The 81,421-nt window shown below is 74.1% G+C and carries 71 protein-coding genes and 1 pseudogene; 38 read left to right on the forward strand and 34 right to left on the reverse strand.

Features of this window, described 5'->3' with window-relative positions; all coding sequences use genetic code 11:
* From ACWCXH_RS28635 to ptsP, 3 genes are all read left to right on the forward strand, one after another.
* The coding region (locus ACWCXH_RS28635) for a hypothetical protein (protein WP_449804365.1) at positions 1–205 on the forward strand (205 nt) is incomplete at its 5' end.
* A 341-nt stretch (positions 206–546) separates the two neighbouring features.
* Positions 547–996 carry a PTS sugar transporter subunit IIA gene (locus ACWCXH_RS28640; protein WP_449804366.1) on the forward strand — a complete coding sequence of 150 codons (450 nt, stop codon included), beginning with the start codon at positions 547–549 and terminating at the stop codon, positions 994–996.
* 98 nt (positions 997–1,094) lie between these two features.
* Positions 1,095–2,765, forward strand: a complete 1,671-nt coding sequence (gene ptsP, locus ACWCXH_RS28645) for a phosphoenolpyruvate--protein phosphotransferase (protein WP_449804367.1) — start codon at positions 1,095–1,097, stop codon at positions 2,763–2,765.
* A gap of 58 nt (positions 2,766–2,823) precedes the next feature.
* Here the strand turns inward: ptsP and ACWCXH_RS28650 are convergent, their stop codons facing one another.
* The 3 genes from ACWCXH_RS28650 to ACWCXH_RS28660 are packed head-to-tail and all read right to left on the reverse strand — an operon-like array spanning position 2,824 to position 6,443.
* Entirely contained in the window at positions 2,824–4,926 is a 2,103-nt protein-coding gene (locus ACWCXH_RS28650; protein WP_449804368.1) for an acetoacetate--CoA ligase, read from the reverse strand.
* A gap of 46 nt (positions 4,927–4,972) precedes the next feature.
* On the reverse strand, positions 4,973–5,521 hold the full coding sequence (locus ACWCXH_RS28655; RefSeq protein WP_449804369.1) for an NUDIX domain-containing protein: 549 nt from the start codon (positions 5,519–5,521) through the stop codon (positions 4,973–4,975).
* 34 nt (positions 5,522–5,555) lie between these two features.
* Positions 5,556–6,443 (reverse strand): NUDIX hydrolase, encoded by an 888-nt coding sequence (locus ACWCXH_RS28660; protein WP_449804370.1) that lies wholly within the window; start codon positions 6,441–6,443, stop codon positions 5,556–5,558.
* A gap of 241 nt (positions 6,444–6,684) precedes the next feature.
* On the opposite strand from ACWCXH_RS28660, the gene mmuM reads away from it, so the two are divergent.
* The 5 genes from mmuM to ACWCXH_RS28685 all read left to right on the forward strand — a co-directional run bounded on the left by mmuM (position 6,685) and on the right by ACWCXH_RS28685 (position 13,005).
* Positions 6,685–7,608 (forward strand): homocysteine S-methyltransferase, encoded by a 924-nt coding sequence (gene mmuM / locus ACWCXH_RS28665; RefSeq protein WP_449804371.1) that lies wholly within the window; start codon positions 6,685–6,687, stop codon positions 7,606–7,608.
* 221 nt (positions 7,609–7,829) lie between these two features.
* The gene (locus tag ACWCXH_RS28670; RefSeq protein ID WP_449804372.1) at positions 7,830–8,594 is read left to right on the forward strand and encodes an IclR family transcriptional regulator; all 765 of its coding nucleotides are present in this window, start codon (positions 7,830–7,832) and stop codon (positions 8,592–8,594) included.
* A 287-nt stretch (positions 8,595–8,881) separates the two neighbouring features.
* Positions 8,882–9,619, forward strand: a complete 738-nt coding sequence (locus tag ACWCXH_RS28675; RefSeq protein ID WP_449804373.1) for an MIP/aquaporin family protein — start codon at positions 8,882–8,884, stop codon at positions 9,617–9,619.
* Between the two features lie 96 nt (positions 9,620–9,715).
* Positions 9,716–11,236: a glycerol kinase GlpK gene (glpK, locus tag ACWCXH_RS28680; protein ID WP_449804374.1), complete on the forward strand. Its 1,521-nt coding sequence runs from the start codon at positions 9,716–9,718 to the stop codon at positions 11,234–11,236.
* A 173-nt stretch (positions 11,237–11,409) separates the two neighbouring features.
* Positions 11,410–13,005 (forward strand): FAD-dependent oxidoreductase, encoded by a 1,596-nt coding sequence (locus tag ACWCXH_RS28685; RefSeq protein WP_449804375.1) that lies wholly within the window; start codon positions 11,410–11,412, stop codon positions 13,003–13,005.
* Positions 13,006–13,070: 65 nt separating this feature from the next.
* Here ACWCXH_RS28685 and ACWCXH_RS28690 read toward each other — a convergent pair whose 3' ends face one another.
* Entirely contained in the window at positions 13,071–14,291 is a 1,221-nt protein-coding gene (locus tag ACWCXH_RS28690; protein WP_449804376.1) for an amidohydrolase family protein, read from the reverse strand.
* Between the two features lie 74 nt (positions 14,292–14,365).
* Here ACWCXH_RS28690 and ACWCXH_RS28695 point away from each other — a divergent pair, with 74 nt between their 5' ends.
* Positions 14,366–15,004, forward strand: coding sequence for a TetR/AcrR family transcriptional regulator (locus ACWCXH_RS28695; RefSeq protein ID WP_449804377.1), 639 nt, complete (start codon positions 14,366–14,368; stop codon positions 15,002–15,004).
* A gap of 142 nt (positions 15,005–15,146) precedes the next feature.
* Here the strand turns inward: ACWCXH_RS28695 and ACWCXH_RS28700 are convergent, their stop codons facing one another.
* Positions 15,147–16,538, reverse strand: coding sequence for a GntT/GntP/DsdX family permease (locus ACWCXH_RS28700; RefSeq protein ID WP_449804432.1), 1,392 nt, complete (start codon positions 16,536–16,538; stop codon positions 15,147–15,149).
* 79 nt (positions 16,539–16,617) lie between these two features.
* Positions 16,618–17,175 carry a gluconokinase gene (locus ACWCXH_RS28705; RefSeq protein WP_449804378.1) on the reverse strand — a complete coding sequence of 186 codons (558 nt, stop codon included), beginning with the start codon at positions 17,173–17,175 and terminating at the stop codon, positions 16,618–16,620.
* A 242-nt stretch (positions 17,176–17,417) separates the two neighbouring features.
* Between ACWCXH_RS28705 and ACWCXH_RS28710 the strand changes: the two genes are divergently transcribed.
* A complete protein-coding gene (locus ACWCXH_RS28710) occupies positions 17,418–18,113 on the forward strand; it encodes a FadR/GntR family transcriptional regulator (protein ID WP_449804379.1) in 696 nt (231 codons plus the stop codon).
* A 184-nt stretch (positions 18,114–18,297) separates the two neighbouring features.
* Entirely contained in the window at positions 18,298–18,654 is a 357-nt protein-coding gene (locus ACWCXH_RS28715; RefSeq protein WP_449804380.1) for a hypothetical protein, read from the forward strand.
* On the opposite strand, the gene ACWCXH_RS28720 is transcribed toward ACWCXH_RS28715, so the two are convergent.
* From ACWCXH_RS28720 to ACWCXH_RS28735, 4 genes are all read right to left on the reverse strand, one after another.
* Entirely contained in the window at positions 18,630–19,406 is a 777-nt protein-coding gene (locus ACWCXH_RS28720) for a metallophosphoesterase (RefSeq protein WP_449804381.1), read from the reverse strand. The two genes, ACWCXH_RS28715 and ACWCXH_RS28720, sit on opposite strands and share 25 nt — an antisense overlap.
* Positions 19,407–19,425: 19 nt before the next feature.
* Positions 19,426–24,009, reverse strand: a complete 4,584-nt coding sequence (locus ACWCXH_RS28725) for a hypothetical protein (protein ID WP_449804382.1) — start codon at positions 24,007–24,009, stop codon at positions 19,426–19,428.
* A 109-nt stretch (positions 24,010–24,118) separates the two neighbouring features.
* The gene (locus ACWCXH_RS28730; RefSeq protein ID WP_449804383.1) at positions 24,119–24,994 is read right to left on the reverse strand and encodes a hypothetical protein; all 876 of its coding nucleotides are present in this window, start codon (positions 24,992–24,994) and stop codon (positions 24,119–24,121) included.
* A 79-nt stretch (positions 24,995–25,073) separates the two neighbouring features.
* Complete coding sequence (locus ACWCXH_RS28735; protein ID WP_449804433.1) at positions 25,074–26,558, reverse strand: hypothetical protein; 1,485 nt, start codon at positions 26,556–26,558, stop codon at positions 25,074–25,076.
* A gap of 458 nt (positions 26,559–27,016) precedes the next feature.
* Between ACWCXH_RS28735 and ACWCXH_RS28740 the strand changes: the two genes are divergently transcribed.
* From ACWCXH_RS28740 to ACWCXH_RS28755, 4 genes are all read left to right on the forward strand, one after another.
* Positions 27,017–27,925: an IPT/TIG domain-containing protein gene (locus ACWCXH_RS28740; RefSeq protein WP_449804384.1), complete on the forward strand. Its 909-nt coding sequence runs from the start codon at positions 27,017–27,019 to the stop codon at positions 27,923–27,925.
* Between the two features lie 578 nt (positions 27,926–28,503).
* The gene (locus tag ACWCXH_RS28745) at positions 28,504–28,755 is read left to right on the forward strand and encodes a hypothetical protein (protein ID WP_449804385.1); all 252 of its coding nucleotides are present in this window, start codon (positions 28,504–28,506) and stop codon (positions 28,753–28,755) included.
* A gap of 144 nt (positions 28,756–28,899) precedes the next feature.
* Entirely contained in the window at positions 28,900–29,676 is a 777-nt protein-coding gene (locus ACWCXH_RS28750) for a LamB/YcsF family protein (protein WP_449804386.1), read from the forward strand.
* The gene (locus ACWCXH_RS28755) at positions 29,673–30,302 is read left to right on the forward strand and encodes a 5-oxoprolinase subunit B family protein (protein ID WP_449804387.1); all 630 of its coding nucleotides are present in this window, start codon (positions 29,673–29,675) and stop codon (positions 30,300–30,302) included. Before ACWCXH_RS28750 ends, ACWCXH_RS28755 begins: the two co-directional genes overlap by 4 nt.
* 15 nt (positions 30,303–30,317) lie before the next feature.
* Here the strand turns inward: ACWCXH_RS28755 and ACWCXH_RS28760 are convergent.
* Together ACWCXH_RS28760 and ACWCXH_RS28765 are read right to left on the reverse strand one after the other, a co-directional pair.
* A pseudogene (locus ACWCXH_RS28760) lies at positions 30,318–30,683 on the reverse strand (aminoglycoside phosphotransferase family protein); the annotation flags it as partial.
* Positions 30,684–30,815: 132 nt separating this feature from the next.
* Complete coding sequence (locus tag ACWCXH_RS28765) at positions 30,816–31,583, reverse strand: alpha/beta fold hydrolase (protein WP_449804388.1); 768 nt, start codon at positions 31,581–31,583, stop codon at positions 30,816–30,818.
* Positions 31,584–31,798: 215 nt separating this feature from the next.
* On the opposite strand from ACWCXH_RS28765, the gene ACWCXH_RS28770 reads away from it, so the two are divergent.
* The 3 genes from ACWCXH_RS28770 to ACWCXH_RS28780 all read left to right on the forward strand — a co-directional run bounded on the left by ACWCXH_RS28770 (position 31,799) and on the right by ACWCXH_RS28780 (position 33,486).
* Positions 31,799–32,350 carry a PadR family transcriptional regulator gene (locus ACWCXH_RS28770; protein WP_449804389.1) on the forward strand — a complete coding sequence of 184 codons (552 nt, stop codon included), beginning with the start codon at positions 31,799–31,801 and terminating at the stop codon, positions 32,348–32,350.
* A gap of 66 nt (positions 32,351–32,416) precedes the next feature.
* Positions 32,417–33,145 carry a class I SAM-dependent methyltransferase gene (locus tag ACWCXH_RS28775; RefSeq protein ID WP_449804390.1) on the forward strand — a complete coding sequence of 243 codons (729 nt, stop codon included), beginning with the start codon at positions 32,417–32,419 and terminating at the stop codon, positions 33,143–33,145.
* Between the two features lie 113 nt (positions 33,146–33,258).
* Complete coding sequence (locus tag ACWCXH_RS28780) at positions 33,259–33,486, forward strand: undecaprenyl-diphosphate phosphatase (RefSeq protein WP_449804391.1); 228 nt, start codon at positions 33,259–33,261, stop codon at positions 33,484–33,486.
* Positions 33,487–33,631: 145 nt separating this feature from the next.
* Here ACWCXH_RS28780 and ACWCXH_RS28785 read toward each other — a convergent pair whose 3' ends face one another.
* A complete protein-coding gene (locus ACWCXH_RS28785) occupies positions 33,632–35,143 on the reverse strand; it encodes a HEAT repeat domain-containing protein (RefSeq protein ID WP_449804392.1) in 1,512 nt (503 codons plus the stop codon).
* Between the two features lie 294 nt (positions 35,144–35,437).
* On the opposite strand from ACWCXH_RS28785, the gene ACWCXH_RS28790 reads away from it, so the two are divergent.
* The gene (locus ACWCXH_RS28790) at positions 35,438–35,989 is read left to right on the forward strand and encodes a hypothetical protein (protein WP_449804393.1); all 552 of its coding nucleotides are present in this window, start codon (positions 35,438–35,440) and stop codon (positions 35,987–35,989) included.
* A 151-nt stretch (positions 35,990–36,140) separates the two neighbouring features.
* Here ACWCXH_RS28790 and ACWCXH_RS28795 read toward each other — a convergent pair whose 3' ends face one another.
* Positions 36,141–37,622 carry a DNA-binding protein NsdB gene (locus ACWCXH_RS28795; protein ID WP_449804394.1) on the reverse strand — a complete coding sequence of 494 codons (1,482 nt, stop codon included), beginning with the start codon at positions 37,620–37,622 and terminating at the stop codon, positions 36,141–36,143.
* A gap of 483 nt (positions 37,623–38,105) precedes the next feature.
* Here ACWCXH_RS28795 and ACWCXH_RS28800 point away from each other — a divergent pair, with 483 nt between their 5' ends.
* Positions 38,106–39,320 (forward strand): aminoglycoside phosphotransferase family protein, encoded by a 1,215-nt coding sequence (locus ACWCXH_RS28800; protein WP_449804395.1) that lies wholly within the window; start codon positions 38,106–38,108, stop codon positions 39,318–39,320.
* Positions 39,321–39,408: 88 nt separating this feature from the next.
* Here ACWCXH_RS28800 and ACWCXH_RS28805 read toward each other — a convergent pair whose 3' ends face one another.
* From ACWCXH_RS28805 to ACWCXH_RS28815, 3 genes are all read right to left on the reverse strand, one after another.
* The gene (locus tag ACWCXH_RS28805; RefSeq protein WP_449804396.1) at positions 39,409–40,623 is read right to left on the reverse strand and encodes an acyl-CoA dehydrogenase family protein; all 1,215 of its coding nucleotides are present in this window, start codon (positions 40,621–40,623) and stop codon (positions 39,409–39,411) included.
* Between the two features lie 367 nt (positions 40,624–40,990).
* Positions 40,991–41,485, reverse strand: coding sequence for a hypothetical protein (locus ACWCXH_RS28810; RefSeq protein ID WP_449804397.1), 495 nt, complete (start codon positions 41,483–41,485; stop codon positions 40,991–40,993).
* An 822-nt stretch (positions 41,486–42,307) separates the two neighbouring features.
* Positions 42,308–42,520: a DUF397 domain-containing protein gene (locus ACWCXH_RS28815; RefSeq protein ID WP_359970811.1), complete on the reverse strand. Its 213-nt coding sequence runs from the start codon at positions 42,518–42,520 to the stop codon at positions 42,308–42,310.
* A gap of 307 nt (positions 42,521–42,827) precedes the next feature.
* Between ACWCXH_RS28815 and ACWCXH_RS28820 the strand changes: the two genes are divergently transcribed.
* On the forward strand, positions 42,828–43,367 hold the full coding sequence (locus ACWCXH_RS28820; RefSeq protein WP_449804398.1) for a PTS-dependent dihydroxyacetone kinase phosphotransferase subunit DhaM: 540 nt from the start codon (positions 42,828–42,830) through the stop codon (positions 43,365–43,367).
* 59 nt (positions 43,368–43,426) lie between these two features.
* On the opposite strand, the gene ACWCXH_RS28825 is transcribed toward ACWCXH_RS28820, so the two are convergent.
* From ACWCXH_RS28825 to ACWCXH_RS28835, 3 genes are all read right to left on the reverse strand, one after another.
* A complete protein-coding gene (locus ACWCXH_RS28825; protein ID WP_449804399.1) occupies positions 43,427–43,915 on the reverse strand; it encodes an NUDIX hydrolase in 489 nt (162 codons plus the stop codon).
* 28 nt (positions 43,916–43,943) lie between these two features.
* Positions 43,944–44,471, reverse strand: a complete 528-nt coding sequence (locus tag ACWCXH_RS28830) for a sugar transferase (protein ID WP_449804400.1) — start codon at positions 44,469–44,471, stop codon at positions 43,944–43,946.
* Positions 44,472–44,731: 260 nt separating this feature from the next.
* Positions 44,732–45,004 (reverse strand): hypothetical protein, encoded by a 273-nt coding sequence (locus tag ACWCXH_RS28835; RefSeq protein WP_449804401.1) that lies wholly within the window; start codon positions 45,002–45,004, stop codon positions 44,732–44,734.
* 328 nt (positions 45,005–45,332) lie between these two features.
* Here ACWCXH_RS28835 and ACWCXH_RS28840 point away from each other — a divergent pair, with 328 nt between their 5' ends.
* A complete protein-coding gene (locus tag ACWCXH_RS28840) occupies positions 45,333–46,448 on the forward strand; it encodes a polysaccharide deacetylase family protein (protein ID WP_449804402.1) in 1,116 nt (371 codons plus the stop codon).
* 251 nt (positions 46,449–46,699) lie between these two features.
* On the opposite strand, the gene ACWCXH_RS28845 is transcribed toward ACWCXH_RS28840, so the two are convergent.
* Positions 46,700–47,476: a glutamate racemase gene (locus ACWCXH_RS28845; protein WP_449804403.1), complete on the reverse strand. Its 777-nt coding sequence runs from the start codon at positions 47,474–47,476 to the stop codon at positions 46,700–46,702.
* A 57-nt stretch (positions 47,477–47,533) separates the two neighbouring features.
* Here ACWCXH_RS28845 and ACWCXH_RS28850 point away from each other — a divergent pair, with 57 nt between their 5' ends.
* Both ACWCXH_RS28850 and ACWCXH_RS28855 read left to right on the forward strand, forming a co-directional pair.
* Positions 47,534–48,685, forward strand: coding sequence for a glycosyltransferase (locus ACWCXH_RS28850; RefSeq protein WP_449804404.1), 1,152 nt, complete (start codon positions 47,534–47,536; stop codon positions 48,683–48,685).
* Positions 48,686–48,858: 173 nt separating this feature from the next.
* Positions 48,859–49,605, forward strand: coding sequence for an SAM-dependent methyltransferase (locus ACWCXH_RS28855; RefSeq protein WP_449804405.1), 747 nt, complete (start codon positions 48,859–48,861; stop codon positions 49,603–49,605).
* 18 nt (positions 49,606–49,623) lie between these two features.
* Here ACWCXH_RS28855 and ACWCXH_RS28860 read toward each other — a convergent pair whose 3' ends face one another.
* The 3 genes from ACWCXH_RS28860 to ACWCXH_RS28870 all read right to left on the reverse strand — a co-directional run bounded on the left by ACWCXH_RS28860 (position 49,624) and on the right by ACWCXH_RS28870 (position 52,870).
* Complete coding sequence (locus ACWCXH_RS28860) at positions 49,624–50,499, reverse strand: alpha/beta fold hydrolase (protein WP_449804406.1); 876 nt, start codon at positions 50,497–50,499, stop codon at positions 49,624–49,626.
* A 95-nt stretch (positions 50,500–50,594) separates the two neighbouring features.
* Positions 50,595–51,287, reverse strand: a complete 693-nt coding sequence (locus ACWCXH_RS28865; protein ID WP_449804407.1) for a thiol:disulfide interchange protein DsbA/DsbL — start codon at positions 51,285–51,287, stop codon at positions 50,595–50,597.
* 215 nt (positions 51,288–51,502) lie between these two features.
* Positions 51,503–52,870: a glycosyltransferase gene (locus tag ACWCXH_RS28870; protein ID WP_449804408.1), complete on the reverse strand. Its 1,368-nt coding sequence runs from the start codon at positions 52,868–52,870 to the stop codon at positions 51,503–51,505.
* 309 nt (positions 52,871–53,179) lie between these two features.
* Here ACWCXH_RS28870 and ACWCXH_RS28875 point away from each other — a divergent pair, with 309 nt between their 5' ends.
* The 6 genes from ACWCXH_RS28875 (at position 53,180) to ACWCXH_RS28900 (ending at position 60,641) form a co-directional block, all read left to right on the forward strand.
* Positions 53,180–54,301 carry a glycosyltransferase family 4 protein gene (locus ACWCXH_RS28875; protein ID WP_449804409.1) on the forward strand — a complete coding sequence of 374 codons (1,122 nt, stop codon included), beginning with the start codon at positions 53,180–53,182 and terminating at the stop codon, positions 54,299–54,301.
* A 299-nt stretch (positions 54,302–54,600) separates the two neighbouring features.
* On the forward strand, positions 54,601–55,050 hold the full coding sequence (mscL, locus tag ACWCXH_RS28880) for a large conductance mechanosensitive channel protein MscL (protein ID WP_449804410.1): 450 nt from the start codon (positions 54,601–54,603) through the stop codon (positions 55,048–55,050).
* Positions 55,051–55,426: 376 nt separating this feature from the next.
* The gene (locus tag ACWCXH_RS28885) at positions 55,427–56,209 is read left to right on the forward strand and encodes a DUF6643 family protein (RefSeq protein ID WP_449804411.1); all 783 of its coding nucleotides are present in this window, start codon (positions 55,427–55,429) and stop codon (positions 56,207–56,209) included.
* Positions 56,210–56,563: 354 nt separating this feature from the next.
* Positions 56,564–57,442: an MOSC domain-containing protein gene (locus ACWCXH_RS28890; RefSeq protein WP_449804412.1), complete on the forward strand. Its 879-nt coding sequence runs from the start codon at positions 56,564–56,566 to the stop codon at positions 57,440–57,442.
* Between the two features lie 267 nt (positions 57,443–57,709).
* Positions 57,710–60,196, forward strand: a complete 2,487-nt coding sequence (locus tag ACWCXH_RS28895) for a right-handed parallel beta-helix repeat-containing protein (protein ID WP_449804413.1) — start codon at positions 57,710–57,712, stop codon at positions 60,194–60,196.
* A 94-nt stretch (positions 60,197–60,290) separates the two neighbouring features.
* A complete protein-coding gene (locus ACWCXH_RS28900; protein WP_449804414.1) occupies positions 60,291–60,641 on the forward strand; it encodes a DUF6191 domain-containing protein in 351 nt (116 codons plus the stop codon).
* Between the two features lie 51 nt (positions 60,642–60,692).
* Here ACWCXH_RS28900 and ACWCXH_RS28905 read toward each other — a convergent pair whose 3' ends face one another.
* Both ACWCXH_RS28905 and ACWCXH_RS28910 read right to left on the reverse strand, forming a co-directional pair.
* Entirely contained in the window at positions 60,693–61,835 is a 1,143-nt protein-coding gene (locus ACWCXH_RS28905; RefSeq protein ID WP_449804415.1) for a PLP-dependent cysteine synthase family protein, read from the reverse strand.
* 138 nt (positions 61,836–61,973) lie between these two features.
* Complete coding sequence (locus tag ACWCXH_RS28910; protein ID WP_449804434.1) at positions 61,974–63,152, reverse strand: ROK family protein; 1,179 nt, start codon at positions 63,150–63,152, stop codon at positions 61,974–61,976.
* Between the two features lie 116 nt (positions 63,153–63,268).
* Here ACWCXH_RS28910 and ACWCXH_RS28915 point away from each other — a divergent pair, with 116 nt between their 5' ends.
* Positions 63,269–64,495, forward strand: coding sequence for an MFS transporter (locus tag ACWCXH_RS28915; protein ID WP_449804416.1), 1,227 nt, complete (start codon positions 63,269–63,271; stop codon positions 64,493–64,495).
* A gap of 124 nt (positions 64,496–64,619) precedes the next feature.
* On the forward strand, positions 64,620–65,246 hold the full coding sequence (locus tag ACWCXH_RS28920; protein ID WP_449804417.1) for a HutD/Ves family protein: 627 nt from the start codon (positions 64,620–64,622) through the stop codon (positions 65,244–65,246).
* A gap of 15 nt (positions 65,247–65,261) precedes the next feature.
* On the opposite strand, the gene ACWCXH_RS28925 is transcribed toward ACWCXH_RS28920, so the two are convergent.
* Entirely contained in the window at positions 65,262–66,017 is a 756-nt protein-coding gene (locus tag ACWCXH_RS28925; protein WP_449804418.1) for an acyltransferase, read from the reverse strand.
* Between the two features lie 192 nt (positions 66,018–66,209).
* On the opposite strand from ACWCXH_RS28925, the gene ACWCXH_RS28930 reads away from it, so the two are divergent.
* Positions 66,210–66,971: a maleylpyruvate isomerase family mycothiol-dependent enzyme gene (locus ACWCXH_RS28930; RefSeq protein ID WP_449804419.1), complete on the forward strand. Its 762-nt coding sequence runs from the start codon at positions 66,210–66,212 to the stop codon at positions 66,969–66,971.
* 34 nt (positions 66,972–67,005) lie between these two features.
* On the opposite strand, the gene ACWCXH_RS28935 is transcribed toward ACWCXH_RS28930, so the two are convergent.
* On the reverse strand, positions 67,006–67,779 hold the full coding sequence (locus ACWCXH_RS28935) for an enoyl-CoA hydratase family protein (protein WP_449804420.1): 774 nt from the start codon (positions 67,777–67,779) through the stop codon (positions 67,006–67,008).
* A 175-nt stretch (positions 67,780–67,954) separates the two neighbouring features.
* On the opposite strand from ACWCXH_RS28935, the gene ACWCXH_RS28940 reads away from it, so the two are divergent.
* Both ACWCXH_RS28940 and ACWCXH_RS28945 read left to right on the forward strand, forming a co-directional pair.
* Entirely contained in the window at positions 67,955–68,875 is a 921-nt protein-coding gene (locus tag ACWCXH_RS28940) for an ATP-grasp domain-containing protein (RefSeq protein ID WP_449804421.1), read from the forward strand.
* 102 nt (positions 68,876–68,977) lie between these two features.
* A complete protein-coding gene (locus ACWCXH_RS28945) occupies positions 68,978–69,385 on the forward strand; it encodes a RidA family protein (protein WP_449804422.1) in 408 nt (135 codons plus the stop codon).
* Positions 69,386–69,450: 65 nt separating this feature from the next.
* On the opposite strand, the gene ACWCXH_RS28950 is transcribed toward ACWCXH_RS28945, so the two are convergent.
* Positions 69,451–70,770, reverse strand: coding sequence for an MFS transporter (locus ACWCXH_RS28950; RefSeq protein ID WP_449804423.1), 1,320 nt, complete (start codon positions 70,768–70,770; stop codon positions 69,451–69,453).
* Between the two features lie 94 nt (positions 70,771–70,864).
* On the opposite strand from ACWCXH_RS28950, the gene ACWCXH_RS28955 reads away from it, so the two are divergent.
* A complete protein-coding gene (locus ACWCXH_RS28955) occupies positions 70,865–71,851 on the forward strand; it encodes an ArsR/SmtB family transcription factor (protein ID WP_449804424.1) in 987 nt (328 codons plus the stop codon).
* 280 nt (positions 71,852–72,131) lie between these two features.
* On the opposite strand, the gene ACWCXH_RS28960 is transcribed toward ACWCXH_RS28955, so the two are convergent.
* On the reverse strand, positions 72,132–73,499 hold the full coding sequence (locus tag ACWCXH_RS28960; RefSeq protein ID WP_449804425.1) for a geranylgeranyl reductase family protein: 1,368 nt from the start codon (positions 73,497–73,499) through the stop codon (positions 72,132–72,134).
* A 238-nt stretch (positions 73,500–73,737) separates the two neighbouring features.
* On the opposite strand from ACWCXH_RS28960, the gene ACWCXH_RS28965 reads away from it, so the two are divergent.
* Entirely contained in the window at positions 73,738–75,102 is a 1,365-nt protein-coding gene (locus ACWCXH_RS28965; protein WP_449804426.1) for a M20/M25/M40 family metallo-hydrolase, read from the forward strand.
* Here the strand turns inward: ACWCXH_RS28965 and ACWCXH_RS28970 are convergent.
* Positions 75,053–76,009 carry a DUF4184 family protein gene (locus ACWCXH_RS28970; RefSeq protein WP_449804427.1) on the reverse strand — a complete coding sequence of 319 codons (957 nt, stop codon included), beginning with the start codon at positions 76,007–76,009 and terminating at the stop codon, positions 75,053–75,055. The genes ACWCXH_RS28965 and ACWCXH_RS28970 overlap by 50 nt on opposite strands.
* Before the next feature lie 124 nt (positions 76,010–76,133).
* Complete coding sequence (locus ACWCXH_RS28975; protein WP_449804428.1) at positions 76,134–77,201, reverse strand: NUDIX hydrolase; 1,068 nt, start codon at positions 77,199–77,201, stop codon at positions 76,134–76,136.
* Positions 77,202–77,651: 450 nt separating this feature from the next.
* On the opposite strand from ACWCXH_RS28975, the gene ACWCXH_RS28980 reads away from it, so the two are divergent.
* A complete protein-coding gene (locus tag ACWCXH_RS28980) occupies positions 77,652–78,560 on the forward strand; it encodes a ribokinase (RefSeq protein ID WP_449804429.1) in 909 nt (302 codons plus the stop codon).
* Between the two features lie 103 nt (positions 78,561–78,663).
* Here the strand turns inward: ACWCXH_RS28980 and ACWCXH_RS28985 are convergent, their stop codons facing one another.
* Positions 78,664–79,545, reverse strand: a complete 882-nt coding sequence (locus ACWCXH_RS28985) for a C40 family peptidase (RefSeq protein WP_449804430.1) — start codon at positions 79,543–79,545, stop codon at positions 78,664–78,666.
* Between the two features lie 225 nt (positions 79,546–79,770).
* Positions 79,771–81,186, reverse strand: a complete 1,416-nt coding sequence (locus ACWCXH_RS28990; protein WP_449804431.1) for an AMP-binding protein — start codon at positions 81,184–81,186, stop codon at positions 79,771–79,773.
* Between the last annotated feature and the right edge of the window lie 235 nt (positions 81,187–81,421).

An 81,421-nucleotide genomic window follows, 5' to 3' on the forward strand; every position in this document is an offset into this window, starting at 1 on the left:
CAACCCCGATCAGACGATCGAGGCCGGGGATGTCAACATATCTGGCGTTGACTTTTGGCACGCTGTTGAGTTCTCAAGGAACGGACACTTCCTTCAGACCGCCTTCCAGCGGGCCCTCCGGGCGCTTCGTTCTTTCGTGTTTCCAGCTTACCAGATGTTTGCCGTGCCGTTTCCGGCGCTTTCCGCATCTGAAATCTGCTGTTAACCGCCGACCTGCGGCGACTCGGCTAACCATAGCCGGTCGCCCGCCGGAGCGCGAATCGGGGCGCGCCGGGGGTCACCCGGTCGGCGGCATGATTTGTTGCTCTCGCGAGCATATACAGCAATGGTCCCGGTTCGCCAAGATGCCTGTAGAGTGCGGCGCATCGACCAAGAGGACTAGACCACTAGCGGGTCGGTGAGATGCCGGCCGGCAGGGCGGGCAGGGTGTGAGTTCGCCCGAGAATGTCAGTGTATGTCCGAAGTTGGCATGATTTAGGCTTCAGTTGATCGTTGCGCCGCTGCTCGCGGCCCTTCGCTGTACTGCGCACTTGGGAGGCACAAACCATGACCACTGTGACGTCGCCGCTGACCGGCCAGGTCGTCGGGCTCGCCGGCGTGCCGGACCCGGTGTTCTCCGGCGCGATGGTCGGTCCGGGCACGGCGGTCGACCCGGTGCGCGAGCCCACCGAGGCCGTCGCTCCGGTGGACGGCGTCGTCGTCTCCATGCACCCGCACGCGTTCGTCGTCGTGGACGCGGACGGGCACGGTGTGCTGACGCACCTCGGGATCGACACCGTGCAGCTGAACGGCGAGGGCTTCGAGCTGCTCGTCAACAAGGGCGACACCGTGACCCGCGGGCAGTCCGTCATCAAGTGGAACCCGGCCGACGTCGAGGCCGCGGGCAAGTCGCCGATCTCGCCGATCGTGGCTCTGGAGGCCTCCGCCGAGTCGCTCGGCGCCGTGGTCGAGAGCGGCGAAGTCCGCGCCGGCGACAAGCTCTTCAACTGGAGCTGACCTCTTCTTTCCCCACACCCGCCCCGGACGAGATGACGGGGCGGCCCCCACACAGCGGCTCCCGGCGCGGGCCGCTCATCTCAGCGGAGACAGGTGACATGACGAAGACGCTGCGCGGCGTGGGTGTGAGCCACGGGGTCGCGATCGGCCAGGTGCGGCACATGGGGACGGCGGTGCTGGAGCCGCCGGCCACCCAGATCCCGACCGAGGACGCCCCGCGTGAGCAGGCCCGTGCCCAGGCGGCCGTCGAGGCGGTGGCCGCGGACCTGATCGCCCGCGGCAACCTGGCCGGCGGTGAGGCCCAGGCCGTGCTGGAGGCCCAGGCGCTGATGGCGCAGGACCCCGAGCTGATGGCGGACGTGTCCCGGCGGATCGCCGTCGGCAGCAGCGCCGAGCGCGGCGTCTACGACGCCTTCGCCGCCTACCGCGCGCTGCTCGCGGCTGCCGGTGAGTACCTGGCCGGACGCGTCGCCGACCTGGACGACGTGCGCAACCGCATCGTCGCCCGGCTGATGGGCGTGCCGATGCCGGGTGTGCCGGACAGCGACGAGCCGTACGTGCTGTTCGCGCGGGACCTCGCTCCGGCCGACACCGCGCTGCTGGACCCGACCCTGGTACTCGGCTTCGTGACCCAGGAGGGCGGGCCGACCAGCCACAGCGCCATCCTCGCGCGGGCGATGGGCGTGCCGGCCGTGGTCGCGCTGCCGGGGGCGACCGAGGTCGCCGAGGGCACCGTGGTGGCCGTGGACGGCAGCTCGGGCGACGTGCTGCTGGACCCGACGCAGGAGAAGCAGGACGAGCTGCGGGCCATCGCCGCCGAGCGCAAGGCCGCGCTGGCCGCGTCCACCGGTCCGGGACGGACCTCGGACGGGCACCGCGTGCCGCTGCTGGCCAACGTCGGCGGCCCGGCTGACGTGCCGGCCGCGCTGGAGAGCGGCGCCGAGGGCGTGGGCCTGTTCCGCACCGAGTTCCTGTTCCTCGATGACTCGGCGAAGGCCCCGAGCGAGGAGAAGCAGGTCGAGGCGTACCGCAAGGTGCTGGAGGCGTTCCCGGAGGGCCGGGTCGTCGTCCGGGCGCTGGACGCGGGCGCGGACAAGCCGCTGGACTTCCTCACCCCGGCCGACGAGCCGAACCCGGCGCTGGGCGTGCGCGGTCTGCGCACCCTGCTGGAGAACCCCGAGGTCATGCAGACGCAGCTGCGCGCGCTGGCCAAGGCCACCGCGGGGCTGCCGGTGCACCTTGAGGTGATGGCGCCGATGGTGGCCGACCGCAAGGACGCCAGGGACTTCGCGGACGCGTGTCGTCAGGCCGGTCTGGATGCCAAGTTCGGCGCGATGGTGGAGATCCCGTCGGCCGCGCTGCGCGCGCGGGCGATCCTCCAGGAGGTCGAGTTCCTGTCGCTGGGGACCAACGACCTCGCGCAGTACACCTTCGCGGCCGACCGTCAGGTGGGCGCGCTGGCCCGGCTGCAGGATCCGTGGCAGCCGGCGCTGCTCGACCTGATCGCCGTGGCCGCCGAGGCGGCGCAGGCCGAGGGCAAGAGCTGCGGCGTGTGCGGCGAGGCCGCCTCGGACCCGCTGCTGGCCGTCGTGCTGACCGGTCTGGGCGTCACCAGCCTGTCCATGGGCGCGGCGTCGATCCCGTACGTGCGGGCCACGCTCGCCAAGTACACGCTGGCGCAGTGCCGTCGGGCCGCCGAGGCGGCCCGGGCCACGGACAGCGCCGACGAGGCGCGCACCGCGGCGCAGCAGGTGCTCTCGGGCGAGTAGGGGAAGAGAGAAGCAAGAGGAGGGGCGCTCCCGGTGGAGAGCGCCCCTTCGGCGTTCGTCAGGACTGGCGGTCGCGGCGGAGCTGCTCGAAGAAGCGCAGGTGGTCGATGTTGTCGACGGAGCCCGGGTTGACGGCCAGCTCCAGCGGGGTGCCGGAGAGGATGCGCTTCACCGGGACCTCGATGCGCTTGCCGGTCAGGGTGTGCGGGAGGCCCCGGACGGTGATGACCTCGTCGGGGACGTGGCGCGGGGAGAGCTCGGTGCGCAGCGAGGTACGGATGCGGCCGATGAGGTCGTCGTCGAGTTCGGCGCCGGGGGCGAGGACGACGAACAGCGGCATCCAGTAGCCGCCGTCGGGCTCCTCGAGGCCGATGACGAGGGACTCGGCGATCTCGGGGAGGCGCTCGACGACCTCGTAGATGTCGGAGGAGCCCATCCGGACGCCCTGGCGGTTCAGGGTGGAGTCGGAGCGGCCGTGGATGACGACGGTGCCGCGGGAGGTGACGGTGATCCAGTCGCCGTGGCGCCAGACGCCGGGGTACACGTCGAAGTAGCTGTCGTGGTAGCGGGTGCCCTCGGGGTCGTTCCAGAAGCCGGTGGGCATGGACGGGATGGGCTTGGTGACGACGAGTTCGCCGACGGCGTCGGTGAGCGGCCTGCCCTGGACGTCCCAGGACTCGACGGCGGCGCCGAGGCAGGGGGCCTGGATCTCACCGAGGTGCACGGGCAGCGTGGGGACGCCGCCGACGAAGCAGGAGCAGACGTCCGTGCCGCCGCTGACGGAGGCGAGCCAGACGTCCTCCTTGACCTCGTCGTAGATCCAGCGGAATCCGTCGGGCGGGAGCGGGGAGCCGGTGGTGCCGATGCAGCGGACGGCGGAGAGGTCGAGGTCGCGGCCGGGGTGGAGGTCGGCCTTGCGGCTGGCGATGACGTAGGCGGCGGAGGTGCCGAGGACGGTGGCGCCGGTGCGGGCGGCGACCGACCAGAGGGCGCCGGTGTCGGGGTGGCCGGGGCTGCCGTCGTAGGTGACGATCGTGGCGCCGACGAGGAGGCCGCCGAGCAGGAAGTTCCACATCATCCAGCCGGTGGAGGTGTACCAGAGGAAGCGGTCCTGCGGGGTGAGGTCGAGGTGGAGGCCGACCTGCTTGAGGTGTTCGAGCAGGATGCCGCCCTGGCTCTGGACGATGGCCTTGGGCAGGCCTGTGGTGCCGGAGGAGTACAGCACCCAGAGCGGGTGGTCGAAGGGGACCGGCTCGAAGACGGGCTCGACGTCGTCGGCGATCAGGTCGTCCCACTGGAGGGCGCCCTCGGGGGCGGGGGCGCCGAGCAGGGGGACGTGCACGACGGTGTGCAGGGTGGGGAGTTCGTGGCGCAGCTCGGCGACGACGTCGGTGCGGTCGTGGTCCTTGCCGCCGTAGTGGTAGCCGTCGACGGCGAACAGGACGGCGGGCTCGATCTGCTGGAGGCGGTCGAGGACGCTGCGGGCGCCGAAGTCGGGGGCGCAGCTGGTCCAGATCGCGCCGACGGCGGCGGTGGCGAGGAGGGCGACGGCGGCCTGCGGAATGTTGGGCAGGTAGGCGCTGACGCGGTCGCCGGGGCCGACGCCGCGAGCACGCAGGGCGGCGGCCAGGGAGCCGACCTGGCGGCGCAGTTCGGACCAGGTGAGGACGGCCGGCTGGTCGGTGGTCTCGTCGAGGTGGAGGATCGCGGGGCGGTCGGTGTTCGCCGGGTCCTCGGCGGCGCGCAGGGCCTGCTCGGCGTAGTTGAGGCGGGCGCCGGGGAACCAGCGGGCGCCGGGCATGGCCGGGTCGGCGAGGACGGTCCCGGGGGCCTCGGTGAAGCGGACGTCGAACCACTGCGTCACCGCGGTCCAGAACCGGCCGAGGTCCTCGGTGGACCAGGCGTGCAGGGCGGCGTAGCGCTCGGCGGCCTGCTGGTCGTCGTCGGCCGGGGCGAGCGGGGCGGCCGGGGCGCCGTGGTGCTCGGCGGCCCAGGCCTGGAACGCCACGAGGCTGGTCGCGGCGGCGCGAGCGGGGTTGGGGCGCCAGAGCGGCTGGTCCTGGAGGGGGGTGCTCACGGTGGTGGTCTCCCGGCCGGTGGTGGGGACGGGAGTGCTTGTGGCAGGCCCGTCCGATTGGGCTGTCGGTGCAGACCATGCCATGTGAGCGGCCGCTGCGCCAGGGTCCGCCGCGGCAGTGGCGGGCTGGTCAGCGGTGGGTGAGTTCGCCGTTGAACCAGGCGCGGGAGACGTTGGTGTGGAAGTCCCAGACGAGCCGGGTGTCGGGGTGGGCGAGCAGCCAGCCGTCGGTCTCCTCGGTGGGGCGCGAGGGCGGGAGTTCGGCGAGGGGGCGGACGGGGAGCAGTCCGCAGAGGAACACGAAGCGGCCGTACGGGTCGGAGGCGGTGGAGACCAGGGTGATGTCGGCGGCGTCGGCCAGGATGCCGGTCTCCTCGCGCAGTTCGCGCACGCAGGCCTGCTGCCAGGTCTCGCCGAAGTCGATGTAGCCGCCGGGGAAGGCGAGTTCGCCGTAGCCGGGCTCGATGGTGCGGCGGATGACGACGAGGGCGGGGTCGGCGTCGGGCCGGGTGACGGGCAGGACGGTGACGGCGACGGGCAGTGGGTTGCGGTAGCTGATCTCGGCGCAGCCGGGGCAGGTGCGGGGCCAGCCGTCGGTGCCGGTCGGGTAGGGCGTTCCGCAGAAGTGGCAGTGGGAGAAGGGCCGGTTGACCGTGCGTGTCACGTCGTCGGTGGTCATGACCGGATGGTAGTCCGGCAGGGGCGGTGGACGGTCAGCGGACCTCCTCCTCGCGGGCGGGGCGCAGCAGGGCGGGGTGGAGGAGGTGGGCGTCGCCGGCGTGGTAGGTGCGGGCGCGGGGGCCACCGCGGGCTCCGCCGCGTTCGGTGGTAGTGCCGGTGCTCTCGACGAAGCCGGGGACGGAGAGGACCTTGCGGTGGAAGTTGCCGGGGTGGAGCTTCTCGTCCCAGACGGCCTCGTAGACGGCGCGGAGGTCGGGGATGGTGAAGTCGTGGGGCAGGAAGGCGGTGGCGAGCGGGCTGTACTCGATCTTGGCGCGGGCGCGGTCGAGGCCGTCGGCGAGGATGCGGGCGTGGTCGAAGGCGAGTGTGGTGGGGCCGCTGTGCCCGCCGGCACCACCCCCGTGGGTGTCGGCGGGCGCAGCGGCGGTCTCCGGGCGGCCGCCGGGCCCGAGGTCGAGGTCGGCGACCGGGTGCCAGGCGGCGGCTGCGGCGTCGGTGCCGGCCTGGGGGTCGGGCAGGTCGGGGGCGAAGGCGAGGTAGGCGACGGAGACGACGTGCATGCGCGGGTCGCGGTGCGGGGCGCCGTAGGTGCCGAGCTGTTCGAGGTGGATGCGGCTGAGTGCGGACTCGAGGTCGGAGCTGCCCACCAGGCCTGTCTCCTCGGCGAGTTCGCGCGCGGCGGCCTCGTCCAGGTTCTCCTCGCCGGCGCGCAGGAAGCCGCCGGGCAGCGCCCAGGAGCCCTGGAAGGGCGGGGCGGCGCGCTCGACGAGCAGGACGTGGAGGCCGCCTTCGCGCAGGGTGAGGGCGACGACGTCGACCGTGACGGCCACGGGGGTGTAGGCGCGTGGGTCGTAGGCGGCGAGCCATTCGCGCTCGGATTGCGGACCGGCGTGGGGCGGGCGGGGCTCGTCGGCGCCCATCGGCGGGACCTCCGTGCTGCTTTCTCGTGCGTTCGGCTGCTCGTGCGTTCGGCTTCTCGTGCGCTCGGCATCGGCTGTGTTCGACTTCGTTTGCGCTCGGCGACGCCGGACTGCACTGTCGTTCTCGGGATGAGCACAACGTAGCGACTCCGTTCCGACGCGGCAAACGGTTTTCCGGGCGGGCGAGGGCGCTCGGCTTCTAGGCTGTGACCAGCCGCGACCCGTTCCCGAGGAGGCCGCCATGCCCGCCACTCCCCCGTCGGACTTCGCCACCGCGCTGGCGGCGGGTCCCGTGGTCCTGGACGGCGGGTTGTCGAACCAGCTGGTGGCGCAGGGGCACGACCTGTCGGACGGGCTGTGGTCCGCGCGGCTGCTGGCGGACGCGCCGGAGGCGGTGGTCGAGGCGCACCGGGCGTACTTCGCGGCCGGGGCGGAGGTCGCCATCACCGCGAGCTACCAGGCGAGTTTCGAGGGTTTCGCGCGGCACGGGCTGGGCCGGGCGGAGTCGGCGCGGCTGTTGGCACGCAGTGTGGAGCTGGCGCGGGAGGCGGCGCGCAGCGAGCCGGGCGGGCGGCGGCGCTGGGTGGCGGCCTCGGTGGGGCCGTACGGGGCGGTGCTGGCGGACGGTTCGGAGTACCGCGGGCGGTACGGGCTGAGCGTCGCGGAGCTGGTGGCGTTCCACCGGCCGCGGCTGGAGGTGCTGGCGTCGGCGGGCCCGGACGTGCTGGCGCTGGAGACGGTGCCGGACACGGACGAGGCGGCTGCGATGCTGGAGGTCGTCCGGGGGCTCGGGGTGCCGGCCTGGCTGTCGTACAGCGTGGCGGGCGACCGGACGCGGGCCGGGCAGCCGCTGGCCGAGGCGTTCGCGCTCGCGAAGGACGTGGACGAGATGCTGGCGGTGGGCGTGAACTGCTGCACGCCGCAGGACGCGGACCTGGCGGTGGCGCCGGCGGCGGAGGTGACGGGCAAGCCGGTGGTGGTGTACCCGAACAGCGGGGAGCGATGGGACCCGGACATACGGGGCTGGCGCGGGGAGCCGACGTTCCGTTCGGCGCGGGTGCGCGGGTGGCTCGCGGACGGGGCCCGGCTGGTGGGCGGGTGCTGCCGGGTGGGGCCGGACGGGATCGCGGCGCTGGCGGCGGAGGTCGCGGTGGGGCGGGACTGAGCTGGGACCGGGACCGGAACGGGTCGGCGACGAGACTGGAGGCGGGAGCGAGCCGGGGCCGAGGTGGCGCGGGCGACGGCGGTGGCGGGTGGCGGAGGTTAACAGGCGGCCGAGCGCGGGTTACCGAGGGGGAATGTGCACGGAGCGGCGGACGCCTGGCAAACTCGTCCCGTTACCACTGCGGTCGACAATGTCGACCGCCTGTCAGCGCGGAGGTACCAATGCCCGGCCCGATCCAGTCGCTCTCCCGGGCCGCCGCGATCATGCGCCTGCTGGCCGGCGGTGAGCGCCGCCTGGGCCTTTCCGAGGTCGCGACGGCGCTCGACCTCGCCAAGGGCACCGCGCACGGCATCCTGCGCACACTGCAGCAGGAGGGGTTCGTCGAGCAGGACCCGGAGAGCGGCAAGTACCAGCTGGGCGCCGAGTTGCTGCGCCTCGGCCAGAGCTACCTGGACGTGCACGAGCTGCGCGCGCGGGCGCTGGTGTGGGCGGACGACCTGGCCCGGGCGGCCGGCGAGACGGTCTACCTCGGGGTGCTGCACCAGCAGGGCGTGCTGATCGTGCACCACGTGTTCCGGCCGGACGACACCAGGCAAGTGCTGGAGGTCGGTTCGATGCAGCCGCTGCACAGCACCGCGCTGGGCAAGGTCCTGGTGGCCTACGACCCCGTCGCGCGCGGGGAGTTGGGCAACGGGCCGTACGAGTCGTACACGCTGCGGACGTTGACCGAGGCGGCCGACGTGGACGCCGAGTGTGCGCTGATCCGCGAGCGCGGCTGGGCGGACTCGATCGAGGAGACCTGGGACGGCGTGGCCTCGATCGGCGCGCTGATCCAGGACCGGCGGCGCAATCCGGTGGGCGCGGTGTGCATCAGCGGACCGGTGGAGCGGGTGTGCGAGGACGGCTTCGTCAAGCCGTCGCTGGTGGCCTCGGTGCGCAGCGCGGCGCGGGCGATCTCGCGCGATCTGGGGGCCGGGCGCTTCTGAGCGCCGGCAGTCGAATTCGTCACGCTGAGGCGCGGACGGGCGGGAGGCCTGTCCGCGCCTTGGCGTTTTGCCCCGGTTCGGGGCGCTCCGCTGGGTAACTTCGGGGGACGGGTCGGGACAAGGGTCACAGCTGCGTAACCCCGCCTTGACGTGGGGGCGACCCGCAGAGGAAGCTTCCGCATGACGGTCGACATTGTCGAACGATGGCCGGGAAGATCACTCCCCCAGTGCGCTCACCCACACCGCGATCGTCCGGCCGCCCGCCCCCACCCGCACCTCCGGGCCATATGGACAAGGGAGTCTTTGTGTCCGCGTTCTCCAACGGCGACGTCTTCGTCGGCGAAACCCTCGGCACCGCCGCCCTGATACTCCTCGGCGGCGGCGTCTGCGCCGCCGTGACCCTCAAGAAGTCGAAGGCCGTCAACGCCGGCTGGCTGGCGATCACCTTCGGCTGGGGCTTCGCGGTCCTCATCGCCGCCTACATGACCGGCGCCAAGTCCGGCGCCCACCTCAACCCGGCCGTCACGATCGCGCTCGCCGTCAAGAGCGGCGACTGGAGCCAGGTGCCGCTCTACATCGGCGCCCAGATGCTCGGCGCGATGATCGGCGCCGTGCTGGTCTGGCTCACCTACCTCGGCCAGTTCCAGGCCAACGAGGAGCCCACGCTCGGCATCTTCTCGACCGGTCCCGAGATCCGGAACCCCGTCCAGAACCTGATCACCGAGATCATCGGCACCTTCGTGCTCTGCATGGCGATCCTCACCCTCGGCACCACCAAGGGCCTCGGCGAGAGCGGCATGGGCACCCTCGTCGTCGCCCTGACCGTCGTCGGCATCGGCCTCTCCCTCGGTGGCCCGACCGGCTACGCGATCAACCCGGCCCGCGACCTCGGCCCGCGCATCGTGCACTCGCTGCTGCCGATCCCGAACAAGGGCGGCTCCGACTGGTCCTACGCGTGGATCCCGGTCGTCGGCCCGCTGGCCGGCGGCGCGCTGGCCGGCCTGCTGTACAACGCCGTCTTCTAGGCCGGATTCGAACCCGCCGAGCACGGGGACTGACCGGACGACCGTGTCAGGCCCACCCACTCCGTAATCCCCCGACCCGAGCCGAGGACCCTTCCCATGACCTCCACTGGCAACTACATCGCCGCGATCGACCAGGGCACCACCTCCAGCCGCTGCATCATCTTCGGCGCCGACGGCCGCATCGTCGCCGTCGACCAGCAGGAGCACAGCCAGATCTTCCCGCAGCCCGGCTACGTCGAGCACGACGCCGCCGAGATCTGGACCCGCGTGCAGTCGGTCGTCCGCGGCGCGCTGGAGAAGGCCGGACTGACCAAGGACGACATCCGCGCCATCGGCATCACCAACCAGCGCGAGACCACCGTCCTGTGGGACAAGAACACCGGCGAGCCGGTGCACAACGCGCTGGTGTGGCAGGACACCCGCACCGAGGCCCTCTGCCGCGAGCTCGGCCGCAACGTCGGCCAGGACCGCTTCCGCCGCGAGACCGGCCTCCCGCTGGCCAGCTACTTCGCCGGCCCGAAGATCCGCTGGCTGCTGGACAACGTCGAGGGCCTGCGCGAGCGCGCCGAGGCCGGCGACATCCTCTTCGGCACCATGGACACCTGGGTGATCTGGAACCTCACCGGCGGTGTCAACGGCGGCAAGCACGTCACCGACGTCACCAACGCCAGCCGCACCATGCTGATGAACCTGAAGACGCTGGCCTGGGACGAGAGCATCGCCGAGTCGATGGGCGTGCCGATGACCGTCCTGCCGGAGATCCGCTCCTCCGCCGAGGTGTACGGCGAGGCCGTCGGCGACCTGGCCGGCGTGCCGGTCGCCTCCGCGCTCGGCGACCAGCAGGCCGCGCTGTTCGGCCAGACCTGCTTCGACGAGGGCGAGGCCAAGTCCACCTACGGCACCGGCACCTTCCTGCTGCTGAACACCGGCGAGAAGATCGTCAACTCGTACCACGGCCTGCTGACCACCGTGGGCTACCGGATCGGCGACCAGGCCCCGGTGTACGCGCTGGAAGGCTCGATCGCCGTCACCGGCTCGCTCGTCCAGTGGCTGCGCGACCAGCTCGGCATCATCTCCACCGCCGCGGAGATCGAGACCCTCGCCAACACCGTCGAGGACAACGGCGGCGCCTACTTCGTCCCGGCCTTCTCCGGCCTGTTCGCCCCGTACTGGCGCTCCGACGCCCGCGGTGTGATCGCCGGTCTGACCCGGTACGTCACCAAGGGCCACCTGGCCCGGGCCGTCCTGGAGGCCACCGCCTGGCAGACCCGCGAGGTCGTCGACGCCATGCAGAAGGACTCCGGGGTCGAGCTCACCGCCCTCAAGGTCGACGGCGGCATGACCAGCAACAACCTGCTCATGCAGAACATCGCCGACGTCCTGAACGCCCCGGTCGAGCGCCCGTACGTGGCCGAGACCACCGCCCTCGGCGCGGCCTACGCGGCCGGACTCGCCGTCGGCTTCTGGAACGACCTCGACACCCTGCGGGCCAACTGGCACCGCGCCGCCGAGTGGACCCCGCGCATGGACGAGGCCACCCGGGAGCGCGAGTACAAGAAGTGGCTCAAGGCCGTGGAGCGCACCATGGGCTGGGTGGAGGAGGAAGAGAACAACTGACCGTGAAGCCGGTCGGGGCCCCGCGCCCCGACCGGCTGCCCGCTGTCCGAACAGCTGGTGTCACCGCGTTTCACCGGCCCGCCGCACCGGGCCGACCGGCCTCTCCGCAGGGGCCGCACCGCACACGAGAGGAGTAACGGCGCCGCCCGACCAGCGCGCCGTACACAACCACCATGGCAACCATCCCGACCCTGGGCGCCGAGCGCACCGCCGGCCGCACCGCCTCCCGCGCCGAGACCCGCGAGCTGCTCGGCAAGGCCACCTACGACCTGCTGGTGATCGGGGGCGGCATCCTCGGCACGGCCGTAGCCTGGACCGCGTCCCAGGCCGGCCTCAAGGTCGCCATGGTCGACGCCGGCGACTTCGCCGGCGCCACCTCCAGCGCCTCCTCCAAGCTCGTCCACGGCGGCCTGCGCTACCTGCAGACCGGTGCGGTCAAGCTGGTCGCGGAGAACCACAAGGAGCGCCGCGCGCTCTCGACCGACGTGGCGCCGCACCTGGTCAACCCGCTGACCTTCTTCGTGCCGGTCTACAAGGGCGGCCCGCACGGCGCCGCCAAGCTCGGCGCCGGCGTGTTCCTGTACTCGGCGCTCTCCGCCTTCCGCGACGGCATGGGCCGGGTCTCCACCGCCGCCCACGCCGCCCAGCAGGTGCCGGCGCTGCGCACCGAGGGCCTGCGCTCGGTGGCCGTCTACGGCGACCACCAGATGAACGACTCGCGCGTCGCCGTGATGACCGTGCGCGCCGCGGTGGACGCCGGCGCCGTCGTGCTCAACCACGCCGAGGTCACCGGCCTGCGCTTCACCGCCGGCCGGGTCACCGGCGCCGAGGTGCGCGACCGCCTGGACGGCAGCGAGTTCGGCGTCAACGCCCGCCTGGTGCTCAACGCCACCGGCCCGTGGGTCGACCACCTGCGCACGATGGAGGACGCCGGCGCCGCGCCGTCGATCCGCCTCTCCAAGGGCGCGCACGTCGTCGTCAAGCGCCGCGCCCCGTGGCGCGCCGCGCTGACCATCCCGATCGACAAGTACCGCGTCTCCTTCGCCATCCCGTGGGAGGACCACGTCCTGCTCGGGACCACCGACGAGGAGTACACGGGCGACCCGAAGGACGTCCGCGCCACCCAGGCGGACATCGACCAGATCATGGGCGAGGCCGCGCACGCGATCCGCGACGAGCACCTCGACCGCGACCTGATCACCTACTCCTTCGCCGGCCTGCGCGTGCTGCCCGGCGGCCCCGGCGACACCGCCGCCGCCAAGCGCGAGACCGTCGTCACCGAAGGCCGCGGCGGCATGCTGTCGGTCTCCGGCGGCAAGTGGACCACCTACCGGCACATCGGCCGGACCGTGCTGGAGAAGCTGGCCCACGTGCCCGGCACCAGCCTCGGCGAGGACATGTCCCCGATCGCCCCGACCGTCCCGCTGCCGGGCGTCGGCGCGCCGAACGCCGTCGCGCACCGCCTGCTCATCGACCGCGAGCCGGGCTCGCGCATGGAGCCGCTGGTGGCCAAGCACCTCGCCAGCCACTACGGCACCCTGTCCTTCGAGATCGCCCGCATGATCGACGAGAACCCGGAGCTCGGCCGGCCGATCCACGAGGACGGCCCGGACGTGTGGGCCCAGGTCGCCTACGCCGCCGAGAACGAGTGGGCGTACACGGCGGACGACGTGCTGCGCCGCCGCACCACGATGACCGTCCGCGGCCTGGACACCCCGGAGATCCGCGCCGAGGTCGAGGCCTTTCTCGCGAAGCGCGCAACCAAGTAAGTCCTTTGTGGCGGGCGGGCGTTCGGGGTTTCCCGGGCGCCCGCCCGCTTTTCAGATCAGGGCGTTCACAGGACGGCGCCCGCCTTGACCACATGCCTGAGGTGGCGGTCGGGGCGGGTGAGGACGGCGAGGTCGGTCAGCGGGTCGCCGTCGACGACCAGGAGGTCGGCGTGGGCACCCGGAGCCAGCGTGCCGATCTCGCCCTCCATGCCGAGGAGGCGGGCCGCCGTCGTCGTCGCCGAGCGCAGGACGTCCGCGACCGGCTGCACCTGGGCGCGGATCGTGAACTCCTCCAGCTGCGCCGGGTGGAGGGGGCCGAGCAGGTCGCTGCCGTACACCAGGTTGACACCCGCGCGGTGGGCACGGTCCAGGGCCTCCAGGCCGTGGTCGCGCACCTCGGCGAGCTTGCCGACCGAGGCCGGCGGCAGGCCGGAACGGGCACCGAGCTTCGCGGTCTGCTCGTACGCGACCAGGGTCGGCACCAGGAAGGCGTCCTTCTCCAGGAGGAGCGCGATCGTCGTGTCGTCCAGCAGGTTGCCGTGCTCGACGCAGCGCACCCCGGCGCGCAGCGCCCGGTCGATCGCGCGCGGGTGGTAGGCGTGCACGGTGACGTAGCGGTTGTGGTTCTCCGCCTCCTCGACGGCCGCGCGGATCTCCTCCTCGCTGTACTGGACGGCGCCGATCTCGTCGTGCGGGGAGGCGACACCGCCCGACAGCAGGACCTTCAGGTGGCGGGCGCCCTTGCGGAACTCGTCGCGAGCGGCGGCCCGGACGGCGTCCACGCCGTCGGCGATCCGGCCGAAGTCGGGGCGGGACTCGCAGCAGGGCAGCGCGTCGTCGCCGAGCGGGCGCAGGTCGCCGTGGCCGCCGGTCTGGGACAGCGCCTTGCCGCCGTGGAGCAGCCGGGGGCCGAGCGCGAGGCCCTCGTCGAGGGCCCGGGTCATGCCGTGGTCGGCGCCGCCGACGTCGCGGACGGTGGTGAAGCCGCGGCGCAGCATGCGCCCCGCCTCGGCGAGGGCTCGGACGGTCGCGTAGCCGGGGGTCCAGTTCGGGAAGTCGTGCAGGTCGAGCGTGGTGACGAGGAGGTGCACGTGGGCGTCGATCAGGCCGGGCATGACGGTGTCACCGGCCGCGTCGAGGACCCGGACGTCGTCGCCGACGGCGGGCGGGCGGCCGGTGCCGGTGGCGGCGATCCGGCCGTCGGCGACCTCGATCCAGCCGAGGTCGGTGCGGGCGCCGTCCTCGGGGTGGAGCAGGCGGGCGTTGGTGATCAGCAGTCGGCTCACGGGCGGGCCCTCCAATTTCAGTACGGCACGTATTGAATACGACTCGTACTGAATACACCATGTATCGTTCTTCTGTGAACCCTCCCCCGGTCGAACCGGTCGAACCGGTCGAACCCGCCGCTCCCCGGCCGCCCCGCCGGCGCGTCCACACCCGCGCCCGGCTCCTGGCGGCGGCGAGCGAACTGTTCCTGACCGTCGGCTTCGCGCGGACGAGCATCGAGGACGTCTGCGCCGCCGCCGGCTACACCCGCGGCGCCTTCTACTCGAACTTCGGCAGCAAGGAGGACCTCCTGCTGGCGCTCTTCGACGAGCAGGCAGCCGGACGGATCGCCCAGCTGGAGGAACTCGCGGCGGCCTGCGGGGCACTCGCGCCGCAGGAGCGGGCCCGGCGACTCGTCGAGGCACTGCTGCGGGTCGACCCGGCGGAGACCGGGTGGATCCTGCTGTTCCTGGAGTTCCGGCTGGTCGCCGCCCGTACGGAGGGGCTGGCGGAGCGCGTCGCCGCGCACGACCGGGAGGTCTCGGGGGCACTGGCCGACCTGCTGCCGCGGGCGCTGCCCGAGCTCGTACCGGCGGGTGCCACCGCCGGGCAGGCCGCTGTGGTGTTGCTCGCCGCGCGGGAGGGGCTGCTGGCGCGGACGGCGGCGGGCGGCGTCGTCGCGGAGGAACTGCTGGACGCGACGGCGGCGGTGCTGTCGGCGGCGCTGGGCTAGGACGACGACGGTGGGTGGGAACGACGGCGGTGGGCTGGAACGGCGGTACCGGGCCGGCGCGGGCGCAGAAGCCGGAAACGCGCCGAGGGGCGGCACCCGTTTCGGTACGGGCACCGCCCCTCGGCACTGACGGCCGCGTCAGCTAGACGATCAGGCTCAGCGGCATGATCAGGGCGATGGCGACGACCGAGATCACCGTCTCCATCACCGACCAGGACTTCAGCGTCTGACCGACGCTCATCCCGAAGTACTCCTTCACCAGCCAGAAGCCGGCGTCGTTGACGTGGGAGAGGAACAGCGAGCCGGCACCGATCGCGAGGACCAGCAGGGCCGCGTGGGTCGAGGACATGCTCGCGGCGAGCGGGGAGACGATGCCGGCCGCCGTGATGGTGGCGACCGTCGCCGAGCCGGTGGCCAGGCGGATCAGCACGGCGATCAGCCAGCCCAGCAGCAGCGCCGAGATGTGCCACTTGCCGGACCACTCGCTGACCGCGTTGCCGACGCCGACGTCGATCAGGGTCTGCTTGAAGCCGCCCCCCGCGCCGACGATGAACACGATGCCGGCGATCGGACCGAGCGACCTGCCGACCGTGTCGGAGATCCGGGCCCTGTCGAACCCGGCCGCCCGGCCGAGGGTCAGCATGCCGAGCAGGGTCGCGGCGAGCAGCGCTATCAGCGGCGAGCCGATGAAGTCGAACACCCGCTGGCCCAGCGCCTTCGGGTCGTCGATCACGACGTCCGCGAGCGCCTTGCCGAGCATCAGCACGACCGGCAGGAGGATGGTCGCCAGGACCGCGCCGAACGACGGCGTGCGCTCGGGCCCGGCGGTCTCCTCCGGGGCGGTCGCGGCCGGGATCTCCAGCGGGCCCACCCAGCGCTGCGCCACACGGGCGAACAGCGGGCCGGCGATGACCAGGGTCGGGACGGCGATCAGCAGACCGAGCGCCAGGGTGATGCCGAGGTCCGCCTTCAGCGCGTCGACGGCCACCAGCGGGCCCGGGTGCGGGGGCACCAGGCCGTGCAGCACGGACAGGCCGGCCAGGGCGGGGATGCCGATCCGCATCAGCGGCACGTTGCCGCGGCGCGCGACCAGCAGCACGATCGGGATCAGCAGCACGACGCCGACCTCGAAGAACAGCGGCAGGCCGAGCACGGCCGCGATCAGCGCCATCGCCCAGGGCAGCGCCCTCCTGCCCGAACGGGCCAGCACGGTGTCCGCGACGATGTTGGCGCCGCCGGAGTCCGCGAGCAGCTTGCCGAGCATCGCGCCGAGGCCGATCAGCAGGCCGACGCTCGCCACGGTCGAGCCGAAGCCGGTCGAGAAGCTGTTCAGCAGCTTGTCGAACGGGGCGCCGGCGACGGCGGCCAGCAGGCCGGAGCCGAGCGTGAGGGCTAGGAACGGGTGCAGCTTCAGCTTGGTGATCAGCAGGACGATCGCACCGATGCCGAGCAGCACCGCGACCAGCAGCTGGGAGTTGCTGCCGGTGTGCGGCAGGGCCGGTGGGGCGGCCGCGAGGAGGAGCGCGGGGGACATGCTCATGCGCCCGCCTCGCTTCGCTCGGCAGGGGCATTCGCCCGTACGCGCCTTCTTGTGGTTCGCTCGCTTCGCTCGCTCACGTGAGGTCTCCATTGACCGGCCGCAGCAGCAGCGCCACGGCCATCTCGACGAGTTGTTCGGGGGACGGGCCGACGTCCAGGACGGCACCGCGCTCGTCCGCGCCCAGGGGTTCGAGGGCGGCGTACTGGGAGTCGAGCAGCGACGGCGGCATGAAGTGGCCGGCGCGGCGGGCGAGCCGGTCCTCGACCAGCTCGTGGCCGCCGCTCAGGTGCAGGAAGAAGGCGCCCGGGCAGGCCGCGCGCAGGGTGTCGCGGTAGCGGTGCTTCAGCGCCGAGCAGGTGACCACACCGCCGGTGCCGGCCTCGGCCCGCTCCTTGAGCCAGCCGCCGAGGGCCCGCAGCCAGGGGGCGCGGTCCTCGTCGTCCAGCGGGACGCCGGCCGACATCTTGGCGATGTTGGCCGCCGGGTGGAAGTCGTCCGCCTCGGCGAAGGGGAGACCGAGGCGGTCGGCCAGGAGGCGGGCCAGAGTGGTCTTGCCGACCCCGGAGACGCCCATCACCACGATCGTGGGAGGGGCCTGCGGGAGGTCGTGGTTCTCGACGCTGAGAGCCATGGGTGGTGCTCCTTCGTTGCCTGGCCGCCACTATCGCTCCAAAGATATGACGTATTCAAGTAGCGGAAACCAAATCGTCATACTTTTGGGCTGTGGGGTGGGTCGCAGAGGGCTGGGGCAGCCAACGGGTGAGGACGGGGGTGGAGCTGCCGGCGCGGGGCGGAGGATGGGGAGGCCGGGGCGCAAGGGGTGCGGCCCAGGGTGAGCGAGGGTTCTCCGGGGGTGGCGTCTAGGCTGGGCGGATGGAGATCCAGGGGCTGCCAGGGCGGCTGCTTGACGAGCTCGGGCCGGCGATCGCGGCGGGGGAGATCCCCGAGGGGGCGGTGTTGCGCAGCGAGGAGCTGGAGGAGCGGTTCGGGGTGTCCCGGACGGTGGTGCGGGAGGCGGTGCGGATCCTGGAAGGGATGCGCATGGTCGCCTCCCGGCGGCGGGTCGGGATCACGGTGCAGCCGAAGTCGGGCTGGGACGTCTTCGACCCGCTGGTGATCCGCTGGCGCCTGGCCGGTGCCGACCGTCCGGCGCAGCTGCGTTCGCTCGGCTCGCTGCGGGTGGCCGTCGAACCGGCCGCCGCCGCGCTCGCGGCCGTCCACGCGAGCGACGATGACCGGCGCGAACTCAGCTCCTTGGCAGTCGAGTTGACGATGTCGGCGCGGGCCGCCGACCTCACCACCTTCCTCCGGCACGACATCGCCTTCCACGCCACCGTCCTGAAAGCCTCCGGCAACGAGATGTTCGCCCACCTCGGGGACACCGTGGGAGCGGTGCTCACCGGGCGGACCGAGTACCATCTGATGCCCAATCAGCCCGAGCCGTACGCGATCCGGCTGCACCGCGAGGTCGCCGAGGCGATCTGCATGGGGGACGCCCGCCATGCCGAGCAGGCGATGCGGACGATCGTGACGGGCGCCCTGGAGGAGCTCAACCAGCAGTTGGGCTGATGGCCCGGCGCGGGGCCGACCCGGAACCGGCCGCGGACGAATCGGGCCGGATCACACGATTTGACGGCAGTTCGGTGGATTCGGACGCATAGTCCGGCTTGGGCGGGGCAGAGTTCGCACGGGGGCGCTTTTCGCGTGCGCCCGTTCCGTGTCCGCCGCCGAATTCGCGCCTGGGGGTCGCCCGATGTCCGTGCCACGCCGCCGTCGCCGCCTGCCCGACGAGGTGCGCGCCGCCGTCGTCCGGGCGGTGCTCTGCTTCGCCTTCACCCTGGTGGGTGTGGTGGTCGCGACGCTGGCCTCGTACGCGGGCAGTTGGCTGATGGCCCCGGCGCTGATGGCGATGGGGCTCGGGGTGTTCGGAACGATGTGGTGCCTGCTGGAGATCCTGATCTCGCGCCAGGTCGCCGCGCAGCGGATGCGCGCGCCCAACTCGACGACGCCGATGGCCGGGAGCCGGGCGGGCGCCCAGGAGCCCCTCGCCGCCCGACCCCTGCCCCGCCCGGGCCGGCCGCGGGGTCAGTTCTCGGGAACGACCCGGTAGTGAGTGGTGAGCCGGCGGTCGCCGTCCAGGACGTGGAAGGCGAGCATCGGCGGGTGGGTGAAGGAGATGCCGGGGCCTCCCTCGCACGCGAGGGTGGTGGTGGACACCACGCCCGGGGCGACGAGGAGGGGGAGGCCGGCGAAAGTGGTCGCGGCAGGGGTGTGGGAGTGGCCGCAGAGCAGGGCGGCGACCCGGGGGTGGCGTCGCAGGACGTCGGCGAGACCGGCCTCGCCGAACTGGCGGATGCGGTCGACGGCCGGTATGTACAGCTCGGCCGGCGGGTGGTGGAAGGCCACCAGGGCGGGCAACTCGGTGCGTCCGGCGGCCAGTTCGGCGTCCAGCCAGGCGAGCGTCCCCTCGTCCAGCAGGCCGTCGTGCTGCCCGGGGATCGACGAGTCGAGCATCAGCACGTCCGCGCCGGGGAGTTGGTGCAGCCGATTGATCGGACCGTCTACGGGTCCCTCCCCCGGTTCCCCGCCGAGCAGCACCTCGCGGTAGGGCGCCCGGCTGTCGTGGTTGCCCGGGCAGAGGAGCACCGGGTGCCGGGACTCCAGGACCTTGGCGACCTGTTCGTACTCGGCGGGCAGACCGTGGTCGGCGAGGTCGCCCGTCACCAGCACCGCGTCCAGTGAGCCGGGCAGGGCGTCGAGGTACGCCATCACCTGCTCGGCCCGCCGCCGGGCCCGCTCGCCGCGGTCCCGGCGGTGGTCCTGGCCGAGGTGGATGTCACTGAGGTGCGCGATGGTCAGCATGCCGATCACGCTAGCCACTTCACGGCTGCGCCGGAACCTCCGCGGGGCGCTTGAACATCCGGGTGGCGGTGATCTCGCCGTGGATGGCCGGGCCGTCCGGGTCCTGCGGGGCGGGCAGGCCCGGGCGCAGGTGCTCCTCCACCGAGATGTACTTGAGGCCGGCCCGCAGGTCGGCGTCGTTGCGCAGCCGGATCACCAGCGGGAACTCGGCGAGCGCCGTGGTGTCGAACAGGCCGGTGGTGTAGATGAGCTGGACGCCGAGCGCATCGGCCACGGCGCGCTGGAGCTCCAGCAGGTAGGTGGCGTTGGCGCGGCCGATCGGGTTGTCGAGGAACAGCGTGCCGGCGTGCCGCAGCTGGGACTGGCCGCGGTCGTTGGCGCGCAGCGCGGCCATCGTGCAGTAGAGCGCGATGGCGGCGGTGAGCAGCTGCCCGCCGGAGAAGACGTCGGACATCTGGCCGACGCCGACGCGCTCGGCGCGCAGCACCGCGTCGGGCTTGAGGATCTCGACGCTGACGCCCTTGGGGCCGATCGCCGCGGCGACCCCGCGCAGCAGCAGGGACATGCCGTCGCGGCGCAGGTCGCTGTTCTTGCGGACGGCGGCGCGGGTGGCCTCGTCGATGACCTCGCCGAGGCGCTCGACGAGGGTGGCGTGGTCCGGGTCCTCGAAGCGGATCCGCAGGAACTCCTGGCCGGACCACTCCCCCAGGCCCTCGGGCAGCCGGGACAGCCGCTGGGCGGCGCGCAGCGTGGTGAGCGAGGACTCGACCAGGCCGCGCAGACGGTCGACGATCGAGCCGCGGTTGCGCTCCAGCTGGGCGAGTTCGTCGGTGAGCACGCGCAGCCGGGGGGCGAACGCGGCGGCCCAGGCGGCGGCGTGCTCGGGCAGCGCGGAGGCGGGCAGTTCGCGGATCTGCTGGCGGGCGGGGGTGCGCACGGCCTCGTAGCGGGCGGCGTTGGCGTGCCGGACGAGCGCGTCGGCGGCGTCGCGGACGGCGAGTTCGGCGGAGGACAGCTCGCCGACGGCGGTGCGCAGGGCGCGGCGGGCCTCGGCGACGGCGGTGCGGGCCTCGGGGAGGGCGCCCAGGTACGGCTCGGCGGGGTGGTCCGCGTCCTCCTGGTTGTCGCGCAGGCCGTCGCGGAGCTGGCCGGCGAGCTCGTCGAAGGAGCCCGCGGCCGTCTGGGCGGCGTCGAAGGTGCGCTGGAGGTCGGCGTGCGCCGTGCGGGCCGCGTCCAGGGCCTCGCGGCGCTCGGCCAGGCGGGTGGTGGCGGTGCGCAGGAGGGCCTGGGCGTGCTCGGGGTCGGTGGGGACGAGGTCCTCGGGCAGCTCGGTGTGCGCCTCGCCGTCGACGGGGGCGGAGCGCTCGGCGTCGCCGCGCAGGCGGCCGAGTTGCTCGCTCGCGGCGGCGGAGCGGGCCTCGATGGTGGCGACGAGCTCCTCGGCGCGGGCGGCGGCGGCCTGACGGGCGGGGCCGTCGGCACCGTCGGGGCTGCCGAGGAGCTCCTCGGCGCGGGTGCGGACCTTGTTGGTGAGGCGGTCGAGCTCGGCCGCGGCGGCGGCCTCGTCGCCCTCGGCGCGGGCCTGCTCGGCGCGCAGGTCGGCGCCGACGCCGACCTTCTCGTAGAGCTGGGAGGCGGCGCGGTAGGCCTCGCGCAGGGTGGGCAGCGCGGCGGGCGCGGTGTCGGCGGGCTCGTCGGCCTGCTCGGCGGCGGGGATCTCGGCGCGCTCGGAGCGCAGGGCGCGGGCGGTGCGGCGGGCGTCGTCCGCGGCGCGCTGGGCGGCGCGGCGGTCCTCGTCGCAGGTGCGGGCGCGCTCGGCGCACTGGGCCTGACGGCGGTCGCACTCGGCGGCGTCGTCTGCGAGCTCGCGCTGGCGGCGGGCCCAGTTGGCGCGCTCGCGAAGGCGGAAGGCGAGGCCGGAGAGGGCGTCGGCGCGCCGACGGGCGCGCTGGGCGGCCTCGCGGTGCTCCTCGTGGGCGCGGGCGGCGGCCGCGTGGTCGGTCTCCGCCTCGTCGTGGTCGGCGCGCAGGGTGGCGAGCGCCGCGGCGGCCTGCTCGGCGTGCTCGCGGGCGGCTTCGGCGGCGGCGGCGAGTTCCGCGAGGGTGCCGGGCGGGCAGCTGGCGTGCCAGGAGGCGAGGCGGGCGGCGAGGGCGCGGTCGGCGCCGAGGCGGGCGGCGAGTTCGCGGATGTGCTCCTCGCGGGCGCTCGCGCGGGCGCGCAGCTCGCGGCGCTCGCCGTCGGCGGCGGACTCATCGTGCATGGCCGGGTTCGGCGGCACGAGGAAGAACGCCGGTTCGTCGGTGATCGGGGCGATGAGGGAGGCGGCGGCGCCGACGGCGACCGTCGAGCGGGGCAGCAGCGCGGCGGACCGCAGGGCCTCGCGGGCGCGGTCCAGCGAGGACGGGTCGGTGACGACCACGCCGTCGACGAGCTCGGGGCGGGCGCCCAGGATCGCCTCGTGGTCGGCCGGGTCCACGGATTGGGCGAGGTAGCGCCAGCCGGGCAGGGCGGGGATGCCGTGCTCGGCGAGGTACTCGACGGTGGCGAGCACGTCCGGGCCGGGCGGCAGGAGGCCGCCGTCGCCGAGGGCGGCGAGGATGCGGGAGTCGTCCGCGGCGGCCGTACGCAGGTCGAACAGGGTGCGCTCGGCGGTGGCGATGGCCTCGTCGAGGAGTTCGCGCAGGTACTCGGCGTTGCGGTCGAGGACGGCGGGGGTGAGGAACCCGGCGTCCTCGTCGGCGCCCGACCCCTCCTCGTGCCAGTCCGTAGGGGCCGGCGACAGGGAGAGCAGGTCGGCCAGGCGGGGCTCGGTGGCGAGCAGGGCGGCGGTGCGCTGCTCGGCGGCGAGGGACCGGGCGGCGGCCTTGCGGGCGTCGCCGGCGCGCTCGGCGGCGAGCTCGGCGCGGCCGGTGGCGGCGGCGGCCTCGCGCAGGCGGGCGGCGGCGGCCTCGGCGGCCGCACGGGCCTGGTTGAGCGCGGCGCTGGCGGCCTTCTCGACGTCGGCGGCGTGCAGCGCGGCCCGGGCCGGGTCGACGTCGCCGTCCGCGTCGATGAAGCCGGCCTCGACGGCGGCGGCCGTCTCCTGCTCCACCTCGACGAGGCGCTGGCGCAGGTGCTCGGCCTCGCTGCGGGCCTTCTGGGCGGCAGTGGCGGCCTCGGTGGCGTCCGACTGCGCCTTGGCGCCGTCCTCCTGGAGCTCGCTCGCGCGCTGCTCCTCGGTGTCCGCGCGGGACTCGGCGGCCGCGGCGGCGGTCTCCAGGGCGCGGGCGAGCGCGGTGGCGGCGCGGGCGCGGGCGGCGAGCGCCGGGGCGGCGTCCAGCTCGGCCTCGCGGATGGCGGCGGCGACCCGGGCCACCCGGTCGGCGGCGGCGCGGTGGCGCAGCACCGCCTCGGCGGCCTGCCACGCGGAGTGCAGGGTACGGGCGTCGATGAGCTCGCGGCGCAGCGCGGCGGCCTCGGCGGTGGCCGCGGCGAGGCTCAACGCGGCGTGCCGGTAGGTGAGTTCCTCGGCGATCAGGTTGTGCCGGGTGCGGTCGGCCTCGGCGGCGGTCACGGCGCTCGCGGCGGCGGCGACCTCGATGGCGAGGTCCTGGGCGCGCTCGCGCTCGGCGGTCGCGCGGGAGGCGAGCGCGTGGGCGAGGCGGCGGGTGCGGCGCTCGGCGGTGCGGTGGGCCTCGCGCACGGTCTCGCGCGCGGTGGTGGCCTCGGCGATGCGCTCCAGCAGGTCGAGCGAGCCGGCGGTGAAGTCGCGCTCGGCGGTGAGCTCGGAGCGCAGGCCGAGCTTGGCGGCGAAGCCGTGGACGAGGTCGGCCAGGCCGTCGGTGTCGCGGGTGTCGGTGACGGCGCGCAGCAGGAGGTCGGTGAAGTCGCTGTCGTGCTTGACCGCGAAGAGGCCGGCCGCCTCGCCCTCGTCGGCGTTCATCTCGCGCTGGTAGCGGAAGAGTTCGGGGTCGAGGCCGAGCTCGCCGAGGTGCTCGGTCCAGCGGTCGTGGCCGTCCTCGAAGACCAGGTCGAGGTGGGGGTGGGCCTTGCCGGCCTCGGTGAGGGCGTCGCGGAAGCCCTTCATGGTGCGGCGCCGGCCGCGGGCCTTCTGGTCGCCGGCCAGGCTGACGCGCTCGGCGACCGGCAGCGAGTCCAGGGTCAGGCCGGGGCCGGGGCGGAAGGAGTACCAGGTCTCGGCGAACTTACGCGGGTCGGAGGAGACCTGACGGCCGCGCCACTCGCTGACCTTGCCGACGACGATCAGCTCGCCGGTCACGGTGTGCTGCCACTCCAGGGCGACGTGGCCGCAGTCGTCGGCGAGCAGGAACTTGCGCAGCACACCGGAGCTGGCGCCGCCGAGGGTGTTGCGGTGGCCCGGGAGCATCACCGAGAAGATCAGCTTGAGCAGGACGGACTTGCCGCCGCCGTTCTCCAGGAAGAGCACGCCGGCCGGGGCCGGGCGGCGCACGGGGCCGTCGGCGTCCTCGCCGAACAGGCCGATCTGCTGCGGGGCCGGGTCGGCGACGGGCTCGCCGACGCCGCGCAGGTCGAGCACCGTGTCGGCGTAGCGGGCGCCGGCCGGTCCGATCGAGTAGAGGCGGACCCGGTTGAGCTCGTACATGTGCGGCGGTTCTCCGTGGCTTACGTGGCTTGTGGGTGGGCGGGGCTCGGTGCTTCGGGCTCGGCGGTTGAGGGTCGGACGTCCGAGCTGCGGGTGTCGGTGTTCGCGCTCAGAGGGAGTGGAACGGCAGGCCGGCGTCCGCGACCAGCTCGTCGGTGGTGTCCGGGGGCAGCAGGCTGGCGGTGCCGTCCGAGACCGGGACGACGCCGAGGTCGAGCAGCTCGGCCATCGCGGCGGTGCCGGCCAGGTCACGGACCTGGAGCTGGTAGCGGGCGGTGGTGCGGTAGGTACCGCCGGCGTCGTCCGAGACCTTCTGCAGGAAACCGGAGTCGACCAGGAACACCACGGCCTTGGCGACGATGCCGATGGTGGAGCCGGAGAGCCGACGGGCGTCCTTGGTCGCGCCGGTGGCGGTGCGCCGGGCCCACACCCGCCAGGCGGCCTCCAGACCGGGGGCGTCGCTCTGCGGGTCGGTATTGGCACCCTCGGTGTCGGCCTGCTCCTCCAGGCGGCGGCAGGCCTGGCGGACGAAGGAGTCGACGCCGTTGACGGTGATCCGGCCGAGGTAGCCGTCGTCGGCGAGGTCCTCGGGGCGGGGGAAGGCCATCGCGGCGACGGCCAGGTGGGCGAGGCCGTGCAGGAAGCGGTCGGTGGACTCGGACGCGGCGCGGCGCGAGTAGTCGCCCATGCGGACGGCGAAGACCGAGTCCTCGGCGGCGGCCACGGCCATGCCGGCGCGCGGCGAGACCTCCAGCACCACCAGGCCCATGCCGGTGGCGATCGCGTCGGCGAGGCGCGCGAACGGCGGGTCCTCGCGGTGGCGGCGGACGAGCTCGGCGTACTCGGCGTCGCGGGCGGGGAGCAGCTTGGCCTGGAGCCCGAAGGAGACCAGGCGGGCGGCGTCGGCGACGTCGGCCGGGGTGATCGGCGCTGGGGCCGCGGGCTCGGTCTCGGGCGCCCAGGACGTGTCGTGGTGGGTCGTCACGGGCGGTGCTCCTCGGGGCTGTTGCTGCTGGCGGTTCGGGGGGCCTGGCGGGTGGTCTGGCGATGCATCGGGGGGCCGGTCAGCCGGCGTCCTTGCGGTCGGCGGCCATGCCGACCGCGTCCAGGAGGGCGCTGCCGACGATCAGGTCGGCGCCGCCGAACTCCGGGTCGCGCAGCGGGGTGCCGTCGTCCACGGCGAACAACAGCCGCTCCTCGCCCTGCCGGTAGGCGGTGCCGACCGGCGGGCTGGCCGCGTGCACAGTCAGCAGGGCGACCAGGTACGGGAGTTCGGGATCCTGCTTGCGCGCCTCGGCGAGCAGGCCGGAGAGCCGACGGGGCGCGTCGGCGGGCAGGTCGAGCAGCTCCAGCGCGGCCTCCAGCTGCGCCTCGGAGAAGCGGCTGTCGTCCGGGGTGGCGACGAGGTCCGGGTCGGGCAGCTCGGCGCCGAGGTGCTCGCGCTCGACCGGCGGCGTGAGCAGCAGGTCGACCAGGTCGGCGACCCGGACGGAGGTCGGGGTGCGCAGCCCGGCGCCGCGGGCGAAGAAGGCGCCGGTGGGGCGGACGGCCTGCTCTATCGGCAGCCGCAGGACGGGGGCGAGCAACTGCCCGTACAGGTCGATGCCGCTGCGGGCGCCGGGGGTGGCGAAGGCCTGCCGGTCCTGCTCGGCGCGGAACAGCGGACCGGCCTCCAGCAGGCGGGTCTGCAGCTGGGTGTGGCGGCGGATGCAGTCCTTGACGATGTCGACGAGCTCGGCGGCGCGGCGCTTGTGCTCCGGGTCCTCGGCCTCGTCGCGGGCCTTGCGGATGTTGGTGAGAATCGCGTTCTCGTGCCGGTAGCGGTCGGCGATGTGGTCCAGCGCCTCGTCGATGAGGTCCGGGATGGCGCGCATCCAGTCGACGGCGCGGACGTTGCGCCGGGTGGCCTCCAGCGCGCGGCGCAGCGTCTCGGCGTACTGGACGGTGCGGTAGCGGGCCTGCTCGGCGGCGAGCTGGGCGTCGGCCAGACGGCCGCGGCGGATCAGCACCTCCAGCTTGACCTCGGCGGCGATCTGGGCCGAGGTGACGTCGGTGTCGAGCGCGCCGACCAGGACGTTGACCGCCTCGTCGGTGGTGCGCAGGTAGACGCCGCCGTCGGGGCCGGGGACCTCCTCGATCAGCTTGAAGTCGTAGTCGCGGCGGACGTACTCGCCGTCCGCGCCGAAGGTGCCGTAGACGGCGCGGAAGCCGCGGTCGACACTGCCGACGTTGATCAGCGACTCCAGCACCCAGCGGGCGACCCGCTCGTGCTCGGCGCCGGGGCGGTGGGCGGCCTGGGCGGCGACCCGGGGCAGCAGCCGGGCGAGCACTATGTCGCGGTCGGCGCCGGTGTCGAAGTCCATGTGGAGGGTGACCAGGTCGATCGCGGCCAGGCCGACCTCGGCCATCGCGTAGCCGCCGTACTCGCCGGCCAGGTTGACCTTGCGGTTGTCCAGGTCGTGCAGCGGGGCGGTGCAGGCCAGCGCCTTGAGCCGGCGGGCCAGGCCCTCGTCGGCGGCGGGGCCGGGCGCGGGGCGCGGGCCGGGCACGCCGGGCGCGCCAGGTACGCCAGGCGCGCCGGTGCCGGCGGCGGGCCGGAGGCCGGGCTCGGTGGGCGGGTCTGCGATGACGGTCACGGGGGACAAGATTAGAGGTTCGCACCGACATCGACCGAAACGGACCTTGCGGGCGGGCTACGCCACGGGCGCGCAAGGGGCGGGCGTGCGTGTCGGGGGTGAATCCAGAACGCGGTTTCGACGGGATCACGCCATCCCGAACGGAAATTCGAGAAAGTCGTGAAGGCCGCGCGTCGCTTCCGTGATGATCGGCCTATGATCACTCGACTGGCCAAAGCGGGCCTCGCCGCCGCGCTGTCCGTGACCACCCTCGCCGCCGGTGCCGCCGTCCCCTCGGCCGCGCCGGCCCCAGCGGCCTCCCCGGCCTCCCCGCCTCCCCGGCCTCCCCGGCCGATGGACCGGCCGTCCAGGGCGAGCACGTCACCGTCGCCATGGCCGGCTCCCTGCCGAGCACGACCCCTCCCGGGCCGGGCAAGTTCTCGATCCACTGGACCTCCGCCGGCACGCAGGGCCTCACCGGGCCGACCCACATCACCCTCGACCTGCCCCCGGGGATCAAGACCGACGGCGCGATGTTCTTCTACGTGCCGGCCGACTACACCTTCGTCGAGAGCGTCTCGCCCGACGGCCACCACCTGGACGTCGTCTTCACCGGCACCCGGCAGCCCGGGCACTACGACTTCATGAAGCTGAACCTGTACGGCAACGGCACCCAACAGCCGACCGACCGGATCGTCGCGACGATCGGCAACCCGAACGACACCGACCCGACCGGCCACGTGGCGATCCTGCAGCTCGACGGGAGCACGCCCGCACCGGCCGTCCCGGCACCACCGGCCGTCACCGCCATCGACACCAGCACCGGCCCGGGCACGGGCGGCACGGCGGCGGACATCAGCGGGAGCAACCTGAGCAACGGCATGGTGCTGATCGACGGGGTCCCCGCACCCGGCACCTGCACGGAGACCGACTGCACGGTGACCACCCCCGGCGGGACGGGCAGCGCGCCGATCACCGTGGTCACCGCCGCCGGGACGGCCGCGGCGCCCTTCACCTTCGACTACACGGGCGACCCGCCCCCGGTGCCGCCGGTGCCGGCGGTGTCCATCCTGTCGACCGCGAGCGGCCCGGTGACCGGCGGCACGCAGCTGGTCGTCATCGGCGACAGCCTGACGTGCGGCACAGTGAGCTTCGGCGGGGTGCCGGCCCTGCACACCTCTTGCGGGCCGAAGTACTGCTCGGCGACCGCCCCGGCGGGCGCGGCACCCGGGCCGGTGAACGTCACAGTGACGACGGCCGGCGGGACGAGCGCGCCGGCGACGTTCACGTACACCGCGTAGGGCCTGCCGCTGATGCCCGGATGCTGCTGCACCCGGGCATCAGCGGACAACTGACTGACAACCGACAGATAACAGAATTCGAAATCTGTCATCTGTCATCTGTCGGTTGTTCGCCATCCGCCGCCGACTGACCATCCACCACCCACCCCGAGGCAAAATTGAACACGTTCAAACCTCGGGTCTAGAGTCGTCTCCGCGCCGGTGGGAAAGGCTCCACCTGCCCTTCGGCATGGAGGTTTGCCCCGTGGACACCGATCCCGCCGCCAGTACTGCCGCCCGTCCCGCCACCGACCCCGACGTCGCCCTGCGCCGGGTGCGGCGCTGGCTCCGGCTCTTCCTGGTCGGCCTGGTCCTGAGCGGCCTGACCGCCTTCCCCCTGGAGACCGAGACCCGCTGGCTCGCCGACTTCGCCGCCGGCCCCGCCGCCCCGCTCTCCGCCCACTTCCCGGCCGCGATGGCCTGGCTCGAACGCGTCCGCGACGGCCTGGCTCGAACGCGTCCGCGACGGCGTCGCCGAGACCAACGACCGCTTCCCCTTCCTCGCCTACGGCACCGACTGGCTCGCCTTCGCCCACCTGGTGATCGCCGCCGCGTTCTGGGGTCCGCTCAAGGACCCGGTGCGCAACATCTGGGTCATCCGCTGGGCCGTGCTCGCGTGCGGCGCCGTCATCCCGCTGGCCCTGATCTGCGGTCCGCTCCGGGGGATCCCGCTCGCCTGGCGATTCATCGACATGTCGTTCGGAATCTTCGGGGTCATCCCGCTGGTGATCGTGTTGCGGGCACTGCGTCCGCTGGAACGTTCCTTCCGTGGTCCGGCCGCGGCGGACTGACCTGGCGGCCCAGGATCGTGCGCCCCAGGGCGCGAATCGGCGGAGCACGCGCCGGTGCCGGCGCTCACGGCCCGGGTCACGGTCCATGGCCTTCACACACAGGCCCTACCATCTGGCTCAACAGCTGCTGGGAGGCGGACGGGCGTGGCCGATGCGGTGATCGATCTCAATGCGGACCTCGGCGAGGGGTTCGGGCGCTGGACGCTGACCGACGACGAGGCCCTGCTGTCCGTGGTGACCAGCGCCAACGTCGCCTGCGGCTTCCACGCCGGGGATCCTTCGACGATGCGCCGGGTCTGCGCGCTGGCCGCCGAACGCGGCGTCCGGATCGGCGCCCAGGTCTCCTACCGCGACCTCGCCGGCTTCGGCCGCCGCGCGATGGACGTCCCGCCGGAGGAACTGTCCGACGAGATCGCCTACCAGATCGGCGCGCTCCAGGTCTTCGCCCGCGCCGCCGGCTCCCGCGTCTCGTACGTCAAACCGCACGGCGCCCTCTACAACCGGGTGGTGACCGACTCCGAGCAGGCCGAGGCCGTCGTCGCCGGCGTCCTGCGCGCCGGGGCGGTCTGCGACGGGCCGCTGCCCGTCCTCGGTCTGCCCGGTTCGCGGTTGCTCGCCGTCGCCGAGGGGGTCGGACTGCCCGTCGTCAGCGAGGCCTTCGCGGACCGCGCGTACACGTGGTCCGGCACCCTCGTCCCGCGCCGCGACCCCGACGCCGTCGTGCACGACCCCGAGTCGGTGATCACCCGGGCCGTCGGCATCGCCCGGGACGGCACGGTGGAGGCCGTCGGCGGCGAGCGCATCGCCGTCGAGGCCCGCTCCCTGCGTGTGCACGGCGACACCCCCGGCGCCGCCCAACTCGCATGGCGGGTAAGGGGCGCACTCGCCTCGGCCGGAGTCCGGGTGGAGGCCTTCACGTGACGGCCGCCGCCGTCCGGCAGGTCGGCGAGAACGCGCTGCTGGTCGAGCTGGCCAGGCCGTCCGCCGTCGCCGGGCTGTACGGCTGGCTGCGCGAGCGGCAAGCCGAGGGCGCGCTCGGTGCCGTCGAGGAGATCGTGCCGGCGGCCCGCACGGTCCTGTTGGACGGTGTCGCCGACATCAACGCGCTGGCCGCGCTGCTCGGCACCGCGCGTCCGGTGGCGGCCGACGCGACGGGCGGACCCCTGCTCAAGGTACCGACGGTGTACGACGGCGCCGACCTGAGAGAGGTCGCCGCGCTGTGGGGCGTGTCCGAGGAGGCCGCCGTCCGGATCCACGCCGGGCCCGAGTACGTCGTCGCCTTCTGCGGGTTCTCCCCCGGCTTCGGCTACCTGACCGGACTGCCCGAGCAGTACGAGGTGCCGCGCCGGGCCACCCCGCGCAGCACCGTCCCGGCCGGCTCGGTCGCGCTCGCGGGCCCGTACACCGGCGTCTACCCGAGCCCGTCCCCGGGCGGCTGGCAGCTCCTGGGCCGGACGGCGCTCGCACTGTGGGACGCCGAGCGCGAGCCTGCGGCCCTGCTGGCGCCGGGTGTCCGGGTGAGGTTCACGGCCGTACGGGGGCGGTGAGCGCCCAGCACTCCGTCAGCGCCCCAACAGCGCCTCCGCGATCGCCCGTTGGGCCGGATCGAGCGCTTCCTCCCCGTCCTCAGCCATCCACGCGGCGTTCTGCAGCACCCGGGCGAGCGTCCACCCGACCGCCTCCGACCGCTCCAACTCCAGGACGTCCACCAGGAGATCGAACCGTCGGCGCACCGCCCGCCGCACGTCGCCCGTGGCCACGACGTCGTCCCAGCGGTTGTGCAGCGCGGGGAGGAGCTCGAAGCCGGGGTGCCCGACGAGCGGCTTCGGGTCGATGGCGAGCCACGGGCCGCGCCTCGCGCGGTCGAGCGGAGCGAGGACGTTACCGAAGTGCAGGTCCCAGTACAGGAGTTGATCGCCCGGATCGGCCCGGCCCTCGCGCAGCGCAGCCCGCGTCGCCATGCGACCAACGAGCACCGGTCTTGTTCCACCAGACTGCCGGATCAAGCTGCCCGCCGGTCCTCCGCGCCCGCCCCGACCGACCACACTGACCGGCCGCGTCTAGCCGGCCAGTGCCTCCGCCGCGGCCGCCGCGAAGCCGTCCGGGTTGTCGACCATCACGTTGTGCCCGCACTCCGGCACCGCCACCACCCGCACCCCCGCCGCCCGCAGACCCGCCGCCCCGCGCGGCTCGCCATCCGGCTCCGGGTACAGGAAGGTACGCGGCAGGGCCAGGCCGAGCAGCATCTCCCGCATGGTCGGCACGGTGGCGCGGGCGAGGTGGACGGCACTGCGGTGGAGCGCCTCGGGTCCGGCCTGCCGCATCGTCACCCACCAGAACGGGCCGACCCGCTCGGCGACTTCCCCCCGCCCGCCGGCCAGGAACTCCTCCTCCGTGTAGCTCGCGATCCCGCTGCTGCCGGGCCGCTGGACCACCGGGGCGATCGGGTCGAGGTTGGCGTCGACGAGGACGAGCTTCGCGACCAGCTCAGGGTGCCGGCGGGCCAGGACGATCGCGACCGCACCGCCCATGCTGTGGCCGACGACCTCCGCACCGGCCACCTCGGCGGCGAGCAGTGCGGTCGCGACCGCGTCGGCGTGGTCCTCCAGCGTGTACCCGAAGTCGGCGGGCCGGTCGCTGATGCCGAAGCCGAGGAGGTCGAGCAACAGGCTGCGCCGCCCGGTGAGCAGCGGGTGCGCGGCGGCAGGGGCGAAGTAGACGGGCGAGCTGGCGCCGAGGCCGTGCAGGTAGACGCGAGCGGGCTCGGCGCCGGGCAGCTCGACCCAGCGGATCCGGTGACCGTCGGGCGTGACGGGGGCGTGGCGCATCGCGGGGCTCCTTCTGCGGCGGGGAACAAGCGATCGGCTGATCGGGCGACAGATAGCAGCGAACAGATAACAGATGACAGATGTTGAAATCTGTCATCTGTCCGCCTGCCAGGCGTTCGCCCACCCGATCGGATCAACCAGACCATACCTCGATCCCGATGTACAACAACACCGATATACCAATGTGCCGAGGGACACTCTGGCAGAGTGTCCCTATGCTGAAGCTCGCCATCCTCGGATTCCTGTACGGCCGCCCCCTCCACGGCTACGAGCTGCGCCGCCACCTCGCCGCGCTCACCGGCCACGTCCGCCCCATCAGCGACGGCACCCTCTACCCGGCGATCAAGCGCCTGGAGTCCGACGGCCTGCTCGTCCGCGAGACCGAACCAGGCACCGCCGCCGCGCCCCGCCACACCCTCCACCTCACCGACGCCGGCCGCACCGCCCTGCTCGACCACCTGCGCGAGCCCGAACAGCTCGACATCAGCGACGAGAACCGCTGGTTCACGCTGCTCGCCTTCCTCCGTCACCTCGACCACCCGGCCGAACAGGCCGCCGTGCTCCGCCGCCGCCTCGCCTTCCTCGCCGAGCCGGCGAGCTTCTTCTACGAGGGCGACCGCCCGGTCGGCGCCGAGGAGTTCGCCGACCCCTTCCGCCGCGGCCTGCTGCTGATCGCCCGTGCCACCACGGAAGCCGAACTCACCTGGCTGCAAGCGACCTTGGCCGACCTGGAGGGTGCGAAGCCGAAGCGCCCGGAAGCGAATTGACCGAAACCGGTACCGGCTCGCGGGAACTCCTTCCCCTCCCGCCGCACCCGTGTTCCGATGGCCCGCATGAGCGACGAACTCCCCACCCCGCAGGTCCCGGCCGCGCGCCGCAAGGGTTACGACGGCACCGGGCCGGGCGCCATCACCCCGGACGGCTGCGCCGTCGAGGTCTACTCCCGTCTTCCGGTCGGCGACGCCCCGGACGTGGTCGAGCGCGCCGTCCCGGCCGGCGCGAGCATCCTCGAACTGGGATGCGGCATCGGCCGGATGACGCACCCGCTGATCGACCGCGGCTTCGCCGTGACGGCCGTCGACGAGTCCGCCGAGATGCTCGCCCGGGTGCGCCCTGGCGTCCGCACCGTCCGCAGTCCGATCGAGCGGCTGGACCTCGGCGACGAGCGCTTCGACGTGGTCCTGCTCGCCTCCTTCCTGGTGCACGCGGGTGATGTGGCCGTCCGCCAGGGCCTGCTGGAGACGTGCCGCCGCCACGTCGGCGACGACGGCTGCGTGTTGCTGCAGCGGGAGGGCGAGGACTGGCACCGCAACGTGCCGCGCGAGAGCAAGCTCGGGGAGACGGGCGGGATCGCCCGGGTGGCCTGGGCAACGCCCAACGGCGACGGCTCGAACACCGTCCACGTCGAGTACGAGTTCCCGGACGGCCGCTGGACGCAGACGTTCCAGTCCCGGCCGCTCAGCACCGAGGAGTTCGAGGGGGCGCTGGCGGAAGCCGGCCTGACGGTGGAGCGGTACCTGACCGAGGACCGCACCTGGGTCCAGGCCCGACCCGCCCGCTGACCCCGCGCGTAGTCGAGCCGGCGGCACGATCAGCGCCTGCTCGGCTACAGCCGGGAGGCGGCGGCCCGCTACTTGTTTCTGCTGGCGATCCCGGCGGTGCTCGCCTCGGGGCGTTGGAGCTGTTCAAGATCGGCGAGGGTCCGGTGCCGGCCTCGGGACCGGCGATCCTGGCGACCGTCATCGACTTCGCGGTCGGCTACGCGGCGATCGCCCGGTTCCTCACGTACATCTCACACCACAGCTTCCTGCCGTTCGCCGTCTACCGGGTGCTGATCGGCGCGCTGATCATCGGACTGGTCGCCGACGGGGCCCTCGCCCCGGACGCGGGCGTCGCGAAGTAGAACCAGCTTTCAAACGGCAAACCCGGCCCGCACGACCTCGCCCACATGAAGCCGCACGACATCGCCCACACGCACCCCGCCCGTACAAAGCAGCGGGCCGGGACACCCGACACGGCGTCCCGGCCCGGCGCGGCCCGTACGGTGCCTAGCGCCCGAACTCCCGGGCGGCGGTCAGCCGGCCGCGGACGGCGGCGTGGACCTCGGCCTCCTCGGCCGGGTCGGCGGCGAGTCGCCGCAGGCGCTCCAGCACGCGCGCGTCGCCCGTGGTAGCGACATGCCGCGCGGCGAGCTCGCGGGTGGCCTCCTCGCAGTCCCAGAGGCACTCGACGGCGGGCCCCTCGGGGAAGTACACGTCGGTCGCGGCGAGCGACCGGGCGGCGCGTCCGCGCAGTTCGGAGGAGGCGGCCTCCCCGTAGATGTGGCGCAGGACGGGGACGGCGTCGGCGGCGGCCAGCCGCCCCGCACCGTCGACCAGCGACCCGAGTCCGGCGCCGGAGACCCCGCGCACGGAGACCCAGCGGCGCAACCCGGCGACCACCAGCGGCGCGTCGGCCGGCTCCCCGGCGTCGGCGAGCAGCTGGACGGCGGCCTCGCCGAGGGCACTGTCGGCGCCGCCGGTGGCCGGGTCGGCCCAGCGGCGGGCGTGTGCGAGGACCTCGGGGCCGCGCATCCGGCCGAGCAGTTCCAGGGCGGAGCGCACCATCCGGTCGTCGACGTCGGCGGCTGCGGCCTCGATCAGCTCGGCGGCGGCGGGATCCCGCTGGTCGACGAGGTAGCGCAGGGCGGCCCTGCGGGCGCCGGGCAGGCCACTGCGAGCGGCCTCGACCAGCGTGGGCCGGTCCTCCGGGCGGACGACGGCGGTCAGGCAGCGGGCGGCCGCGGCGGCGCGGCGGTCCACGGCGTCGGGGCCGGGCTCAGCGGTGTCACCGCGCCCCGCCTGGGCGGACGGCTCCGGGCGGCCCAGGAAGGCGCCCGCGCCGATGTCGCCGAGATCACCCTGGTCGGCCCAGGCGAGCACGTCGGCGGTGGACCAGCCCGGGGTGACACCGCTGCGGTTGAGCTGGCGCTGCCACACGTCGAAGGGCGACTGCTCACTGGCCGCCGCGACCCTCGGGTGGTAGGCCGCCCACAGTCGCCAGGGCCGGGGCTCGTACGCGTTGCGGATGAACTCACGCAGCTCGGCGTCGCCCTCGGGGCCCGGCGGGAAGCGGTCCAACACGGCGGTACCGAGGAGCAGCAGGCCGCGGTCGTCGTCGCGCAGTGCGAGCTCGTCCAGGGCCCAGGCCCAGTTGGCGCCGGTGGCGGCGTACTCGCGCAGCATCAGCAGCGCGTCGCGCCGGCCGTACGCGGCGAGGTGGCCGAGGACGGACAGGGCGAGGCCCGTGCGGTTCTCGTCGTCGCTGACCAGGTCCTCCGCGGAGTGGAGGTGGTCCTCGATGCCGTCGAGGGGGGCTTCCAGCTCCATGTAGAGGCGCGCGTAGTAGAGCGAGCGGCTCTCGACCTGCCAGTCGGCTCGGGGGTCCCTGGTGACGCACTCCTCCAGCGCGGCGATGGCCTCGGTACGGTCGGCGGCCAGCGCGTGGAGCTGCCCGTCACCGCGGCCCCGCTGCAGGAGGCCGAGGAGGCTGGCACTGGGTGCTATCACTGGCTCGAACATGAGGTCAGCATCCGTTGCGGCGGTCGTAGTGGCAACGGGATTTCCGTCGCCGGGGTCTCTGGTCGGTACTGCGGTGGGCGCCCGGGCGCCGGAATCACCGAAGGTTACCGCCTCGGGCCCCCTTCCGCACACAGGGCGACGAAGGCTTCAGCCACAGTGGCATATGCCAGAGGAATTTTGCCCACGTTCTGTCCAAATCCCCCACGGGGAGGACTCGGCTGTGCGACAGTCGTCATCACCACCCGCCACGAGCCGCTCACACCGAGCGAGACTCCCCCGACCGATGGACCGGCCATGAACATGCCCTTGCCCCCGGCGCGCCCGTCGGGCACCTCCCTCGCGGGCGGTGCCCCGACGGGCGGTACGGGCGCGGGCGCGGCCACGCCGAGCCCGGGCGGGCCGGCGTCGCGCGCGGCGGAATCGAGCACGCCGGAGTCCGGCACGGCCGACGGCGGAACGGACGGCGGCAGAGTGGACGACACGGCGCAGGAGCCGTCCGACCCCACGGTCTGCTCCGCCGAGTGGAACCTGCTCACCGACGGGGTCCGGTGGGATGCCGAGACCTTCCTGCTCCTCGGCTGCGACCCCGGACACGGCCCGCTCAGCCTCGACCGGCTGCCCGACCGCCTTCCGGACGTCGACCGGCCGCTGCTTCGCCGGATGATGACCGAGACCCTCGTGCACGGACGCACCACCAGCGGCACCCTGCGCATCCGCCGGGCCGACGGCGCGCACGACAGCGTCGAGTGCGCGGGCGAACCCGTCCTCGGCCCGGACGGCACCGTCACCGCGCTGCGCATGCTCCTGCGGCCGGCCGCACGGGCCGGAGCCGCCGAGAACCGCTGACCGGACCGCACCGGACCACGGCTCGAACACCTGCGGGTCCGGCTCACCGGCGAACGCGAGCTCCGCCCGCGAAACGGAACGCGAACTCCACCCCGAACGCGAACTCCGCCCCGAACGCGAACGCGAGCTCCGCCCACGAACATCCCCTCTCTCAGGTCGCCCGCGGCCGGTTCTGCGCGTCCGCCGCCCGCAACTCCCGCCCCAGCTGGGCCCGCAGCTCGTCCACCGCCGGCAGCCCGCGGTACTGCGCCGTCAGCCGGTACATCTCCCGCAGCCGGTCCCACGTGCGGTGCGAGGAGTTCTGTCCGATCAGGTTCATCACCATCTTGGCCTGGAACTCCGCCGCGTCCGGCTCGCCGGTGAGCCAGTGCACCGAGGCCAGCGTGATCCGGTCGAACAACGCCGAGCGCAGTTGCCCGGTGCCCTCCCGCAGGGCGATCACCCGCTCCGCGTGCCGCCGCGCCTGCGGCGCCACCGACGGGTCGTGCTCGGCCAGCGTGCGCAGCACCAGCGCCTGCATGCCGCGCAGTTCGGCCTCGTCGAACACCTGCATCCAGGACGGCGGCGGCTCCGGCACCTCCTCGGCGAACAGGTCCTCCGCCTCGCCGAGCAGTCGGTAGGTGTCCTGCGAGTGCCCGATCGAGGCGTGCGCCCACGCCTCCACGGTGTTCAGCATCGCCCGCGTTCTGGGCAGCAGCCGACCGCCGGTCGCCTTCGCCGCCGACATCAGGTCGATCGCGTCGTCCGCCCGGCCCAGGTGCACCATCTGCCGGGCCGCCCGCGAGATCGCCTCGCCGGCCCGCGGCCGGTCGCCCGCTTCCTTGGCCGCCTCCGCGGCGATCATGAAGTACCGCTGGGCGGTGGGCTCCAGGCCCACGTCGTGCGACATCCAGCCGGCCAGCACCGCGAGGTTCGCCGCGACCAGCCACAGCCGCTGCTCCACGGCCGGCGGGTGGCGGTGCGTCAACAGCCCTCCGACCTCGTTCAGTTGACCGACCACCGCCTTGCGCTGCAGCCCGCCCCCGCGCGCCGCGTCCCACGCCCGGAACACCTGCACCGAGCGCTCCAGCGCCTCCACCTCGTCGAGCCCGACCGGGCCCGCGTCGTACACGTCCACCACCGGGCGCGCGCCGGCCCCGGTGATCACCTGGCGGGGCCCGGGCGCCGAGGCCGCGTACGTGACCGCGTCCCCGCCCAACCAGCCCTTCAGGGAGTCGGCGATGACCGCCCCGGCCGTGAGCGCGGCGCCCGCGCCCACCAATCCACGTCGGTTCAGCATGAGGTCCATTCCCGTGAACTCGGTGAGGACCGCGGCCGTTCGATCCGGCGACCATGGTTCCGCTGCGGACTGAGCCGCCCCGCTCCTGGTGGGCCGGTGTCGTTCCAGACCGAGGTCCTCAGTGGTGACGACACGGCCGAGCCGCTCCGTGAACACGGCTGCCAACAACCTCGGCACCGGATCCCGGGGAATCTCCCCCTGCTCGATCCAGCGCCGTACCCTCGACGTGTCGGTGGACAGCTGCTGCTGCCCGATCGCGGCACCCCGACGGTTGACCAGCCGCGCCAGCTCGCCCTTCGACCATCCGGTCAGGACGAACAGATCGGCGAGTCGGGTGTTGGGTCCCCTGCTCACGTGAAGCCCCCAGGTTCCTCGGCTGGTTCGAGGCTAGAGGCTCCGGCAAGTGCCAGGCGAGCATTCGCCACCTTCCGCCAGGGCCCGCCAGACTGTAAAGCCAGTGCGCCGCGGGTGTGTTGTAGAGGTGCGCCACCTCGCCCCCGGGCGGGAGGCGCTCCGGACCTGTGTCGGGGCATCCCCCGACCGTGGCAAGGGGCGTCCCCAGTCCTCACCCGAGGGGGTGGCGCGGCCGGGTGGCGCGGGGGCGCCGGGCACGGCCACGGCAGCTCCGGCCGACCGCATTCCCCAGGGTGCGGACAGCCGGAACACCGCCGACCAGGGGTCGCCTCCCCGCGTCCGTGCCCGGCGCCCGCGCACCACCCACCACCCCGAAGCAGGGCCGCCGTCACGCCAGGAAGCACGGGAAGCACACGGCACCGGCCCTCCCCCGCCCCCGCGGGGCGCACCCGCCGACGGACAGGAAGGGACCACCCTCACCCCATGTACTCCTCAGCGACGACCCCCACGCCGACCGCGACCCGCACCGCGCTGCGCCCCCCCACCGCGGTCGCCGGCCGTCCCGGACCCAAACAGGTGCCCCCGCCGAGCCGCCCCGCGGCCCCGCGCGGCACCGAAGGCCGGTCCACGGACGCCCGGGTTCCGGCCGGCCGTAGCGCGCTGGGGCTGCGCGGCCCCGAGACCGCCCCCCCGACCGGCGGTCGGATCCCCCTCGCCCGCCAGGTCGACGGCCGCGTGCTGCGCGGCCCGCACCGGCCCGGCGCCCCCGCCGGCCCCGAGCGGATCGACCCGTCGGCGCTCCAGACCCCGGCGGTACGGGCCGCGTTGGCGAGCGTCGCGCGGATATGTCCTGCGTTCACCCCGCGCCAGGTGCTGCGCGAGGGCAGCCGCCACATCCTCGTGGCGGGCACCATCGGGCGGGCCCCGGTGGTCGCCAAGTGCCTTGCGCCGCAGGCGGTGCGGAGTGAGTACTTCGAGCAGCTGGTGGCCGACTTCCACCACGAGGTCGCGGTCTACCGGGCGTTCGTCCGGCACCGTCCGCCGGTGCGCCTGCCCCGGCTGGTCGCCGCCGACCACGACCGCTGCGTGCTCGTCCTGGAGCGCGTTCCCGGGCGGCCGGCCGCCCGGGAACGCCACCCCGTCAACGCGCCCACCCCGGGCGAGGTACGGGCCCTGCTCACCGCCGTCCGGACGCTCAACCTGTGGCGGCCGCCGAGCGACGTGTTCCAGCCGCGGCTGGACTACCAGTTGGAGATCGCCCGCTACCACTCGGTCGGCCAGCTCACCGACCGGGACGCCGGCGACCTGCGCGGCCTGCTGCACGGCCTCGGCCACACCCCGCTCCAGCTCTGCCACGGCGACGCCCTGCTCAGCAACATGCTGCTGGCGCCGTCCGGCCCGGTGCTGGTCGACTGGGAGAAGGCCGGCTGGTACCTGCCCGGCTACGATCTCGCGGTGCTGTGGAGCGTCCTGTCCGGCGACACCGCGGCACGCCGCCAGATCAGCCAACTCGCCCAGAGCGGCGGCACGCTGGCCCGAGACGCGTTCCTGGTCAATCTGGTGCTGGTGCTGATGCGGGAGATCCGGCTCTACGACGTCCCGGGGGCGGGCGAGGAGCAGCGGATCATGATCCGTCGGCTCTACGACGACGCCGCACTGGCCCGCCGGGCCGTCCGGGCGGCCGTGGGCACCCGCTGAACGATCGATTCCGGCCAGGCCGTTGCCGCGGGTTCATGGCCGTCACGGCCGGGTTCGCGGCCGAGGCCGCCGGCCGTCGCGGCCCGGTTCACGTCGAACACCCGGGCTCCCGAGGCCGGGCGCCACGCTCCAGGGCGGCCCGGCCGGCGGCCTCCAGCACGGCCTCGTCCGGCGCCAGGTGCACCCGGCTGCTGAGCACGTCCCGCAGGTAGCGCTCCAGCGGGTGACGCCGGCTCAGCCCCGGGTTGCCGGTCAGCGAAACGGCCTGCTGGACGGCGGCCGTCGCCGCCCGGGTGGCCAGCAGGTGGGCGGGGCCGGTCCGGGCGACGGCCTCCGGCTCTCCCCGGTCCACCCTCGCGGCCAGCCCTTCGATCAGCTCCTCGGCGCCGATCAGCTGCGCCTCGATCTCGCCGAGGGCGCAGCGGTAGCGCGGCAGGGCCCCGAGCGGCTCGGTCGGATTGGCCGAAGTGTGCTGGTTGAGGAACCGGACGAGCCAGGCCTGGGCCGCCCGCGCCACCCCGACCGTTACCGCGGAGAGGGCCAGATCGTGCCAGGCGCGGGCGAGTTCGGCCTCCGCCGGCCGGTCCTCCGCACTTGCCCGGTTCTCCGGTCGGCGAGGCCCGGTGAGCCCGAGCGCGAGCTCGGCGGGCACCAGGACCGCGTCCAGCACCACGTCGTGGCTGGCACTGGCCCGCAGGCCGAGGTGGTCCCAGGTCGGGTCGATCTCCAGGCCTTCGCTCTCGCCGCGGACCAGGAACGTACCGACCCGCGGCTCCGGTTCGTCCGTCCGCGCCGTCACCGCCATCCAGGCCAGCGCCTCGGCCCCGGTGCAGTACGTCTTCCGGCCGGTGAGCCGCCAGCCGCCCCCGTCCCGCCGGGCCACCGTCCCCGGCAGCGCCCCCGGCCGGCCGCCGGGCTCCGCGCGCAGCGTGTTGACCAGGGCGGGCCCGCGCCGCGACTCCGTCAGCAGCCGCCGGTAGCCGGCCGTCGGCCAGACCGCCCGGCGGGCCTGCTCGGCGTGCTGGAGCAGCGTGAACGCCGTCACGACCGCCACCGAGGCGTCCCCGCGCCCGAGTTGGGCCAGCACCCGGACGGTGTCCGCGAGCGTGCCGCCCGCACCGCCGTACCGCTGCGCCACGGTGAGGGTGAGCAGCCCGGCCTCGTGCACCGCCTCGACGCCCTGGTACGGGAAGGTCGCGTCCCGGTCGTGCTCCTCGGCGCGGGCGGCGAGCAGGTCGACCACCCGGGGCAGCCCGGCGAGGGCGGCGGCGACGGGCGACGGGTCGGCGGCGGTCGTGGTCATGGTGCGGGTGCCTCCGGGCGGCAGCAGGGGCTCGGCAACTGCGGGCGGCCCGCCGGGCGGGCTCGCGCTGGCGTTCGGCGGCCCGGAGGTCGGGGCCCGGCTCGGTGCGCGGTCCACCCCCGGATCGGCGCCGGCCGCTCGGCCGGGCGCGCTTCGCCGTTCAGCGGCCCGGACACGCCGCGCTGGCGGTGCGCCGCAGGTCCAGATGGCTGCGGCGGGTCAGCAGCGGGAGACGGCGCGACATGTTCGCGACTGTACGAACCGGTGATCGGAACCGTCAAGCAGCGGTCCGACCGTCGGATCGCCCGCCGGGGCTGCGGACCGACGCCGGACGGGCAGCGGACGAACCACGGACGAACGGCGGTTTTCAGCCCTGCTGGAACATGTCCGCGGGGAGCGGCTTCAGGAGCTGATACAGGTCGTCCGAAATCGGTCGGTCCCAGGAGGCGATGGTGACCTGGACGCCGTCACTGCGGCCGAACTGGGCGCAGAACACGCGCTCCTCGCTGACCTTGACCTTCTTCACGATCAGCAGGTCGTCCCCGAGCATCACCGGGAAGTCCTCGGCCGAGACGAAGTCGACCGGCTCGTCGTTCTCCAGCGCCGCGAGCAGCTGCCGCACCTCGAAGGGCACGTTGTCGCCGGTGTCCCGGGCGGGAGAGCCCTCCGGGAGGTTGCCGATGAACATCGCCGGGCCTCTGCCGCCGAACAGGTCGTAGCGCAGGAAGATCCCCTGGCAGGAGCCGTCCGGGCCGGTCATCATGGCCGCACCGAAGTCGCCGGGCCAGTCGCCCGGGTCCATCGCGAGCACGTCGAAGTCCGGGCCGGCGGGCTGTCCGGAGCGACGGCGGAGAAAAGACATGGGAACATCGTACGTGTCCGGCACACCACGCTCGCGGGGTGGGTTGGGACACCGATGGGAGATCCACGCTCAGAGACCAATGTTGACTCTGAGCAACCGTCCGGGCTACGTTCGGTTCAGCACGACAGCCGTTCTGGGTTTCACCCTCCGGGGGGACGGCATGTCGCAACGCGGCCCTACACGCGTATCCCTCACTGTGCAGATTGTCGTGCCGATCCGCCGAGCACCCAGCTTCGTCGTCGCACACAGCACAGCCACACAAGCCAACAGTTCCATGCAGTTCCATACAACAAGAGCCAGATCCGCGGGGCCCCGGCCCGTCGCTCCCGTGGATCTGCTCGGGACGCCGCCGCGTGGGGGCGTGCGGGTCCCGAGCACACGGTGCCGTCGTCCGAGTCGCTCTCGGCTTCGGCGCCAGCCTCCCGGCGACTGCCGGCCCCTCGTGGGCCGGGACCGGCCGACGCACCCCGGTGCGCAGGGGACTACTGGGAGGATGGCCTGGCAACGCTGCCGGGCCGCACAGCAGGCGCCGTGTCTGGCCGCGTGGGGGCGGTGGGCACGGCGTCTGCCTGTGCTCATACTCTGAGCTGCGTTTGTCTAACAGTCAACAGAAATTCTGACGAGGCACGATCAATAGATCATCGGTTGTGATGATCGCAAACGAGATCAGCCCTGCAGCCGGCCCTGAAAGCCGGCCCCGCGGCGGCTGCGGGAAGGGCCCGGGAACGGCTTGGCGACGGCTTGGGGACGGCCCCAGGAGCGCCTGTGGGGCGAACCCCCGCCTCCGGGCCGCCCCACGACTCCTGCCTCGTCCTCCCGGGCTCAGGTGAGGTCGAACTCGCCGTCCCGAGCCCCGAGCACGAAGGCCCGCCACTCGCCCGGCGTGAAGACCAGGACCGGCCCGTCCTCCTGACGGCCGTCCCGCATCCCGATGTACCCGTCCACGAACGCGATCTGGACGTCCCCGACCCCCTGGCTGCTGCACAGCCACGTCGCGCCGGTGAAGTCCACCCGGGGCTTGCCGCTGGGCGCCAGCCCAGGTCCCGCACCGGCTCCCTGGGCGCCGGCCGTCTCCACGTCAGTTCCGCTGTTCGATGCCACTGCTCGGTCTCCTCCCGACGGCTTTCCCGGCCAGCCTAGCCACACCCGCCCGGCCCGGTCAGCGGGTTGACGAGGTCTCCCCCTGCGCGGGGACGGGCTAGGCCTGACGGGTGGTCGAGCGTGTCCCCCCGGCGGGGCCGTGGCCAGCTGCCAGAGTGAGGAGGACCCCCGAGCCAACCCTGGCCCCCGATCCGACGCCCCGAAGCAATCCCCCCGATCCAACCCCTGCAGGGAGCAGCCGATGAGCCGCCGGGACGGCGCCCGCGCCGATGTCATCCCCATCTCCGACGCCCCCTCGGCCCATCCCCCGGCGCCCCGCACCCCGCCCTCGCGCACCCTGCTGCCCCGGCCGACCCCCGGCCGACCGCCCACGCACGGCCGGGTCGGCATCGTTCTGGTGTCCCACAGCCAGGAACTGGCCACCGCCGTCCGCGCCCTCGCACTCGCACTGACCGAATCCGACTCCCCCGCCCCGGTCGCCGCCACCGGGGGCGACCCGGGCGCCGGCCCCGGCATCAGCGCCGTCCTGGTGGCCGCCGCCACCCGCCGGGTCGACCAGGGCCACGGGGTGGTCGTGCTGGCCGACCTGGGCAGCGCGGTCACGACCGTACGGGCCCTGCTCGCCGACGCCGACGAGCACGGACTCCCGTTCCCGGTCCGCTTCGCCGACGCGCCGTTCGTCGAGGGCACGGTCGCCGCCGTCGCGACCGCCACCGCGGGCGGCGACCTCGCCGCCGTCCTGGACGCGGCCGAGGAGGCCTACCGCCAGCACAAGGGCTGAGGTTCTGGCGCAAACCGATCGGTGGGCGAACCGGCCGGCCGGTCTGCGATCGGCGCCGGCTAGGGGCGCTCCTTGCCCTCCCACGAGAAGAACGCCGGACCGTCGCACTCCAGCGCGTGCCGCAGCCGCTCGTGCTCGAGCTCGGTCATCGGCGGCAGCGCGTCCAGCGTGAACCAGCCGACCTCCAGCGACTCGTCGTCGTTCACCCGCGCCTCGCCGCCGATCGCCCGGCAACGGAAGGTCAGCACCAGGTACTGCGTCACATCGCCGTTCGGGTAGGTCACCGGCTCCGTCACGGACACCGAGGCGAGCAGCTCGGGCACCGCCACCACGCCCGTCTCCTCCAGGACCTCGCGCACCACACCGTCGGCAGGCTGCTCCGCGGGGTCGAGGATGCCCCCCACCACCGCCCACCGCCCGTCGTCGGACCGCCTGGCGAGCAGCACCCGGTCACGGTCGTCCAGCACGACGGCCGCGACGGCGCTCAGCCAGAGCGGGCGGTTGCCCACCACGGAACGGAGCTCGGCGAGAAACTGAGGAATGGCCATGAACCGCAGCCTACCGAGACGAGGCGATTCAGCGGAGCGGCCCTACGGGACCACCGTCCGAGCACAGCAGCGCCATGACGGTCAGACCGAGGATGCGCAGGTCCAGCCCGAGCGAACGGTGCTCGACGTACCAGAGGTCCAGCTCGGCCCACTCCGGGCGGCTCAGCCGGACGGACGGCCTACGGGCCTGGAGCTGTGCCCAGCCGGTGAGGCCGGGCCGCACGGCCAGCCGGGCGCGCTCGCGGCGGTCGTAGCGGACCGCCTGCTCCGGGCGCGCGGGCCGGGGCCCGATCACCCCCATCTCGCCGCGGGCCACGTTCCACAGCCGGGGCAGCTCGTCCAGGCCCGTCCGGCGCAGTAGTTCCCCGAACCGTCCGCGCTGGTCGGTCCGGAAGCGCAGGACGTGGAACACGCGGCCGTGCCGGCCCGCCCTGGGCTGGCGCAGGAGCACCGGCCCGCCGGCCGTCCAGCGCAGCAGCACGGCGATCGCCAGCGCCAGCGGCACCGCGACGATCCCGGCCAGGGCCGCGACCGCGAGGTCGCCGCCGCGCTTCATGATCCGGGCACGGGTCTGGCGGGATCAGACCCGCCAGCCTCGGCGCTGCCGCTCATCGCTCCCCCTCCAAGAGAACGCATTCACGGTAAGGGGAGGTTTGAAGGCGTCGCCCGGGAATGGTGGAAGAAGGGGGGAACGCTTTACCCGAGCAGCCGAAATCCAGCCGCTTCGGCGGCTTTTGCCGAGTTCGCCGAGTTCGCCGAGTTCTGCGGGTTCGGCGCGTTCCGCGTTGGTTCGGGTCGCGGTGTTCGGGCCGGTGTTCAGAGTGCGGTGCCGCGGCGGTACCGCAGCAGCCCGAAGGCGATCCGGCCGAGCAGCAGGACCCCGGCCGCCAGGCAGCCGGCCACGGCCATCGCCCACGCCGGACCGTCACTGTCCGGAACGATCACCGCGACGACGATCCCCAGCGCCAGGCAGGCCAGGCCCACCACCGCCAACGGAATCTGGTGGGTGACCAGGGCGCCGCCGCTCCAGGCGCGAGCCATCCGGGTCGCACCGTGCAGGTGGGAGGGATCACGGTCCGCATCTGCCATGAGCCCAAGGTACCCCGGCCGGGCGCCGGGGGCAGCCCGCACGCAGCGACGCCCCCGGCACTCGGCACGGTCTTCACACCTGCCGTGAACATGCAATTCACCTCCACATTCAGTCCACGAAAAATCCTCGCCCGCCCAGCACAACCATCCAGCGGGGGCGGGGGTCTCCACTACATTGAGCGATCCAGGAGCCGTCCGTGGTGCGGGTGTTCGTCCCCCCGCCGCAGACCGGAATACCCAGGGGGCGGAGCCGCCGCCCACTGGAGTCGGAGGCCGGGCTCCGTCCTCCGACGGTACCGCCACGCCGCTCGGCGACCGAGGGGGAACCGTGCCGCATTCCCAGCCCACCACGTCGATGTCCGCCATGCCGATGTCCGCCGTGCCGATGTCCGTTTCGTCGATGTCCGTTTCGTCCTTGTCCACCGCGTCCTTCACCGCCACCCCCGGTGTCCGCGCGCTGGCTCCGTTCGTCGGCTGCCAGGGCGAGCCGCACGGCGACTGGTCGCACGGCGCGTCCACCGGGGCGCGGCGCCGGAACGAGCGCTTCGACTGGCTGCGGTTCGCCCCCGTCCAGCCGGTCTTCCGCGCCCGCGCCGCCCAGCGGCTCGCCGTCCTCGCCTACCACGGCGTCACCGACCCCGGTTCGTTCGGCGCCCAGCTCGACCGGCTGCGAAGACTCGCCACCCCCGTCTCCCTCACCGCTGTCCTCCAGGCCGTCACCGAGCAGCGGCCGCTGCCGCCGCGCAGCGTGCTGGTGACCTTCGACGACGCCGACCGCAGCGTCCTCACCCACGCACTGCCGGCCCTCGACGCCCGCGGGATCCCGGCCGCCGCGTTCGTCATCTCCGAGCTCATCGGCACCGAGCGGCCGTTCTGGTGGCACGAGGCCGACTTCCTCGCCCGACACGGCGGCCGCGCCCGGTCCCTCGACTCCGGACACCCCTCCCAGCTGCTCCCCCGGCTCAAGGCCATGCCCGACCCGGACCGCCGGCGCAGCCTGCACGAGCTCCGGGTCAGCGCCGACCGCCGCCCGCCCGGCCAGGAGCAGCTCACCCCCGCCGACCTGCGGGCCCTGCGCGACGGCGGCGTCGCGATCGGCAACCACACCCAGGGGCACCCGTGCTTCGGCCGCTGTGACGACGACACGGTCCGCGCCGAGATCACCGGCGCCCACGAGGCCCTCACCCAGTGGCTCGACGAGCCCCCCATCGCCTTCGCCTACCCCGACGGCGGCCACGACCCCCGCGCCGAAACCGTCCTGCAGGAGCTCGGCTACCGCCTGGGCTTCCTCTCCGACCACCGCCTCGGCCCGCGGATCCCCTCCCACCCGCTACAGATCAGCCGCCTCCAGGTCGACTCCACCACCAGCACCCGCCGCTTCGACACGATCCTCTCCGGCCTGGAACCGGCCTACCGCCGCTGGCGGCGCCAGCCGGTCGGGTAGGGGCGGCGAAGGCGCGAGTACCGGGGTGTGAGGAACGTGAGTACCGGGGTGCGAAAAAACGAACAGGGTGGCCGAAATCCCCTGCGCCTCTTCCTGTCGCGCGTGGGCTGGTCCGCCGTTCCGGGTGAGATGGCGGCGGCCCGTGCGCGGGCACGGGAAGCCGACGGGCCCGACGCTGCAAGTCGACTCGGCCGGCTTGCAGCGCCACACCGCAGGCGGCTCGGGCCCACAGAGAGACCGCGAAAGCGGGACTACACCGCCAGGGTCGGGGCCACCAGGGTGCGGGACTCCGAGTAGAGGGTCGCGGCCGGCGGGAGGGCGGCGGGGACCCCGGCGTGGAGGACCGTCGTGGTGCCCGTTCCGCTGCGGTCCGGGTCGGCGACGCGGCGCAGGGCCTGGGCGGCGACCGCGTCGGCGGAGCCGTGGAAGGCGAGGTCCGGGGCGGCCGTGGCGGCGACGGCCGCGCGGATGCGGTCGGCGACCAGCTCGTAGTGGGTGCAGCCGAGGACGATCGCGGACGTGCCGGCGGGTGTCCGGGCGGCGGCGTCGGCGATCGCGGCGGTGATCGCGTCGTCGTCACCGTGCTCGACCGCGTCCGCCAGCCCGGGGCAGGCCACCTCCGTCACGTCCGCCGTGCCGCCGAAGTCGCGGATCAGCCCGCGCTGGTAGGCGCTGCCCGTGGTGGCCGGGGTGGCCCAGATGGCGACCGGCCCGCCGAGGGCCGCCGCGGGCTTGATGGCCGGGACGGTGCCGATGACGGGCAACGCGGGTTCGAGCTCGGCCCGGAGGGTGGCGAGCGCGTGGACGGAAGCGGTGTTGCAGGCGATCACGAGCGCGTCGGGTTCGAGCGCGGCCGCGGCCCGGGCGCAACCGAGCGCGAGCTCGGTGACCTCTTCGGGCGTGCGCGGACCCCACGGCATGGACGCCGGGTCGGAGGAGAGCACCAGGTCGACGTCCGGGCGCAGCTTGCGCAGCGCGGCGGCGGCGGCCAGCAGGCCGATTCCGGAGTCCATCAGTGCGATCTTCACGGGGCAAGACTTTAGTCGATCCGCCCCTCGGGGCCCGTTCTGCGGCAGACTGCCGAGGTGACCGTCCTGCTGTGGATCGCCGTGTCCTCCCTGCTGGTCTGGCTCTGGCTGGCGTGCTGCCACGGGTCGTTCTGGCGCACCGACGTGCGGCTTCCGCCGCGCCGGCCGCCGGTGCGCTGGCCGCGGGCGGCGATCGTGGTGCCGGCCCGCGACGAGGCGCAGGTGCTGCCGGTGAGCCTGCCGACGCTGCTGGCGCAGAAGTACCCGGGGCGGGCCCGGGTGATCCTGGTGGACGACCACAGTTCCGACGGCACGGGCACGCTGGCCGCAGAGCTGTGGGCGATCGACGGCCTGGAACTGACGGTCACCACGCCTCCCCCGCTGCCGCCGGGCTGGACGGGCAAACTGTGGGCACTGCGGCACGGCGTGGAACTGGCCGGCCCGGACGTGGAGTACCTGCTGCTGACGGACGCGGACATCGCACACGGCCCGGACTCGCTCGCGGAGCTCGTGGCGGCGGCCGAGAGCAACGGGCTGGACCTCGTGTCCCAGATGGCCCGGCTGCGGGTGGAGACCGGCTGGGAACGGCTCATCGTGCCCGCGTTCGTGTACTTCTTCGCTCAGCTGTACCCGTTCCGCCGGAGCAACCGCCCGGGCGGTCGGACGGCGGCCGCGGCAGGAGGCTGCTCGCTGGTGCGGCGGGAGGCGCTGGAACGGGCGGGCGGGGTGGCCGCGATCCGGGGAGCCGTGATCGACGACGTGTCGCTGGCCCGCGCGGTGAAGGCGTCGGGCGGGCGGACGTGGCTCGGCCTCGCCGGGGAGGTGGACAGCGTCCGGCCGTACCCGCGGCTGGAGCAGCTGTGGCGGATGGTGTCGCGCAGCGCGTACGCCCAGCTGCGGCACTCACCGCTGCTCCTGCTCGGGACGGTGCTCGGGCTGGCGCTGGTGTACCTGGCCCCGCCGGTGGCGACGGTGACCGGGCTGGTGGCGGGGGCTCCGGCGGTGGCGGCGGCGGGCGGGGCGGCGTGGGCGCTGATGGGCGGCACGTACCTGCCGATGGTCCGGTACTACGGGCAGCCCGCTCCGGCCGTGCTGCTGCTCCCGTTCACGGCGGCGATGTACCTGCTGATGACGGTGGACTCGGCCGTTCAGCACTGGCGCGGGCGGGGAGCGGCCTGGAAGGGCCGGACGTACTCGCAGCAGGCCTGACCGGTGCGGGGGCGGTCCGGCTGGGAGGACGGTCCGACTCCGGGAGTGGTCCGGCTGCAGGGGCGGTCCGACTACGGGGGCGGTCCGGCTGGGAGGATGATCCGGCTGCGGGGACGGCCCGGGCCCGGCGCAAATGCGAGCGCGACCGGCCGCCGCGGATCCATACTGCTCGGATGGACCGTCAACGGCTCTCCCGTCTCGCCCATGCCCGCCACCCGATCGCGGCGCCGCTCGCGGACGAGTCGGTGGCCCGCCTGCTGGAGCGCGCCACCGGCCACACGGAGGCCGGCCGGATGCTGGACCTGGGCTGCGGGGAGGGCTCCTGGCTGGTCCGGGCGCTGGCCGCGCGCCCGCGGTGGCGGGCGGTCGGGGTGGACCTCGACGCGGACGCGCTGACCCGGGCCCGGGAGACGGCGGACGCGCTGGGCGTGGTGCGCCGGCTCGGCCTCCACCACATCGACGCGCGGGAGTTCGGCTACGGCGAGCCGTTCGACCTGGTCCTCAACGTCGGCGCGACGCACGCGTTCGGCGGACTGCTTCCCACCCTGGCCGCCGTCCGCACGCAACTGGCCCAGGGCGGACGAGTGTTGATCGGCGAGGCCTTCTGGGAGCGCGAGCCGTCCCGAGCCGCACTGGAGGGGCTCGGCGCGGACCGGGACGACTACGCGGACCTGGCGACCACCACGGACCGGCTGACGGCGGACGGCTGGACGCCGGTTGACGGGCACGTCAGCAGCCAACAGGAGTGGGACGCCTACGAGTTCTCCTGGACGGGCACCCTGGCCGAGTGGGCGCTCGACCACCCGGACGACCCCGACGCGACCGCCGCCCGCGAGGCCGCGGACCGGCACCGCGCCGAGTGGCTGCACGGGTACCGGGGCACGCTGGGATTCGTGACGTACCTGCTGCGGCGGGACTGAACTCAAGCACTGCGTACGTCACTTCTGAGTGCGAGCGAGGAAGTCGTCGATCAGCGGGGCGATTTCGGGCAGCTTCTCCTCGAGCGCGAAGTGCCCGGTGTCGAGGACGTGCAGCTCGGCGTCGGGCAGGTCGCGCAGGTAGGCGCGGGCGCCGGCCTCCGTGAAGAACGGGTCGTTGCGCCCCCAAACGATCAGCGTGGGCGGCTGGTTGGCGCGCAGCCACTCCTGCCAGGCCGGGTAGAGCTCGACGTTGGAGTGGTAGTCGAGGGCGAGTTCGACCTGGATGTCCTTGCGGCCGGGCACGTCGAGGAAGTGCTGGTCGAGCGTCCAGCCGTCAGGGGCGACCAGGGTGGGATCGCCGGTACCGCCCTCGTACTGGCTGCGGGTGATGTCCAGGGTGAGGATCGCGCCGGCCCGTTCGCCGGCGCCCTCGACGCCGTGCCGGTTGGCGATGAACTCCCTTGCCTGGTCGGAGAGCCCTTCGTCGTAGGCATTGCCGTTCTGGACCACCAGGCCGGTGATCCACTCGGGCCGGCGGGTGGCCAGACGCAGCCCGACGGGGGCACCGAAGTCGAAGACGTACAGCGCGAAGCGGTCGAGGCCGAGCGCGAGGCAGAAGCGCTCGACGACGTCGGCGAGGGTGTCGAAGCGGTAGCGGAAGGCATCCGGCGCGGGGCTGTGGCTGTGGCCGAAGCCCGGGTAGTCGGGGGCTATCAGGCGGTAGCGGGTGCCGAGCGCGTCGAACAGCCGGGCGTACTGGTGCGACGCGGACGGGAAGCCGTGCAGCAGGAGGAGGACAGGGGCGTCGGCCGGGCCGGTTTCGCGGTAGAACACGCGCAGGCCGTCGAGATCGACGTGGCGGTGGTGGACGTGCGGGATCGTCAGCTCGCTCATGCTAACCATTAAACAGCATATGAATGGTTAGGAGCATGGGATCGCACGCCCTGCCGGACCTGATCGCGCATCACCGGCCCGGCGGGACGCGGACATCAGTGTTGGCGCAGCTGCTCCTGCTGGACGAGGTAGTCCAGCACCTCGGGCATCGCGTCGACGCCTCCCGCCCTGGTCGGCGAGGTGCGGTACTCGCCCTGGACGACCACCGTGGGCAGCTCGTTGACGCCGTAGCGAACGAACTGCACGGCCGCATCGTCGACCGACTGCGCCACCTCGGCGGAGCGGTAGGCCTGACGGAACTGCTGCGGGTCGACGCCGTGGTAGGCGGCCCAGTCGGTGGCGGCGGCCTCGGTGGTGAGATCGGCCCGGTCCTCGCGCACCGAGCGGAACGCGCTCACCTGCAGGCGCTCGACCAGGCCGAGGCGCTCCAGCGTGTAGTACAGGCGGGCGTGGCTGCGCTGCACGTCTTCATCGGGGCTACCCTGCCAGATCGCCGGCACGCGCCGCAGGACGACGTCCGCATGATGCTTCTCCGCCCAGGCCTGGAGCGGCTGTTCGAGCTGCTGCGAGTGGCTGCAGTCGTACCAGAAGAATTCGACCGCCTCGGTGCGAGTGGCCTCGCGCACCGGCTGCGGGTGGTCGAGCCTGACGTACTGGACACCCTCGGCGGGCTGGTGGTGGATGGCCGCGCCGGCCTGGACGGGCGACGCGGCGATCCCGGCGGCGACCACGAGCAGGACGGTGGACCTCAGCAGCGCCCTCGACCTCGCGGGCTTCGCAGGCTTCACGGGACTCACAGGCGTGTCGGACTTCGCAGGATTCACACCGGGAAGTGTGGCCGTGACGGTTCGTTACCGGCGAGTCGTCGCGGGGCGGGTGGGCCGGATTCGCCCGTTCGGCGCAGCGGCGCGTGCGAGCCCGTGACGTCGGCCCGGCGGCGCGGGTGCGCGTGGCGGTGGGGGCAGACAACCAACAGATGACAGATAACAGATGTTGAAATATGTCATCTGTCATCTGTTCGCCGTCGCCTGTCTCCCGACCCCGCCCGGCTCTCCGCCCACACCTCGGAGACCAGCCGCTGCCAGGCGTCCACGACCGCGCCGAGCTCGAAGTGCGCCAGCGCGTACTCCCGGGCTGCCGCGCCGAGGCCCGCGCGGTTGCAGGCCAGCACCTTGGCCAGCGCCTCCGCGAGGGCGAGCGGATCCCCCGGGGCGACGAGCGCGCCGGTCGCGCCGTCCCGGACCACCTCGCGCACCCACCCCACGTCCGTGGCCACCGCCGGCACCCCGGCCAGCGCCGCCTCGATGAGCGCGCCGGGCACACCCTCGCTGTCGCTCGTCAGCAGCACCGCGTCAGCGGCCCGGTAGAGCGGGACGGGATCGGGCAGCGCGCCGAGGAAGTGGGCCCGGGCGGCGGCCGGGTGGCGGGCCAGGACCGTGCGGAGCGGCCCGTCCCCGGCGACGGCGAGGCGGACGTCCGGCAGCCGGTCGAGCACGTCGAGGGCGAGGTCGAGCCGCTTCTCCGGGGCGATAGCGCCGATCCAGGCCACCAGCAGGACGTCCGCGGGCAGGCCGAGCGCGTGCCGGGCGGCGCGCCGCTCGTCGTTCCCCTCGGCAGGCGGATAGCTCTCGGCCGCACGGGAGTTGGGGATGACCCGCACCTTGCCGTCGGGCAGCCGGAAGTGTTCTTCCAGGACGGCCCTGGCCTCGTCGGTGAGGGTGGTGACGGCCGCGGCCCGGTGCAGGAGGGCACCGCCGCGAACCCGGCGCAGCGCCGTCCCCGTCCAGTAGCGGGGGTGGCCGACGGACACGTAGACGAACGGCGTCCGGGTGCCGGCCAGGGCGAGGGCGCAGGCGGCGAGCGTGTCGGAGCCGTGGGCGAGGACGACGTCGGCGGCGCGGGCGGCGGAGCGCAGGGCAAGCAGCGTGGAGGGGTGCAGCCGGCGGGGGCCGAGGACGGTCGCGGTGCGCGCGCCGGGAGCGTCAGGCGCGAAGGGCGAGTACTGCGAAGGAAGGAACGAGGGCGAGGTCGGCGCATACGGATGGTCGGGCGCCTCGGGCTCGCAGGCCGGCCGGGGTACGTACGGTCGGGCGCCGGGCGGTATCGCACGCGCCTCGGGGCGTCGGTCCGGGCGGCCGCCCGGTTGCTGTTCGGCGCGCCGCCCCGACCACCGGCGCGGGGAGGAGCGGGAGCCGGGGTTCGGTGCGAGGGCCATCAGGGCGGAGGACTGGCCCCGCCGGCGCATCTCGTGATGGAGGTCCCGGGCGAAGTTCTGGGCTCCGCTGCGGCGCGAATCGCTGATCAGGTGCAGGATGCGGGGGCGGGTTTCGGCCGGGTCGTCGGCCGACGTATCGCAGGTGTCGTCGGGCATGGCACCGACCTTGGCACAGCGTCACGCGCGCGACAGCCCCTTCGCACCACCCGGCGGTGGTCCGCGCGCCCGCGTGGGTACCCCCGGCGTGCGCTGGTCGACTGCGGTCGTGCGCCGGATGCGACCGCCGTGCGCCCCGGCTCGCCCCGCCGTCCTCCTCGGGCCGCCGCGTGTGGTGTTCCCCTCGCGCGTAATCCCTGGCGGGCTGCGCGGGCCACCTGCGATGCTGATCGGCAGTCAGGGCGCGTTCGGCACGGGAGAACGGACGCACCCGGTGAAGGGCGGGGGTGGCCTGTGCATGTGCTTCAGGTGATCGACAGCGTCAGCCGGCTCGGCGCGGCGGGGCGGGCCCTGGTCGCGATGACGCCCCAACTGGTGCGCGCGGGCGTCAGTCTGGACGTCGCCTACCTCCACGACGCACCGGGGGGCTGTCAGCCCGAGCTCACCGAGGCGGGCGCCGCGGTGTTCGCCGTCGGCCGCCCCGGCCGGACCGCCACCGCGGCCGCGCTGCACCGGCTGATCCGCGAGCGCCGCCCCGACCTCGTCCACACCACCCGCCACGCCGAGGCCCACCGCTCCGACCTGCTCGCGCGCGCCGCCGCCCTGGCCGCCCGGACGCCGGTGGTGTCCAGCCTGGCCGATCCGCCGTCCGGCCCCGCGGGGATGGCCGGGCTCGGCCCGTCCCAGGCGCTGGACGCCGCGACCGCCCGGGGCACCCGCCGCTTCCACGCGCTCACCCGGCACGTCGCCGTGACAACGGCGAAACGCCTCCGGGTTCCCCGGCAGCGGATCGACGTCGTCCCGCGCGGACGCGACCCGGAACTGCTCGGCACCGCGACCCCCGAGCGCCGGGCCGCCGTGCGCGCGGCGCTGGCCCTCCCCGGGGACGTGCCCGTCGTGCTCGCCGCCGCGGGCCAGTACCACCGCAAGGGCCTGGACGTGCTGCTCGACGCCTGGCCGGCGATCCGGCGCGCGGAGCCGGAGGCCGTCCTGCTGCTCGCGGGCGCCGAGGGGCCGGAGACGGCGCGGCTGCGCGCGCTCGCCGACGCCGCCGGGAACGTCCGCTTCCTCGGGCCGCGCGAGGACGTCGCCGATCTGATGGCCGCCGCCGACGCGGTCGCCGTGCCCGCACGTCGGGACGGCCAGGGCGGTGCGGCGATCGAGGCGATGGGCGTCGGGGTGCCGCTGGTCTGCACGGACCTGCCCGGCCTGCGCGAGACGGTCGGTTCGGAGGACTACGCCCGGCTGGTCCCGCAGGAACGGCCGGCCGACCTCGCGGCGGCGATCGCCGACACGCTGACGGACCGGTCGGCGGCCCGCACACGGGCGAAGGCGGCCCGGGCGCGTTTCCTCACCTCGTTCACGCTGCATCAAGTGTCCGGCCAGATGGTCGAGTTCTACGAACGCTCACTGCGCCTGCGGCCAGTGTGAGGCACGAGGGCACTGGGGCACCGGGGCCACCGCATGAACCGGGGCACGTATGAACCGGGGGCACGCATGAACCCGGGACACCCGACGCACCCGGGGGCACGGACGGCTCCGCCCACGGGATCGCCCTGTACGCAAAGGGCCCGCGCGCCGGCTGCATACGACCCGCGCCTGACCGGGGCCGGTTACGCGGATCGGGTGAACGCGGCTGGACCTCGGCCCCGACCGGTCGGCAGGATGTCCGGCCGGGGGGCTGCCGTGCACCCTATCTCCCCCTTCCCCGTGAGGATTTGGAGTACTCGGTGTTCAAGGGATTCCGCAGCTTCCTGCTGCGCGGAAACGTAGTGGATCTCGCGGTCGGCATCGTGATCGGCGCGGCCTTCACCGCCGTCGTCACCGGGTTCGTGACCGCCTTCCTCACCCCGCTCGCCGGGGTCGCGACCGGTGCCGTCGGCGACTTCACCCAGAAGACCTTCGATGTCGCGGGCACCCGCTTCCCGTACGGAGTCTTCGTCAACGCGCTGATCAGCTTCGTCCTGATCGCCGCCGTCATCTACTTCGCCGTGGTGGTGCCGGTCGGCAAGCTCCAGGCCCGCTTCGAGGCGGGCAAGCCGGCGCCGGCGGCCAAGGTCGACTGCCCGGAGTGCCTGAGCCCGATCCCGGCCGCGGCACGCCGCTGCTCGTTCTGCACCTCCGAGGTCGGCGGCCGCCCCGGCCTCCCGACGCAGAGCCAGGCGCTGCGGTCGCACTGACGCTGCGCACCGCCGCGCCCTGCCCCGTACAAGTCGGCCCGCACGGGCGCTGACGGGGACTTTATCCCCGAAACATTCACGAGCCCCGCCGCACCGTCGACAGGGGCTCGAACGCGCCCGCGCACGCCCTGTCCGTAAAGGTTTCTCCGCCAGGTCCTCGACCCGTCACCAGCCAGTCACCGCAAGGCGTCGCGGGTCGCGCGTCCGGGCGCTGTTCGATCACTGACGGCGTGTCGAGACTGTCCGGAACTGAACGCCGATATGTCCGTTATTCTCACTTTCGAAACCTTTGTGCGAGCGAAGACTGTGTAAACACTCGAACTGCTCCCCCTCCCGCTCTCCTCAGCAGGCGCATTGTGGGCTTACCGTATGCCCCATGACCTCGCCCCGCTCCTACGACGGAGTCGGCTACCCCTCTCCGTCCTTCTCCTCCGGCACGCCGATTTACGACAGCCTTGTCGCCGAACGCGGTGTCCCGCAGATCGCCCCCATCAATGTGCCGGCCGCCCTGCCGCCGGCCCTGTCGTCCGGGTACGGATCAGGCCTCGGCCCGTCCTACGACAGCCGGTACGGCTCCGGCTACGAGAGCGCCGCCTCCAACCTCCCCGCCCTGCCGCCGGCCCGCCTCGCCCTCGGCCCCGGCCCGAGCAGCGCCCCCTCCGCCGGCCCCGCCACGGCGTACATCCCGGTCCAGTCCGCGCCGGCGTACGCCTCCGCGCCCCAGCCACCCGTCCCCGGCTACGCCGGCCAGCAGGCGTACCAGCGGCCGCAGCCGCCGGCCGCCGGCTTCGCCCAGACCGCGAGCGGCGGCTACCAGCCGACCGGCGGCCAGAGCTTCGGCGGCCAGAACACCTTCGTCGGCGGCCAGGGCGGCCAGCAGTCCTTCGGCGCCCAGCCGATCGGCGGCCCGGGCGCGTTCGGCCCCGGCCAGCCCGGCGGCCAGCAGCACGGCGGCCAGCAGGGCTTCAACGGTCCGGGCCAGGCCGGCCCCGGTTTCCCGGGCCAGGCCGGCGACCAGTCCTTCGGCGGCGGCCAGCTGCGCCCGGCCATGGCCCCGGTCGCGCCCGTGCGCCCGATGCAACCGCAGCGCCCGGGCCCGTACGGCGAGCCCGGCCAGTTCCAGCAGGGCGGCTACCAGCCGCAGGGCCAGGGCTACTGAGCCGCTGCCCCAGGGCCGACCCCCACGCGGCCCACACCCGCACCACCTGAGCACCACCCGGCGACCCCTGAACGCCGGGCGAACGGAGAAACGGGTCATCCACGGACCGCCCGGAACGCCCCCCACGGCGTCCAGGCGGTCCGTGCGCATAAGCGGGCACTTTCACGGGGACGGCGGGCACTTCCATGGTGACGCGGACGCCTTCACCAGGACGCGCGCAGAACGCACATGAACGCCAACGGGCGCAGGGAGCGCACACGGGGACGCGTCCGCAGGCGTCGGAGCGCACTCGCGGAGTTCCGCGCACGCACGGGGGCGTCCGACCAGCGCGATCGCGGCTGGCAGGATGGAGGGATGCAGCTCTCCGGACTCCACGTCTACCCCGTCAAGTCCATGTACCGCGTGAGCCCCGACAGCGCCCCCGTCGAACCCTGGGGCCTCGCCGGAGACCGCCGCTGGATGCTCACCGATCCCACCGGGCGGTTCGTCAGCCAGCGCGAGAACCCCGCCCTCGGTCAGATCCGCACCGGCCTCGGCGCGGGCGGAGCGCTCACCCTCACCGCCCCCGGCGGCGCCCGGACCGAGATCGCCGCCCCCGCCGTCGCGACCGGCGACCCACTCGCCGAGGTCGAGGTCTGGGGCACCCGCTTCCGCGCCGCCGAGGCGTCCAAGGAGGCGAACGAGTGGATCGCCGAGCACCTCGGCGAGTACCGCCTGGTGCACCTGGACGACCCGCACGCCCGGCCCGTCGACCCGGAGTACAGCGAGCCCGGTGACACCGTCTCGATGGCCGACGGGTTCCCGCTGCTGCTCGCCACCACCGCCTCGCTCGCCCGCCTCAACGAGCTCGTCGCCGCCGCGCACCCGGACGGCCACGAGACGCTGCCGATGGAACGTTTCCGACCCAACGTCGTGGTCGACGGCTCCGAACCGTGGGCCGAGGACGGCTGGCGCCGGATCCGGATCGGCGAACTGAACTTCCGGGTCGTCAAGCCCTGCGGCCGCTGCGTCGTCACCACCACCGACCAGGAGAGCGGCGAACGGCGCGGCCCCGAACCGCTGCGCACCCTCGCCAAACACCACCGGCTGCGCAAGCAGGCCGCGTTCGGCATGAACCTCATCCCCGAGCGGCCGGCCGGAGTCACCGGCGACGTCCTCGGCACGCTGCGGCTCGGCGACGAGGTCGAGGTGCTGGAGGACGGGAAGGAGTGGCCGGTCGACTCGCGCGACTGAGCGGAGCACGGCCGAGCACGGCCGAACACGGGCCTAACGCGCTCCTGCGCGCGACACACGACCCCCACTCCGGAACCAGGACTGTGTGCGCTCGTTGAAACCCGTGGGCGGAACATGTGGTGAAGACGGAGCCGCCGGTGCCCGCGCGTTCGCGGGCACCGGCTGGAGCACCCCCGCGGGCGCGCTACGGTGGGCGGACGGCCCGCGCACCCCGCGCGCACGGCCCGATGATCGCCGGCTCGACGAAGGTGGGGACGACAGACCGTCATGGCTGAGCACAGGGTCCGGGTCACCCAGGACAGCGCATCCCGCTGGCGGCGCCGCGCGGGCGAGTACGACACGCTCGCAGAGGCCCTCGCCGCCGCCGAACCGGGCGACACCGTGACCGTCCGGCCCGGCACCTTCCGCGAGAACGTGCTGCTCGACAAGCCCGTGACGATCGTCCCGGCGCAGGGCCCCGGCACCGTCCGGATCGACCCGCCCTCCGGCGTGCCGCTGACCGTCACCGCCGCCGCGACCGTCCGCGACCTCGTCGTCGAGGGCGGCGACAGCTCCGCCCCGGCCGTCCTCGTCACCGGCCCGCAGGCCACGCCCGCCTTCAGCGGCTGCCGGGTGGAGAGCCGCTCCGCCAGCGGGTTCGAGATCACCGGCGGCGCCCGCCCCACCCTGCGCGGCTGCGTCGTCGCCAACCCCGGCGGCCTCGGCCTGCGGCTGCGCGGCGAGGGCACCGCAGCCGCGTTCGAGGACTGCGAGGTCTCCGCCGCCGCCCAGGCCGGACTGGTCGTCCTCGGCGGCGCCGCCGCCGCCCTCGAACGCTGCCGCGTGCACCACACCGCCGGCGCCGGCGTCCTGCTCTCCGACCCCGGCAGCGCCGCCGAGTTGACCGGCTGCGAGATCTACGAGATCCGTGGCAGCGGCGTCCAGGCCGAGGCACAGGCCGCCGGTCGGCTCGTCGACTGCGAGATCCACCGCGTCACCGGCAACGGCCTGACCCTCGACGGCGAGGCCGAACTCACGCTCACCGGCTGCCGCGTCCACGACCTGCCCGAGAACGGCGCCGACCTGCGCGGCCGCGCCCGGCTCTCCCTCTCCCAGAGCACCATCCGCGACTTCGGGCGCGGCGCGCTCTCCGTCTGGGACCAGGGCACCGCGGCCGTCGCCGAGTCCAGCCAGATCCACGGCTCCACCGGCGAGTACCCGGCGCTGTGGGTCAGCGACGGCGCCCGGCTCACCCTCACCGACTGCGCCCTGCACGACCTGCCCGACGCGCTGTTCATCCTCGACCGCGACTCAGCCGCCACCGCCGACCGCTGCTCGTTCAGCCGGATCCGCAGCTCGGCGGTGTCGGTCAGCGGCGGCGCCGAGGTGACGCTGAGCGCCTGCCGGGTCCAGGAGGCCGGAACCGGGCTCTGGTTCCGCGACCACGGCAGCGGCGGGGTGCTCACCGACTGCGAGATCTCCGACGTCGCCACCGGCGTCATCGTCACCAAGGGCGCCGACCCGGTGCTGCGCGCCTGCACCGTCCGTGCCAGCACCGACGCCGGGGTGTACGTCTCGGCCCAGGGGCGCGGCTCCTTCGAGGACTGCCGGGTGTCGCACGGCAAGGGCTTCGGCTTCCACATCATCGACGGCTGCCGCAGTCACCTCGTCCGCTGCCGGGCCGAGCAGAACGAGCGGGCCGGCTTCGAGTTCTCCGAGCCGGGGCCGGTCGCGGAGGGCTGCACCTCGGACGACGTCGGTCCGGCCGCGGGGACGGCCTCCGGGGCCGCCTTCGGGACGGCATCCGCAACCGCATTCGGAACGGCTTCCGGGGCGTCCTGCGCGGCGCCCTCCGGGGCGCCGGACGTGCCCGCCCCGCGCTCCGCCCAACTGGCCTCGGCGGTAACGGCGTTGGCCCCGCCGGCCACCATCCCCGACATCGCACCGATCCCCGACTGCCGCCCCGCCGAGGAGGCGCTCGCCGAACTCGACTCGCTGGTGGGCCTCGCCACCGTGAAGCAGGAGGTGCGCACCCTCATCGACCTGATCTCGGTCGGCCGGCGCCGCCGCCAGGCCGGACTCAAGGCGCCCTCGCTGCGCCGGCACCTCGTCTTCACCGGAGCCCCCGGCACCGGCAAGACCACCGTCGCCCGCCTCTACGGCGAGATCCTCGCCTCGCTCGGCGTGCTCCAGCGCGGACACCTCGTCGAGGTCGCCCGCGTCGACCTCGTCGGCGAGCACATCGGCTCCACCGCGATCCGCACCGCCGCCGCCTTCGACCGCGCGCGCGGCGGCGTCCTCTTCATCGACGAGGCGTACGCGCTCGCACCCGAGGACGGCGCCCGCGACTTCGGGCGGGAGGCCATCGACACCCTGGTCAAGCTGATGGAGGACCACCGGGACGAGGTCGTCGTCATCGTCGCCGGCTACACCGCCGAGATGGAGCGCTTCCTCTGCGCCAACCCCGGTGTCTCGTCCCGCTTCTCACGAACCGTCAGCTTTCCCGATTACACGGCCGACGAACTACTGGAGATCGCCCGGGCACAGTGCGCCGAGCACGAGTACGCGCTCACCGAGGCCACCGAGGACGCGCTGCTGCGCCACTTCGCCACGATCGAGCGCGGGCCCAACTTCGGCAACGGGCGCACGGCCCGGCAGGTCTTCGAGACGATGGTCGAACGGCACGCGATGCGCGTCGCCCAGCTGGCCGATCCGTCGACCGAGGAACTCCAACTCCTCGTCCCGGCCGACCTCCCGGCGGCGCGGGCATCCTGACGGAACGCCATCCGCCTGTCCGGGTGGGCACTTTCCCCGAACGGCGGTGGGCGCGGGATGGAACTCGCGAGTACGGCACGCCGTTGAGGGTTGCATGAGCATCCTTCTGACGGGCGCGACAGGTGGATTGCCGCTGCCGGCGGCGCTGGTGGTCGTGTTCTTCCTCGGCGCCGCGGTGCGGCGGTTGAGGGCCCGCCCGGCGGACGGACCCGCGCGAGGCGCGGGGGCGACGGCCACCGAGGAACTGCACGCGCTGCTCTACCCGGGCAAGCGCGCGCAGTTGGAGCAGCGCCGGGTCGAGCTGGTGCTGCAGGACGAGGAACACGACGGCGCTCCGAAGCGTACCGGGATCGACCTCGCCGGAGGACGGGCGGTGATCCGGCAGGGCGGGGAGCGCGGCGAGACCGATGGGCCCGGGCGCCGACAAGCAACAACTGACAGCTGACAGCTTTCGAAATCTGTTATCTGTCAGCTGTCAGCTGCTCGCCCTACGCCGTCACCCCGCCCAGGCCCCGCCCGCCAGGAACGACTCCAGGGCGGCCCGGTACGGGGCGATGTCGATCCGCTCGCCGGCCAGCCAGTCGTCGGAGTAGTACTTGTCCAGGTAGCGGTCACCCGGGTCGCAGATCAGACTGACGACGCTGCCGTGCTGACCGGCCTCCCGCATCTCGGCGACGATCTTCAGCGCGCTCCACAGCCCCGTCCCGGTGGACGCACCCGCCTTCTTCCCCAGCACCTGCTCCAGCATCCGCACCGCCGCGATCGAGGCGGCGTCCGGCACCTTCATCATCCGGTCGATCGCGCCGGGCACGAAGCTGGGCTCCATCCGGGGCCGCCCGATGCCCTCGATCCGCGAGCCGCTCGCGCACACCGCGTCCGGGTCGTGGTCCACCCAGCCGTCGAAGAAGCAGGAGTTCTCCGGGTCCGCGACGCAGATCCGGGTGTCGTACTGCATGTAGTGCACGTACCGGGCGATGGTCGCCGAGGTGCCGCCCGTCCCGGCGGTCGCGACGACCCAGGCCGGCTCCGGGTGCGGCTCCAGGCGCAGCTGGGCGAAGACGGACTCGGCGATGTTGTTGTTGCCGCGCCAGTCGGTGGCGCGCTCGGCGTAGGTGAACTGGTCCATGTAGTGGCCGCCGGTCTCCTCGGCGAGCCGCGCGGAGACCTCGTACACCTCGTCCGACCGCTCGACCAGGTGGCACTCGCCGCCGTGGAACTCGATCAGGTCGATCTTGGCCTGGCTGGTGCTCTTGGCCATCACCGCGATGAACGGCACCCCGACGAGCTGCGCGAAGTACGCCTCGGAGACGGCCGTGGAGCCGCTGGACGCCTCGATCACCGGCTTGCCCGGGCGGATCCAGCCGTTGCAGAGCCCGTAGAGGAAGAGTGAGCGGGCGAGGCGGTGCTTGAGCGAGCCGGTCGGGTGGGTCGACTCGTCCTTGAGGTAGAGGTCGATCCCCCACTCGGCCGGCAGCGGGAAGTACAGCAGGTGGGTGTCGGCGGAGCGGTTGGCGTCGGCCTGGACCTTGCGCACCGCCTCCTTGAGCCAGGCCCGGTAGTCCGCGTCGGAGCGGTCGACGTCGCCGGTCGGCTCGATGCCGTGGCCGGTGCCCGGTATGGCGCCCAGCTCGGTGCTCATGGTCACTCTCCTCGTCTTGACCCCCCTCTCCTCACTACGAGTATATGAGAGTCACGATAAGTAACCATTTTCGGAGCACCAGCTTCCGCTTATCGCTGCCACTTCCCGGTCGTCCGACCCGCTCGCCGGAGACCGTCCTCAGCCCACCTGCACCGACTGCGGGTCCGCCAGGTACGGCCGCCACGCCAGCTCCGCCGCGCCCGCGAGCGCGCTGTCCGCCAGCTCGGCGCCGACGATCGGCACCCGCCCGCTGCGTCCCCACAGGCAGCGTTCGGCAACCACCGCGCGCAGCCGCTCTGGCGCCGCCTCCAACAGGTCGAGGTGGAGACCGCTGAGCACGACCCGGTCCGGGTTCAGGATGTTGGCGACGCCGGCCAGCCCGAGCCCGAGGCGGTCGATGACGTGCTCGACCGCCGCCCGTGCCCGCTCGTCGGCGGCCGCGGCCCGGCACAGGTCGCGCGCCTGGTCGAGCACCGGGCGACCCGGCTCCGGGGTGAGCCCGGCGGCGGCGAACAGCGCGTCGGGATCGGTCTCCGTGTTGAGGCAGCCCCGGTTGCCGCACACGCAGGGCCGGCCCTGCGGATCCACGGTGAGGTGGCCGACCTCCAGGGCGAGCCCGGCACTGCCGGTGTGCAGCCGCCCGTCGATGACCAGCGCGCCGCCGACGCCACTGTGCCCGGAGGTGACCAGGAGCAGGTGACGGGCGCCGCGCCCGGCGCCGTGCCGGTACTCGGCGAGCGCGGCGAGGTTGGCGTCGTTGGCGATGGCGGTGGGCAGCGGGTCGAGCGCGTGCGGGCCGTGGTCGGCACGGTCGACCTCGACGTCGTACAGGTCCGCCACCGGCGTGCCGCTCGGCCAGGCGAAGTGCAGGGCGGCGAGCGCGGTGCCGTCCGGCTCGGTGACCGGATTGGGCAGCGCGAGCGCGGCGCCGAGACAGCGCCGGCCGGTGGCGCGGGCGAGCTCGGCGCCCGCCTGGGCGACGGCGCGCAACATCCGGACCGGGTCGGTGGCGGCGGGCAGCGGCAGGTGGACGGGCGGGTCGAGCAGCCCGCCGAGCCCGGCCAGGGTGACGCTCAGCCCGTCGGCGTGGATCTGCCCCGCGATCACGACCGGCCCCTCCGGGTCGATCGCGAGCCGGTGCGAGGGCCGACCGCGTCCGCCGCCGGCCGGGCGGGAGTCGACGGTGATCAGGCCCAGCGCCTCCAGCTCGGCCGTGACGGCGCCGGCGGTGGCCCGGGTGACGTCCAGCGCCCGGGTGAGTGCGGAACGGGTGGGCGTCTGGCCGGTGTGGATGAGCGAGAGCGCGGGGCCGAGCAGCGTCCGACCGCGATCGGGGGCGGCACGGCGGTGGGCGTCGCGCCGCGCCTCGGAGTCGGCCCCGGGGCCCGGTTTCGGACTTGATGACGAGAGCTGCACGACCCTATTGTGACTTTGTGTCGCTTCGAAACAAAATCCATGCCTCTGCCCCCACCGATCAGAACACCCATCAGTCTCGCAGCACACCCCCCGCGGCGGACACCCCCTGGAGCCCCGCGCGCCTCGCACTGACCGCGTTCTTCGCCGTCGACGGCTTCCTCTTCGCCACCTGGGTGGTCCGGATCCCGGACGTCCGCAGCCAGGTCAGCGCCTCGCACAGCGCCCTCGGACTCGCCCTGCTCTGCCTGTCGATCGGCGCCGTCCTCACCATGCCGCTGGTCGGCCGACTCTGCCTGCGGTACGGCTCCCGGCCGGTCACCGTCGGCTCGCTCGCCCTGCTCAGCCTCGCCGTTCCGCTGCCCGCACACACCCACTCGGTGGCCGCGCTCGGCGGCGTCCTGCTGCTCTTCGGCGCCGGGTACGGGGGTGCGAACGTCGCCATGAACAGTGCCGCCGTCGACCTGGTCGCGCAACTCCGACGGCCCGTCATGCCCAGCTTCCACGCCGGATACAGCCTCGGCGGACTGGTCGGCGCGGGCGTCGGCGGACTCCTCGCCGGCACCCTGAGCGCCGCCTGGACGCTCACCCTCGGCGGGCTGCTCGGCCTCGCGATCACCGTGGCGGCGGGCGTCGTCCTGCTGCGCGGCCCGGGCGTGCCGCAGGTCGCCGGCGGAAGCAGCGCGAACGCGTCCGGCGGCGCCGCCCCGCGCGCCGGGCTGGTCGTGGTGATGCTCGGCCTCACCGCCCTGTGCACCGCGTACGGCGAGGGCGCGATCGCCGACTGGACGACGCTCCACCTCACCGACGACGTGCACGCGAGCGCCGGGACGGCCGCCGCGGGCTACGCGGCGTACGCGTTCGCGATGACCAGCGGGCGGGTCGGCGGCACCTGGCTGTCCATCAGGCTCGGCCAGACCCGGCTGATGCTCCTGGGTGGCCTCACCGCGGCGGCCGGCATGCTGGTCGCCGCGCTCGCGCCGTCGGTGCCGCTCGCCATCGGCGGATTCGTCCTGGTCGGCCTCGGCCTGGCCAACCTGTTCCCGCTCGCCATCGCCCGGGCGGGCGCGGCCGGCGGTCCGCAGGGCGTCGCGCTCGCGTCGACGCTCGGATACGGCGGAATGTTGATCGGGCCGGTGGTCATCGGCTTCCTCGCCGACGCGGCCGGCCTCCCGCTCGCCCTCACCACCGTCGCGGTCGCGGCGGCGACAGGGGCGTTCCTGCCGCTGGCGGTGCACCGGCGCTGACGACGGACAACGGACGGCTGGCAGATGGCAGCAAACGGATAACAGGCAACAGATTTCAACATCTGTCATCTGTTCGCTGTCATCTGTCTACCTGCCAGCCGCCCGCGGTGGCATCATGCCGCCCATGACAACCACCGGGCGGATCCAGACACTCCGGGCGAGCGAGCGCCCGGCCACGGCATGGCTCAACGGGGGCGGGGTGACCCGGGAGGTCGCCGGCTTTCCCGCCGGGGCCGGGCTGGACGCCTTCGACTGGCGGGTCAGCCTCGCGGACGTCGCCACCGCCGGCCCCTTCTCCCCGTTCCCCGGCATCGACCGGGTGATCACCCTGGTCGAGGGCCCCGGGATGGTGCTCACGGTGGACGGCACCGAGTGCCGGATCGACGCGCCCTACCGACCGTTCGCCTTCCCGGGCGACGCCACCACGGACTGCCGCCTGCTCGCCGGCCCGGTGGTCGACTTCAACGTGATGACCCGTCGCGGGAAGGCCACCGCCGAGGTCGGTCTCGTGACCGCGTCCGCGTCCGCCGACGTCCCGCCGGGCGGCTCCGTCGTCGTGGTCTGCCTCGCCGGTTCCGCCACCCTCGACACCACGACCGCTACCGCCGGCACCACCACCGCCCCCGGCACCACCGCCCCCGGCACCACCGGCCTCGCCCGCTACGACGCCGCCCTGCTCGACCACCCCGGCACGCTCCGGCTCCAGGTCGACGGCGTCACCGCCGTCATCACCTTCCGCCCGGTCGCCTGACGCGCGGGGCCCGGCTCAGGCCGACTCGCCCGGCAGCCGCAGGTCCCACCCCACCAGGGCGCGCAGCTGCTCCGCCGTCACACCGTCCGGGACGGGCTGCGGCGGGTCGTGACGCAGCGGCGGCTGCCAGCCCTCCTCGGGCGTCCAGCGGCGCACGACCTTGGCCGGCGCACCCGCGACGACGCTGTGGTCGGGCACCTCGCCGCGCACCACCGCGCCCGCCGCCACCACCACGTTCCGACCGATCCGGGCGCCCGGAAGGATCACCGCGCCGGTGCCGATCCAGCTGCCCGAGCCGATCTCGACCGGCTCGTTGCGCGGCCACTGCTTGCCGATCGGCAGGTCGGTGGCGCGGTACTCGTGCGCCTGGTCGGAGATGTAGACGCCGGGCCCGGTCCACACGTCGTCGCCGAGGACGATCGACTGGTGCCCGACGATGTGGCTGTCGCGGCCTATCACGCAGCCGCCGCCGATCCGCACGATCGGTTCGGGCCCGAGGTCGAGGCCGGGCAGGAAGCCCGCGCTGATGGTGACCCGTTCCCCGATGATCGAGAACGGCCCGATGGTGATCCACCGCTCGTTGAACACCGCCCCGAGCGGGAACGCGAGCGTCGTCCCGTCCCCCAACTCCCCGAACTGGTACGGGCCGGGGCTCTGGTTGCTGACCGCACCGGTCCGCTGCACCCAGCGCCAGCCCCGGTGGACAAGGCGTCCGGCGGCACGCCTGCCACCGGCCCGGACGGCGGAGAGGAGGGAACGGGTTTTCGACATGCGCTCACGTTACCGGCCCGTAGGGTTCGTCCGGCCGCCGGGCGGCCAACATCACACCGACCCCGCGCCCCACACCCGCCCCACGCGCACGGCCCGGCCTTCGCCCCGGCCATCGCCCCCACAACCGGCGCCTTCGCGCACCCGCCGATCGGCCCGGGTCCGAAAGCCGCCGGCCGTGGAAGACTCCGGGCCATGGAGATCTCCGAGCACATCGACGCGCTCCGCCGCGAAGGCGCTCTGCTGGCCGACGCCGCCGCCCGCGCCGACCTCACCGCCCCCGTCCCGACCTGCCCGGACTGGCAGGTCGCCGACCTCCTGCGACACATCGGCCTGGTCCACCGCTGGGCCGCCGCCCACCCCGCCCGGGGCCTGCGGGAGCCGCTCGACCTGGACGGCGGGGGCGAGCCGGTCGGCCCGGCGCCGTCCGGCGCGGCGCTGCTCGACTGGTACCGCGAGGGCCACGCCGCCCTCGTGGACACCCTGGTGGCCGCCCCCGCCGACGTGGACTGCTGGTCCTTCCTCCCCGCGCCCAGCCCGCTGGCGTTCTGGGCCCGCCGCCAGGCACACGAGACGGCCATCCACCGCTTCGACGCCGACGCGGCGGCCGGCACCGACGGCCCGCGGGCGGACACCGCGCTCGCCCTGGACGGCGTCGACGAGCTGCTGCGCGGCTTCCTCGTCCGCCCGCGCTCCAGGCTGCGCAGCGAGAAGCCCCGTACGGTCCTGGTCCGGGCCACCGACGGCCCCGGCACCTGGCGGGTGACGATCAGCCAGGAACCGCCGGCCGTGACCACGGACGAACCCGCCGAAGCCGATCTCACCATCACCGGCCCCGCCCATGAGCTGTACCTGCTGCTCTGGAACCGACTCCCGGCCGAGCACGCCGAAGCCACCACCTCCACCGGGGACGAGAGCCTGCTGCGCCTCTGGCGGGAGACGGCCGCCGTGCGCTGAGGGCCGCACGCGCGAAGCCCGTCGGCCCGCCGCGTCAGCGCACCCAGCGCGCGGGCCGCTTCTCCAGGAACGCCCGCATCCCCTCCTGCGCCTCCGCCGACCCGAACAGCCGCGCCGACAGCTCCACCAGCTCGTCCGCGTCGCGCTCGAAGGAGCGCACGACGTCCGCGTTCGCCAGCCGCTTCGACTCCGCGAGCCCCTGCGGCGAGCCCTGGCGCAGCGCGTCCAGCAGCTCCTTCAGCGCGGTGCCGGTGTCCTCGGCGGACGCGGTGGCGCGGGTGATCAGCCCGATCCGGGCGGCCTCGGCGGCGTCGAAGACCTCGCCGGTGAGGTAGTAGCGGGAGGCGGCGCGCGGGTCGAGCTTGGGGCGCAGCGGCAGCGAGATGACGGCGGGCGCGAGGCCCAGCCGGACCTCGGTGAACGCGAAGGTGGCGGCCGGTCCGGCGATGGCGAGGTCCGCCGCGCCGACCAGGCCGAGGCCGCCGGCCCGCACGTGCCCGTCGATCACGGCGATCACCGGCTTCGCGCAGTCCACGATCGCCCGCTGGAGCTCGACCAGGCCGCGCGGGCCCACCGTCGGGTCCGCGCCGGTGGCCTCGGACAGGTCCGCGCCCGCGCAGAACACCTTGCCGGTGTGCCCGAGCACCACCGCCCGAACCTCCGGGTCGGCCGCGGCGAGCGCCAGTCCGGCGTGCAGCTCGGCCATCAGGCGGGTGGAGAGCGCGTTGCGGTTGTGCGGCGAGTCGAGGGTGAGGGTGGTGACGGCGTCGGCGGTGGTGACGTGGACGAAGGGCGCTTCGCTGGTCATCGGCGGGGGCCTGCTTTCCGGCTGAGGGTGGGTCGGACCGCGGGCGCGGCGGGGGTACCCGGACCGCGCCCGGACGACTCTGGCACGCCCACCCGTCCCTCGGCCAGAGCCACCGGGGACGGGATGGGTGGAAAACCGGTGGTGGGCGCCACAGCGCCCACGGCACCATCACGCCATGAGCACCGCCTCCGCCTCGAACACCGCCTCCGCCTCGAACACCGCCTCCGCCTCGAACACCGCCTCCGCCCTGAACGCCCACGTCCTTGGAAGCACGCACCCTCGTAGGGACACCCACGCCTCCGGGGACACCGACACCGTCCTGCTGCTCGCGCCCCGGATCAACGAGACCGGCCTCCAGCTGCGCACCGCCGCCGGCCGCCGCGGCCTGCGCGCGTACACGGCCACCTCCTGGCAGGCACCGGAGGAGCTTCTCGGGTCGGCAGCGCACGTGCACGTGTACGGCGGGCCGCTGTTCGGCGACGCCGTCGGACGGGCGCTCGGGCTCGCGCTCCTGGAGCCGCCCGCCGCCTGGCTCGCGGACCTGCCGCGGGAGCTGACCGGGCGCCGGGTCTCCTGCACCACGCTCGCCGAGGCACGCCGGCTGCGCGGTCCCGCGTTCGTCAAGCCGCCGGCGGACAAGGTGTTCGCCGCCCGGATCTACCCCGACGGCGCCGCGCTGCCCGGGCCCGGGGTGCTGGACGGGGACACGCCGGTGCAGGTGAGCGAGATGGTGCGGTTCCGGCGCGAGTACCGGCTGTTCGTGCTCGACGGGACCGTCCGGGCGGCCTCGCGGTACGCGGTGGACGGGGAGTTGAGCGTCGCGCCGCTCGGCGCGGAGGCCGGCGAGGTCCTCGCGTTCGCCACCGACGTCCTGGCCGCCGGCGGGCCCGCCCTGCCCAGCGCCGTCGTGGTGGACGTCGGCCCGACGGACGGCGGCTGGGCCGTGGTCGAGGCCAACGCGGCCTGGGCCAGCGGCGGTTACGCCGCCGACCCGGACGGCGTGCTGGACGTCGTGCTGCGCGCCGCCGGACCGCTCGCCCAACTCCCGCCCGCCGACCGACCGTTCCTGCGCGACCTGCCCGAGATCGTCCGCTGACCGGGCGACCCGCCCGGCTCCCCGCGACGAACCCACGTGCGTCACCGGCTTCCGGCGAAAGGAGGGTGCGACACCGTCCCGCCATGCGCCACGATGGCCCGCATGACCACCAACCAGCACCTCACCCACATCACCGAGCCGCCTGGTGTCGCCCCCGGCACCGGCTACACCCAGGTCGTCACCGGCACTGGCCGACTGGTCCAGGTCTCCGGCCAGGTGGCCTTCGACGAGCACCGGAACCTGGTCGGCGAGGGCGACCCGAAGGCGCAGGCGCGCCAGGTGTTCGAGAACCTGCGCCGCTGTCTGGCCGCCGCCGGGGCCGGCTTCGACGACGTCGTGAAGTTCACCATCTTCGTCACCGACATCGCCTATCTGCCCGCCATCCGCGAGGCCCGCGACGAGCACGTGAACACCGCCAACCCGCCGGCCAGCTCCGCGGTGCAGGTCGCGGCGCTGTTCCGGCCCGAGGTGCTGATCGAGATCGAGGCGCTCGCGCTCGTGCGGGAGTAGCAGCTCGCACTCGTGCGGGAGTAGCAGGAGCAACGGGAGCAGGCGCCGCCGTGGTGCGGGCGTCGCTACGCCTCCTGGTTCCGCCGTCCGGCCCACCGGACGGCGGGACCCATGGCGAGGCCCGCCCCCGCCAGCACCGCCCCGAGGACGGCCCAGCCGAGGAGGCCGTGCCCGATCACGACGGTGGTGACCACCGCCGGTCCGATCATCAACGCGGCCGACATCCCGGCGTTGTAGACGCCCTGGTACGCGCCGTGCGCGCGCTCCCCCGCGAGGTCGTAACTGAGCGCCCAGCCGCCGGCCTGGCCGAGAACCTCGCCGAGCGACTGGAGCGCGACGCCCGCGAGGACCACCACGGCCGCGACGATCGCGGGCAGGCCGTGCGCCAGGGCGATCACGACGCAGGACGCCAGGAGCAGCAGCCCCGACCGGCCGCAGACCCGGGCCGCCTTCGCCAGGTCCTCGGTGCCCTTGGTGGCCCGCACCTGGAGGGTGATCACCAGCACCGTGTTGACGACCAGGGTGCCCGCGACGGTGATCCGGGGCGCGTCGGTGTCCTGGACGATCCACAGCGGCACGCCGACCTCCAGGGCGGCGAACTGCAGGGCCAGCAGCGAGTTCAGCAGCGTCACGACCAGGAACGGGCCGTCCCGCAGGGCCGGGTTGCGCCGCTTGCCGCGCGCCTCGCCGCTCGCGCCCTGCGCCTCCTCGGGGGCCCGGGTGCCGTTCACCGCTTTTCCGGGGAGGCGCTGGACCATCACGGCGACGACCGCGAACGAGACGGCGTTGACCAGGATCGCCGACAGGTAGACCGGCCGGGTGTCCGCCTGGAGCGCGATCGCGCCGAAGGCCGTGCCCGCGCAGATGCCGGCGTTGGTCACGACCCGCAGGTAGGCACGGCCCGCCACCCGGCCGTCGGCCGGCAGCACCTCGGCGTAGAGCGCGTTGCGGACGGCGGACGAACCGCGGTCCACCGCCGCCACCGCGCAGGCCAGCACGACGAACGCCGGGTAGCTGCGCACCAGCACGTACCCCGCGGCGCCGACCGCCTCCAGCGTCGCCAGCGTCACCAGTACGCGCCGCGCACCCCAGCGGTCGGCGGCGCGACCGGCGGGCACGCTCGCCACGACCCCGCACAGCCCGGCGGCCGTCATCCCGAAGCCGAGCTGGGCCGCGCTCAGGCCGAGCACCCGGGTGAAGAACAGCACCGACACCGCCAGCGCGAGGCCGTTGCCCACGGTGTTGACCAGGGTGATCGCGGCCAGCCGACGGACCGTCGGGTCCGGGTGCAGCCGCCTCCGAACAGCCGCGGCCAGGCCGCCGCCGCCGCCGGAAGCGGGCATGGCCGAGGAGGGTGCGGAAGTCTCCGCGGGAGTGGAGGTCATGCCCCGATCCCACCGCCCGACGAGCGACAGCGGTAATCCTTTAGGCTCTGCCTAAATCCTCGCTTCCCGCGTCCCACCGTCCGGAGGCCCCGCGGTGCACCGGTTCACGCTCGGCCTGGCCGACCTCGCCACCACCTGGTTCGCCGTCTCCCCCATCCAGGAGGCCTCGCTCAGCCTGCGGATGTGGACCCACCCGGGCGCCTACCCGCTCCAGACCCGCGCCTTCGAACGGCTCCGGCCCGCCTTCGAACGGCTGGACTCCGCGCTACTGCTCTCCCTCGTCGCCGAGACCCGGTGGATCCCCGACTTCCTGACGCCCCGCCCGACCGCGCCGACCGCCGACTTCCGCGCCGAACTGGCCACCGTCCGTGCCCTGCCGCCCGAGCAGCTGGGCCCGGAGCTCGAACGGACCTTCCTGCCCCACGGCCAACCGCTGCCCGCGCCGCTCGCCGCCGGGCTGACCGACCCGGCGCGGCTGCTCGGCCGGATCGCCGACGCCCTGGAGGAGTACTGGGAGATGTGCCTCGCACCCACCTGGTGGCCGCAGGCCCGGGCAGTGCTGGAGGCGGACCTCGTCTACCGGGCCCGGCTGCTCGCGCAGCACGGCGCGGCGGCGCTCTTCGCCGATCTGGACCACCGGCTGCGCTGGGAGAACGGCGTGCTGTCGATCAACCGGCGGTGGACGGAGTGGGACGCCGAGACCGCCGTGGACGGGCGCGGGCTCGTCCTGATGCCGACCTTCTTCGCGCGCGGCGCGATCACGATGATCAGCAACGACCTTCCACCGCAGATCAGTTATCCGGCCCGCGGGCAGGCGGGGATGGCCGACGCGAGGCCGCCGGTGCCGCCGCAGGCGCTGGAGGCGCTCCTCGGCGCACCGAAGGCCCGGCTGCTCGCACTGCTCGCCGAGCCCGCGTCGACCACCGACCTCGCGTACCGGCTAGGGGTGACCCCGGGCGCGGTCAGCCAGCACCTGTCCGTGCTCGCCGCGACCGGTCTCGTCACCCGGGCCCGGCACGGCCGTTCGGTGCTGTACCGGCGCAGCCCGCTCGGGGACGAGCTGACGGGGGCGGACCGGTGACGGCCCGCGGGTGGCAAGCGACAGGCGACAGAAAACGGCGAACAGATAACAGATGACAGATTTCGAAATCTGTCATCTGTCACGTCCAGGCCGACCCCGGCGCCCGGCAGTCCGCGAACGGCGCGGAGCCAGGCCAGTTCGCCGAGGAGGCCGGCACCCTGATGTCCGCACTCGACACCGGCCTCGACCAGCCGTCGCCACAAAGCCGAACAGCGGTAGGGCCGTTGCCCCTGACCAGGAGCAACGGCCCTACCGCGCGCCCGAGTTGCCGCGAACCGAGCTACCGCGAGGCCAGCGCCGACAGCTTGCGCGCCGCGCGGTGCTGGCGTAGCACCTGGGCGAACGTGGTGTGCCCCTGGGTCGTCCCGGCGAAGGCGCGCCAGGCGGCCGGCACCAGGCAGACCGCGGCGTGGAACAGGTACGGGCGGCGCTCGAAGGCGCCCAGCAGCTGCTTGCCCGCCCGCATCTCCACGCCCAGGCCCGCCTTGATGGCGAACGCGTAGTTGAGCGCCTCGCGCCGCACCTCGGCCGCGTTGCCCGCCTCGGCGACCTTCACCGCCCACTCGCCGGCCAGCCGGCCCGAGCGCAGCGCGTACGAGATGCCCTCGCGGGTCCACGGCTCCAGCAGGCCGGCCGCGTCCCCGGCGACCAGCACCCGGCCGCGCGAGAGCGGCGAGTCCTCGGCCCGGCAGCGCGTCAGGTGCCCCGACTCGACGCTCGGCGCGAAGCCGGACAGGCCCAACCGCCGGATGTAGTCGGCGAGGTACTGCTTCGTCCGCTCCCCGTCGCCGCGCGCCGAGATGACGCCCACGGTCAGGCTGCTCGACTCCGTCTTCGGGAAGACCCAGCCGTAACTGCCGGGCAGCGGGCCCCAGTCGAGGTGGATCCGGCCCGCCCAGTCGGCGGCGACCTGCGGCGGCACCGGGATCTCCGCCTCCAGGCCGAGGTCGATCTGGTCGAAGGTGACGCCCACGTGCCGGCCGATCCGGCTCGCGCTGCCGTCCGCGCCGACCACCGCGCGCGCCTCGAACCGGCGCCCGTCCGCCGCCGTCACCAGCGCCGTCCGGTGCTCCCCGCCGCGCTGTTCCACGCCGGTGACGGTCACTCCGGTGACCAGTACGGCGCCGGCCTGCTTGGCCGCCTGCACCAGGCGCAGGTCGAACTCGTCGCGGTTGACCAGGCCGAACAGCATCCGCTTGGAGCGCTGCGTCCGGGTGTACCGCCCCTGGTAGGCGAAGGTGACGGCGTGCACGCGGTCCTGGAGCGGCAGCCGGAAGTCCGGTGGCAGGCTGTCCCGGGACGGGCCGATGATCCCGCCGCCGCAGGTCTTGTAGCGGGGGTGCTCGGCCTTGTCGAGCAGCAGCACCCGGCGGCCCTGGACGGCGGCGGCGTGCGCGGCCGAGGCCCCGGCCGGTCCGGCGCCGACCACCACGACGTCCCAGACACCGTCGAGCCCGTCGGTCCCCCCGTGGGCAGCGGCCGCGCCGGACTGCGGAGCCGACGGGCCGTCGGAAGGCCGGACGAGTGCTTCGGGCGCTTGGGGCGCTTGGGGCCCTTCGGGCGCCTCGGACGCCTCGGACGCCGTCGGCAGTTCGGACGCCTGGGCGTCGAGCGGGCTGCGGGAATCGGAGCTTCCGGAGTCAGTCACGTCGAGCAATCCTATGCGTCCGCCACGGTCCCTGCCGAGCCGCACACAACACCCCACGACCACGCCGGACACCACACCGCACACCACCCCGGACACCGTCCCGGACGTCACACCGGCGCCGGCGCCGGTGACCACGCCCGCCCCGCCCGTGCCACTCCGCCTATGATCGGCGGTACCCCAACCGCCCGTACCCGCCCGGACCACCCCTCGGGCGGCCCCGCCCCTCGGAGCAGCCCCGATGTCACAGCCCCTGGCCGACGCTGTCCGGTCCCTGATGGACCGCGCCCGCACCGACCTCGCCGAGCTGGTCGCCTTCCCGTCGGTCGCCGACCCGCGCCAGTTCCCCGTCGAGGAGTGCGAGAAGGCCGCACGCTGGACCGCCGACGCGTTCGCCGCCGAGGGCCTGACCGACGTCCGGCTGCTCGACACCCCCGACGGCACCCAGTCCGTCTACGCCGAACTCCCCGGCCCCGAGGGCGCGCCGACCGTCCTGCTGTACTCGCACTACGACGTCCAGCCGCCGCTCGACGAGGACGCCTGGCTCAGCCCCGCCTTCGAACTGACCGAGCGTGACGGCCGCTGGTACGGGCGCGGCGCAGCCGACTGCAAGGGCAACATCCTGATGCACCTGACCGCCCTGCGCGCCCTGCGCCAGGTGTACGGGGACACCTACCCGGTCGGTCTGAAGATCATCGTCGAGGGCTCGGAGGAGCAGGGCACCGGCGGCCTCCAGCGGTACGCCGAGGCGCACCCCGAGCTGCTCGCCGCCGACGTCATCGTCATCGGCGACACCGGCAACTTCGCCCCCGGCCTGCCCACCGTCACCGCGTCGCTGCGCGGCATGACGGTCGTCGAGGTCTCCCTCACCACCCTCGCCGGGAACCTGCACTCCGGCGCCTTCGGCGGCGCCGCCCCGGACGCACTGCAGTCGCTCGTCAAGGTGCTCGCCTCGCTGCACGACGAGAACGGCGACGTCGCCGTGGCCGGGCTGACCGCCGACCAGACCTGGGACGGCGTGCAGTACGCGGAGGAGCAGTTCCGCGCCGACGCCAAGGTGCTGGACGGCGTCGCCCTGACCGGCACCGGCACCATCGCCGACCGGCTCTGGGCCCGCCCGTCCGTCACCGTCCTCGGCATCGACGCCCCGCCGGTGATCGGCGCCACCTCCTCCGTCCAGGCCGCCGCGAAGGCGCTCGTGAGCCTGCGCGTGCCGCCGGGCACCGACGCGGCCGCCGCCCAGGACCTGCTGGTCGCCCACCTGGAGGCGCACGTGCCGCTCGGCGCCCGCCTGACGGTCGAGCGCCAGGGCAACGGCGCTCCGTTCAGCGCCGACACCACCGGCCCGGCCTACGAGGCGATGGGCAAGGCCATGGCCGAGGCCTTCGGCACCCCGATGGTCGTCTCCGGCGAGGGCGGCTCGATCCCGCTCTGCGACACGCTGCGCACGCTGTACCCGCAGGCCGAGATCGTGCTGATCGGCGTGGAGGAGCCGACCACCCAGATCCACGCGGTCAACGAGAGCGTGGACCCGAAGGAGCTGGAGCTGATGGCCCTCAGCGAGGCCCTGTTCCTGCGCCACTACGCCGAACTGCGCTCCGCCTGACGGCCGATGTGCCCGCCCCCGCGGCGGGCGCCCGCCCGGACGCCGCACCTGACGCACTCCCGGACGCCACGCCCGTCACCCGGCCGGCGGCTGCCTTCAGCCGCCGGCCCTTGACGGCCACCACAGCCGCGACGGCCGCCGCATAGCCGGCCGCACCCACCGCGAGCCCGGCCCCGGCGCCGAAGCAGACCTCCGGGATCAGCCCCCGCCGCAGCGGACCGATCCGGTGCGCCGCCCCGGCCGCCGTCGCCAGGCCCAGCGCCGCGACGGCGGCCCTCCGGCCGATGGGCGAGAGCACGACGGCGGGCCGCACCGGCTCGACGGCCCGCGCCGCGCGCACCGCCCACCCGCCGATCGCGGCCAGCGCGAGCGCCGAACTCCCGTACTGCAGCGCGGAGTACAGTGGCACCCCGGCCACCTGCCGGTCCAGCAGCGGCAGCAACCGCACCCCCAGCCGCCCTTCGTGGGTGAAGGCGTCCCACCCCACGTGCGTGGCCGCCCCGACCGCCGCCGACACCACGAACCACCCCGCCGACGCAGCCGCGTCCGCACCACCACGCCGAACGGCCGGCGCCTCCACCGCGTCCGCACCACCACGCCGGACCGTCAACGCCTCCGCCGCGCCCGCCCACCGCTCGGGCAGCAGCGCCACCAACGGGCCTCGCAGCATCCCGTGCCAACCCGCCACCAGCACGCCCGCGATCGCCACGTCCAGCGTCGGCACCGCCCACCACCGGTGCGTCAGCCCGCCGTGCCCGTACACCCCCGGCAGCAGCGACTCGGCGAAGAACGGCACGTCGGGCGCCATCGACCCGGCGACCAGCGCCGACGCCACGAGCGGGCCGCGCTCCCCGGCGGCGCGCAGCAGTGGCAGGACGGCGGCGGGGTGGCTGAAGGTGAACGGCATGCGCCCATCCTGCCCGTTCCCACGCCGGCCCGCCGACCGCCCACGCCCGCCCGCCCGCGCCCGCCCGCCCGCACGGACGTGCCGCCGTACGATCCCAGCGCTCAGGCCCCCGCGGAACGGGCAGCTACGCCGCGTCCGCCGCCCGGGCCAGCCCGACGGCGACCCGCCGCCCCGCCTCCAGGTACCGCAGCTCCCCGCTGCGCCGCGCGTCCAGGGTGGCGGCCAGCCGCCGGTACCGGCTCGGCGGCAGCAGGTCGGCGGCCTCGTCCAGCGTGACGAAGCGCCAGCTCCGCAGCTCCTCTCGCTGGAGCAGCAGCCCCTGCCGGGCGGTGGCGTCCAGCAGCCCGCCGTCGTACATGAGCCGCAGGCCGCCGCGGCGCGGCCCGGTCCGCGGCTCCCAGTCGACGGCGAGCAGCCGCAGGGCGGCCGGGTCGAGCCGCAGGCCCAGTTCCTCGGCGGTCTCGCGCAGGGCGGCGTCGGTGGGGGCCTCGCCGCGTTCGACGACCCCGCCCGGGAAGTCCCAGTCGGGCTTGTAGACGGGATCGACGAGGAGCACGCGGTCCTGCTCGTCGAAGAACAGGACAGCGGAGGCGACGGTGTCCTCGGTCGGGTCGGGCGTCTGGACGATCGGGCAGCGGGCGGCGCCGTCGCGGACGAGTTCGGCGACCCGCTCGGCGGTCTCGCGCGGCGTGAGCCTGCCGGTGTCGAGCGCGCGGGCGTCGCGCAGCAGCCAGCGTCGGGCGGCGCGGTAGCGCGGCAGGTGCTCCAGGCACCACTGGCGGACCCGCTCGCTGGCGTCGGGATCACCCGGGCACTCGTCGCGCTGCGCAATGCGCTCACGCAGGATCGTTTCTTCGGGATCCAGGACGACGTGGTGCACCGCGATGCCGTGCGCGGCGAGATCGCCGAAGATCTCGTCCCGGTAGTCCTCTCTGAGCAGGGTCATCGGGACCACCAAGGGGCCCGGCAACTCGCCGAGCAGCGCGGCCGCCACCTCGGGGACGAGCCGGCGCCAGGCCGGCAGGTCCTGGAAGTCGGACACCGCCGCCAGCCGGTCGGCCGGAAGCATCCCCCTCAGCCCGGCCCCCACCAGCTCGGGGTCGAACAGCGTGCTCCCGGGAAGCAGTTCCACCAACTCGCGGCAGGCGCTGGTCTTGCCCGCCCCGAATGTGCCATTGACCCAGACGATCACAACGTCCCCTGCCCTCGACTGCTCTCGACTTCCCCCGATGCCGTTCGCACCGGGCGGCGCCCCCGTTGTCGAACCAGCGCCACCCGTGGTGGTACCCCCGCCGCGCGGCTCCCCATACCTGCCCGCGCCGCCCACTGCGCCGCCCCGGCCCGCCCCTTGACAGGGGCATGTGCCCAGGCCAGGCCCCCGGGCAGCGGACGGCGCCAACCGTTCGCCCAGGCCTTCGCGCGCGCTTCGCACCCCTACGGTCCGCCCCCGGCGCACCTCATCGAGCCGGCTCGCACGCTCGCACAACGGCGCTCACGCCACAGCACACGCCCCACGCGCACCACCCCCGCTCACGACCGTACGCCCCCGCATCCCCGGCCACTCACCGCCCCCCTCACCCCATCCCTTGCCGCGCTCGCCACCCGGCTTGCGCCGAGCCGCCCCACCCCGTACAGAGGAACGATGAAGCTGCGCCCCGCCGGCCGAGTCATCGTCATCGGGTCGGTCAACGTCGACCGGATCCTCCGCTGCCCCGCGCTCCCGTCCCCCGGCGAGACCGTGCTGGCCTCGGACGCCGCACGGGGTTTCGGCGGTAAGGGCGCGAACCAGGCCGTGGCGGCGGCCCGGCTGGGCGCGGCCACCCACCTGGTCGCGAAGGTCGGGGCGGACGCCGACGGACGGACGGCGCTCGCCGATCTCCGGAGCGCCGGCGTCGAGACCGGCGCCGTGCTCACCGACGCCACCGTGCCCACCGGTCAGGCGATCGTCATGGTGGACCCCTCCGGCGAAAACAGCATCGTCGTCGTCCCGGGCGCCAACGCCTGCCTCACGGCCGCCGAGGTCACCGCAGCACTCGCCATCGTCCGCCTCCTGCCCCGCGACGTGGTCCTCACCGGCGGCGAGGTTCCGGATGAGTGCGTGCGCGCGGCGGCCGCCGCGCTCCCGGCCGATGGCACCCGCTGGGTGCACAACGCCGCCCCCGCCGGAGCCCTTCCCGGGACGAGCTCAATCGGCCGTCGGCCCTTGGTCGTTGTGAACGCCGTCGAGGCCCGCCGGCTCACCGGCACCGACACCGTCGCCGAGGCGGCCGACGCGCTCGGCGGCCTCGCCGACGCCGCCGTGATCACCCTCGGCGGCGAGGGCGCCCTCGTCGTCACCGACGGCCGGGTGACGCCCCTGCCCGCCCCCGCCGTCAGCGTGGTGGACACCACCGGCGCCGGTGACGTCTTCTGCGGCGCCCTGGCCGCCGAACTCGCCCGCGGCACGGCCCTGCCCGAGGCGGCCGCCGTCGCGGTGGCGGCCGGGGCCTTCGCCGTCACCGCCCTGGGCGCCCGCGGCGCCCTCCCTCGCCCGACCGACCTCTCACCGTGAAAGGTCCGGACAAGAAGCGTCCGCGCATCAGTCCCCGATCAGCACAAGGGCGCCCGGGCCCGCACAGGCCCGACCCGCACAGGCCCGAGCACCCCTCACCCGGCTACGGGCGCCCCATGTAGTGCGGGTAGTAGCCACTGCTGATGTTCGAGATCCGGACGAGGGTCCCCGGCCGAGCCGCCTCGACGTACTGGTTGTTGCCCAGGTAGATCGCCACGTGCTGGATGCCCCGCTTGGTGCCGTCGGGCGACCAGAAGAGCAGGTCGCCGCGGCGCAGCTGGCTCGCGGTGATCGGCGTGGTCGCCGCGTACTGGTCGTTGGCCACCCGCGGCAGCTCGATGCCGCCGCGCCGGAACGCCTGCTGCACCAGGCCGGAGCAGTCGTACCCGTCCGGTCCGTTGCCCGCCGTCTCGAAGGGCTTGCCGAGCTGCGCGAGCGCGAAGTTGATCGCCGCCTCGATGTTCCGGTCCGCCGAGGGCGGCGCCGCGCTGGGCGAGGAGGACGCGGAGGAGCCCCCGCCCCCCGTGCGGTCGAGGTAGATGTCGTAGTGCGTGGTCCAGCGCCACTCGCCCTTGCTGTTCTTGAACCAGTACCGCGACCCGTCCCAGCCCTGCTTGATCCCCCCGTTGGAGTTCGCACCGGACGACGTCGACGTCTTCGGGGTCGACCCGCCCCCGGTGCGCGCCTTGTAGATGTCGTAGTGCGTGGTCCAGCGCCACTCGCCCTTGCTGTTCTTGAACCAGTACCGCGACCCGTCCCAGCCGGCGTGGGCCGGCGCCGGCTCGGCGGCGGCGGGGGTCACGCTGGTGCCGAGGCCGATCACACCCGCGCCGGCGGCGATCACGGCCACCATGCCGATCCCCCGGCGCACCCGCCCGGCCCGGGAGGGACGGGCGGCGGCCCTGCGGTCGGCGGTGGGGGTGGTGGCGTGCTGCCCGGTCGACTCGTCGGCGGCATCCGGCGCGCCGGTGTTGACGGTGGTCATCCTGCTGACTTCCTTCACTGCTGCGGAAACGCGGAAAGGTCTGAAGGCACCGAACCGACCCAAAACGGTCGAATCAGCCGATTCTGTACTGTCGCGTGTCACGTTAGGCGCGCATCCGCGCACGGCGCGCAGTGGAGTGCGCCAAATGAAGGGTCACGAAGGGTGAGCACCAAACGGGGCGTCAGAGTGAGCTACCGTCATCGCGATGTGTCCGACGCCCCGTCATCACCGCTCACCGAGCTCCGCAAGCAGCTGCTTCTTGAGTACCTTTCCCATGGCGTTCCTTGGGAGTTCGGACACCAGAACGACCCGCCGCGGGCGCTTGTGCGCCGAGAGCCGCTCGGCCACGAACGCCGCCAGCTGATCCCTCGTCACCGGACCTTCCGGAATGACGTACGCGACGACGGCCTGCCCGAGGTCCTCGTCCGGCGCGCCGACCACGGCGGCGTCGACGACGGCCGGGTGGTCGCGCAGCGCGGCCTCCACCTCGCCGGCGCCGATCCGGTAGCCGCCGCTCTTGATCAGGTCCACCGAGGCGCGGCCGACGATCCGGTGGAAACCGTCCGCACCGATCACCGCGACGTCCCCGGTGCGGAACCAGCCGTCCGCGGTCCACGCCTCGGCGTCGGCGTCCGGCCGGTTGAGGTAGCCGGAGAAGAGGGTCGGGCCGGCGACCTGCAGTTCGCCGACGCTCTCCCCGTCGGACGGCACGGGCGCGCCGTCCTCCCCGACCAGCCGCGTGCGCACCCCGTCCAGCGGCAGGCCGACGCTGCCGGGCCGGCGCTCGCCGTCCGCCCGGGTGCTGACGGTGATCAGCGACTCCGTCATCCCGTAGCGCTCGATCGGGGCGTGGCCGGTCAGCGCCGAGAGCTTCTCGAACACCGGGACGGGCAACGGCGCGCTGCCGGAGACCAGCAGCCGGGCCGTGGCGAGGGCGGCCGCCGCCTCCGGGTCGGCCGCCAGCCGGGACCAGACGGTCGGCACGCCGAAGTACAGGCTGCCACCCGCGGCCGCGTACCCGGCGGGGGTGGGCCGACCGGTGTGCACGAGGCGGCTGCCGGTGCGCAGGGCACCGAGCACGCCGAGCAGCAGGCCGTGGACGTGGAACAGCGGCAGACCGTGGACGAGCGTGTCGTCGGCGGTCCACTGCCAGGCGGCGGCGAGCGCGTCCAGGTCCGCAGCGACGGCCTCGCGGCGGATCACCGCGCCCTTCGGCGCGCCGGTGGTGCCCGAGGTGTAGAGGACGAACCCGGTGGCGTCCCCGGCCGGCTCGGCGTACGTCGTCCCGGATCGCTCCGCCGGATCGACCGGCAGCCCCACCACACCGCCCACCGCACCGTCGCCGACGGCGTGCGCGAGCATCGTGGCCCCCGAGTCGCGCAGGATGTGCTCGCGTTCCTTCGGCCCGGAGTCGGGCGGCAGCGGCACCACGGGCACGCCCGCCAGTAGACCGCCGACCACGGCGGTGACGGTCTCGACGCTCGGCCGGGCCAGCACCGCGAGCGCGGGTGCACCGGCCACCCGGTCCGCCACGGCGGTCGCCGCGCCCAGCAGTTCCTCCCGCGAGAGCACCCGCCCGTCGATCCGCAGCGCGTCGGCGGCGTCCCCGAAGCCGCCCTGAAGTGCCGTCAGCAGTGCCATGCGTCCGTCCTCGCCTCTCTACGGGTGTCACGCCCACAGGTGTCGCGCCGACTCTACGGGCCCGCCGCGAACGCCCGGGCACTCCGGGGAACGCCGGAGGGCGTGGCACCGAGCACCCGGCGCCACGCCCTCCGTCCCCGCGGGGCGGATCAGCCCTTGCGGGCCTTCACCTCGGCGGTGAGCTGCGGCAGGACGGCGAAGAGGTCGCCGACCACGCCGTAGTCGACCAGCTCGA

Source organism: Kitasatospora sp. NPDC001660 (assembly GCF_053596725.1).

Coding starts and splice junctions, on each gene's coding strand:
- ACWCXH_RS28640 (WP_449804366.1), top strand. CDS start 547: ATGACCACTGTGACGTCGCCGCTGACCGGCCAGGTCGTCGGGCTCGCC.
- ptsP (WP_449804367.1), top strand. CDS start 1,095: ATGACGAAGACGCTGCGCGGCGTGGGTGTGAGCCACGGGGTCGCGATC.
- ACWCXH_RS28650 (WP_449804368.1), bottom strand. CDS start 4,926: ATGGCATGGTCTGCACCGACAGCCCAATCGGACGGGCCTGCCACAAGC.
- ACWCXH_RS28655 (WP_449804369.1), bottom strand. CDS start 5,521: ATGACCACCGACGACGTGACACGCACGGTCAACCGGCCCTTCTCCCAC.
- ACWCXH_RS28660 (WP_449804370.1), bottom strand. CDS start 6,443: ATGGGCGCCGACGAGCCCCGCCCGCCCCACGCCGGTCCGCAATCCGAG.
- mmuM (WP_449804371.1), top strand. CDS start 6,685: ATGCCCGCCACTCCCCCGTCGGACTTCGCCACCGCGCTGGCGGCGGGT.
- ACWCXH_RS28670 (WP_449804372.1), top strand. CDS start 7,830: ATGCCCGGCCCGATCCAGTCGCTCTCCCGGGCCGCCGCGATCATGCGC.
- ACWCXH_RS28675 (WP_449804373.1), top strand. CDS start 8,882: ATGGACAAGGGAGTCTTTGTGTCCGCGTTCTCCAACGGCGACGTCTTC.
- glpK (WP_449804374.1), top strand. CDS start 9,716: ATGACCTCCACTGGCAACTACATCGCCGCGATCGACCAGGGCACCACC.
- ACWCXH_RS28685 (WP_449804375.1), top strand. CDS start 11,410: ATGGCAACCATCCCGACCCTGGGCGCCGAGCGCACCGCCGGCCGCACC.
- ACWCXH_RS28700 (WP_449804432.1), bottom strand. CDS start 16,538: ATGTCCCCCGCGCTCCTCCTCGCGGCCGCCCCACCGGCCCTGCCGCAC.
- ACWCXH_RS28705 (WP_449804378.1), bottom strand. CDS start 17,175: ATGGCTCTCAGCGTCGAGAACCACGACCTCCCGCAGGCCCCTCCCACG.
- ACWCXH_RS28710 (WP_449804379.1), top strand. CDS start 17,418: ATGGAGATCCAGGGGCTGCCAGGGCGGCTGCTTGACGAGCTCGGGCCG.
- ACWCXH_RS28715 (WP_449804380.1), top strand. CDS start 18,298: ATGTCCGTGCCACGCCGCCGTCGCCGCCTGCCCGACGAGGTGCGCGCC.
- ACWCXH_RS28720 (WP_449804381.1), bottom strand. CDS start 19,406: ATGCTGACCATCGCGCACCTCAGTGACATCCACCTCGGCCAGGACCAC.
- ACWCXH_RS28725 (WP_449804382.1), bottom strand. CDS start 24,009: ATGTACGAGCTCAACCGGGTCCGCCTCTACTCGATCGGACCGGCCGGC.
- ACWCXH_RS28740 (WP_449804384.1), top strand. CDS start 27,017: ATGGCCGGCTCCCTGCCGAGCACGACCCCTCCCGGGCCGGGCAAGTTC.
- ACWCXH_RS28765 (WP_449804388.1), bottom strand. CDS start 31,583: ATGCGCCACGCCCCCGTCACGCCCGACGGTCACCGGATCCGCTGGGTC.
- ACWCXH_RS28770 (WP_449804389.1), top strand. CDS start 31,799: ATGCTGAAGCTCGCCATCCTCGGATTCCTGTACGGCCGCCCCCTCCAC.
- ACWCXH_RS28775 (WP_449804390.1), top strand. CDS start 32,417: ATGAGCGACGAACTCCCCACCCCGCAGGTCCCGGCCGCGCGCCGCAAG.
- ACWCXH_RS28785 (WP_449804392.1), bottom strand. CDS start 35,143: ATGTTCGAGCCAGTGATAGCACCCAGTGCCAGCCTCCTCGGCCTCCTG.
- ACWCXH_RS28790 (WP_449804393.1), top strand. CDS start 35,438: ATGAACATGCCCTTGCCCCCGGCGCGCCCGTCGGGCACCTCCCTCGCG.
- ACWCXH_RS28800 (WP_449804395.1), top strand. CDS start 38,106: ATGTACTCCTCAGCGACGACCCCCACGCCGACCGCGACCCGCACCGCG.
- ACWCXH_RS28805 (WP_449804396.1), bottom strand. CDS start 40,623: ATGACCACGACCGCCGCCGACCCGTCGCCCGTCGCCGCCGCCCTCGCC.
- ACWCXH_RS28810 (WP_449804397.1), bottom strand. CDS start 41,485: ATGTCTTTTCTCCGCCGTCGCTCCGGACAGCCCGCCGGCCCGGACTTC.
- ACWCXH_RS28820 (WP_449804398.1), top strand. CDS start 42,828: ATGAGCCGCCGGGACGGCGCCCGCGCCGATGTCATCCCCATCTCCGAC.
- ACWCXH_RS28825 (WP_449804399.1), bottom strand. CDS start 43,915: ATGGCCATTCCTCAGTTTCTCGCCGAGCTCCGTTCCGTGGTGGGCAAC.
- ACWCXH_RS28830 (WP_449804400.1), bottom strand. CDS start 44,471: ATGAAGCGCGGCGGCGACCTCGCGGTCGCGGCCCTGGCCGGGATCGTC.
- ACWCXH_RS28835 (WP_449804401.1), bottom strand. CDS start 45,004: ATGGCAGATGCGGACCGTGATCCCTCCCACCTGCACGGTGCGACCCGG.
- ACWCXH_RS28855 (WP_449804405.1), top strand. CDS start 48,859: ATGGACCGTCAACGGCTCTCCCGTCTCGCCCATGCCCGCCACCCGATC.
- ACWCXH_RS28860 (WP_449804406.1), bottom strand. CDS start 50,499: ATGAGCGAGCTGACGATCCCGCACGTCCACCACCGCCACGTCGATCTC.
- ACWCXH_RS28870 (WP_449804408.1), bottom strand. CDS start 52,870: ATGCCCGACGACACCTGCGATACGTCGGCCGACGACCCGGCCGAAACC.
- ACWCXH_RS28885 (WP_449804411.1), top strand. CDS start 55,427: ATGACCTCGCCCCGCTCCTACGACGGAGTCGGCTACCCCTCTCCGTCC.
- ACWCXH_RS28890 (WP_449804412.1), top strand. CDS start 56,564: ATGCAGCTCTCCGGACTCCACGTCTACCCCGTCAAGTCCATGTACCGC.
- ACWCXH_RS28895 (WP_449804413.1), top strand. CDS start 57,710: ATGGCTGAGCACAGGGTCCGGGTCACCCAGGACAGCGCATCCCGCTGG.
- ACWCXH_RS28900 (WP_449804414.1), top strand. CDS start 60,291: ATGAGCATCCTTCTGACGGGCGCGACAGGTGGATTGCCGCTGCCGGCG.
- ACWCXH_RS28905 (WP_449804415.1), bottom strand. CDS start 61,835: ATGAGCACCGAGCTGGGCGCCATACCGGGCACCGGCCACGGCATCGAG.
- ACWCXH_RS28920 (WP_449804417.1), top strand. CDS start 64,620: ATGACAACCACCGGGCGGATCCAGACACTCCGGGCGAGCGAGCGCCCG.
- ACWCXH_RS28925 (WP_449804418.1), bottom strand. CDS start 66,017: ATGTCGAAAACCCGTTCCCTCCTCTCCGCCGTCCGGGCCGGTGGCAGG.
- ACWCXH_RS28930 (WP_449804419.1), top strand. CDS start 66,210: ATGGAGATCTCCGAGCACATCGACGCGCTCCGCCGCGAAGGCGCTCTG.
- ACWCXH_RS28935 (WP_449804420.1), bottom strand. CDS start 67,779: ATGACCAGCGAAGCGCCCTTCGTCCACGTCACCACCGCCGACGCCGTC.
- ACWCXH_RS28940 (WP_449804421.1), top strand. CDS start 67,955: ATGAGCACCGCCTCCGCCTCGAACACCGCCTCCGCCTCGAACACCGCC.
- ACWCXH_RS28945 (WP_449804422.1), top strand. CDS start 68,978: ATGACCACCAACCAGCACCTCACCCACATCACCGAGCCGCCTGGTGTC.
- ACWCXH_RS28950 (WP_449804423.1), bottom strand. CDS start 70,770: ATGACCTCCACTCCCGCGGAGACTTCCGCACCCTCCTCGGCCATGCCC.
- ACWCXH_RS28965 (WP_449804426.1), top strand. CDS start 73,738: ATGTCACAGCCCCTGGCCGACGCTGTCCGGTCCCTGATGGACCGCGCC.
- ACWCXH_RS28970 (WP_449804427.1), bottom strand. CDS start 76,009: ATGCCGTTCACCTTCAGCCACCCCGCCGCCGTCCTGCCACTGCTGCGC.
- ACWCXH_RS28980 (WP_449804429.1), top strand. CDS start 77,652: ATGAAGCTGCGCCCCGCCGGCCGAGTCATCGTCATCGGGTCGGTCAAC.
- ACWCXH_RS28985 (WP_449804430.1), bottom strand. CDS start 79,545: ATGACCACCGTCAACACCGGCGCGCCGGATGCCGCCGACGAGTCGACC.
- ACWCXH_RS28990 (WP_449804431.1), bottom strand. CDS start 81,186: ATGGCACTGCTGACGGCACTTCAGGGCGGCTTCGGGGACGCCGCCGAC.